This window comes from Bifidobacterium sp. LH_743 (assembly GCF_056355775.1).
The window spans coordinates 57,672-173,014 of record NZ_JBKESZ010000004.1; the positions used below are offsets into that span (position 1 = coordinate 57,672).

Below are 115,343 nucleotides of genomic sequence, written 5' to 3' on the forward strand. Positions count from 1 at the left end.
GGTATCGACGACGACGCGCTTGATCGGGCCATTTCCCGGGTCAAGGCGGACGACATGCTCACCATCGTCTACACGTCGGGCTCCACGGGACGCCCGAAAGGCGCGATGCTGTCCCATCGTAATTTCACCCATATAGTGCTTAACGGCTATATCATCCTCGACGACATGCTTTACCAGCCGAATCGGTTGATGCTATTTCTGCCGTTGGCGCACTGCTTCGCCCGTTACATCCAGTACGTGGCCATCGGCGGTCAAGGCGTGGTCGGCTATCTTCCCGGCGCCAAGCACCTGCTCGCCGATCTGCGCAGCTTCAAACCGACATATCTGCTTGGCGTGCCCCGTGTGTTCGAGAAGGTGTACAACGCCGCATCGCAGAAGGCCGGTGCCGGCATCCGCGGCAGAATCTTCGCCAAGGCGTTCGAGCATTTCGTCCAGTGGTCCAAGGATGAGCAGAATGGGGCCGGACATTCCCTGATCGCCCGCACCGAGCATTCGTTCTTCATGTCCACTGTCGGCAAGTCCATCCGTTCCGCGCTTGGGCCGAATCTGAAATATCTGGCATGTGGAGGGGCTCCGTTGAATGTTGACCTTGCCCACTTCTTCAATGGCATGGACGGTATCACGTTCATCCAAGGATATGGTATGACGGAGACGGCGGCTCCGATGATCGTCAATTGGCAGAACACGAACCGTGTCGGTTCCGTCGGCAAACCCGGACCTGGTATGGGCGTGCGCACCGACGATGATGGAGAGCTGCAGGTCATGGGTCCCAACGTCTTCCTCGGCTATTACAAGAACCCCGAGAAGACCGCCGAGGTCAAAATGCCCGACGGTTGGCTCAGAACAGGGGATTTGGGCGCCATCGACGACGACGGATTCGTATATATAACCGGCCGCAAGAAGGACATCATCATCACGGCCGGGGGCAAGAACGTCAGCCCGGCGCCGATGGAGGATATCATCGACACCTGCCCGATAGTGTCCCATGCGGTGGTCATCGGAGATGGAAAGCCATTCATCAGCGCGCTGATTGAGCTGGACCCTGATATGGTCCGTTCGTGGCTTTCCCAGCAGGGACTGGACCGCGATATGTCCATGGAACAGATTGCAGAGAACGACGCGGTCCGTGCATTCGTTCAGCAATATGTCGAAAAAGCGAACGCGAACGTCTCCCGTGCGGAATCCGTGCGCAAATTCGAAATCCTCAGTGAGGAATTCAACCAGCAGGACGGTACTCTGACCGCGAGCCTGAAGGTCGTTCGTCCCAAGGTGCTGCAGCGTTACGAGGACATCATCGAGAACGTCATCTACGCTCCGAAACAATCCGGCAGGCCATTGCCGAAGACGGTCCAGATTCTCGATCGCACCACGGAAACGGTCAAGCAGGCATCGGAAAGCGTGCGACAGGCTTCCGAATCGGTCAGTCCGAAGGTTCGGCAGGCATTTGATACCATGCAGGAGAGAATCAAGAAACAGTCCGATGAATCGGATGACAAGGCGAAATCATCCGCCGAACCTTCCGAAACCGAGGATTCGGATAATAGCGAGGAGCGTTAATTTTGGCAATCCGTGAGATTCGAGTCGTACCTGATCCGGTGCTGCGCACCCCATGCGACCCCATTAGGGAGATCACGCCCGCCGTGCGTCATCTGGTGCAGGACCTGTTGGACACCGTCGACGATCCGGGACGTGCTGGTCTGTCCGCCAACCAAATCGGTGTGAGTCTGCGCGCGTTCTCCTACAACATCGACGGCAAAATCGGCTATGTGCTCAATCCCGTGCTGGAGGAGACCAGCGGAGAGCAGTATGGCGATGAAGGCTGTTTGTCCGTTCCGGGATTGTGGTACAAGACACGCCGTGCGGATTACGCACGGGTGCGTGGCATCGATTTGGATGGCAACACCGTCGTTCTGGAAGGCCATGGCATCATGGGACGCATGCTGCAGCATGAAACCGATCATCTGGACGGCCATGTCTATCTCGATCGTCTGGAAAAAGAGGAGCGACGCGAGGCGATGCGTTACATGCGTAATCATCGCAAGTAACTAGGAAACCGATGGTGTCACGGGGTCACGTCCATGAAAGACGTGGCCCCGTGATATTTTTATTTTTGTGTGCCATTCCGGCGGGAGACGTTGTCGCGAGCGTCCCCAGCCACCCAATATTGTCAACCGGCGCACAACCAATTCGCGTCATGCTCGTGACGGCCTGTGTCGGTCGGCTGATGTCCTCAGGACGTCGGCTGCACGCAGGAACGCATGGCCAGGCAAGAACCGACAAGAAAGAGGTAGCGATACCATGGCTCAGATCACTATGAGCGACATGCTGAAGGCAGGTCTGCACTTCGGCCACCAGACCCGTCGTTGGAACCCGAAGATGAAGCAGTTCATCCTCACCCAGCGCAACGGCATCCACATCATCAACCTGTTCAAGTCGCTCGACATGATCGACAAGGCCTATGACTTCATCAAGGCCACTGTTGCCCACAACGGCACCGTGCTGTTCGTCGGCACCAAGAAGCAGGCCCAGGAAGCCGTCTCCACCCAGGCCACCCGCGTGAACATGCCGTACGTTTCCGAGCGCTGGCTCGGCGGCATGCTGACCAACTTCCAGACCGTGTCCAAGCGCGTCTCCCGTCTCAAGGAACTTGAGGAGATGGACTTCACCGACGTGCATGGTTCCGGCCTGACCAAGAAGGAGCTGCTGCTCCTCGAGCGTGAGAAGGACAAGCTGGCCAAGCAGCTGGGCGGTATCCGCAACATGAACCGTACCCCGTCCGCCATGTTCGTGGTCGATGTGAACAAGGAGGCCCTGGCCGTCGAGGAAGCCCACAAGCTGGGCATCCCGGTCGTCGCCATCGTCGACACCAACGCCGATCCGGAATCCGTTGAGTATCCGATCGCCGCTAATGATGACGCCATCCGTGGCATCGAGTTGCTGACCAGCCTCATGGCCGACGCAGTGGCGGAAGGCCTGCTGGAGCGTTCCGGCAAGGCCGCCAAGGCTGAAGGCGAATCCGAGCAGCCGATGGCCGCTTGGGAGAAGGAGCTCCTCACCGAGGGCGCTCCGGCCGCCGAAGCTCCGGCTGCGGCTGAAGGCGAAGCCAAGGCCGAGTGAAACCATGCTCTATGATGGGAGGCGTTGCACCTCCCGTCATAGAGGCATCACCAAATTTTCAGAGGAGACAAATCAATGGCAGCAATCACTGCAGCTCTGATCAAGCAGGTGCGCGAGGAAACCGGCGCCGGCATGATGGACGTCAAGAAGGCACTGACCGAAGCCGAAGGCGACGTGGCCCGCGCCAAGGAGATCATCCGCGCCAAGGGCATTCAGGCCGCTGGCAAGCGCGAAGGTCGTAAGGCCCAGGAAGGCACCATCGCCTCCACCGTTGTCGAGTCCGCCAACGGTCAGACCGGCTACGCGGTCGAGCTGAATTCCGAGACCGACTTCGTGGCCAAGACCCCGAAGTTCGTGGAGTTCGCCGATAGCGTGCTCGATGACGCCGTCAAGGCCGGAGCATCTTCCGTGGATGATGTTCTGGCAGCCGCCTCCGGCGACTCCACCGTGAAGGAAGCCGTCGAGGAAGCCGCGGCTTTGTTCGGCGAGCACGTCAAGGTCGGTCAGTTCGCCAAGGTCGAAGGCCCGCATGTCGAGGTCTACGCCCACAAGAAGTCCGCTGAGATGCCGCCGAGCATCGTGGCCATGATCGCCACTGATGAGGCCGGCGCCGCCGTGGCTCATGAGGCCGCTCTCCAGATTTCCGCAATGGGCGCCCAGTGGCTGACCCGCGAGGATGTCCCGGCCGATGTGCTGGAGTCCGAGCGTCGTGTGGCCACCGAGAAGACCACCGAGGAGCTCAAGAGCAAGGGCAAGCCGGAAGCCGTGATCGAGAAGATCGCCCCGAAGATCGTGGAAGGCCGTCTTGGAGCTTTCTACAAGGAGACCGTGCTGCTCGAGCAGGCCTATGTCAAGGATCCGTCCAAGACCGTCGGCGACCTGTTCAAGGAAGTCGGTGGCTCCGCGCTGTCCTTCGCTCGCGTGGAGGTCGGCAAGGGCGACGCCGAGTGAATCTGATATGAGACGGGCCCGCATTCCCCATGCGGGCCGGCATATCCCCAACGGCCGCAATCTCCATCGGATTGCGGCCGTTTTCTTTTTCCTTCAAGCCATCGTGTTTCCGGTGTCTGCGTTTGCCGATAGTCTTGAGAGCGGTAATTTCATGGGTTTTCGGGTAAGAAAGGCATTTCATGACTGGCGAAAACACTGGTGACAATCCCCGCAGGGTGTTGCTCAAGCTTTCCGGCGAAGCGTTTGGAGGCGGAAAAGTCGGTATCGACACCGCCGTCATCCGTCGTATCGCGGAGGAGATCGTCCCCGCCGTCAAACAAGGCGTACAGGTCGCCATCGTCGTGGGCGGCGGCAACTTCTTCCGCGGCGCCGAGTTGCAGCAGGCTGGAATTGATCGTTCCCGCGGCGATTACATGGGCATGCTCGGCACTGTGATGAACTGCCTCGCATTGCAGGATTTCCTCGAGCAGGAGGGACAGGCAACCCGTGTGCAGACCGCCATCACCATGGGTCAGGTGGCCGAGCCTTATATTCCGCTCAAGGCCATCCGTCATTTGGAAAAGGGCCGTGTCGTGATTTTCGGCGCAGGTGCCGGCATGCCGTACTTCTCCACCGATACGGTGTCCATCCAGCGTTCCCTGGAGATTCATTGCGATGAGGTGCTGATGGGCAAGAACGGTGTGGACGGCGTGTATACCGCCGATCCGCGCAAGGACGAAAACGCCAAGCGTTTCGCCACGCTGAGCTATAATCGCGCGCTGGTGGACAATCTTGCCGTCATGGATGCCGCGGCGCTTTCCATGGCGAGGGACAATCGTCAGCGTATCCGCGTCTTCGGTCTGGAAGGCGCCGGAAACGTGACCCGCGCGCTGCTCGGCGACGAGATTGGCACCATGGTTTCCACCGCTGAATCCAAGCTTGCCGAGTGAAGACATTCAACGTCGAATATCGATTGAAACAACAGTATAAGGAGCAAAACAATGGCAACTATCGTTGATCAGGCCAAGGCCCAGATGGCCAAGTCCGTGGAATCCACCAAAGAGAACTTCTCCGGTATCCGCACCGGTCGTGCGAATCCGGCGCTGCTTAACGGCATCACCGTCGATTATTACGGTGCTCCGACCCCGCTGAAGGCCGTCGCCACCATCGGTGTGCCGGAACCGCGCACGCTGGCCGTCACCCCGTTCGACGCGTCCCAGGCCAATGCTGTGGAAAAGGCGTTGCGAGACTCCGATCTTGGCGCCAGCCCGCGTCGTGACGGCAACGTCATCCGTCTGACCATGCCGGAGCTGACCGAGGAACGCCGCAAGGAATATGTCAAGATTGCCAAGGGCAAGGCTGAGGACGGAAAGGTCGCGGTGCGCAACATCCGTCGTAAGGCCAAGGAATCGCTTGACAAGGCAATCAAGGACGGCGACATGGGCGAGGATGAGGGCGATCGTCTGCTCAAGGAGCTGGACAAGGTCACCAAGCAGACCACCGACGAACTTGACGCTCTGCTGGAAACCAAGCAGAAGGAGATCATGGAGGTCTGAGTCTCCATACCTCCATATCAACAATCGACGCACGGTACCACAGGGGAGAACATGACGGGGCATCAGGAGCAACACGAAAAGGAAGCCGAGGCCATCGACGCCATCAACAAGAAGACAGGGCGAAACATGCCACAGGCCATTGGCACGGCTGTCGTCCTCATCGCCATCATTCTGGCGTGTCTGCTGATCAGCGTCGACCTGTTCGTCTATCTGGTCGTGTTGTTCATGATGCTCGCCCTGTGGGAACTGCGCGTCGATTTCGCCACTGTGGGATTGCACATTCCCGTGGTGACGCTGTGGGTGTGTTCGGCCGCGACACTGCTGGCCACGTATTACAGCACCCATCATATTGTGGCGATGACGGTCTGCGTATTGGTCTCGCTGCTGCTGGTCGCCATCGCGGCCAGCGCCAAGGTGACGTTTGGCAGCCGTCTCTCTCTGGCAGTGGCGGACAAGCTGTCGCATACCGATGCCGGCGCTCGTCTGGAATCGTCTTTCAACCATGAGCAAGGTGAGATCAGCCACAGCCGTCTGAGCCATGTGGCCGTCTCCATGTTCACGGTGCTGTACATCCCATTGCTGGCCTCCTGCCTGATCATGCCGTTGACCTTCAACAACCATCCCGTGGCACATGCCATCATGCTGGTGTTCATGCCGGCTTTGAGCGATACCGGTGGACTGTTCGCCGGCGCTTGGCTCGGCAAGCACAAGCTCAGCCCGCGCATCTCCCCGAAGAAGTCCTGGGAAGGTCTCGCCGGTTCCATCCTGTTCGCCATGGTCGGTTTCTTCATCTCGATGTTCTGTACATATGAACCTTCCGTATGCGTGTCCCGCTGGTGGGTGCCCGTCATCGCGGGCGTCATGATCGGCGTTGCGGGAACGTTCGGCGATTTGTGCGCGTCCATGCTGAAGCGTGACATCGGCATCAAGGACATGGGGCACCTGCTCAAGGGCCATGGTGGTGTGATGGATCGCGTCGACTCCATCCTGCTGTGCGCGCCCTTCGTGTGCGTGCTGCTATGGGCCACCGGAATGTGAGAAAGGGACGGCTGCAAACGTGAATTCCGCGAACGAACAACCGGAAACCGGCATCACGCCCGGAGGAACATCAGGCGCATTCAGGGATGTGCTGTCGAAGGATCATGCCCGGCGCGGCAAGCCGCCGCTGCATTTCGCCGACATGTCCGACGATGAGCGAATCGCCAAAGCCAAGGAAATCGGGCTACCGAAATTCAGAGTCAAGCAATTGGCCAACCATTATTATGGCCATTTCGATATCAACGCGGAGGAGTTCTCCGATTTCCCTGCAGCCAGACGCACCGACGCGGCCGAAACCTTCTTTCCGGAACTCATTCACGAAGTGACCCGTCAGGTAGCCGACGAGGGCAAGACCATCAAAACATTGTGGCGATTGTTCGACGGATCGTTGATTGAATCCGTGCTGATGCGCTATCCGACAAGAACCACACTGTGCATCTCCAGCCAGGTCGGCTGCGGCATGGGATGTCCGTTCTGCGCCACCGGCCAGTTGGGATTGACCAGGAACATGTCCGCGGGTGAGATCCTGGAACAGGTGCGAGTGGCCGCCAAAGCTATGCGCGACGGCGATGTGGCCGGCGGTCCAGGCCGGTTGAGCAATATCGTGTTCATGGGCATGGGCGAGCCGATGGGCAACTATAGGTCGGTGATGAGCGCCGTCCGGCAGATCAGCGCCATGCCTCCTGAAGGATTCGGCATTTCCGCCCGCAATATTACCGTTTCCACGGTAGGCGTGGTGCCGGGCATCAGGAAACTTGCCGCGGAGGGTATCCCTGTGAGGCTCGCGGTATCGCTGCATGCTCCGAGCGACGAGCTGCGTGATGAATTGGTGCCGATGAACAAGCGCTTCAACACCACGCAGGTGCTGGATGCCGCGCACGATTACTATCTGGCCACCAAACGGCGGGTCAGCATCGAATACGCTTTGATGCGCGGAATCAACGACCAGGCCGAACATGCCAGACTGCTGGCCAAGCGCCTGAACCATTACGGGGATGACTGGGCGCATGTCAATCCGATTCCGCTCAATCCGATTGAGGGATCGAAATGGACCGCATCCAAACCAGAGGACGAGCGTAGATTCTTGGAGATTCTTCGCAGTGCGGGCATCACCGCCACATTGCGAGACACCCGCGGGCAGGATATCGATGGCGCCTGCGGACAGCTGGCCGCCAAGGAACGCGACTGATTTCAATGTTTCTGTCCGCTACTCGGACTCCATGCGAGTTGGTGTGACGTTTTGCGGTTACTCTTGCAATCGTTGCAAACTTTATGCGCGAAGGAGTAGAGCACCATGTCACTGGCGGTCCGAGTCATTCCATGTCTTGATGTAGATGCGGGACGAGTGGTCAAAGGCGTGCATTTCGAGAATCTTCGCGACGCTGGCGATCCTGTGGAACTTGCTGCGGAATACTACCGGCAGGGCGCTGACGAGCTGACGTTTCTTGATGTGACGGCCTCGAGCTCCCATAGGCATACCATGGTGGATGTGGTGAGCCGGACCGCCGAGCAGATTTTCATCCCGCTGACCGTCGGTGGCGGCGTGCGCACTCCCGAGGACGTCGATTCGCTACTTCGCTGCGGTGCGGACAAAGTCGGTGTCAACACCGCGGCTATCAACGATCCCACGCTGATTAGCCGAGTTTCCGAACGGTTTGGCAACCAAGTGCTTGTCCTTTCCGTCGATGCGCGACGTGAGCGTGGAGAGCGCCATACGCAGTCCGGTTTTGAAGTGACCACCATGGGAGGACGCAAATCCACTGGCATTGACGCCATCTGGTGGGTCAAACGCGCCCAGGAGCTCGGCGCAGGAGAGATCCTCCTCAATTCGATGGACGCCGACGGCACCCAGCAGGGATTCGATTTGGAAATGATCAAGGCCGTGCGCAAGGAAGTCAAGATTCCTATCATCGCTTCGGGTGGCGCCGGAAAGGCGGCGGATTTTCCACCGGCGATTGCGGCCGGCGCGGACGCGGTGCTTGCCGCATCGATTTTCCATTATGGAAAGGTCACCATCGGTGAGGTCAAGGAGGCCATCAAGGCCGCTGGCTACACCGTGCGCTGAACGGAATGACGCATCCACGGTCTGATATTGACCGGAACCGCCGCACGTAGAACATTTCCACTGAACGAATCGTAAGAAGCATCATCATGACCAACGAAAAAGCATACGACAACTCCATCACTCTCGATCCCCGCATCGCGCAACGGCTCAAGCGTGACGACAAGGGTCTGGTCGCCGCCGTCATCCAGCAGTTCGACACCAAGGAAGTGCTGATGGTCGGCTATATGAACGACGAAGCCGTCAGACGGACCCTCACCACCGGTCGTGTCACGTTCTGGTCGAGATCTAGGCAGGAGTACTGGCGCAAGGGCGATACGTCGGGTCATGCCCAATATGTGAAGTCCTTCGCACTGGATTGCGATGGGGATGCCATTCTGGTGGAAGTCGACCAAGTGGGAGCGGCATGTCATACGGGCAAGCGCTCCTGCTTCGAGGAAGGCGGACAGCTGCCCGTGGTCGTAGGCTATCGGACCAAGGAACAGGAGGGCCAACGGTGAGCGAATGCAGCGTGCGTACACTGAAGTGGGGCTCGACCTGGCCAAGCCGTGAGCAGTTCCATGAATTGGCGGACCAAGGGTACCGCGTCATCCCTATCGTGCGGCGGCTGCTCGCCGATTCACTGACGCCCGTGGGCTTCTATGAGCGTCTGGCAGGAGGACGTTCCGGCACATTTATTCTCGAATCCGCTGAATTCGGCGGGGCTTGGAGCCGCTATAGCTTCATCGGTGTGAATTCCATGGCGCAGTTGCGTTCAAACGCAGGCAAGGCCGATTGGCTTGGACGGGTGCCCGTTGGCGTTCCTGCTGAGGGTGATGTCGTCGAAGTGGCCCATGCGGCGTTGAAGACATTGAAGGCCCCACATGTCGATGGACTGCCGAATCTGACCAGCGGTCTTGTCGGCACGGTGGGTTGGGATTCGATTCGTCATTGGGAACCGACGCTACACGCCGAGGCGCCGAACGAGACCGGGCAGCCGGAAACCGTGCTGGCCCTTGCCACGGATATCGCCGTGGTGGACCATGTATCCGGTTCCGTATGGCTGATCGCCAATGCCGTGAATGTCGACGACCGACCGACACGCGCCGATGCCGCCTATGACGAGGCTCTGGAACGTTTGGATGACATGCAGCGCAAGGCCGCCACACCGGTTGAGAACGAGGCAAGGGTCAATGTGCTCGACGAATCGGTCGAACAGCCCCAGTTGCGGTTCCGTACCGAAAAAGAGGACTACGAGCGTGCCGTCGAAACGGCCAAGCGGCACATCGTCGACGGCGATGTGTTCCAAGTGGTCATCTCGCAGCGACTTGACATCGATTCACCTGCGGATCCGTTCGACGTGTACCGTGTGCTGCGCACGCTCAATCCAAGCCCGTACATGTACTTCATGGCGCTCACTGATGCCCAGGGACGCGATTTCAACGTCATCGGCTCCAGTCCGGAAACCCTGATCAAGGTGGACAATGGCCATGCCATGTCCTTCCCGATCGCCGGATCCCGGCCGCGCGGCGCCACTCCCGAAGAGGACGAGAGACTGGCCAAGGAGCTGCTGGCGGATCCGAAGGAACGCAGCGAACATATCATGTTGGTCGATCTGGCGCGCAACGATCTGAGCCGAGTGTGCAAACCGGAAAGCGTCGAAGTCGTTTCCCTGATGGATATCAAGCGATTCAGCCATATCATGCACATCTGCTCGACCGTTACGGGACAGGTCGCCGATGGTATGACTCCGTTCGATGTATTCACATCCGCCTTCCCCGCGGGAACGTTGTCCGGAGCGCCGAAACCGCGCGCCATCGACATCATCGATGAGCTTGAGCCGGCCGATCGCGGCATCTACGGCGGTACCGTCGGCTACTTTGATTTTTCAGGCAACCTCGATATGGCCATCGCCATTCGAACTGCATTCATCCGCGACCATGAAGCGAGCGTGCAGGCCGGAGCCGGAATCGTACTTGATTCCGTGCCGGCCAGTGAGTGGCAAGAGACTCGCAACAAGGCCGAAGCCAGCGTCGAGGCGGTGCAGATCGCCGCGCAGCTTCGCCAGTTGTGAGTCATGCGTGACCATTCGATTGTGTTGTGAAAGGAATATCAATGTCCGTGCTCGATGAATTGGTGGCGGGAGCCGTCGAAGATCAGAAATCGAGGGAGAAGGATGTGCCGCTTGACGAGGTCAAGCGTATGGCGTTCGACGCGCCGTCGCCGATTGACGCGCGTCAATGGCTGAAGAAGTCGGATGGCGTCCCGGTCATCGCCGAAATCAAAAGGGCTTCCCCCTCCAAAGGTCATTTGAGCGATATCCCCGATCCGGCCGCTTTGGCCCGTGAATACGAACGGGGAGGGGCAAGCGCGATTTCCGTGCTTACCGAGGGACGCCGGTTTCTCGGCTCGCTTGACGATTTCGACAAGGTGCGCGCCGCGGTGAGGATTCCCGTGCTGCGCAAGGATTTCATCGTCACCGAATACCAGATTTGGGAGGCGCGTGCGCATGGGGCGGATTTGGTGCTGCTCATCGTCGCCGCGTTGGATGATGACAGGCTCAAGTCCCTGCTCGATCTTGCTCACAGTCTTAACATGACGGTTCTTGTGGAGACCCACACGCGTGAGGAGATTCAGCGTGCCATCAAGGCGGGGGCCAAGGTCATCGGCATCAATGCCCGTAATCTCAAAGATCTCAAGGTGGACGTGAACAAATACAACGAATTGGCGGCCGATTTGCCGAATGATGTGATTCGTGTGGCGGAATCGGGTGTGTTCGGCGCGGTCGAGCTTGAGGACTATGCCCGTGCCGGCGCCGATGCGGTGCTGGTTGGCGAAGGCGTCGCCACCGCAGCCGACCACGAACAGGCGGTGAACCGACTAGTAAAGGCAGGTGCAAGAGTGAAAGCATCCGAACAGACCCCATTGGCAAGCCATGAAGGACCGTATTTCGGGCAATTCGGCGGACGATATGTGCCGGAAGCGTTGATCACGGCGTTGGACGAGCTTGAGCGCGTGTATACGGAAGCCAAGGCCGATCCGGAATTCCATAAGGAATTGGCTCGATTGAACAAGCAGTATGTCGGCCGTCCGTCCCCGTTGACCGAGGCTCCCCGTTTCGCCGAGCGTCTCAAAGAGAAGACCGGGCTTGACGCTCGTGTGTTCCTCAAGCGTGAGGACCTGAACCACACCGGTGCCCACAAGATCAACAACGCGCTCGGGCAGGCCCTTCTGGTCAAGCGCATGGGCAAGACCCGCGTGATCGCCGAAACCGGCGCCGGACAGCATGGTGTGGCCACCGCGACGGTCTGCGCCATGCTGGGTCTCAAGTGCCGCATCTACATGGGTCAGATCGATGCTCGTCGCCAGGCGTTGAACGTGGCGCGCATGCGCATGCTGGGAGCTGAAGTCGTGGAGGTCACCTTGGGTGACCGCATTCTCAAGGACGCCATCAATGAGGCGTTGCGTGATTGGGTCACCAACGTCAAGGACACCCATTACCTGCTCGGTACGGTCGCGGGTCCTCATCCGTTCCCATCCATGGTGCGCGACTTCCAGAAGATCATCGGCGAGGAGGCCAAGCAGCAGTTGCAGGATTGGTACGGCATCGACCATCCGGATGCGATTTGCGCATGCGTCGGCGGCGGTTCCAACGCCATCGGCATCATGAACGCCTTCCTTGATGACGAACGTGTGAACCTGTACGGCTACGAGGCTGGCGGGAATGGCCCCGAATCCGGGCGGCATGCCATCAGATTCGCGCCGGGGACCGGCGAACTCGGCATGTTCCAGGGAGCCAAGAGCTATCTGCTGGAGAACTCCGAAGGGCAGACCCTCGACACCTATTCCATCTCCGCCGGATTGGACTACGCTTCCGTAGGCCCCGAACACGCATGGCTCAAGGACATCGGTCGCGTCAACTATTCCTGGGCGACCGATCAGGAGGCCATGAGCGCCTTCAAGGACCTGTGCGAGACCGAGGGCATCATTCCGGCCATCGAAAGCTCCCATGCCGTCGCCGGTGCCTATAAGGCAGCCGCGGACCTCAAGGCCAAGGGCTATGAGCATCCGGTCATGATCATCAACATTTCCGGTCGTGGAGACAAGGACATGAACACCGCCGGCAAGTGGTTCGGATATCTGACCGATGAACAGGCCAAGGCACTGGAAGCCAATGGCGCCCAAGGCAACAACGTGGACGGCGAGTGAGAGAAGGAGCAATCATCATGACGAACGCAACAGCATCCACGCCGTCCGGACAGCCGCTCGGCATCAGTCACAAGCCCAGCCCGACGGAATCCATGTTCGAGGGATTCAAAGCTGCCAACAAGCCGGCTTTCATCGGATACCTGCCATATGGATTCCCTGATCCGGAATACTCGCTCAAAGCGTTCCGCACCATGGTCGAACATGGTGTGAACGCGGTCGAGATCGGATTGCCGTATTCCGATCCCGTTATGGACGGCCCCGTCATCCAAGCGGCCTCCCAGATTGCCATCGACAACGGCGAGAAAATAGCCAATGTGTTCAAAGCCGTGGAGACCGTGGCGAATGCCGGGGGAGTGCCGCTGGTCATGAGCTACTGGAACCTCATCTTCCATTACGGCGTCGAGCGTTTCGCACGTGACTTCGAGAACGCGGGCGGCGCCGGTCTGATTACTCCGGACCTTATTCCGGACGAGGCCGGCGAATGGATCGAGGCGTCCGACCGCCATGGGCTTGACCGTATCTTCCTGGTATCCCCGGATTCCACCGAGGACCGTCTGAAGATCGTCGCCGACAATGCGCGTGGCTTCGTTTACGCGGCGGCACGCATGGGCGTCACCGGCGAACGTTCCACCATCGACGCCTCACCGGAGGAGCTGGTATCCCGCACCCGTAAGGCCGGGGCGAAAAACGTGTGCGTCGGCATCGGCGTGTCCACCGCGGAGCAGGGCGCCCGTGTGGGAGCATACGCGGATGGTGTCATCGTGGGCTCGGCCTTGGTGCATACCATGCTCGACGAATCCGGCAAACACGCCGTCGACGAGGCCGCCGGTCTCAGGGCTTTGGCCGCGAAGACCGAGGAGCTCGCCGACGGCATCCATAACGCCCGTAACTGAAACAGCCGGAAACGGCTCATTGGTGGTCCACGCATCATATCGGATACGTGGACTACCATCGGGGAACCATGACACTTGCTTATATTCCGTCGCCGACGATCTCACAGTTTTCCATCGGTCCGGTGACCATACATTTCTACGCGTTGTGCATTCTGCTTGGCATCGTGCTGGCCGTATGGATGACAACCGTTCGCTGGAAGCGATACGGCGGCACCTTCGACCAGATTCTCGACATCACATTGGTCGCGGTGCCAAGCGGTATCATCGGCGCGCGCATCTACCACATCATCACCACTCCGGAACGTTTCTTCGGACCGAATGGCGATTGGACCGAGATGTTCCGAATCTGGAATGGTGGATTGGGCATCTGGGGCGGTGTGTTGCTTGGAGCGCTTGCCGCATGGGCATGGTGCCGGCACAAGCATTATCCGATGGCGCTGCTCGGTGACGCCGTCGCCCCGGGACTGCTTGTTGCGCAGGCTGTGGGACGCTTGGGGAACTGGTTCAACCAGGAGCTCTACGGCGCGCCGACCACGCTGCCGTGGGGTTTGAAGCTCAACATGGAGGGAAGCGCCATAGGCCACAGCGAACAATGCTATGACGGTGCCACCTGTCCGACGGGCACACTGTTCCACCCCACTTTCCTATATGAGATGATCTGGAATCTCGTCGGCGCGGCGCTCATCGTGTTCCTCGGGGCCAGGATCATGAAAAGGCTCAAGGCGGGGTCGCTGTTCACCCTGTACATCATGTGGTATACGGCTGGACGCACTTGGATCGAGGCTTTGCGCATCGATTTCGCCCATGAGTTCCTGGGCGTGCGTATCAATGTGTGGGTTTCCTTGGCGGTGTTCGTACTTGGCGTGGTGGCCTTCATCGTCGTCCAGCAGATGGGCAAACCCACGGCGTTGCTTGCGGAGAAGCTGCGTACCGTCACCGAAATCGAGACCCGTCTCGCCGATGGCCTTGGCTCTGATTCGACGGCCGAAACCAATTCCGTGAAAACCGTGGGTGAAATCATGCCGAACGACGACTCTTCCGTCTCACATGTCGATGAGCATTCCGACAACCAGTGATATCAAGTCGATTACCTTCCATAGAATGAGAGACATGACTATTCAAATCGCACCTAGCATCCTGTCCGCCGATTTCTGCAATCTGGAACGCGACCTCAAGGCCATTTCCAACGCTGATCTCGTCCATGTGGACGTGATGGACCATCATTTCGTTCCGAATCTGACGCTGGGCGAGCCGATTGTGGCCCGCATCTGCCAGGTCACCGACCTACCTGTCGATGTGCATCTGATGATTGAGGATCCGGATCGTTGGGCTCCGGAATACGCCAAGCTTGGTGCGGCTTCCGTCAGCTTCCATATGGGGGCCACCCATGCTCCGGTGCGTCTCGCCCGTCAGTTGCGCGACATGGGCTGCAAGGCTTGCTTCGCCGTGCGCCCGGCTGAACCGGTAGAGCCGATCTTCGACATTCTTGACGAATTCGATATGGTGCTGATCATGACCGTCGAACCTGGCTTCGGAGGCCAGAAGTTCCTGGACAACCAGATGGCCAAGGTACGTCGTCTGCGTGACGAGATCACTCGCCGAGGCTTGGACACCAAGATTCAGGTCGATGGCGGAGTGAGCCCCAAGACCGCGCATATCGTGGCGGAAGCCGGCGCGGATGTGCTGGTCGCAGGCTCCGCAGTGTACGGCGCCGAGAATCCGGCCGAAGCCATCGATTCCATCCGCGAGAAGGCCGAAGCGGCCTTCAAGGCGTGAACGATCACCACACAAGGAAGCATACGACTATGAAGACTTTTGAATCGCTGTTCGCAGAACTGAGCGAGAAGGCCGCTACCAAGCAAGCGGGTTCCCTGACCGTCGATGAGCTGGCCAAGGGCACGCATTTCATCGGCAAGAAGATCGTCGAGGAGGCGGGGGAGACCTGGATTGCCGCCGAATACGAGGGAGCTGACCGCACGGCAGAGGAGATGAGCCAGCTCATCTACCATCTGCAGGTCATGATGATCGACCGCGGCATCACGCTCGAGGATATTTACAAGAACCTGTGAGGAAACCCGAGGCCATGCCACTTGACGGTGTGGCCTTTTCTAAAGGAGAACCATGCTGAGAATCGCTGTGCCCAATAAGGGCATGCTGTCCGAACCCGCTTGGAACATGCTGTCCGAAGCCGGCTACCGTTTGAGAAGCAACCCTCGCCAGCTGGTCGTGGAAGATCCCGACAATGATGTGGAGTTGTTCTATCTGCGTCCGCTGGATATCGCCGTGTATGTCGGTCGTGGCACCATTGACGTAGGCATCACCGGTCATGATTTGCTGGTGAATTCCGGAACCGATGCCAAGGAGCATATGCAACTGGGATTCGGCGCCTCCACATTCCGTTTCGCGGCTCCGAACGATTCGCCGATCACCAAGCTTGAGGATATCGAAGGCAAGCGTGTCGCCACTACATTCGACAAACTCGTGCATGACTATCTGGTCGAGCATGGCATCAATGCGGAAACCGTGCATCTGGATGGCGCCGTCGAATCGTCCGTCCAACTAGGAGTGGCCGATCTGATCGCCGATGTGGTATCCACCGGAACAACGTTGCGCAACGCCGGTCTGCGTGTCTTCGCCGAGCCGTTGATGCATTCCGAGGCAGTGCTGATCCGTTCCCCCCGACTTGCCGAGGACGACGATCGGCTGACGATTCTGAGCCGCCGTCTGCAGGGCGTGCTCACAGCTCAACGATATGTGCTTATGGACTATGACATCCCGGTTGAGAAGGTGTCGGCAGCTGTGAATATCACCCCGGGCTTCGAAAGCCCCACGATCTCGCCACTGCATGACAAGCAGTGGGCAGCCGTGCGCGTGGTGGTGCCGAAGGCAAAGGTGAATCTGCTCATGGACCAGCTGTATGAGGTCGGTGCCCGCGGCATAATCGTCACCGCATTGCAGGCTTCGAGAATGTAGTGTCTCTCACAGCATGGGCAAACTGATTATCAAGAAGCAGTACAGTCCGGAACCGCGGGACATCTATTTCACGGTTCCGAATTTCATCAGCCTGTTGCGGATCATTTCGATTCCCTTCATTTCAGTGCTGGTCTCCCACCACAAGATGGTTCCCGCCTTGGTCGTGCTGGCTTTGTCCGCGGTATCCGACGGATTGGACGGGCTGATCGCCAGATCGTTCAACCAGGTGAGCAAAATCGGTCAGATTCTCGATCCCATCGCCGATCGTCTGCTGATTTTCTGCAGCATTCTCGCCTTGGGTGTGGCGAACATCATTCCATGGTGGATGCTGATCGTCGTCGGCCTTCGGGATCTGATCATGGCTATCCTCATATTGGTTCTCGCACAACATGATTATGGCCCGTTGCCCGTCCATTTTGTAGGCAAAGCCGGTACCGCGATGCTGCTGATAGCCATCGTCGTGTTGATTTTCGCTGACATCTGGTCGAATTCCGCCACCGACTCGTTGCATCTATGCGGCCTTGCCATTGGCATCTGGGGCGTTGGATTGTACTGGCTCGCGGGATACATCTACATGCGTCAGGGCCTTCAGTTGCTGAAGAACGACGGAAAACATAAGGATTGAATCACATGAATGCCGATGCTCCGCGTTACATGTCGTTCCCCGTCTCGATGGAGAACATGCCGACGAAGCATCGTGCCGTTTTTTCGGCGTCTTTCGCGGGACTCGCGTCGCATCATGTGCAGCAGGTCTCCATGCCTGCGGTTTCCCAACGGCGCAGACACACCGAGGAGGATTCGCTTCGTCTCATAGACGATTTGACCAACCGTCCGATGGATGTGCTGTATTCCGATTCCAGATTGGCGACCAAGAAGCGTTCTACCGTATCGATTTGGGCCACTAGAATCCTGGTGTTCCTCATCTGCATCGCAGTCGGAGCGGCAGGAAGCGTCTTCGTGCGCCAGCTCAGCACCGATCCGCGCAAGGAGGTGCGTAAACAGCTGGCAAGCCAATTGACAGATCAGACGAAGCAGGCCGGTGATCTCACCAAGGAGGTCAACGACCTGCGATCCCAAGTTGAGACCGAATCGAAATCCGTGGCGAACTGGTCGTTGAACCAGACGTTGCGGGATGACGAGATGGTCAACGGCACTCTTCCGGTGCAAGGTGAAGGCATCACCCTGACGGTGGCTAACCCGCTTGCGGTCAGCGGCGACAATGCGGATTCCTCATTGCCCAGGGAGAACGGCAATCAAATCCGCGTCGTCACCGATTCCGACCTGCAGCTGCTGGTCTCCCTGCTATGGCAGTCGGGCGCGGAGGCGATCGCCATCAACGGCAACAGACTCGGCGTGCAGACCTCGATTCGAACGGCCGGCACAACGATTCTCATCGGTGTGAATTCGGTGCAAAGCCCTTACAGGATTGAGGCGATCGGCAATCCGGTCGCCTTGTCGAAGGCGGTGGACAAAACGACGCAGAAAAAGCTGTATGACGATTTCAAGAAGGCCGGCATCTATCCGCAGGTGAGCAGAAGCAAATCCATTACACTGGAAGCTGCGGTCGCAGGCGATACGACTCATGTGAGGAAGGACGAGTAATGGCAGCGGTCTTGGGACTCATCATCGGTGTGGTGATCGGCGTGTTCGTCCGTCCGGACATCCCCATCGAGCTGCAGCCGTACCTGCCGATCATGGTGCTGGCCGCGTTGGACGCGCTGCTGGGCGCGGCACGTGCGTATTTCCAACGCAGTTTTTCCGACAAGGTATTCGTCATCTCCTTCTTCTCGAACGTCATCACCGCCACGCTGCTGGTGTTCCTTGGCAACCAGCTGGGTGTCGGATCCCAGTTGCAGACTGCCGTGATTGTGGTGCTCGGCATACGAATCTTCACCAACGTGTCCTCCATCCGTCGCTTCATCTTCAAGGGCTGATGTGGTATGTCCGCGCATAACGAGAACAACAAGGATGTGCTGTCCAAGATTCATGAGCAGATCGTCAAGGACCAGAACAACGACAGCACACAGACCGGCGCGTTTCCCATGGTCAAGTCCAGGACGAAACGAATCTCTCTTGACGCGAAGACCACCCGTGCCAGACTATATTCCAGCATTCTCGTCACGGTGCTGTGCGCATTGCTGGGCTTCAGCTACGCCATCCAAGTGAACAACACCACATCCACATACGAGACGATGAGTGAGGACGAGCTGACCAAACTCATCAGCGAGACAAGCACCCAGGTCCAGAAGCTCGAGCAGCGCAAGAACGAGCTTTCCAGTCAGCTGAACGCGTTGAAGGATACTGCCGACAAGAACGAGAAAGCCGCGGAAATCGCACGCCAGAACGCGCAGACGAACGGTATTCTCTCCGGGCGTCTCGCGGCCACCGGCGAAGGTGTGGTCATCCGTATCTCGCAAGGCGACAAACAGAAGATCGATGCCGCTGTCCTGTTCACTCTGCTTGAGGAATTGCGCAACAGCGGCGCCGAAGTCATCGAGATCAACAACGTGCGTGTGGTCACCAGCACCTACATCAGCGATGCCTCGAACGGACTCGTCTGCGACGGCACCAAGCTCAAGGCGCCATACACCATTCGCGCGATTGGCGATGTCGACAATCTGCAGAACGCGGTCAATCTTGCCGGCGGCGTAGGTTCGAGGCTCAAAGTGAAATATGGCGCCACAGTGTCCGTCGACCCTTCGGACAGGGTGACGATCAAGTCGACACGTCAGGCTCCGCAATATACATACGCGCATGTCGTCGGTCAGTGAAAGCCGATGCCGACTGATCTTCCGACAACGGTTTGACCGGCCTCGAGACTTCATCCACAGGGGGAACGCGCCATTGTCTGTACTCGCCTTTATCTTGTTCATCGTTGATATTTAGTCCAGGCCTGCACATTGGTAACGCGGACCCCGATAGCAAAGGACAACTCATGGCTGAACAGACCATCTCCATCACACTCAACGGCGAAACGAAGGAGGTGGCGGCAGACCAGACCGGCGTCCAGCTCTTCTCAGATGACAAGAACATCATCGCGGTTCGTCTGAACGGCGAACCCCGCGACCTCTACACCGAACTGCACGACGGCGATGTCGTGGAGCCCATCGCCCTCGATAGCGAGGATGGCGTGGCCATCATGCGCCACTCCGCGACCCACGTCATGGCCCAGGCCGTACAGGAAATCCGTCCTGACGCCAAACTCGGCGTCGGACCGGTCATCAAGGACGGCTTCTACTACGATTTCGATGTGGACACCCCGTTCACTCCGGAGGACCTCAAGGAAATCGAAAAGCGCATGCAGCGCATCATCAAATCCTCCCAGTCCTTCCGCCGTCGCGTCGTGACCGAGGAGGAAGCCCTCGCCGAAGAGGCCGATCAGCCTTACAAGCTCGAACTCATCAAGGATAAGGAAGCCCACCTCGATCCGGAAGCCGCCACTGAAATCGGCGGCAAGGAACTGAGTTTCTACGACAATGTCGACCGTGACGGCAATGTGGTCTGGAAGGACCTGTGCCGCGGACCGCACCTGCCGAATACCCGCTACATCAAGGCTTTCAAGATCGAGCGTTCCGCCGCCGCATACTGGCGCGGCAGCGAAGCGAACCCCATGCTGCAGCGCATCTACGGCGCAGCCTTCGCAACCAAGGAGGACCTCAAGGCCTATCAGACCCGTCTGGAGGAGGCCGCCAAGCGCGACCACCGCAAGCTCGGCGCCGAAATGGATCTGTTCTCCTTCCCGGACGAGATCGGTCCGGGCCTTGCCGTGTTCCATCCGAAGGGCGCCGCCGTCATCAACGCCATGGAGGATTACTCGCGCGAGATGCACCGCAAGCACCACTACAGCTTTGTGCAGACCCCGCACATCACCAAGGGCGGCCTGTATGAGACCTCCGGCCATCTGCAGTGGTACAAGGACAGCATGTATCCGCCGATGCGTCTGGATGAGGAGAAGGACGAGAACGGCAATGTGATCAAGCAGGGCTTCGACTATTACCTGAAGCCGATGAACTGCCCGATGCACAACCTGATCTTCAAGTCGCGTCAGCGTTCCTATCGTGAACTGCCGTTGCGACTGTTCGAATTCGGTACCGTGTACCGTTACGAGAAGTCCGGTGAAGTGCACGGTCTGACCCGCGTGCGCGGCTTGACCCAGGATGACTCCCACATCTACTGCACCCGCGAGCAGATGAAGGATGAGCTCAAGAGCCTGCTCAACTTCGTGCTCGGCCTGTTGAAGGACTTCGGTCTGGACGACTTCTATCTGGAGCTGTCCACCAAGGATCCGCACAAGTACGTCGGTTCCGATGAGATCTGGGAGGAGGCCACCAACACGCTGGCCGAGGTCGCCAAGGAATCCGGTCTGGAACTGGTCGACGACCCGTGCGGCGCCGCGTTCTACGGTCCGAAGATCTCCGTGCAGGCTCGTGACGCGATTGGCCGTACTTGGCAGGTTTCCACCATCCAGCTCGACTTCAATCTGCCTGAACGCTTCAAGCTCGAGTACATCGCCGCCGATGGCACCCACCAGCGCCCGGTGATGATCCATCGCGCGCTGTTCGGCTCCATCGAACGTTTCTTCGCCGTGCTGCTTGAACACTACGCAGGCGCTTTCCCGGCATGGCTCGCCCCCGTCCAGGTGCTTGGCGTGCCGGTCGCGGACGAATTCGCCCCGCATCTGCAGAAGTTCATCGCCAGCCTGGAAGAGGAGACTGTCCGCTGCGAGATTGACCTGTCCGACGATCGTTTCGGCAAGAAGATCCGCAACGCCTCCAAGTCCAAGGCGCCGTTCATCCTCATCGTCGGTGAGGAGGACACGAACAACAATGCGGTGAGCTTCCGCTTCCGTGACGGCAGCCAGCTCAACGGCGTGCCTGTCGACGAGGCGAAGGCGAATATCCTGACCGTCATCAAGAAGCGTGTCCAGGTCAACAACGTCGACGATTTCAAGGCCGCCCTCGCCGACTGAGCGTGGATTGACGACCAACCGGTCCGCTGTGATGCGACCATGATCTGATGGAACGGCGTGCAAACCTCGATTGCGGGGTTTGCACGCCGTTCCGCGTTTTCATCGAAAGAAGTATACGTAATGCTTGAACATCTCCGCGCCCCATTCAAAAGACTCATCGAACCAATCGCGAAGGCTCTGATCGCCATAGGGCTGAGCGCCAACGCAGTGACGGTGATTGGATCTATCGGGACCATCGTCGTGGCCATAGCGACCGGCATCACCGGCTGGCTTTTCGGGGGAGCGGTGGTACTGACCCTGCTTGTGCTCGCCGACTCCTTGGATGGCTCGATCGCGATGCTCACCACCGGTGGCACCGAATTCGGTGCGTTCCTCGACTCCACGCTCGACCGTATCGCCGATTGGGCGATGCTCGTCGGGGTGATTGTTTTCTTCGTGCTGCACGACGATTGGTGGCATGCGGGAACCGATGGCATTCCGGATTATGTGGCCACGATCGGCATCGTGGCGGCGACGGTGGCAGTGATGACGTCGTTCGTCACCTCCTACGCCCGCGCCAGGGCCGAATCCGTCGGCTATGAGGTGAAGAACGGTGTGGCCACGCGCGCGGATCGTTTGGTGATCATTCTGGTGGGCATGGCCATCACCGGCTTGACCCGGCAGGGGTTATGGTTGACCGTCGCCATGGTATTGCTGGCCGTGCTTGGATTGGTCACTGTGTTTCAGCGGATCCTTGAAGCCCGGCGACAGATGTCCATCGGTGAGAAAACATACCGGCGTTGAATGCCGTGACCCGGGAAACGCCGGCAATGGTTCCATCAAGTGAAATGCCGAAGGTCCGAATCCGAACTTTGTCTGTGAACCGCTTTAGAATCATTTCGTTTGAAATATCCGCAACCTGCCTAGGAGCATTATGTCAGGTCATTCCAAGTGGGCGACCACCAAGCACAAGAAGGCCGCCATCGACGCGAAGCGCGGCAAGCTGTTCGCCAAGCTGATCAAGAACATCGAGATCGCAGCACGTATGGGTGGTGGCGATCCTGACGGCAATCCGTCCCTGTACGACGCCATCTACAAGGCTAAGAAGGCCTCCATGCCGGCCGACAACATCAAGCGTGCCGTCAAGCGTGGTTCCGGCGAGGAAGCGGGCGGCGCCAACTATGAGGATATCGTGTACGAGGGCTACGCCCCGGCAGGCGTCGGCCTGATCATCGAATGCCTTACCGACAACCGCAACCGCGCGGCCGCCGATGTGCGTTCCACGCTGACTAAGGGCAACGGCTCCTTGGCGACCACCGGCTCCGTGAGCTTCAACTTCGAGCGTAAGGGCCAGATCGTCGTCCCGGCTGAAGGCGTTGATTTCGACAGTCTGTTCGAGAAGGCTGCCGAGGCTGGCGCCGAGGATGTGACCGATGATGGTGAGGTGTTCACCGTCATCACCGATCCCTCCGACATGATTGACGTGCGTAAGGCCTTGCAGGATGCCGGATTCGATTATGATTCCGCAGATCTGGTCATGATGCCGAAGACCGAGGTGGAGCTGAGTCTCGAGGACGCCCAGAAAGTCTCGAAGCTCATCGACAATCTTGACGATCTGGACGATGTTCAGAACATTTACTCCAATTGGACCGCCTCCGACGAGGTCATGGCCCAGTTGGACGAGGAGTAATCCATCGTGATTATCCTTGGCGTCGATCCCGGGCTGACACGCTGCGGGGTCGGCGTGATCGAAGCCGGCGCATACCGCCGGCTTTCTTTTATTCATGTGGATGTGGTGCGATCCGATCCCAAGACGTCGCAGGATCTTCGACTTCTGGCCATCTACAACGGACTGGTGGAGAAAATAGAACGATTCGTGCCGGACGTGGTATCCATCGAGCGTGTTTTCGCTCAGGAGAACCGCAATACTGTGCTGGGCACCGCGCAGGCGGCAGGATTGGCCATGCTGGCCGCGGCGCAGCGCGGCATTCCCGTGGCATTGCACACGCCTACTGAATCGAAGCTCGCGATTACCGGCAACGGCAAGGCCGAGAAAATCCAGATGGAGCGCATGGTGGCGCGCATACTTGGGTTGAACGTGTTGCCGAAGCCCGCGGACGCGGCGGATGCGCTTGCGATTGCGATATGCCATGCGCTGCGTCCGGCCGGCGCGTTGCAGGGCGGTGAACGAGAGCAGCATCTCACGGCGGCGCAGCGACAGTGGGCCCAGGCTTCGCAGAGGGCCGCGCGCAGACAGGGCGTCCGTGGAGGCATGTAGGCTATCGAACAGATGTTCTAGATTTGTTCGAAGGAGTATCCGCGATGATTGGCATGCTTCACGGCCGTGTGGATTCGGTCGACGCCGTTTCGGCCCTCATCGAGGTCGGAGGAGTTGGATATGAGGTCAGGATGCCGTCGGCGGATCTGGCCTCCATCCATGCCGGACAGGACGTCAAGGTCTATACTTCGTTGAACGTGTCCCAGGATGCCATCACGTTGTTCGGTTTTGGCACTATGGCTTCGAAACGGATGTTCCTGCAGCTGCAGAAGGTCAGTGGCATCGGTCCCAAGGTTGCGTTGTCGTTGCTGTCCACACTGCCGCCCGACAGGTTGGCGCGTGCGGTGGCCGACGGCGACGCCGCGGCGTTGGCCAAGGCTCCGGGATTGGGCAAGAAGGGCGCACAGAAGATCATCCTCGAGTTGAAGGGGTCGATTGACCTCAGCCAGATTGAGGGATCCTCCAATGCCGGGGTCGCTTCCGAGGATACTGGAACGGAACAGGTGGTCGAGGGGCTGATGTCGCTGGGATGGCATCAGCAGGATGCCACTGAAGCGGTGCGGATGGCATGCGCCGACAATCAGATCGAGACGCCATTGGATGCGGAGGACGTGCCCCGCGTGCTGAAACTGGCGTTGGCATCTCTGGACAGGGGTAGGTGAGGAAAGCCGATATGGAGAACACTGACGCATTCGAACAGCCGAATACCGGTGCGAACGAGGAATCGCTCCGCATGGTTTCCGCCTCGCCGGTTGGCAACGAACCGGTCAGCGACGAGGAATTGCGTCCGCATGTCCTTGACGGATTCATCGGCCAGCCCAGGCTCAAGGCGCAGCTGCAATTGTTCCTAGACGCGGCCCGCAAACGCGATGTGCCCCCGGACCACATACTGCTCGCCGGCCCTCCTGGGCTTGGTAAAACCACGTTGGCCATGATTGTGGCCAACGAATTGGGCGTTCCGATTCGTATCACCTCGGGACCCGCCATCCAGCATGCCGGAGACCTCGCCTCGATTCTGAGCTCGCTGGATGCGGGCGAGGTGCTTTTCATCGATGAGATCCATCGTCTGCCGCGTGCCGCCGAGGAGCTGCTGTATATCGCCATGGAGGATTTCCGCGTCGATGTGATGGTCGGCAAGGGGCCTGGAGCGTCCTCCATTCCACTGACCTTGCCAAGATTCACCGTTGTCGGCGCCACCACCAGGGAAGGCATGTTGCCATCCCCGTTACGCGCGCGTTTCGGTTTCACCGCGCATCTCGACTTCTACCCTCATGAGGAGCTCGAGAAACTGATTGAGCGTTCCGCCGCGGTGCTGGGAATTCAATTGGAGGATGGCGCCGCCCGACAGCTGGCCATGCGTTCACGGGGCACGCCTCGAATAGCCAATCGTCTGCTACGGCGTGTCAGGGATTGGGCCATCGTGCATGATCTCGAATCGGTGCGTCCTGATGACGTCAAGGAAGCGCTGGCCCTCTACCAGATTGATACCGAAGGCCTGGACCGTTTGGACATCGCAGTACTCAAAGCCATTGTCACCAATTTCAACGGCGGCCCAGTCGGCCTGAACAATCTGGCGGCGATGGTGGGTGAGGAATCGGAGACCGTGGAAACGGTATGCGAGCCGTATCTGGTGCGTGAAGGTTTCCTGATGCGTACCCCCAAAGGGCGTGTGGCCACGCGCAAGGCATGGAAGCATCTTGGCCTCACGCCTGACGATTCGCGGTTTGATGTCAACAAGACGGCATAGACTCGTTGACCGGTCGGATTTTACGTCCCCCTCGTGATAACCCTTCGATATAAGGAGTGTGCTGTGGATCCCAACTCCCTGTTTTTTGTCGTCATTCTAGTCGTGATGATCGGCCTGATGTTCTGGCAGTCCAAGAAGGCCAAGCAGCAGCAGGCCGAGCGCAAGGACTTCCGTTCTAATCTGCAGCCGGGTACGGAGATCATCACCATCGGTGGCATTATCGGCAAGGTCGTTTCCGTGGACACCGAGTATGAGGAGATCGTCATCGACTCTGAAGGCTCCCAGCTGCGTTTCGGCTTCAACGCCATCAGCCGCGAGTATGTCCGTCCGGCCTACGTCCATGATGACGAGGTCGATGAGAATGGCAATCCGCTTCCCAAGGACGACCAGCCGGCGCAGGAGCCAATCGACGACGAAACCGTGCAGGACGTCGAATCTGTGCAGCAGATGCCCGTTGAAGGGGAAAAAGACTGATTGCTGGACATGCCCAACGGCGAAAATCTCATTTTCGGGATTTTCGCCGTTCTTTTTCGCGGAGGAAACCTATAATTCAAAGTGCCGTAAACCAAGGTAGAAGGAAACCACTGTCATGGCATCATCGGATATCACTGTCTCGGGTTTGAGCAAGGTCGGAGCCGAAGACGCAGCATATCTTATATCGAAAATACGCACTATTCCGGGCTTTCCGAAGGAAGGCATTCTGTTCCGCGATTTCATGCCGGCATTGGCTGATGCGCGGGCATTCGGCATTCTGATGGATGCGCTCGAGGCCGCGCTTCCCGTCTCCGCTGATGATTTCGACGTGGTGGCTGGTTTGGAGGCACGAGGATTTCTGTTCGGTCCCGCGCTGGCCGCTCGCCTTGGCAAAGGATTCATCGCGGTTCGCAAAGCGGGTAAATTGCCGCCGGAAACCGTGTCCCAAAGCTACGACCTTGAATACGGACAGGCGTCTGTGGAAATCGAAACCAACGCGATTCATGAGGGAGTGCGGGTACTGATCGTCGATGATCTGATCGCCACCGGCGGAACCGCCAATGCCGCGCGCAGCCTGATCGAGAAATGCGGGGGCATGGTTGCGGGCTTCAGCTTCGTCATGGAGCTTATCGGTATCAACGGCATGGAATCACTGGGCTCCTATCCGTCAAGCTCACTGGTCCGCATGCCGGCCTGACCGATGGCTTCGTCAACAACAAAACACAAACAAAGGGAATAATGATCCATGGATCTCTATGAGTACCAGGCCAGGGAGCTGCTCGAGGAGCAGGGCATTCCGACGCCGAAGGCAATATTCGCCCAGAACTCCCATGAAGTGGCCGAGGCGGCCGACCAGATTGGTTACCCCAATGTGATCAAGGCGCAGGTGAAGATCGGACATCGTGGCCAGGCTGGCGGCGTCAAACTCGCCAAGAACCGCGACGAATCCATCCTCGCGTCCGAGGACATCCTGCCGATGACCATTCACAAGCACAAAGTCAGTGGTGTGCTGGTAGCCGAGGCCAAGAACATTCTCCACGAGTATTATGTCTCCATTTCCGTGGATCGGTCGTCACGAGACTTCGATGTTCTGGCCACCGCCAATGGCGGCACGGAGGTCGAGGAGATTGCCAGGGAGCATCCGGAATCCGTCAAACGTCTTCATATCAGCGCGCTTGAGGATTTCGACCTCGAAGCGGCCACCAAGATGGCCGCAAGCATCGGCTTCTACCATGCAGATGTCGATCAGGCCGCGCAGATTCTGCTGAAGATGTGGCGATGCTTCAAGGAGAACGACGCCACATTGGTGGAGATCAACCCGCTTGCCAAGATCGGCGACCCGGATGATGAATCCTCCAAGTCGCTGTGCGCGCTGGACGCCAAGATCTCCCTCGATGACAATGCGGCATTCCGCCATGACGGTTGGAAGCGTTTCGCGGATCCGGTTCACACCGATCCGTTCGAGCAGAAGGCGCGCGAGCACGGTCTGCATTACGTGCACCTCAACGGCTCCGTCGGCGTGATCGGCAATGGAGCCGGTCTCGTCATGAGCTCCTTGGATGCTGTCTCCGGGGCGGGAGAGGATCAGGGCACGAATGTCAAGCCGGCCAACTTCCTCGACATCGGAGGCGGCGCCTCCGCGGAAGTCATGTCGAACAGCCTTGAGATCGTGCTGTCCGACCCGCAGGTCGAATCCGTGTTCATCAACGTGTATGGAGGCATCACCTCCTGCGAGCAGGTGGCGAAGGGCATCCTTGAAGCTCTTGATGAGCTTGGCAGCAGCAAGCCTATCGTCGTGCGGTTCGACGGCAACGCGGCTGCGGAAGGCCTGCGCATCCTGTCCCAGGCCGACCGTGGCAATCTGCACGTCGCGCAAACCATGGAAGAAGCCGCACAACAGGCTGCGCGTTTCGCGGCCAACGGCAAGGAGGTTCGCTGAACATGGCACTTTTCATTGAAGATGGCGCTCCCGTCATCGTGCAGGGTATGACCGGGCATCAGGGTATGACTCATACCGCGCGTATGCTCAAGGCGGGCACCAATATCGTCGGCGGCGTCAACGCCCGCAAGGCGGGATTGGACGTTACGTTCCCCAAGGCCAAGGGTGGCGAGGATGCCACCATCCATGTGTTCGCGGACTGTTCGGAAGCCATCGCAGCCACCGGCGCCAAGGCAAGCGTCGTGTTCGTGCCGCCGCGTTTTGCCAAAGACGCCGTCGTCGAGGCCATCGAAGCAGGCATTGAACTGATCGTGGTCATCACCGAAGGCATTCCGGTCGCGGATAGCGCGTATTTCGTGGAGCTCGCACTACGCAAGGGGGTTCGCATCGTCGGACCGAACTGCCCGGGTCTGCTGACCCTGCCATCCTCCCCGGAGGCACGTGGATGCAATCTCGGCATCATTCCGGACGGCATCGTGTCCCGCGGCCCACTGGGACTGGTGTCCAAGTCCGGCACGCTGACCTATCAGCTGATGGGGGAGTTGTCCGACATCGGATTCACCGCATGCCTGGGTGCCGGCGGCGACCCCATCGTTGGCACGACGTTGCAGGAGGCTCTGGAAGCCTTTGAAAACGACGAAGCGACCAAGGCCGTTGTCATGATCGGCGAAATCGGAGGAAATGCGGAGCAGGACGCTGCGAAATGGGCTTCCGAACATATGACCAAGCCTGTAGTGGCGTACATCGCGGGCTTCACCGCGCCGGAAGGCAAGCAGATGGGACATGCGGGCGCCATCGTCTCCGGCGGCAAGGGCACCGCGCAGGACAAGAAAGAGGCTTTGGAGGCTGTCGGCATCCGTGTCGGGCGCACACCAGGCCAGACCGCTGAGATCATGCGAGAGGTGCTCGCTTCCCATTCGCTATGATGACGAACCTGAAGTATTGGCTGAAGGGGCTTGCCGTAGCGGCAACGTCCATGATCATCTATGCCGTTGCCTTCGGCTGCTATATGGCACTGATGCTTCTGGTCATTTCCATGGAAGAGGGCGGGGACAATCTTTCCGCCCTCTCCATTTCCCTGACTGAGGCGCTGATACTGCTCAGTCAGGGAACCGGCTTCAAGTCCGGTGCCATCACGTTGACGATCATTCCGTTGCTGCTCACGTTGCTGCTCATCGCACTCATCAGGCAAGTGGCAGGGCGTTTCGGCACGAATTGGCGTGGTTTCGTCTCCGGGCTGGCGCTTTGGGAGCTGATGAACGTCTTTTTCATGCGAAGCGTCGATGTTGGACTTGTCGACTCGATGATGACGATCATCGTCAAAACCGCCATCGTCTTCACGATTGGCTACGCCATCGCGGCGGTACCGCAGGCTGAACGGACAAGGGACTGCGTGGCATGGCTCACCCGGCACGTCTCGTCGCCAGTTCGCAGGACCGTGGCCATCGGCGCTGTATTGGGATTGCTGCTCGTTGCCGTGTATCTGGTCGTTGGATTGATCGCAGTTGTCTTTTGGGCGGTCAGCAACCAGTCGGCCGTGGCGAGGCTCTATGAGCTGTCCGGTATGCAGAACGGATCGCGTATCCTCACCACCATCAGCATGCTCGCGTGGCTCCCCAATCTGATGATCTGGGCTGTGTCCTGGGCTTTTGGAGCGGGTTTCTCCATCGGCGACCTGGCGGAGTTCACTTTATGGAGCGGCCAGGGGACAGGTCTTCCCGCGTTGCCGATATTCGGTTTGTTCCCGCAAGCGGTTGAGACGAATTGGGTGAGGATCGCGCTGATGTGCATACCCGTGGCGGCCGCGTTCGTGATGGGCATGGTCGTCATGCTGTTCAATAAGGGTTTCCATATCAGGGTAGGTGCTTCCGAACAGGACATCGATGTCAAACATGTCGTGATGAGTTTCGCGTATCCCATTGCGGCCTTCTCGATAGCAAGCGCTGTGGTGTCTGTGGTCTCCAGCCTGCTGTTCTCTGTGAGCGACGGAGGCTTGGGAACGAAGCATCTCGCGCACGTGGGCGTCGATGTGATCGCATCGACGCGCAAAGTGGGGCAACCGACCGCTATTGGTCTGTTTTCCGCATGGCTGCTGACGCTGGTGGCCGTATCCATATTTTTCGCCGTACGCTGGATGATAAGGCGTATCCGCGAGCGTGGAAGGGGAAGCGTAGTTTCCGATTCCACGAAAACCAGCCGTGAGGAAACACGTGCGTCACGTACGGTTGCCTCGAAAAACAACAACAAGGAGGATCAGGGTGACAACAACGAATCGACCGATACGACGGGCTCTGGTGTCAGTCTTCCATAAGGAAGGCATTGAGGTTCTCGCCAAGGCGTTCATCAAGGCGGGCACTGAGGTGGTTTCCACCGGCTCCACCGCGAAGCGTCTGGCTGAGTTGGGGGTCAAGGTGACCGAGGTCTCCGAGGTCACCGGTTTCCCGGAATGCCTTGATGGCCGCGTCAAGACTCTCGACCCGCATATCCACGCGGGCATCCTTGCCGACATGACCAATCCCGATCATGCCGCCCAGCTCGAGAAGTTCGGCATCAAGCCGTTCGACCTGGTGGTCGTCAACCTGTATCCGTTCGCGGACACGGTTCGATCCGGCGCCGACGAGGCCGCCACCATTGAGAAGATCGATATCGGCGGTCCGTCCATGGTTCGTGGCGCGGCGAAGAACAGCGCCACCGTCGCCATCATCACCGATCCGAACGATTATGCGCTTGTCGCCTCCCGCATCGAGAGCGGCGAGGGCTTCTCCCTCGAGGAACGTCGCTGGCTTGCCGGAAAGGCATTCGCCCACACCGCGGCGTACGACGCCACCATCAACGAATGGACCTCGAAGCATTGGACGAAGCCGGCCTCCATCCAGGAAACGGCCGCTGAAGATGAGACCGAGGTGAACGAATCCAAGTTCCCGGCCACGTTCACCCGCACTTGGGATCGCGCGCATGTGCTGCGCTACGGCGAGAACCCCCATCAGCAGGCTTCGCTGTACTTGGATCCGCTCGACCAGAACGGTTTCGCGCATGCCGAGCAGCTTGGCGGCAAGCCGATGAGCTACAACAACTACGTCGATGCCGATGCCGCATGGCGTGCGGTGTGGGATTTTGCCCCGCAGATCGCGGTCGCCGTGGTCAAGCACAACAATCCGTGCGGTCTGGCCATCGGAGCGACCGTCGCCGAGGCGCATAAGAAGGCGCATGCCTGCGATCCTATGAGCGCATACGGTGGCGTGATCGCAGCCAATAGCAAGGTCACCATGGAAATGGCCGAAAGCGTCCGTCCGATTTTCACCGAAGTCATCGTCGCACCTGACTATGATGCGGACGCGCTTGAGCTGTTGAAGACCAAGAAGAAGAACCTGCGTATTCTGAAGGTATCCGAGCCGCCGAAGACCAAGACCCAGTTCCGTCAGATCGACGGTGGTCTGCTGGTGCAGTCCACGGATCTGATTGACGCTCCGGGCGACGATCCGAACGCGTGGAAGCTGGTGTCAGGCGAACCCGCCGACGCCGAAACCGTCAAGGATCTGGTGTTCGCATGGCGTGCCATCCGCTGCGTCAAGTCCAATGCCATCCTCATCGCGCATGATCAGGCGACCGTCGGCATCGGCATGGGACAGGTCAACCGTGTGGATTCCGCGAACCTGTCCGTCGAGCGTGCCAACACGCTGGCCGACGGCGCCAACCGCACCAAGGGCGCAGTGGCGGCATCCGATGCCTTCTTCCCGTTCGCCGATGGCGCCGAGATTCTGATCAACGCCGGAGTCAAGGCCATTGTGCAGCCTGGCGGATCCATCCGTGACGAGGAAGTATTCGAGGCGGCCCGCAAGGCCGGTGTCACCATGTATGTGACCGGCACACGCCACTTCTTCCACTGAGTCATATGTCCATCACCTAATGTCAGTGGACATATGATGTTGTAAATAATGTGGTGTCCGAAACCACGTATCGGTTTCGGACACCATTTTTTAATATTATGATTACGCTTGTGTTCGTGTCTGGGCACACGTCCACACGTCGATATACATGCGAAAGGCCTGAGATATGAGTCATCCCTATGTTTCCGAAGACCATGAGGGCAAGCCTTGGTTCGAATGGATCGTCGCATCGATGGTGGTCGTGGCCGCGGTGCTGGCGATCATCGGATACACGAAGGCCGCCACCGTGGTGATCGCGGTGACGGCCATTGTTACGGGACTGGTTCGGCTCGTATTGCGTGAACGAAGTCCTTGGAAGGTGCGCTCAGTCGGCTTCGACGCTTTCATCGGCATCGGTCTGGGCGTCGGACTGATCATCCTGCTCGCCCTCGTTCCCGTCGGCATCGCCTGATGCGTCGTCGTCCATGGCGTTTTCAATCGCTTCGGAATCCTGCTCGGATTTCGGGGCGTTTTTCTTTGCGCCGATGATGGATACGACGATGGCTGCCAGAGCGACGATGGCGGCTGCGAGAATCGGGCAGATCCAGAAAACCCACAGCTGCTGGAGCGGCTCCTGGGAAAGACCCTGGTTCTGGGCGAAGATGGCGATGCCGGTGGCGCGCGCCGGATTCAGCGCGGCTCCGGTAACCGGATAGGTGATCGCGGCGCCGACGCCGTAGGCGAATCCCATCGCGATGGAGCGTTGGGTGTTCGACTTTCCGTTTGCGTCGGTGGCATTCAACGCGGTGGCGACGATGATGATGCCGGCGATGAGCTCGACGACAATGGCGAGGGTGATGCTGAAGGAAACGCCATAGCTACCGAGCGTGGCGTAGGAGACGGAGTTCTTGTCGAAACCGTTGATCACCGGTGTCATCCAGATCTTCAGCGTGACCTGTTCGGAGGTCGGCAGCAGGAAACGAATCGCGGCGCCTGCGCCGATGCCGCCCAGAACCTGGGCGATGATGTAGAGAATCCCATCGAGCACGCGGGTCTTGCCGACAAGCATCGACGCGATGGAGATCGCAGGGTTGAACTGGGCTCCGGAGACCGCACCGAACATCATGGTGACGGCGGCATACGCCAATCCGGTCAGTGGCGCGATGAACGCCATGTTCACGCCGTAGATCGCGGAACCGAACGTGCAGATCGAGTAGATGGCGAAGCAGACGATGAAGCTTCCAACCAGTTCCGCGCCGATGCGCAGGGCCAGTGGCTTGCTTTGTTCTTCCTCTGTTATGGACGTTGCTTCAACAGCAGTCATAGTCTTTCCTCTGTCATATAGTAGGTAAGTTGCGGTTTCTGAAAATCGCCGAACGACTGCCATACTACCAGCAGTCCCTATAAGTATTATCCGGCCACGTTGGGAGAACGATGCCAAACGCATATTCCCGCGCCGCCAAGGCGCACAATCATGACAATGAGGGCATTCGCCTGCAGAAGCTTCTTGCCCAGGCGGGCTTCGGTTCCCGTCGCAAATGTGAGGAAATCATAACCGACGGTCGCGTCGAGATCGATGGCGAGCTGGTCACCGAACTCGGCACCCGCGTCGATCCGAAACATCAGGAGGTGCGTGTCGACGGTTCCCGCGTCCGCGTGAACCCGAACCATGTCACGCTTGCGTTGAACAAGCCGAAGCGCGTGTTGAGCGCCATGGAGGATCCCAAGGGACGTTACACCCTACGCGACATCGTGGGAGACAAGTACGAGCGCATCTTCCATATGGGTCGTCTGGACTATGATTCGGAAGGCCTGATTCTCATGACGAACGATGGCGAGTTGAGCCAGCATGTCATGCACCCCAAATATGAAGTGGAGAAAACCTACATCGCCATGCTGGAAGGCCGTATCAGCGGCCAGGTGTGCCGTCGTCTCGTCACGACCGGTGTGAAGCTCGATGATGGCTGGATCAAGCTCGACCGCTGTGCGATTCTTGACGCCAATCGGGAAAGCACGCTGGTCAAGGTTGTGCTGCATTCCGGCAAAAACCGTATTGTGCGTCGTATCTTCGGCTCGATTGGTTTCCCGGTGAGGCGCTTGGTGCGCACCCAGATCGGTCCGATCAAGCTCGGTGATTTGAAGAGCGGCACGTACCGTGTGCTGTCGCAGACCGAGGTCCGCTCCCTGTCCAAGGCGGTGGGCCTGTGATCCGCGTAGCAATCGATGGCCCCGCCGGCGTCGGCAAGTCCTCCACGTCCAAGGCATTGGCCAAATATTATGGCTTCGCGTATCTCGACACGGGAGCCATGTACCGTGCATGCGCCTGGTGGTGCATGCACAAGGGCATCGATTTGGATGCCGAGACGGTCGATGAGCAGCTCATCACCGAGACGGTGGGGGAGTTCTTCACCGACGGCCATTTCGACATCAGCGTCGATCCGGACGATCCGAAGGTGTATGCCGACGATGAGGACATCAGCGAGGCGATACGTTCTTCCGAGGTCTCCTCGCATGTGTCCAAGGTATCGAACATCATTCCGGTCCGCCACGTCCTGATCGCCGCGCAGCGCGCCTACATCGCACGCGAGGCATCCTCCGACTCCTTCTCTGAAGGTTCCGGCGTAGTCGCGGAAGGCCGTGACATCACCACCGTCGTCGCTCCCGATGCCGAAGTCCGCGTCCTGCTCACTGCCCGTGAGGAAGTGCGCCAGGCTCGCCGCAGTGGACAGGCCACCTCCGGTGTGGGCGCGGAGAACGTCGCGGCCCGTGATAAGGCCGATTCGAAGGTCACGAATTTCACTTCCGCCGCGGAAGGTGTGCTGACCGTCGATAATTCCGACCTCGATTTCGGCGAGACGCTCGACGTGCTGATCCGCATCGTCGACGACGCCATCGAGGAGCAGGAATACCGTCAGTACGTTTCCAACCTCGAAGGATACGACCTTGACGAGGGCGATGAGGCTCTGATCGATGGAACAGCGTTCTCCGGCGGCGAACGTCAGAATGGGCCGAAGCCGGTCGGAGTGCTCGCCGTGGTGGGGCGTCCGAACGTAGGCAAATCCACTCTGGTGAACCGCATCCTCGGCCGCCGTGCCGCCGTCGTGGAGGACACGCCGGGAGTGACCCGTGACCGTGTGAGCTACGACGCGGAATGGTGCGGAACCGATTTCAAGCTGGTCGACACAGGTGGTTGGGAAGCCGATGTGGAAGGCATCGAATCCGCCATCGCATCCCAGGCGCAGATCGCGGTTCAGCTGGCCGACGCCGTGATTCTCGTGGTGGATGGTCTCGTCGGTCTCACTGACACTGACGAACGCATCGTCAGAATGCTACGCGCCGCCGGCAAGCCGGTGACGCTTGCCGTGAACAAGGTCGATGATCGCGAAAGCGAATATCTGACCGCCGAATTCTGGAAGATGGGTCTGGGGGAGCCGTACGGCATCTCCGCCATGCATGGCCGAGGCATCGGCGAATTGCTGGATGCCGCGCTCGATTCGTTGAAGAAAGCCGAAAAGACCTCCGGTTTCCTTACGCCGTCCCATCTGCGCCGAGTGGCGTTGGTCGGTCGTCCAAACGTCGGCAAATCGTCCCTGTTGAACCAGTTGGCCCATGAGGAGCGTAGCGTTGTCAATGATCTGGCCGGCACCACGCGTGATCCGGTCGATGAGGTCGTCACCGTCGACGGTGAGGATTGGCTGTTCATCGATACCGCCGGCATCAAACGCCGCCTGCACAAGCTGTCCGGCGCGGAATATTTCTCATCGTTGCGTACGCAGGCCGCCATTGAGCGTTCCGAACTCGCCTTGGTGCTGTTTGATGCGTCCCAACCAATCTCCGATCAGGATCTGAAGGTCATGAGCCAGGCCGTGGATGCGGGACGATGCATCGTGCTCGTATTCAACAAGTGGGATCTGATGGACGATTTCGACCGTCAGCGCATGGAACGCCTGTGGAAAACCGAGTTCAACCGTGTGACCTGGGCGCAACGTGTGAACCTGTCGGCGAAGACCGGATGGCATACCAACCGGCTGGCCAACGCCATGCGCGGAGCTCTGGAATCATGGGACAAGCGTATTCCGACCGGCAAGCTCAATGCGTTCCTTGGTAAGATTCAGGCGGCGCATCCGCATCCGCTGCGTGGCGGCAAGCAGCCTCGTATCCTGTTCGCCACCCAGGCTTCCACCCGTCCGCCGCGTTTCGTGATCTTTGCCACAGGTTTCCTTGAGCACGGCTACCGCCGTTACATCGAGCGTTGCCTGCGCGAGGAATTCGGCTTCGAAGGATCGCCGATCCAGATTTCGGTGAACGTGCGCGAGAAGAAGAAGCGCAAGTAGCGTCAGTAATCGCGATGATGGGGCGCATGCCATGGGTTTTCACCGGGCATGCGCCCCATCGTTTTGTCAGAACAGCGGACGCTCCTCCGAGTCGCGTGCCTCGAGAAAGCCGGTGACCGCTCTACGGGCGAGCGAGCTTAAGGAGATTCCATCCTTTTTGGCCTGTTCGCGTGCCTTACGCCCCAACTCATAGGGCAGCTTGATCTTCCACTCATCGCCGAGCTGTTCGCGTCCGCTACCCTGTTTGGGCATACGCCCAAGGCCTACTGCGTCGGAGCTCCCGTCAGGATGATCACGTTCGAGCGCCCTGCGGGTCAGCTCGGTGAGGGTGATGCCATCATGTCTGGCCCGTTCCCGCGCCCGCAATCCAAGCTCCCGCGGCAGGCGAATCTTCCACTCATCCTCGGGAAGCGTCGAATCGAAGACATGCGCGAATCCGTCGACGTCATCGAATTGAGGTTGGACTTCGCTTTGATCCAAATCGAATCACCTCTCCAAGCGTTCGCGGCTTGCATATCTCGCTGATTTTTCAACCGTAACAAGTCCTCGCGACGCGTCGAACGTATTAATCCACCTTACGAAGAACGTGTTGACAAAAGGAAAACGTCAGAACATGACGCTTCATTCCCGGTCACATTGTGTCCGTTCCACATACGATATGCCAAGCATGCTCCTATACTCGGCCATATGTTGTTCCAAGCCGGATCGTTGCTACTCGTCATCATCAGCGTCTATCTGCTCAAACGCATCCACATCTTCTCGGACAAATCCTATAAAGTGGTGCAGGGCTTGGTATTCAACCTCACCCTGCCTTGCGCCATCGTGATGAGCTTCGCCACGAACAAGCATCCGATGAACCTGCTGTGGCTGGTGGTGTTCGGCCTGTTCGCCTGCATGATCCCGTTGTTCATTGTGTACTTCGGGTCGCATGGCGATGAGCCGCGGTATCGCGCCTACCAGATGCTTAATGCGTCCGGATTGAACATCGGCGCGTTCTGTCTGCCGGTGGTACAGACCTTCATGGGGCCGAGCGCCGGTCTGCCGGTCATCATGCTTGATATCGGCAACGCCATCATAGCCACCGCCGCATCCCTGACCATCACCCGTTCGCTGCTGCATCTGGGAAGCCCGACCAAAAACCTGCCGTTGAGCCTGAAAATCAAGAACATCGCCCATGACTTCTATTCGTCGATTTCGTTCGATTGCTACATGCTCATGCTGGTGTTCATGTTCGCCGGCTGGAGTGTGCCGCATAGTCACGCTCATCACACCGTTTGCCAACGCCAACGCGTTCGCCGCGATGGCCATGATCGGTCTCATGATGGAGATTCCCGACAATCACAAGGACCGTTCGGAACTGGGCAAGGTCATCGCATGGCGTTTCCTGTTCAGCATCGTCATCGCGTTGGCCGCTTGGTTCCTGCTGCCGCTTGACGAGCGTGTCCGCGAAATCGTGGTGTTGGCCGCATTCGCTCCGGTGACGATCTTCTCCACGAAATTCACCGATTCGCTGACCGGCAACGCCAAGCTCGCCGGCTTCTCGCTGACCGTCACCGCGGTCATCGGATTGGTGATTATGACGGTTCTGCACGCGGTGCTGCCGGTGGCGTGATTTCCTGTCACACGGATTCGGCGCCGAGGCGATTTATATGCGGGGATTGGCGATGATTCGTTCGATTTCGGCCAGGTTGGACGCGAAATAGATGCCTTGCTGCCGTTCGGCGGTGGAGAATCCCGCGTCCACCATCCGTTGCAGGAAAGCCCTCATATCGTTGTAGAAGCCGTTGAGATTATAGAAAACGCACGGCTGGGACAACTGTCCGAGGCAGATTTTCGACACGACCTCGCTGATCTCCTCCAAAGTGCCCGTGCCGCCGGGAAAGGCGATGAACGCATCGCCAAGCTCGATCATGCGCGTGCGACGCTCGGTGATGTCCGGCACTATGACCAATTCGGTCAGTCCCGCGTGCGCGACACCTCGGTCCGCGAACATTTGTGCCTCTATGCCGGTTACTTTGCCGCCGTGGGACAGCACGGCATCGGCGATATTCGCCATCAACCCCTCGTTGGATCCGCCGTACACCAGACGGTTGCCGCTGTCCGCGATCCATGCGCCCAATTCCTCAACGGCTTTCTTGTAGGACGGATCATTGCCTTCATGCGCGCCGAGATACACGGTGATGTTCATGTTTCCTCCTTGCCGGTGGGCATGTCGTGACTGTGAAGGCCCGCGCCGTGCGGCACCGACGTTCAGACCAACGCACCACTATACCCGCATGCTTCCGTGTTCCTGCGGCTCTCCGTCCGGTCAACGCATCACAAGGCCACCGTCGACATGCAGGGTCTGGCCGGTGATGAACGCCGCGTCATCGCCGGCCAGCATGGCCACGGCTCCGGCAATGTCATCGGCGGTGGCGAGTCTGCCCATCGGAGTGGATTTGATGATTTGTTCCCGTACGTCCTCGGTGGTGGCCCGACTTGAATCGGTGCCCACGGTGAGACCGGCGGCGATGGCGTTCACGGTCACGCCCCACGCGCCTGCCTCCTGCGCCAGAGAGCGGGTGAATCCGACAAGCGCGCCTTTCGCCGCGGTGTAGTCGTGGTATGGGACGATGGGGGAGTCCACGAGGTTGCTGGAGATGTTGATGATGCGTCCGCCCGCCTGACGTCTCATCTGTGGCAGCACCGCCTCGCATGTGTTGTACGCGCCTTTGAGACAGCCCTCCAGCTGTGCCGCGTAATTGTTCCACCCGATCGCGTCGAAGGTCCTGCGGTTGCGCGGATCGAACGAGTAGTGCGCGAACGCGTTGTTGACGAGAATGTCCAATCCGCCGAACGTGGTGACTGTGGTGGAGACCATGTCCCGTACCTGTCCGGCGTCGGTGACATCGGCCTTGCAGGTGATCACGCGTCCGGCCGCATCGCAGTCGTCCATGATATGTCGCGCGCATTGTTGCGCGCGCTCGTCATCGCTGACATAGTCGATGACCACGCATGCTCCGGCTTGGACCAGACGTCGCGCGATGGCCGCGCCGATGCCGCGGCTCGCGCCCGTCACCACAGCCACACGTCCATCCAATGGCAGAAGATCAGAGTGCTGCATGGGAATTCCTTTCGATTCGAGGAAGAAGTTTTTTACGGGATGACATGGATGGAATCACTCGACATCCATGTCGAAACCGTCGCAGTACACGTCGGTGTTGCGTTCGATGTCGACCGCATGCACCAGATCAAGCAGATTGAAGCCGCCATCATGATGCCATCCAGATTTCGCACGATTCATCTCGCCAAGGGGACATATGCGATCGATGCCCATGGCGCCGACGCGCTGCGCAACCGCAAACAGCCTGTCCGGCTCCAATGCCACGCCACAGGTCTGCAGCCATTGCGTGTAGGGACGCAAAACCGGCAGCGCGTCCTCCACGTGATCCACCGCCACGACATTGATGGTGCGGTTCAACGGCGTGGAGAGGGAATCGGCCATGCCGACCGACGGATAGTACAGTACCGTCCAATCGGTGTCCGAACGTGATTGGATGACGAACGGGTCGTCCGACGCCATGGAATCATCATCGGATTCGCAGGCGCCGGCCAGCGGGCCTGCACCCAGCATCAGGGCTTTCATCTGCACTGCCGAACGAAGCCGCTGGATGGCCAGTGATTCCTCCTCGGAAGGTGTGGAACGGGGATATTTACGCTGTTGGGATTCCAGTTCGCAGGCGAGCAGTTCCGCGACATGGGCGGGAGGCACGGCGCCGCCGCGTTCCACGAACATGGTTTGCGGCGCCAGACAGCTCTGCTGATCATATGTGGCGACATCGATCGCCATACGGTGCACGGTATCGGCATACAGATCCGCGCGAAGAGCCTCATGACCGATCAGGGCGAAGCCGATCTTCGCGCCGTAGCTCAGGAATGGCTTGCCGGCACGCACACGAGGACGAATCGCCTCGGTGGTATGCGAGGAGCCGTATGCGATCACCGCGTCCGCCTCGTCGATCGCAGCATCCTCCAAATCCACTGTGCCTCCATGCCAAGGCACAATCGCCATCGCATCCGCCATATCGGGATCGACACTTGCCAGGGAACGGGCGAACAGCACCGGCATCAGCGGCTCGTCGAACGACGATTTGCCGAGAATCGAGCTTTTCGTCAACAAGGACATCGTCATGCTCCATACCGGAATGCCCGGCACATTGCTGGAGAACACATGGAACGACAGTTCCGGACCGTACAGGCGAGTGTATCCGCCCGAACGGTTCGGACGGTACTCGTCGAGCATCTGCGGGCAATCCAATTCGTCATCCACGAAACGCAGCAGCTCACGTCTGCGGAACATACGCATGTACCGTTTCAACTCGATACGCACCATGGAAGCGTCATAGCCGGTGATTACGGGAATGAGACGTTCCGCGAGCCTGCGTTCCGAGTACGATGGGTCGGTCCACAGCTCGACCGCCTGCGCGATGGCGTTCACGATCCTATCCGTGGAATATCGTGCCAGCGTCCCCTCGCGATGCCGACGTACCGAATCAGCCAGCGCATGCACCGTGGAAGCGTCAAGACGGGGGAAACGCAGCGTCACCGCATCGCCGTCAGGCAACGAAACGTCTCGCGTGTCGAAATCGGAGAACGCGAAATCGCGAGGCGCGTGGAAAACATCAACGACATTCATGCGTTGGCCGCCATCACCTCGTCGACGGTGATCGAGCAGCCGCGCGCCTCGGCACCCTTCGCACGGCCATTCAACTCATAACCGTGTTCCGTGCGCACGCCCAGATCCTCCGTCAGAATCGCCAGACAGGAATTCCAATTCGCCAGATCGTAATGCGCGATCACACCTTGTTTTCCATCGGCTACCGGCGTGAGCGTGGCCGGATCAAGGAACACCGAACGTACCCATGACGGTGTCTCCTTCAGATAATTCGACGATCCATCCGTGTAATAGGACAGGATGTTCTGATCGTAGATCTGGGAGCTCAGCTCCGTCATGCCGTACATGTTCACGCAATGCGTGCGCCGCACTCCGAACACGCGTCCGAACGCCGCATACAGGTCGTCGACGGTCATATCGGTGCGGGTGCTTTTGAAACCGCCCGTGTCGAATATGCGCGAATCGGCTGCGAGACGATAGGCCTTGCCCTGCTTGTCCAGATAATCCAGCAGATACAGGTAGGCCGAAGACGCGCCCATCAGCATCACCGGCTCATTGTCGGCTGAAGCCTTGTCGAGGAAACGCTCGACACCGGTGAAATCAAGACCATCCTCATGGAAGAAGAAGCCACTGCCGTCGGCGCCGCACTCCTGAACGGCACGGGTCAGATACCGTGATAGCGACGAATGCTTGTTCATATCCCATGCGGGGGAGAGCACCGCGATGCGGATGCGCTCGCGGTCGGGCATGATGAAATGCCTGAACGGCACGATCATCGATTCGTCCCATACCTCAAGATCGGGATGGAAATTGCGGCCACGTTGACCGGGATGCGTGGTGCCGCTGGTGGTGAACACGGCCTCGCAATCATTTTCCGGCACGGAGGTGAGCGTCAGCATCTTGAAGCCGTCGACCGGCATGGGCGGAATCCGCATCCAGCTGGAGAGCGTCTGCGGAGTCACGCGTTTGGACATGCAGTAGGCGCGGTAGGGGAGATTATGCTCGAACTGGAAGGAGAAGATGCGTCTGGCCAGCTTGTCGAACGCATCATCCGGCGCTTTGTCGCAACCGTATCGTGATATGAAGTCAAGCACTTCCCGCTTGATGTCCGCCTTCTGCTCGTCGAGTGTTGCAGATTCCTGCGATTGCTGTGCCTCCATGTGGTGTCCCTTTCGTATGTCCTTATATACAATTCCGATGCCGTGGCTGTGCCGATTATTCCGTTTGATTCGTGCGTTCCGCCGTCCTTGCACGTCGTACGATCATATCCGGCAGATCGATGATGAGCGCCTTGAGAATCACCACGCTGAAGGCTCCGACCAGGATCGAGTTCGAGAAGAACACATGCGCTCCGCCCTCGAGTCCGCTGAGCGCGTTCGGCAGGGCGATGCCGAGCAGTAGGGAAAGCCCTATCACCACTTGGTTGCGATCGTTGCCTTCCACTTTGCGCAGCGTGTTGAAGCCGGTGCTGATAAGGCTGGCCGCGGCCGGTAGGAAGATGCCGCCGATCACAGGGGACGGGATAAGAGAAAGTACCGCGCCGGCCTTCGGAATGAATCCCAGGACCACGAACACCACGCCTGCGATGATCACCGGCACACGGGTGCGTGTCCTGCCTTCGTCGGTGACCTTGAGCAACGCGACGTTTTGCGGATATGCGGTGGTGGTGAAGCCGCCAATCAGCGAGGAGATAGCCGATCCCGCAGCCTCGCCGGCAAGCCCATAGCGCACCTGGCGATTCTCAAGCTTCGTGCCCTGAATCTCCGTGGCGGCCTGATATACGCCGAGCGCCTCCATGATGGCTACCAGGTATGCGATGAGGAAAGGCACGAAAACGGCAGCGTTGAAATCGAAACCACCATATGGCATGAATTTTGGCAGACCAAGCCACGGCTTGGACGACACTTCGGAGAAATCGGCCATGCCGAACGCCAACGACATCGCCGTTCCCACAACCAGCGCGATCAGATACGACAACGCCTTCGCCATGCCCTTGCCGAATTGCGAGAGCGCCACCACCAGAACGCAGGTGACGATGGAAACAGCCAGCGTTTTCGGTTCGGCGAAACCCTTGTCACCGGGTGCGCCGCCAAGGAATTCGCTCAACGTGAAGCTCGACAGCGACACACCGACGAGGAAGATGACCACGCCCGACACGATCGGGGCGAACAGGAAGCGCAGCCTCTCGATCACGCGTGTCAGGCACAGCACTAGGAAAATCAGCGAGCTGATGAAGATGGACGTGCCCGCCGCGGCAAGCGACCCAGCCGTTCCCGCTGCAATCATCAGCGCGTCGAACGCGGCCGAAGGACCCTGCACGATGGGAAGACGTACCAGCTTGGTGGCTTGGATGAGCGTGACCAAGCCGGACACGATGAAAATGGCGTTCACCATATTCGAAGACAGCGCCAGAGGAAGACCGATCGCTCCGGCCACGAACACCGGGTCGAGCCATACGTTCGACACGAGCACGTGTTGCAGGCCGAGCAGGGCGTTTTTAGGCGTGAGCCTGCCGGAAGTGCCCTTATCTCCGGTTGCCACGGATGCGGCCCCGTCCTGCGACCGATTCGTGGATTGTGATTGCTTCGCCGTCGGCGATGGCATTGTGCTGGCCATGGGCATCCTCCGATTTCCGTGTTGCCGCTTTCGTATGCTGCGATGATTCGTCGAGACACAGAAGGCGCGCTTGCACGGAGCATGGCCATGCATGTGACCGGTACCATCCCTACGCAGGCATTATCCTGATCAGGTTGAAGGGTTCGGGCCTTGCCCGTCTCAGCCGCATTCGGCGCCCCTGTAGTCGAAAGTCCAATGGTAGCGTCACCGTCCAACAAGACAAGGCGACGGATGGTTTCCCCGCGTGGTGCCGATGATGGGAATGCCGTCCGTCGCCTTGTCTTGCCGCTCTTGTCTGCTTAGGCTGTCCTTAGCCGTTTCGCTTTCCGCGTCGCCTGATCGGCGCCAATTCGAACACCTCGTCCGACGCTTTGGCCACTTCCGGACTGTGCGTCACGATGATGACGCAGCGGTTCCCATCATGCGCGAGCGCTTGGAAGATGCCCATGATGTCGTCCTGGGTGGCGAGGTCGAGGTTGCCGGTCGGCTCGTCCGCCACGATGATGGCCGGATCGTAGCTGAGCGCCCGGGCTATCGCCACGCGCTGCTGTTCGCCGCCGGACAGATGCAGGATGCGTTCGTTGGCGTATTCCTTGGGTAGATGCACTTGCTTGAGCAGTTCGTTGACTATGTCCTTCTTCGGTCTGTCGAAGGATTTGCCGGACGCGTCCATCGACAGGATGACGTTCTCGGCAACGGTGAGGTTGGGCAGCAGGTTGAAACTTTGGAATATCACGCCGATATCGTGGCTGCGGAAACGATAACGGTCCCGTTTGGCCAGATCCTCCCCGTCGATCAGCACCTTGCCCTCCGTGGGGACGGCGAGACCCGAGATGAGTGAGAGCAGCGTGGTCTTGCCCGCTCCCGACGGTCCGGTGATGGCATGCACCTTGCCGGCATGGAAGTCATGGCTGATGTTCTTCAGCACGCGTTTGCCGCCTTTGGTGTAGGCATAGCTGACGTCGTCGAGGCGGAGTGTCGGCGTATCCGTGGTTTTCGTTGTCATGGGGAATCCTTTCGGGAAAAGATGTGTGGTCGTGCGATCAGGAACGGTCTGCGAGAATCTGCAGCGGCTCGTAGCGCAGTACGAACACCACCGCTACCAGTGCCGCGACCAGTGTCAGTCCCAGTCCGACGAGCAGCAGTTGCCCGACCACCTTGAGATTGACGGTCGCGTTGACGGAGGAGACATAGTCCACGGCGCGGCCCATCATGCCAGGTCCGCCCTGCGTCCGCCGCTGGGACGCCCCGCCATTGTCGTTGTCGGTCGCCGCGGAGCCGTCGCCGGAATCGGAACTGTTCTTGGATTCGTTGGAATCGCCAGGCTTCGTCATATCCCTGCCGAACTGTTCGCGCTGGCTGCTCTGCTGCGACTGCTGCTGCTCGACCTGGCTGGCAAGCAGCTGGTTGGACACCGGCACGGACGCGGCCGCGCCAACCCCCGCTCCTATGGCAAGACCGATCATGGTGACGATGAGCAGTTCCAATGTGAACTGCGCCGCCACCTTCACCTTGTTCACGCCGATGGCGGTGAGCACGCCGATCTCGTATTTGCGCTCGCGTACGTTGAGCAGGGTTATGACCACCAGCACGACCGCGCCGACGGCCAGCACCACGATCAGCAGCGTCAGGGCGAACTTCGAGAGGTTGTTCAATGGCACCAGGCTGGATTCGTAGTTTTCCACATCCGCGGAGGAAACGGTGTAGTCACTGCTCAGGCCTGCCTTTTTGGCGTCTTTGGCGAATGTCTCGTAATCGGATTTGCTGGAGCATACGTAGGTGTAGCTGAGCTGGGCGGCGGAATCGGAATCGGCGTCGGCATCAAGTCCCAGTGATTTCAGCGTGGACGCGGACGTGTAGATGGCGTTGGCCGGGTCGGAGGCTGTGGAACGCATCGGCCCTCCCATCTGCTGGGACGAGTCGGTGGAGTTTTTGTAGATGCCGACGATGGTGAGCTTGTAGGTGGTGTCTGAATCGTTGGTGTCGGACACGGTGACGGTGTCGCCGACGGAGAGGTTGTTGAAATCGGCGAGCGATTTGGAGATGATGACATCGCCATCGCTGTTTGCGCCGTATCCGAACACTTTGCCGTCCACCATGGTGAAGCTGCCGTTGGACGCGTTGGACACGGCCTCATCGGACGAGAAGCCGACCAATGAGAAATCGCCGGATACCATGGCTCCTCCGTCTTGACCGGACATGCCGCCACCGTCGCTCATCTTGCCGTCGGGCGGAGTGGATTGGCCATTCTGCTTGCCGGAAGCATCCGTGTCGTCGGAGCCGTCGCCGGACTTCTTGGCATTGTCGGAGCCGCTTGATTCGGACGAATTGTCCGAATCGCTGACCGGCTGGAAATTGTCGGTGGCGGAAAGCCCCGTGGTCTCCGTGTAATACGTGGATTTAACGGCCGAGGACGCCTTCGCGTATTTCTGGTAGTCGGCGAGTGAAAGCTGTTTGTCGGCCAAGGCGGACCGCATCGCATCGAAGTCGGGCTTGCCGTCGGTTTCGGATGAATCGGACGAGTCGGAATCCGTTGTGGCCTGCTGTCTCGATTCGTTGATGAGTTTGCTTCTGTCGAGGATGATCTGAGCGGTGACGGTGGTGTCTGCCAGACCGTTCGTTCTGGCGGTGGTTGCGGCTTGACGGATGGAAAGACCGATTGTGGCGGCGGCCGCGATGATGGTAACGATGACGATGATGAGAATGTTGCGGCCCTTGTTGCGGGTGACGCTTTTCCACGCGTTCCTGAGGACGAACATGGTGGTTTTCCTTATGTCTTATCGGTTGATGGTTCGCGCCGCTCGCGATCGGCGTTTAAGCCGATGGTAAAAACCGTATCTTGGCGTACGGCAGAAAGATGCTTTGCCGACGCTGGAACGTGACTGGGTGTTTGCTGAATGCCTCAAAACATGACATGTCTGCGCCTCAAACCGCTTCGAAGGTGTTAGGCTAATGCGCATGCCAATTAAATCCGAAGTCATTGCAAACCCGAAGGCGGAACGTATCCGCAGGGTCGCTGAACTCGCCGACCGCAAAGGACGCAAACGTTCCGGACGGTTCATGGTGGAAGGGCCGCAGTCGGTGCGCGAATTGCTTGCCTGGCATCCCGACCTGGTCGAGGACCTGTATGTGGAGGTCGTCTCCGCAGAGCCGGATGCGACCTTCATCACCCCGATCGCGGCGCAGATGGCAGGGAAGGCTATGCAGGCCGGCGCCTATGTGCATAAGGTGACGCACGATGTCATGCGACGTATGAGTTCCGATGCGCAAGGCGTGCTCGCCGTCGCCGACATGCGTGCTTTCCTTGATTCCGCCGTCATCGATGGAAACTCGGACGAGCATACGATGGTCGCGGCGTTTTGGCAGGTGCGAGACCCGGGCAATGCCGGCACCGTCATCCGGTCCGCCGATGCGGCCGGTTGCGCAGGCGTGGTGCTGGTCGACGATTGCGTGGACATCTTCAATCCGAAGGTGATTCGTTCTACGGCCGGTTCGCTGTTCCATCTGCCGGTCGTCACCATGGGCACGGACGAATATTTCGATTGGTGCGCCGAGCATGGACTTGCCGTCTATGCGGCCGACGTATATGGCACCGACGCGCGTCCGCCGGAACCGCTTACGGATGTGCTCGCCGTGCCGCAATCGCTTTCACAGGCCAAAACGGTGCTTTTCGGCAATGAGGCTCGCGGATTGGACAAGGATGTGTTGGAACGTGCGGACAGGATCGTGTCGATTCCGATTTACGGCAAGGCGGAATCGCTCAATCTCGGCACCAGCGCGGCGGTGATGCTGCTGAGCTTGGCTATGTCGAGTCGTATTGAAAGAATGTGAAGTCGTAAAAACGTTGGAATTGCGCGTTTTGTGCGCAAAGCAAACGGGTAAATAAGAAAGGTATCTCGTGGCAGAGGGTGCGGTATTCGACGCCCAAGCGGTAACCGATGCGGTTGCCGAGGGCATCGCGAAAATCGAAAACGCCTCCACTATGGAGGAATTGAAAGCCATCAAGACGCAGTACGCCGGCGCGGAATCCGCGATGACGCAGGCCAGCAAGGCCATCGGCGCGTTGCCCAAGGATCAGAAGAAGGACGCCGGCAAGCTCATGGGCAAGCTGCGCGCCGATTTCGGTCGTGCGTTCGGCACCAAGGAGAAGAAGGTCAAGGCCGAGGAGGAGGCTAGGGAGCTCGCCGCCGAAACCGTCGACATGACCCTGCCGGTCAACCGCAAGCCGCTGGGAGCACGCCATCCGCTGCCGAAGCTGATGGAGGACGTGGAGGACTTCTTCATCTCCATGGGCTGGCAGATTTCCGATGGTCCTGAGGTTGAGACCGAATGGTACGACTTCGACGCGCTGAACTTCGGCCCCGACCATCCGGCCCGCCAGATGCAGGACACTTTCTACGTCAAGGGAAACCAGGCCAAGGACGCCGCCGGCTTTGTCGGCTCCAACATGGTGTTGCGCACCCAGACCTCGTCCGATCAGGTGCGTGGCCTCATCACCCGTGGCGTGCCGCTGTACATCGCATGCCCCGGCCGCGTGTTCCGTACCGACGAGCTTGACGCCACCCACACTCCGGTGTTCCACCAGGTGGAGGCCCTCGCCGTCGACAAGCATCTGACCATGGCCGACCTGAAGGGCGTGCTTGACAAGCTCGCCGTGGCCATGTTCGGTCCGGAAGCCAAGACCCGTCTGCGTCCAAGCTACTTCCCGTTCACCGAGCCGAGCGCCGAGCTTGACTTGTGGTTCCCCGACAAGAAGGGCGGTGCCGGCTGGCTCGAATGGGGCGGCTGCGGCATGGTCAATCCGAATGTGCTGAAGTCCGCTGGGCTTGACCCGGAGGTCTACACGGGCTTCGCCTTCGGCGTCGGCGTGGAACGTACGCTGCTGCTGCGCCACGACATCAACGACATGCACGACCTGGTGGAGGGCGACGTGCGATTCAGCGAACAGTTTGTGATGGGGGAGTGATTGCCCATGCCAATGGTTGACATTGATTGGCTCAAGGACCATGTCGAGGTTCCGGAAGGCCTTACATACGAACAGCTTGCCAAGGATTTGGTGAAGGTCGGCCTTGAAGAGGAGGAGATTCACGCCTCTCAGGTCACCGGTCCGATCGTCGTCGGCTATGTGGTCGATGCGACTCCGGAGCCGCAGAAGAACGGCAAGATTATCAACTGGTGTCACGTGGATGTCGGAGACCAGTACAACGAAGTCGATGAGAACGGCAACAAGGTGCCGCGCGGCATCATCTGCGGCGCGCCGAACATGGCCGCCGGCGAGAAGGTCGTCGTGACGCTTCCGGGCGCCGTGCTTCCGGGCGATTTCAAGATCGAGCCCCGCAAGACCTATGGTCATATCTCCAACGGCATGTGCGCCTCCGAGCGTGAGCTCGGCCTGGGAGACAATCATGACGGCATCATCCTGCTGCGCAACTACGGTTTCACGCCGGAGGAATATGAGAAGCTCCAGCCGGGTGATGACGCCATGCATCTGCTGCACTTGGACCAGCCGTTGCTGGAGATCAACATCACCCCGGATCGCGGCTACGCGTTCTCCTATCGTGGCGTGGCGCGTGAATACCACCATTCCACCGGTGCCGTCTACACCGATCCCGCGATCGGTCTCGATAAGAAGGCGCCCGTCACCCAAGGACTGCCGGAGGGCACCAAGACCGACATCGAAGTGATCGTTGACGACAACAATCCGATTCATGGCGTCGCAGGCTGTGACCGTTACTATGCACGTGCCGTGCGAGGCTTCGATCCGGCCAGCCGTACGCCGAATTGGATGCGCCGTAGACTGACCCGCGCTGGTATGCGTTCCATCTCGCTGGCCGTGGACGTCACCAATTACGTGATGCTTGACCTGGGTCAGCCGATGCACGCCTATGATCTCGACAAGATCGAAGGGCCAATCGTCGTGCGTCGTGCCAACGAGGGGGAGAAGCTCACCACGCTTGACGGCAAGGACCATGACCTAAGCGTCGAGGACCTGCTGATCACCGATTCGCCGAACGGGGAACGCGGCTCGCGCATCCTTGGCATTGCCGGCGTCATGGGTGGTCTGTATGGAGAAGTCACCGCCGAGACCAAGAACATCCTGCTGGAATCCGCGCATTTCGATCAGGTATCGATCGCACGTTCCGCGCGCCGCCACAAGATTCCGTCCGAGGCGTCCCGCCGTTTCGAACGCGGTGTGGACAACCAGCTCCAGCCGGCAGCGGCCCAGATGGCGGCCGAGCTCATGGTCAAGTACGGCAACGGTGAGCCGAGCGAGCATCCGACCGACTACAACACCGTCGGCAACCGTCGTCCGATTCTGTTCAAGGCGTCCGAAGTGGCCCGCGTGGCGGGACTCGATACCGATGTGAACACCATCAGCGACATTCTCACCGACATTGGATGCACCGTGGCCGGTGGCGGCAACGGCGAGTTCTCCGTGACCCCGCCGAGCTGGCGTCCTGATCTCAATGAACCATGCGACCTGGTCGAGGAAGTGGCCCGTCTGGTCGGCTACGACGAGATTCCCGTCACCGTGCCGCCGGCGCCGGTCGAGGGCAAGGTGGGATTGACTCCCGAGCAGCTGCGCAAGCGTCAGGTCGCTGACGAACTCGCCGAATACGGCATGGTGGAAACCCTGAGCTATCCGTTCGTGGGAGACGAGGATTACAAGAATTTCGCGCTTGATGCCGATGCGACCAAGAAGGTCAGCGTCGAAATCGCGAATCCTCTGGCCGGTGATCGTCCGTTCCTGCGCCGCGATATCATCCCGACACTCGCCCAGACCGTGCAACGCAACCTGCGCCGCGGCGCTGAGAACGTGTCGCTGTACGAAATCGGACATGTCTACCTGTGGGATCCGAACGCTCCGGCGATTCCCGCATTGCCGGGTGCCGTCAAACCAACCGACGAGCAGCTTGCGGCGCTTGATGCGGGACTTCCCGATCAGCCATTGCATGTCGCCGGCATCTTCACCGGCAATGCCGTCGATTCCGGTTGGCTGGGCGAACGTCGTGCCGTGGACTGGTCCGATGCCGTTGAGGCCGTGAGACGTATTTCCGATCGTATCGGCGCCGGCGTCGCGCTGGACCAGCCGAAGGGCGAGGACGTGCCGGCGCAATGGCATCCGGGTCGTGCGGCCCGTGTGATGGTGGGGAATACATTCGTCGGCATGGTTGGCGAGCTGCATCCCCATGTCAACGAGGCGCTGGGATTCCCGGCTCATTCCTCAGCATTCGAGTTGGATTTGACCGCGCTGTTCGCCACATTGAGCGGCAAGCCGGTTCAGGCCAAGCCGATTTCCACCTTCCCGCCGGTCAAGCAGGATCTGGCCTTCACCGTGTCCACGGACGTCACCGCCGCCGAGCTCGAGAAGACCATCGTCGACGCAGCCGGCGACAGCCTGGAAAGCATCGACCTGTTCGACGTGTATACCGGCGACCAGCTGGGAGAAGGTCTGAAATCCCTCGCATACGCGGTCACATTCCGTGCGGGAGACAAGACGCTGACCTCCGAGGACAGCGAAGCAATCCGCAAGCGCATCGTCGATGCGGCGGCAAAACTGGGTGCGCAGTTGCGTGCCTGAACCAATAAGCCGGGACCAGTGGTCCCGGCGACGGTCCGGATGACAGACAAGAGGACGATATGAGCGAACCGGAGCAGAACCAGCCGATTAATCCCGACGGAAAACAAGGGGAGGCCGGTACCGCTCCGGTTCCGTCGTCTCCGTCTGCGAATGAACCACAGACTGCGAAGTCATCCGACCTGCCGGAGTTCGGGCAATACTCGCAACCTGAATATGGCGCGATGTCCAACCAGTACCCTTCGAACTACAATCCATATGTATATGGAGCGCCGGAACCGGACAAGCCGGAAATCCAGGCGCAGCAGGGAGTGCCACTGCCAGCCGATGGCCAACGCGCGCAAAACGGCGGGCAACCGGCAAATCCGTATGCCGCACCGCCCCGGCAGCAGGCGGGACAACGCAACGGACAGTATCCGTATGCGCCGAATCCGTATGGGCAGAACCCTTACCAGCGGCCCGGCATGTATCCCATCGATCTTGATGATCCGCAGCAGAATCCTATGTACGGACATTGGGACAGTTATGCGATCATCTCCCTCATATTCGCGATTCTGCTGCCGGTGCCGGTCATCCCCGCGGTGATGGGAGCGGTCGCCATGTGGCGCACCAAGAAGCTCCACATGAAAGGCTACGCGCTCGGCGTCGCCGCATTGATCATCAATGTGCTGTACACTCTCGCCGTGCTTTGGATGACGGTCCACGGTATATCGACGTCGGATCTTTACAGTCAGATGATGCAGTACATGTTCGACGGCGGTTCCGGATCAGGAGACGGTTCGAGCTCAATCAGCGCCTGAAAACCTGCGATTTGGACAGTCTCCGTGGTCACCTACCGAGGCGTTGACCACTATCCGACACGATTGAAATGCATAATTATGCAATGTAGTGCATAAAGTGTATGCTGAATGTGTTTCAACGAGTCAAGGAAAAGAGACGTGACATGGCCAAATACACGGTAGCCGTGGCCGGCGCGACTGGGTATGCTGGTGGTGAGGCGCTGCGAATACTCGCGGCGCATTCGAATTTCGAGGTGACCTGCGTTGCCGGACATTCTTCGGTAGGGGACAGACTCGGCAAGCATATGCCGCATATCCCTCAGCTGGCGGACCTCGTAGTGGAGGACACCACTCCTGAAGTGCTCAACGGTCACGATGTGATCATCCTCGCATTGCCGCATGGCGCTTCCGGAGCGTTGGCATCGCATCTCGATCCGAATGCCGTGGTGGTCGACTTAGGGGCCGACCACCGTCTTGAGGAAAAAAACGCGTGGGACGCGTTCTACGGCGGAGATTTTTACGAGCATTGGACCTATGGCATGCCGGAACTCATCACCGGCATCGCGGATGACGAATCCTACATCCGCCAGCGCGAAGCTCTTTCCGGCGTCAAGCGCATCGCGGGACCGGGATGCAATGTCACCGCCACCACATTGGCGCTGCAGCCCGGCATCGCGCAAGGCCTCGTCGAGCCGAAAGACATCGTCGCCGATCTGGTGGTCGGCTATTCCGGAGCCGGCAAGAATCTGAAACGTACGAATCTGCTCGCGGCAGAGGCGTTTGGTTCCGCACTGCCCTATTCGGTGGGCGGCACGCACCGCCATATTCCGGAAATCCTGCAGAATTTCGCGCATGCGGCCGGGAAAAGCGCCGCTCACGCGGATGACTACACCCTTACCTTTACTCCGATTCTGGCTCCGATGGCTCGCGGCATCCTCGCCTCCGTTTCCGCCAGACTCACCGATAAAGCGTTGGGCATGACGGACGAGGAAATCCGTCAGGTCTGGCTCGACGCCTATAGGGGACAGGAATTCATGGTGGTGCTGCCGGAAGGTGTGATGCCGGCAACCGCCAACATCATCGGCTCGAACGCGGCGCATATCCAAGTGGTCGTCGACCACAACGCCGGACGTCTTCTGGCGTTCGCCGCCATCGACAACCTCAACCGAGGTACCGCCGGACAGGCCGTGCAGTCGTTGAATGTGGCATTGGGACTTCCTGAGGATGCAGGATTGACGAAGATTGGAGTGGCACCGTGAGCGTAACGTTCGCACAAGGTTTTTCCGCGGCTGGAGTTTCGGCCGGCATTTCCGCGGTCGAAGGCAAAAAGGACTTGGCCCTTGTGGTCAACAATGGCCCGCTTGACGCCGCCGCTGGCGTGTTCACGTCGAACCGCTTCTGTGCGGCTCCGGTGCAGTGGTCTCGTTCCGTTGTGGCCGATGGCCATGTGAAGGCTGTGATTTTGAATTCCGGCGGTGCCAACGCATGCACCGGCAAGCCAGGATACGAACAGTCCAAGGCCACGGCCGAAAAGGTCGCCGGACTCGTCGGCGCCAAGGCCGAAGACGTGGCGGTATGCTCCACCGGGCTGATTGGCGAGCTGCTGCCGCTCGACAATGTGCTGTCGGGGGCGGACAAGGCGTTCGAGGCTCTTGCCGACACCGCGCAGGCCGGATCCGATGCGTCACACGCCATCATGACCACCGATACCAAGCCGAAGACCGTCGAACTGGAAGGTTCCAATGGTTTCCGCATCGGCGGTATGGTCAAGGGGTCGGGCATGATCGCCCCGCAGTTGGCCACCATGCTGTGCGTCATCACCACCGACGCGGTCGTGAGCGCCGGGCATCTCCAGGCCGCGTTGAACGCCGGGGTGGAGCTGTCGTTCAACCGCATCGACGTGGATGGCTGCATGTCCACCAACGACACCGTCCTGCTGCTGGCATCAGGCGCCTCCGGCGTCGAACCGGATCCGGATGAGTTCAATGAGCTCGTGGCCAAGGCCACAGCCTCGTTGGCACGTCAAATCATCGGCGACGGCGAAGGCGCGAGCCATGACATCCGTGTCAAGGTGTCCGGCGCCACCACTGAGGAAGCCGCCTTGGCCTGCGGTCGTGCGGTCGCAGCGTCAAATCTTCTCAAGTGCGCCATTTCCGGCAACGATCCGAACTGGGGGCGCATCGTCAGCTCCCTCGGCACGGTCCCTCCGGAAATCGCCCCATACGATTCGGAGAAGGTCACGGTAGATGTCAACGGTGTGCGCATCTGCGAGAACGGAGGCGCCGGACGTGACCGTTCCGAAGTGGATATGACTCCACGAGAGGTGCATATCGATATCGATCTGAATGCCGGAGACGCCGAAGCGACCGTCTGGACTGATGATCTGACCCACGAATACGTACACATCAACGCCGACTATGAAAGCTGATTGAGACAGGAATGGTCAAAGAACTCAAAGGACCTGGATTCCATTTCGACGTGCACACCGATCTGCGCGCCGACCAGAAGGCGGAAGTGCTGATCGAGGCATTGCCATGGCTTGAGGAATTCGCCGGACAGCGCATTGTTATCAAATACGGCGGCAATGCGATGATCGACGACCACCTGAAGGCCTGCTTCGCCGAGGATATGGTGTTCTTGCGACAGGTGGGCCTGCATCCGGTCGTGGTGCATGGCGGAGGGCCGCAGATTTCCCGCATGCTCAAAGCTTTGGGCATCAAATCCGAGTTCAAAGGTGGACTGCGCGTCACTACTCCGGAGGCCATGGACGTGGTGCGCATGGTGCTGACAGGAAAGGTGTCTCGCGAACTCGTTGGTCTGATCAATGCGCATGGACCATTCGCTGTCGGCCTGTCCGGCGAGGATGGCGCCCTGTTTTCAGCCATGCAGCGCAAGCCGATCATTGATGGCAAGCCCACCGACATCGGCTTGGTCGGCGATGTGGTGAGCGTCGATGCCTCTGCCGTTGAGGATTTGATCAACGCCGGGCGAATCCCCGTGGTTTCCTCGGTGGCGCCGAACGAGGATGACGCCACCGAAGTGCTCAATGTGAACGCGGATTCCGCGGCTGCGGCCCTTGCCGCCGCGCTTGGCGCCAGCAAGCTGGTCGTATTGACTGATGTCGATGGACTGTACGCCGATTGGCCTGATCGTGATTCTTTGATCGGACGCATCGGCGTGGAGAACCTGCGTGACATGCTTCCTGATTTGGAAAGCGGCATGCGGCCGAAGATGGAAGCCTGCGTGCGTGCCATCGACGGCGGCGTGCCACGCGCCCACATCATCGACGGGCGTAAGCCGCATTCCATCCTGAACGAGATCTTCACCACCGACGGCATCGGCACCATGGTCGTGCCCGAGGACGGTATCGAAATGAGGAGTTCCTATGGCAACTGAACAACTGGAAACGCTTGGTTCCGAAGATTCCAAGTGGCTGGGGGAGTACTCCCAGGTGCACATGAACGTGTTCGGCACGCCCCTGCGTGTGATGGACCACGGTAAGGGCGCCCATATCTGGGACGTTGACGGCAACGAGTACCTCGACTTTCTTGCCGGCATCGCCGTCAACGCGCTCGGCTACGCCCATCCGAAGTGGGTGAAGGCCGTCAGCGAGCAGGCTGCCAAAGCGGCCCATGTGAGCAATTACTTCGCGACCGAGCCGCAGATTAAACTCGCCGCCAGACTTATCAAGCTGGCCGGAGCTCCGGAAGGATCCCACGTCTACTTCGGCAATTCCGGAGCGGAGGGCAATGAGGCCGCGTTGAAACTCGCCAAACTCTACGGATCCACTCTTCCAGGAGCGTTGCCCGAAATCGGCGGCAAACCGGCGCGTATCATCTCCATGACCCATGGTTTCCACGGGCGTACCATGGGAGCGTTGTCCGCAACATGGAAGCCGGCCATCCGTGAGCGCTTCGAACCACTGGTGCCGAATTTCGAGTTCGTTGAAGCCGGAGGCATCCAGGCTCTGCACGACGCCTTTGCCGAAACCGGCCAGGGCAAATACGGCAAGGGTCCGGTCGCCGCCGTCATCATGGAGCTCATCCAAGGTGAGGCCGGTGTGATGCCGCTTGGCGCGGACTATGTGAAGGCAGCCCGCAAGCTGTGCGATGAGAACAAGGCGTTGCTCATCATCGACGAGGTCCAGACCGGCATCGGCCGTACCGGCTCATGGTTCGCGTTCCAGCGCGACGATCTTTCCGGCGGTGTCACACCTGACATCGTCACTTTCGCCAAGGGTGTCGGTGGCGGTTTCCCGATGGGTGGCATGATCTCCTTCGGCGCCGAACTGTCCGCGTTGTTCACCCCGGGTTCCCACGGCTCCACATTCGCAGGCAATCCATTGGGCGCCTCCGCCGCACTGGCCACATTGGATGTCATCGAAGAGGAAGGTCTTGTGGCCAACGCCGAGGCCCGCGGCGAACAACTGCGTGACGGTATCGTCTCCTGCGGCAATCCGCTGTTCGCCTCCGTCCGTGGCCGCGGTCTGCTCGACGCCGTGGAGCTTACGCACCCGTGTTCGCACGCGGCCATGAACTGGGCTTTGGAGCATGGCCTTATCATCAACGCCGTCGCGCCGAACGCATTGCGTCTCGCCCCACCGCTGATAGTCGCCGAACAGGACGTTGACCAGGCGGTGTCCATTCTCGCCAAGATTCCATCCGACCTGCCCAACGACTGACGTCGGCCAAAACCGTTTATTGAAAGGAGCCTTTCCATGGCAACACCCGAACTGCGCCATATGCTGCGCGATGATGATCTGAACCATGAGGAGCAGAAGCAGGTGTTGGAGCTTGCCATCAAGTTCCATAAGAACCGTTTCTACCATCAGCCGTTCGCCGGACCACAGGGCATTGCGGTGATCTTCGACAAGCCGAGCACCCGTACCCGCTCCAGCTTCTCCATCGGCGTGGCCGAACTCGGCGGCTACCCGCTGGTGATCGACAAGTCCGGATCCCAGCTGGGCCGTGGCGAGCCGGTGGCGGATACCGCCCGTGTGCTCGATCGCATGGCGTACGGCGTGGTGTGGCGCACCTTCGGTCAGGACCGTGTGGAGGAAATGGCCAAGTACAGCACGCACCCCGTGGTCAACGCTCTGACCGACGAGTTCCATCCCTGCCAGATCCTCGCTGACTTCCAGACCATCGCCGAGCATCGCGGCGGCGTGGACAATCTGAAGAACCAGACCATCGCCTATCTGGGCGATGCCGCCAACAACATGGCGAACTCGTACCTGCTTGGCGGCGCCGTCGCCGGCATGAACGTGCGCGTGGCTGGCCCCTACGGTTATCTGCCGGATCCGCAGATCGTGGCCGATGCCGAGGCCATCGCCGCCGAGAATGGTGGCTCCATCCTGGTCACCACCGATCCGAAGGAGGCTGTGGCCGGCGCCGACTGCGTGTTCACCGACACGTGGGTCTCCATGGGTGAGGAGGCGGAATACGCCATTCGTTCGAAGCCGTTCTGGGATTATCAGGTGAACGCCGAGCTCATGGCCCAGGCCAAGGACGATGCCATCTTCCAGCATTGTCTTCCGGCGTATCGCGGCAAGGAGGTCACCGCCGAGGTCATCGACGGTCCGCAGTCCGTGGTCTGGGACGAGGCCGGTAACCGCCTGCACGCGCAGAAGGCGCTGCTCACCTGGCTCGCTGGCAAGGCCCGTGGCGACGAAAGCCTTCTGGTCTGATGAATGACCGCATTCCCGCGTTGCAGCGTCCCGCTTCCCGGACCGCTCGACTGAGCGCCATCGAGCAGGCGCTGCTGACGCGTATCGTCACCTCGCAATCGCAACTGTCGCAGATTCTCGCCGACCAGGGCATCGAGGTGACGCAGGCCACGCTGAGCCGTGATCTCGATGAGATTCACGCCACGAAGACCCGTCTTTCCGACGGAACCGTGGCCTACGCCGTCGGCAAACAGGACATTGATGAACATCCGGCTTCTAACCCGGACGCCAAAACCGAGCAGCAGATTAGCCGGGTACTGTCCGGACTGGTCACATCCGTGGCCGCGGCACGTAATCTCGTGGTCGTGCATACGCCATCCGGCGCCGCGCAATATGTGGCCAGCGTCATCGATAAGCAGCCCATCGAAGGCGTGCTTGGCACCATCGCCGGAGATGACACGGTCATGGTTATCTGCTCCGAGGATGATGTCGCCAAACGGCGTGCGCAATGGCTGCTTGATGTCGCTTCCAAAGCGTGAATAGCCATATAGTGGACACGACGCACCAAATATGCATAAATATACAGAGCTGTGCATATACTGATGAATAACGTTGGATGTTAGAAAGGGAAACCATGAGCGATCAGAATCGTCTCGTCCTGGCGTACTCCGGTGGTCTTGACACCTCCGTCGCCATTTCGTATCTGAAGGAACGCACCGGCAAGGATGTTGTGGCCGTGTCCCTCGACGTCGGCCAGGGCGGCGAAAGCCTCGAAACCATCAAGCAGCGCGCGCTGGCATGCGGTGCGGTCGAAGCCTACGTGGTCGATGCCCGTGATGAATTCGCCAACGAATACTGCATGAAGGCCCTGAAGGCCAACGCCATGTACGAAGGCGTGTACCCGCTGGTCTCCGCCATCTCCCGTCCGCTGATTTCCAAGCATCTCGTCCGTGCCGCCCACCAGTTCGGCGCTGACACCATTTCCCACGGCTGCACCGGCAAGGGCAACGATCAGGTTCGTTTCGAGGTCTCCATCGCCTCCATCGACCCGACGCTGAAGGCCATCAGCCCGATTCGCGACCTGTCTCTGACCCGCGACGTCGAGATCGCCTTCGCCAAGGAACACAAGCTGCCGATCGTGCAGACCGAGAAGAGCCCGTTCTCCATCGACCAGAACGTGTGGGGCCGCGCCATCGAGACCGGTTTCCTCGAGGATCCGTGGAACGGTCCGACCAAGGACTGCTACTCCTACACCGACGATCCGGCGTTCCCACCGGTCGAGGATGAGGTCGTCATCGAATTCAAGCAGGGCGTCCCGGTCAAGATCGACGGTCATGACGTCACTCCGCTGCAGGCCATCGAAGAGATGAACCGTCGTGCAGGCGCGCAGGGCATCGGCCGTATCGATTTGATTGAGGATCGTCTGGTAGGCATCAAGTCCCGCGAGCTGTACGAGGCTCCGGGCGCAGTGGCGCTGATCACCGCCCACCAGGAACTCGAGAACTGCTGCCTCGAACGCGAGCAGCACCGCATCAAGCGCGACATCGACAAGCGCTGGGCCGAACTGGTCTACGACGCGCAGTGGTTCTCCCCGGCAACCCAGTCCCTGAACGCCTTCATCGAAGACACCCAGAAGTACGTCTCCGGCGAGATTCGCATGGTTCTGCACGGTGGCCGCGCCGTCGTGACCGGCCGTCGCTCCGACAGCTCGCTGTACGACTACAACCTGGCCACCTACGATTCCGGCGACAGCTTCGACCAGAAGTCCTCCAACGGCTTCATCGACATCTATGGTCTGCCGAGCCGCGTGGCCGCAGCCCGCGACGTCAAGTTCGGCAACGGCATCGAGGTTCCGGAGAACAGCGTCGAGTAAGCATCATCCGGATTCACGTTGTGAATCGTCTTGATAATGGGGGAGAGCGTACCGTCGGGACCATCCTGACTGGTAAGCTCTCCCTCAGTCATATCTGCAAGGAGATTTGGAAAAACAATGACCGAGAGCACTACTAATGGTGAGCATCTTGCCCTGTGGGGCGGCCGTTTCAAGTCTGGTCCGTCGCCGGAACTCGCACGGCTGAGCAAGTCCACCCAATTCGACTGGCGACTCGCCGATGACGATATCGCCGGTTCGCGCGCCCATGCCCGTGCACTGGGCCGCGCCGGACTGCTGACCGCCGATGAGCTGCAGCGCATGGAAGACGCCCTTGACGGGCTGCAGCGCCGCGTGGATTCCGGAGCATTCGCTCCGATCGAGGATGACGAGGACGAGGCCACTGCACTCGAACGCGGCCTGCTTCAAATCGCAGGTGACGAACTCGGCGGCAAGCTCCGCGCCGGCCGTTCCCGCAACGATCAGATCGCCGCGCTCATCCGCATGTGGCTGCGCCGCCACAGCCGCATCATCGCCAAAATGCTGCTCGGTCTCGCCGCAACACTGATCGAGCAGTCCGAAAAAGCCAGTCGCACCGTCATGCCGGGACGTACGCATATGCAGCACGCCCAGCCAGTTCTGCTTGCCCACCAGCTCATGGCCCACGTGTGGCCGCTGCTGCGTGACGTGGAACGTTTCGCCGATTGGGATAAGCGCATCGACGCCAGCCCGTACGGCTCCGGTGCCCTCGCCGGCAACACCCTTGGCCTCGAACCGGTGGCTGTGGCCCGTGAGCTGGGCTTCTCCAAGGTGACCGCCAACTCCATCGACGGCACCGCCAGCCGTGATCTGGTCGCCGAATTCGCCTTCATCGCCGCCATGACCGGTGTCGATCTGAGCCGCCTGTCCGAAGAGATCATCATCTGGAACACCCAGGAATTCGCGTTCGTGCGTCTTGATGACGCCTACTCCACCGGCTCGTCCATCATGCCGCAGAAGAAGAATCCGGACATCGCCGAACTCACTCGCGGCAAGTCCGGACGACTCATCGGCGACCTGACTGGCCTGCTCGCCACCTTGAAAGGCCTGCCGACAGCCTACGCGCGCGACCTGCAGGAAGACAAGGAAGCCGTATTCGACCAAGTGGACACGCTTGAAGTGCTGCTGCCGGCATTCACCGGCATGGTCGCCACCATGGTCTTCGACAAGGAACGCCTCGAAGCCGAAGCCCCGACCGGTTTCGCCCTCGCCACCGACATCGCCGAATGGCTTGTCAAGAACGGCGTGCCGTTCCGTCATGCGCATGAGCTTTCCGGCGCGTGCGTGAAAATCGCCGAAGACCGTGGCCAGGAGCTATGGGATCTGACCGACGAGGACTTCATCACCGTGTTCAAGGATTTCCTGCCGGCGGACAAGGCTCCGCAGGTACGCGAGGTCCTCTCCACCGAAGGTTCCGTCTCCGCCCGCAACGGCAAGGGGGGTACCTCGCCGCTGCGTGTGCGTGAACAGATTGCCGCCGCCAAATCCGCCATTGAACAGTTGAGGACCTTCGCCAACTCCATCAGCGACGGTCCGGCATATAAGACGCCGGAATCACTCCGCAAGTAGGAACACACAGACAATCAAGAAGGCAAAGCGGTGCTGCTGACACGTGTGCAGATACGACGGCTAGTCCATGTACATGGACGGGAAATCCTGGAACATGAGCATATGCAGATCGAACGGACCTGCTATCAGCATGGCGTGGTCACCACGTTCGCGCACTCCATCCGCGTGGCATGCCTAGCCGTATGGTTGGCCGACAGATTGCATCTATGGCATCGTGTCGACCTGCATTCGCTGATTCGCGCCGCTTTGCTCCATGATTACTTCCTGTATGATTGGCACGATTGGGATGAAGGATCCCATCGACTGCATGGCTTCACCCATGGCGGCACAGCCATGCGCAACGCAGTCCATGATTTCAAGCTCAATCGAATCGAACGCGACAGTATCATGAACCATATGTTCCCGTTGACACCGTGCCCGCCAAAATATATCGAAGGGTATCTGGTGACCGCCGCGGATAAGATCAGCGCCACCCAAGAAACGCTTTCCTTCGACCGATTCGACAAGACATTGCGCAAACCGGATCATGGAAGGCGCCGTTGATGACATTCACTCTTGAACGACTTTTTCTATGGTTTCTTCTGTATTCGTTCATCGGCTGGGTATATGAATCGATTCTCGTATCCATTTCAGAGCACCGGCCGGTCAACCGTGGCTTCCTTAATGGCCCGATTTGCCCGATCTACGGTTGCGGAGCCGTTCTCGCAATCGTGCTACTGCATGATTTTACGAATCCGATTCTGATTTTCCTGATATCCTCACTCGGCGCAAGCGTCCTTGAATATGTCACGTCTTGGGGAATGGAGAAACTGTTCCACGCGCGATGGTGGGATTACAGCCACTTCCGATTCAACATCCAAGGCAGGATTTGCCTGCTCGGCGCCATCGTATTCGGCTTCGGAGGCGTGGCCATCATCGATTTGGTCCAGCCGCAGGTGGAACGGCTCACCGCCATGATCCCGCCAATCGCCATGCATGTGATGTGTGTGGTCTGCGCCGTGGCCGTCCTCGCCGACACCATCGTCACCGTGCTTGGCGTCATCGACCTGTCGGACAATCTCGCCAAGTTCAGCGAGACTGTGCAGACCTATGCGGAGAAGGCCGGCGACTCCTGGCAGTGGGGTAAGGAAGCGTTCCGCGACAAAATGCATGATTTCTCGACGTCATCACAGGAAATCGCTGCCAATATGCAAAGGCTTGCCTCATCCGTGTTGAACAGACAGCAGCGCCGAATGATTAGCGCCTTCCCGCGTATGCGTTCCACAGAGTCCACCAAGTACAGCAAAATCATCGAGACCGTACGCGAAATGCTGCGCCGCAAGTAATCGTCCGAAACGAAACGGGCTCGTTAACGCATTCGCCCGCTGAAAACCATCAGCGGGCGAATGCGTTATATGCGGCACGTGAACCAGACCCGGTCACGATATCTGCGAGGTGTCCGAACCTTTGTAATCAGTGATGCCGGCGCCGATATTCGGATGCTGTGCGGAATACACCTGATCGGCGCAGTAGAGCACCAGCAGCACTGCAGCTACGGCAGCAAGTTTCCTGACATCGAGACGGTTGAGCAGATTGTCCAAAGCCGGCGCCAACAGATAGACGAGCGCCAAGCCTCCGAGACCGAAGGTCAGCAGACCTTCGGCGCAGATACGTCCGTTGAGATTAAGAAAATAGCCGGTGTAATCCCACCAGCGTTGTCCATTATGGGTCTGTTCCAGATACCAGGACGAGAAGTACTCCAAGCCCCCGCACAAAACCATGGCGGCAAGGAACTCGAGCGCTGGCTTCTCGCGGAGTTTTTTGAGCAGCACCAGGATGATCACGCCACCAGTACCGTAGATCGGCAGCCATGGACCATGCAACGTACCGCGGTTGACGAACATACCTTCGGAGATGAACGCGAGGCTTACCTCCCAAATCCAGCCGACGAAGCAGAAAATGAAGAACATCATAACCAGATTGACCAGAGAATAGCTTCGACTGGAACGAACGGTCCTGGATTCCCGGAACCGGTATGCCATCGGCGCCGGAGCGAGCCTACCTGGATAAACATCACCGTTGAGCACGTCCTTGCCGATCTGCAGCTGCAACGAATCCTCTCGATACTCCTCGTACCGGTTCACGGACGCCGCATGCAGGATACGGATGCCAAGCCATTCCGACAGGAAACCGGCCAGCCCCTGGGGCTTCGGCGCCGGAGCGAGCCGGCTTTCGAGATCATTGACGGCTTTCGCCACGTCCGCATAGACGTTGCGGACCGTTTCCGGATCCGCCTTGGCATACAGGCACTCATCGCAAAGCAGATCGGCGCCATCGAGATTGGCCTGTTTCGCCAAAGCCCGCACATACACGTAGTATTCGGCGAAGAACGCCGCATTGTACCCATTGGAATAGAAGATGCCGCTCAGACCGAGAGTGATCGAATCAAGCAGGAACCATCCGATGAATGTCAGGTCGGCCACGAAGCATTCCCACTTGTGCCCCTTCATCATGCGCCTCGACAGGTTGATGGCGTCCAATGCGCCGATATTCGGGTTCTCGGCGACGATGTAGGGAACCATACGATAGGAATAGCTCTTGATGAATCCTCCGATTATGGTGAGCGACCAGAGGAACATGAACGCGGAGGTCACGAACATGATCCATGCCATGCGGAACCATTTGCGGGTGTGGATCGGGTACAGGAACCGGCTTGCCGGAAGCTTTCTGTAGGAGCGGCCCTCCAACAGCATTCGGCACATGACGATTTTGTATGTTTGCCTGATGAACAGCCATACGAATATGTAGACGATCATGGCCAATACGACCGGGACGACCACCGCCGCGCCTCCGTTGTGCACGACGGTATTGACCGCATCGAAGATGGATATGATAACCGATCCGGATGAGAAGGAGTTGATGAGCGTGGCGAGCACGCCCCGCTTGCGTCCGAAAACGGCGTTGGTGTCGTTTCTGACGATTTGCTCCTCGTTGTGCTTGGCTTGTTTGCGTGCCGTCACCTCATTGCCGACGACAAGCTCGCCCAATATGTCTGTCAGACCGGAGGACCGTGCCGTTCCCTGCGATGTCTGGACGGTGTCCGTCGGAGCGGCGAGATCCAGCGACCATGTCGATGAGGTGTAGTCCACGCCGAACACCGATGCGAACAGGCAAATCACGACGATCATCCAATAATGTTTTTTGAAAGCCGACTTTGCTTTCACTTTCATGGATTTGCGGTCCATATCCTGTCCCTTCCCTTCAATAACGAGACATTTGTCTTCAACTTTACCGGCATATGACTCGGCTGACATACCTGCACGGGAATGACTGGATGTTGGCTGTCTGTATCTTCTGCGAAACTGTAGGATGCGTAAAACGCGGTAATGTCCACAATTCGATAGGGAGAAACACTGTTATGGCTCACGTCATCGATTTCAAGGAGGCCGGATTCGACTCCGTCCTCGATGAACTGGAATGGCGCGGGTTGATTTCCCAGTCCACCGACAGGGATCGACTCGCCAAAGCGTTGAACGGAGAGCCCATCACCTATTATTGCGGTTTCGATCCGACCGCGGCCTCCCTGCATATCGGCAACCTTGTGCAGCTCATTAACATGCGCCATCTGCAGGCGGCCGGACACCATCCGATCGCGCTGGTCGGTGGAGCCACCGGTCTGATTGGAGACCCCCGCCAGTCAGGCGAGCGCACGCTCAACCCGAAGGACGTCGTGGCCGGCTGGGCCGACCGTCTGAAAAAGCAGATCGGCGGCATCCTCGAGACCGAAGGCAGCAATCCGGTGCGTTTCGTGTCCAACTACGATTGGACCGCTTCGATGAACGTCATCGACTTCCTGCGTGACGTCGGCAAGAATTTCCGTATGGGCACCATGCTCGCCAAGGACACCGTGGCCCGTCGCCTCAACTCCGAGGAAGGCATCTCCTTCACCGAGTTCAGCTACCAAGTGCTTCAGGGCAACGACTTCCTGCACCTGTTCGACGAATACCATTGCGTGCTGGAGATCGGCGGCTCCGACCAGTGGGGCAACCTCACCTCCGGTCTGGATCTGATCCACAAGGTGCGCGGCGTGGACGTGAACGTGTTCACCAGCCCGATCATCACCGACGCGCAGGGCAAGAAGTTCGGCAAGTCCGAAGGCAACGCCGTCTGGTTGGATGGCACGATGCTCAGCCCCTACAAGTTCTATCAGTTCTGGTTCAACCGTCCTGACAGCGAGATGGAGAACCTGCTCAAGGCGTTCACCTTCCTTCCGAAGGCCGAAATCGAACGCCTTATCGAGGAAAGCAAGACCAATCCGGGCGCGCGTGAGGCGCAGCGCACCCTCGCATGGGAGGTCACCAGCTTCGTGCATGGCGAGGAAGCCACTCGCCAGGCGATTGCGGCGGCCGGTGCGTTATTCGGCCGGGGTGGCGACTTGACCGATATCGACGAGTCCACGCTTGAGGCCGCTATCGACGGCATGAAGGTCGATGGGGAATTCGCCAAGGTCGCAGCCGGCGACCGTGTGGCCGAGGCTGGTATGAAGGCAGGCCTGTTCAAGTCGATTTCCGAGGCGCGCAAGACCATCAAGTCCGGTGGCGTGTACCTCAACAACACGCGCGTGGAGGATGAGGAACAGACGTTGCAGGAAGGTGACTTCCTGCATGGTCGTTTCGTGCTCATCCGCCGCGGCAAGAAGGCGCTCGGCGTCGTCGAACAGGCGTGAGACGCATAGGCAATCGTAAGTAAATAATCGCAAGTATCTCAAGACCAATAAGGAACAGCATGGCAGAAGAACAGCGCGGATCGCGCGGCAAATCCTACGGCAACCACAAGTCCTACGGCTCGGGCAGGCCGGGTAACCGCGGTGGCAAGGGATTCAAGCCGCGCGGCAACGGCGGCAAGTCCTACGGACACAAGTCCGGCGGCTTCCACAACGATGACCGTAAGGGCGGATATCGCAAGGGCAATGGCGGCGGATACCGTCGTGGCGACCGCGATTTCCATCGCGACGGCGAAAGCGAAGGCCAGGAGCGTCGTTTCCACAACGGTCCGCGCAAGTTTAACCGTGATGGCGAGCGTCGTGACGACCGTCGCGGCGGCTATCGCGGCAATCGCGGCGACAATCCGCGCTACCAGCGTGATGGCGAGCGTTCCGGCTTCCGTCATAATGACCGTCGTGACGGCGATCGCAGGGATTTCCATCGTGACGACCGCCATGGTGATGGCGAGCGTCGCAATTTCCGTCATGACGGTGACCGTCGTGACTTCCGCCGTGACGATGGTGAGCGTCGTGGCGGCCGCAACTTCCACAAGGACGGCGATCGCAGAGACTTCCGCCGCGATGACCGCCGCGGGGAGCGTCGTGATGGCGAGCGTCGTAATTTCCGTCGTGATGATCGTCGTGACGGCAATCGCAGGGATTTCCGCCGTGACAACCAGCGTCGTGATTTCCACAAGGACCGCGATCAGCGTCCGGAAGGCGAGGAGCGCCGCGAATTCACCCGTGAAGAGAAGATGGAGTACCGCGAGGCGAAGCGTGGTGAATATCTGTCGAAGCCGCGTCGCAATTCCGACGGCACGATGAGCTTCCCCTCGCAGAACCCGTACACGCATCGTCGCCCGGGCGAGCCGAAGATGCCGAAGGGCATCGAGTGGAGCATGCTGTCCACCGATGACCGTGAGCGTCTGCGTGGCCTGTCCAAGGAACATGCGGAGAACATCGGCCTGCACATCCTCGCCGCCTACACGCTTGAGGAAAGGGATCCGGAGCTGGCGCTCGAACACGCCAAGTGGGTGGCGCATCAGGCTTCCCGTATTGATTTCGCGCGTGAGACCCTTGCGTTCGTGGCCTACCGTCAGGGCGATTACAAACTTGCCCTGCGTGAGTTCCGCACCGCGTTCCGCATGAACGGTTTCCTTGACTATCTGCCGTTCATCGCCGACTGCGAGCGTGGCATGGGCGAGCCGAAGAAGGCCATCGAAACCGCCATGAGCGATGACGCGAAGTATCTGCGCGGCGAATCCAAGGCCGAGATGTTCCTCGTGTACGCGGGCGCGCTGGGCGACCTCGAGCTGTGGGATAAGGCCATTGAGATCGTGCATACGCTGGGCCGTTCCAAGGGCCTGGCCGGCGAATACCGCATGCGTGCGGTGCAGGCCGAACAGTACTTCCTCGAGCAGGCCGGACGCTCCGATGAGGCCGTGGCTCTCGACCAGCTGCTTGACAAGCTTGAGCTGCAGTACGCCGATGCCGAAGAGGACGAGACCTCCGACGATCTGGTCATTGAATACGACATGCAGGAATTGAACGACGAGCTTATGGACAAGCTCGGCATTTCCGAAGATGACGCCCAGTATGCGCCGGAAGACGAGGATGAGGACGATTCCGAGGCCGTCGACGAGAACGGCGAGACCAACGATGAGACCCAGCTTGATGCCGAAGCGGCCAAGGAAGGCGCCGAGTCCGACGACGAACCTGCCGGTGACGGCGAAAACGCGGGCGACTCCGAAGACGACCAGACTGAGGATGAGGTCGAATCCGCAGCCGATTCCGACAACGAGTGAGGTGCGGCAAAACAATGCTGAAATCCACAACCCGTCCGCTGAGCGAAGCCTACCAGCTGGCGCTGCTTGATCTTGACGGCGTGGTCTACCGTGGCAAGAATCCGGTGGAACATGCTGCAGAGAGCATCCGCAAGGCCGAAGGCCTCGGCATGACGGTGGAATACACCACCAACAATTCCTCCCGACTGCAATCCGTGGTGGCCGACCAGCTTAAAGGCTTCGACCTTGAAGTCGAACCATGGCAGGTCATCACCTCGTCCGTGGTGGCTGCCCGTATGGTGGCCCGTGCGGTGCCGCAAGGTGCAAAAGTGTTCGTGCTCGGAGCACAGCATCTGCGTGAGGAAGTCGCCAAGCAGGGTCTTGAAGTGGTTGATTCCGCCGAAGACAAGCCGGTCGCGGCCATCCAAGGCTGGTACCCGGACATGTCTTGGAACCAGATGGCGCAAATCGCCTACGCCGTAGAACAGGGCGCCACGTATTTCGTGACCAACCGCGACCTGACCATTCCGCGTGAGCTGGGCATCGCCCCCGGTTGCGGTTCCATGATCATGGCCGTCATCAACGCCACTGGTGTGGAACCGGTTTCGTCCGCAGGCAAGCCGGAATCCGCCATGTACGACGAAGCCCGACTGCTTGCCGCGCATGATGGTGCCGAACCAGTGGCCAAGGAAGCATGCCTCGCCATCGGCGACCGCCTCGATACCGATATCGAAGCCGGCAACCGTGGCGGCTATGATTCCCTGGCCGTGCTGACTGGCGTCACCAATCCGCATGAGCTGATGTTCGCTCCGGAGCATCTGCGTCCGACCTACATCGCCAAGGACCTGACCGGACTTAACGAGCCGGCCCCCGAAGTCGTGCATGAGGCTGGCGCTTGGAGCTGCCGCGACGTGCAGGCGCGCGTCGACGGCGATCGTCTTTACGTCACCGACATCACCAGCGTCGACGGTCTTCGTGCGGCCTGCGCCGCCATGTGGGATGCGGCGGATCGCGGACACAGCGTCGACGGCATGATCGTGCCGGAATTCCGAATCGCCTGATTGCCGCACGTGCGTATGCGCAACATGAATGACGATTCCGGTGCCGTCGTCCGACTCGACATCGCGCTGGTGGAGCGTGGCGTCACGGATAGTCGCTCCAAAGCACAACGGCTGATCGAATCCGGCAAGGTCCGGGTGAACGGCACCGTCGCATCCAAAGCGTCGCTCAAAGTTACGGCCGCCGACACGCTTGATGCTGATCTGGGAGACGATTACGTCTCCCGTGGAGCCTACAAGCTGGTCGGCGCGCTCGACATGTTCTCCCAGACGGGCCTGCGTTCCGCGGAAGGACTCGATTGCCTCGACATCGGCGCGTCCACCGGCGGTTTCTGCGACGTGCTTCTGCGACGCGGTGCCGCGCATGTGATCGCGCTCGACGTGGGGCACGGCCAGCTTGACCCGCGTATCGCAGGCAACGAGCGCATCATCGAAATGAGCGGCGTCAACATCCGCGACGTCGAAGCGGATGATCTGCCGTACCGGCCAAGCATGATCGTATCCGACGTGTCATTCATCTCGTTGACATACGTGATTCCCGTCATCGCGCGCATCGCCGCGCCCGGCGCACACGTCGTGCTGCTGGTCAAACCGCAGTTCGAAGTCGGCAAAGGCAACCTCGGCAAAAACGGCATCGTGGAAAGCGAAACCTTACGCAAACAGGCGCTCGACACCGTCATCGCCTGCGCGAAAGCCAACGGACTGGATGTACGCGCCACGGCGGTCTCACCGATCGAAGGCACGCACGGCAACATCGAGTATCTGCTGTATGCAGTGGCGTAAACCGTTCTCCGCCAATCGATAGCGTAAAAATGAAAGGCCGGCGGTCCATATGAAAAATCCCATATGGACCGCCGGCCTTTTGCATGTTCCGTGGGCCTAGCCCCTCAAAAACTTGTCGATCTGATCCTGCTTGCCCATGATGATGAGCTCGTCGTTACGGTGCATAATCAGCTCTTTCGAACCGTATTCGAATTCCTTGCCCGGCGATTTGACACCGACCACGGTGATGCCGAACCGTTCATGTACGCGCGCATCCTCGATGGAGTAACCGACGACATGCGGGGGAGTGTGGATCTTCACCACGCTGTACGCGCCTTCAAGCTCGATGTAGTCCAGATAGTTGCCGGACACCAAGTGCCCTACGCGTTTGCCGGCATCGGTCTCCGCGTTGATGATGTGCCGTGCGCCGATACGCTGCAGAATGCGCGCATGCTCCTTGGACACCGACTTCGCCCAAATGTCGGAGATGCCCGCGTCCAACAGATTGCCGGCGGTGATGACGGACGCTTCGACGCTGTCGCCGATGGCTACGACCGCCGTGTCGAAATCGGAGGCGTTGATCTGCTCCAACGCCATCACGTCGGTCATGTCGGCCTGCACGGTGGGGATCTGCGACGACCAGCGGTTCACCAGTTCGCCGTCCTTGTCGACGGCGAGCACATCCTGTCCCATCGTATCCAATGTGGTGGCTACGGAACTGCCGAAACGGCCGAGTCCTACCACAAGAACGCTTCTGGTGTTGTTAGCCATGATTGTTCGCGTACCTTTCGATGTTCTGTTCCGGATCCAAGTATAGGAAGTTGCGGGTATAGAAACCGTATCGACGAATCCGCTCAGCCGACCACGATCTGCTCGGTGGGGTAGCGGACCGGCTCCACATTGCGCGGCCTGGAGATCGCGTAGGCGATGGTGAGCGGACCGAGCCTGCCGATGAACATGGTCGCGGCGAGAATGTACAGGACCGCTGGACTAGAAGCGCTGGCCACGCCGACCGAATAGCCTCCCAGACCGAACGCCGAGCAGGTGTCGAACAGCGCGTTGCTCAACGAGCATCCGGTGATGGCCATCAATGTCATGGACACTATGGTGACGAGTGCCAGACATGAGGTGGTGACGGCCACGGCCGTCATGACGGCTTGCGAATGGATGCGACGATGGAATGCGTTGACGTCATGGCGTCCGGTGAACGCGGCGCGGCAGGTCAGCAGAATCACTGCGAGCGTGGTGACGCGGATGCCGCCTGCGGTCGAAGTGCTGCCGCCGCCGATGAACATGACGATGGACAGGAACACCTTCGTCGCGTCGCTCACGCCCGGCATCCATGACAGGTCGAAGCCGGAGCTGCGGGGCATGACGGCCGCCACCATCGCATGCCACAACCGCGGTTCCACGCCTTCGGTGGCGAACAGCAGTTTGTTGTTCCATTCCATGAGGAGGAACCAGGTGAACGAGGCGAGCACGATGCAGAACGTGGTGGTCAGCGTGAGCTTGGTATGCAGGCTCCAACGCTTCGGCGGACGATGGTTGCGCCATGAGCGCATGAGGTTAAGCAGGACGGGAAAGCCGAGCGTGCCGCAGAACGCGCTGACGAGGATAGGCAGGCCAACAGCCCAATTGTTGACATGCAGGCCGGCGCCGTCAGGGGTGAAGCCGGCGTTGTTGTATGCCATGACCGCGAAGAACAACGATTCCCACAGCGTGTGCCGCACATTGCCATGATTGACTTTGTACAGGCCGGGGAACAGCGCCACGAACGTGATGCCTTCGATGGTGAACGCGGTGGCGATGACCACGGTGAGCACGCCCTTGATCTCGCCGAGTTTCGTGGTGCCCAGCTCGTTGGCCGTCAGCAGCTTTTGCGTGGCCTTGAGATGGTGGTTCACGGCCAAGGCGATGAGTGAAGCGAACGTCATGACACCCAAGCCGCCCATCTGCACGGAGAAGATGAGCACGGCCTGGCCGAAAGCGGACCAATGCGTCGTCGAATTGACGATGGAGATGCCACACGTCGAAATCGCGGAGATCGCGGTGAAGAACGCGGTGGTGAATGTCGTTTGCTCGCCTTTCGGCGTGGCGGTGGGCGTGAGCAGGAGCAGCGTGGACAATGCGCCCAACATCATGAAGTACAGGATGGTCAGACGTCCGGGATGTGTGGTGAGTCTGTGCATTAGGCTGCGCTTGCGCGGCTTGCGCTCCTCCGCCATGGCCTTCTCGAACGTGTCCCCGGAGAACCACCAGGCATAGCCATGTGAGGCCTCGCGATTGGAGGAGGACTCGTCGAAGACGAGGTTGGACATGCTGTTCCTCGCTCCTTGTCTGTATAAACGGTCTTCGTTTCCTTGAGCTATTGTAGGCGGTAGTGTGACGAATGGGCCATGGACGTACCGTTCGACGGTTCCGCGGTGGCTCCGTGGGACTCTTCGGACGTCTGCGGCGTGTTCTGGACACCCGCTGCCGTCATTCGTTCATTTGTTCGACTACACTGGCGGGTAGTGGCACCTCGCATGGGGCGCCCGTTATACGAAAGGGCTTGCGATGATCGGTACCCGACATGCGGTGGTGGTGACGCATACGCGTCTGCGTGAAAGCGGCACGGTGGTCGAAGAAGCCGTCGAGCAGTTGAGACGCGCCAATTTCGAAGTGACGATCATCGACAATATCGAAGCGCCCGAGTTCGGCAGCAGGACGCCCGCCGTGCCGAAGAACACGGAAATCGTGGTGGTGCTCGGAGGAGACGGTACCATCCTGCGCGCAGCCGAACTGGTGCATGCCACCGAAGTGCCCATTCTCGGTGTGAACCTGGGCCACGTCGGCTTTCTTGCCGAATTTGAAAGCTTCCAGATGAGCGAGGCCATCCGCCGGATCGCCGACCATGACTATTCCATCGACGAACGTATGATCGCCCACGTCGACGTATGGCTGCCGGGCGCGACGGAACCCATCGAGGACTGGGCGTTGAACGACATCACGCTGGAACGCGCCGACCGTGGCAAAATGGTGGAACTGTCCATCCGTGTCGACGACGTGGAGATGAGCTCCTTCGGTTGCGATGGCGTGATCGTATCCACGCCGACCGGTTCCACCGCCTACGCGTTTTCCGCGGGCGGGCCGATCATGTGGCCGAATGTGAAGGCATTGCAATTGGTGCCGTTGGCCGCGCACGCATTGTTCGCACGTCCGCTCATCATCGGCTCCGGCTCCACGTTCGCCATCGACATTCTTGACGATTCCACGTCCGACGGTTGGATTTGCTGCGACGGCCGCCGCCAGCGCGCCCTGCCGAAAGGCACACGCATCGAAGTGCGCGAATCGAAATGCACTTTGCGATTGGCGCGACTGTCCGGCGTGCCGTTCACGAACCGTCTCGTCACCAAATTCGACCTGCCCGTCGTCGGATGGCGCGAGCAGGCGCGCAAGACCGGTGGCACGCATCATGGGCAATCGTTCCCTAGAACCGGCAAACCGGAAAGCGGGAAGTGACAGGGCATGCTGGAAGAGCTTGAGATCCACAATCTCGGTCCGATCCGTTCCGCGCTGATCGCCCCGGCAGGCGGTATGACGGCGATCACCGGCGAAACAGGTGCCGGCAAATCGATGCTGCTCAGTGCGATCCGACTGATTTCCGGCGGTCCCTCCGACGGCGGCCGTGTTTCCGTCGGCGCTCAGGAGGCGTGGGCGCAGGGCGTGTTCGAAGTCGCTTCGTCGCCGGCCGCGGTGGCCGCCGCACGGGAGGCTGGCTTCGAGCCAGAGGACGGCGAACTGTTCCTGTCGCGCAAGGTGCCGGCTTCCGGACGATCCCGCAGCATGTTGTCGGGACGTAGCGTGCCTCGTTCCGTGCTTGCTTCCGTCGCCGCCGAATTGGTGACGATCCACGGCCAGGCCGACCAGTTACGTATCGCGACCGTTTCGCGGCAGCGTGAATTCCTGGACCGCTACGCGGGGGATGAAGTGGCGTTGGCCGCCTACGGCAAGACGTGGAACGCGCTGCGCGCAATGGACGAGCGTTTGGAAAGGCTCAGCAGCCAGGAATCGTCCATGCGCCAGCAGGCGGATTACCTGCGTGAGTCAATCGAACGCATCAACCGGGTCGACCCGCAGCCGGGGGAGATGGGCGAATTGCGCGCACGGCGGGACCGCATCGAAAACGCCGCCGAAATCGCCGAAGGCGTGACCCGCGCATTGGGTGCGTTGGACGCTTCGCAAGTGGCGGATGACGTTGAATCGGCCAGCGCCGCCGATTTGATCGACCGTGCCTCGCAGGCATTGCGCGCCATTCACGTGGAAGGCGTGTTCTCCGAACTCGCCGACCGGCTCGACTCCATCAGCACCGATTTGTCCGACGTGGTGTTCAGCCTGTCCGGCGAAGTGGACAATGAGGCGAGCGTGGAGGATCTGGATGCCATCAACGGGCGCATCCACGAGTTGGACGAGCTGACCCGCCGGTGGGGGCCGGAATTGTCCGACGTGATCACGTGGAGGGACAAGGCCGTATACGATTTGGAGGATTTGGACGCCTCGCCGGAAAAGGTCGAACAGCTGGAATCCGAACGCGCCCAACTGCTTGAGGCTGCGAAAAAAGCCGCGCAGGCTGTGAGCAAACGGCGTAGAGCCGCGGCGAAGGAACTCGCTTCCAAAGTCACCGCGGAACTTGATTCGCTGGCCATGGGCACTTCGAAACTGGAGATCCGCGTGGCGGAACGCGAACAGTTGGACGCCACCGGAGCGGACGACATCGAATTCCTCTTCACCCCGTTTCCCGGCTCCCCGCAGCTGCCGATGGGCAAAAGCGCGTCCGGCGGCGAATTGAGCCGTCTGATGCTCGCGCTTGAACTGGTCGCCGCCGAAAAGCATGTCGTGGCCGGAGGAACCGTGCCGCCGATGACGTTCATCTTCGATGAGGTCGATGCCGGCGTGGGTGGCAAGGCCGCTGTGGAGCTGGGTGCCCGCTTGGCCAAACTCGCCCAATCCGCGCAGGTTCTGGTCGTCACGCACCTGCCGCAGGTCGCCTCTTGGGCGGATGAACAGTATGTGGTCGCCAAAAGCATGGCTGAGGACGGCTCCGTCGAAACCACAATCAACCAGGTGCGCGGAGAGGCCCGCGTTCATGAGATCGCGCGCATGCTTTCCGGAAGCGAAAGCGAGGCCTCATTGGAACATGCCGAGGAGCTGCTCAGATCGTCGGTGCTTGACTGACTGTCACGCGCACGATCGCAAACCAGTTGAGAAAATATCAAGTATCAGGAATACTGCAACCAGTAAAGGAGCCGACATGGCACAGGAAACCGCGGAGAACCAAGGCAAGGGGGCCATTTTCGACCTTGACGGCACATTGCTTGACTCCATGGGCGTATGGGATCAGGTGGATATCGATTTCCTTGCCAAACGTGGCATCGAAGTGCCTGAGGACTACATGCGGAAAGTGGCCGCCATGCAGTTCCGGCAAATCGCCGAGTATACGATCGCACGGTTCTCGCTGCCGGATACTCCCGAGGAGCTGATGGAGGAATGGGATCGTATGGCGCGCGTCATGTACGCAACGGCAGTCGAGGCCAAACCGCATGCGCGGGAATATCTGGCGGCGCTGAAGACGAGCGGCGCGAGGCTCGCGGTGGCCACGTCGTTACCGCCGCAGTTGCGTGAACCAGCCATGAGACATGTGGGTATCCTCGACTTCTTCGATGAGGTGGTCAGCGTCGATGACGCTGGAGACGTCGGCAAGGATCGACCGGATGTGTATCTTCTGGCTGCATCGCGTCTTGGCGTCGAGCCGGTTGACTGCACCGTGTTCGAGGATCTGCTGACCGGCATGCGGTCGGCGAAATCCGTCGGCATGCACGTGTGGGCCATGCACGACGATTCGTCCGACGCCGACTGGCCGGAGATCTGCGAACTGGCGGACGGCGTCATGTTCGACTTCCGCGACGCGCCGGCTCGCTTGTAGAGTCGGGGCTTTCCGCCCGTCCTGGCATTAGGCTCGGGCAACGCGTTTCACTGACTGGCCGTCTGACGCATGGGATCATGATTGCTCCCTGTACGCTTTCTCGAACATGCCAAGCAGATCTAGCAGGCTGATGCCGGAGGCTTTGGCCTCGATGGACGCTTCGCGGAACTTGTCCATGATGCGTTCGCTCGCGCGTTCCCTTATGAGCTCGTTGCCGTGCTCCATAACGAATGCGCCTTTGCCTTGTATGTTCTTCACAAGGCCTTCGTCCGCCAAATCGTTGTACGCCCTAGTTACGGTAAGCACACTGATGTGCAGTTCCCCGGCGAGCTTGCGGAGCGAGGGGAGCGCATCGCCCGCCTGCAGCTCTCCTGAAACGATCGCGGATCTGATTTGGTTCTTGATCTGCTCGTAAATCGGCTCTTCGGACGCGGACGAGATGTTCAGCTTCAAGCTGTGCCTCCTTTTGCCGGTGATATGTTCTTCTGATGCACAGTCGCACACTAACTGTTAAGTAGTTATATATAACAGTAATACAGATATGTGAAATGCTGTTATAGTGTTTTGCATAACAGCATAAATCTTTCACGTCAGAAGCACATGCGGTGCCAGAAACCTGGTTTTTTACCGGCGTTGGAAAAACCGTCGTGATCCGCCAAAGGAATGACGGATCGTTCCATTCGATGCGCGTCCGCCGATGAGACGGGTTAGTCGGGAGATGAACGGCTCGTCCGTGTCACGCGTTCTTCGAATGGATGACACGACGGAAGGACAGATAGATCAGCCATGCCATCGGCATCGACAGCATGAACATTGGATAGAACCATGCGATAGGCAGATGACCGTAGAAGACGCCAGCCAGCATGGGACCCAACGTCATACCCAAGTCGATGCCCATATAGTAGGTGCTGTTGGCCAAGCCGCTACGAGCGCGCCCCGCGATCACAACAGCTTGTGCCTGCGTCACGGAACTCATCAGACCGTAGCTGGCGGCCATCGTGACGCCCGCCACGAGCAGATACCAGCTGTTCGTCATGAACGTGAGGGAAGACAGCATCGCCAGCATGGACAATGAGCAGACGGTAAGCCAGAACCGGAAGCTCTTCGAGTCGAACAGGTTGCGAAGCGTGAGACGCAACAGCAGCAATGCGACGGCGTAGAAGACGAAGAACAGGTCGGATGAGACATACAGATGCCGGGCGAAAATGTAGTCGACCAGGAACGATTGGTTCGCGAAATAGGGAATCGCGAACATCATGAACACCGCAGCCAAGGGAATTACCTTCGGTTCGACCAGATTGCGCAGTCGGAGACGGTGCCGCAGCATATGCGATGCGGATCGATCGGATTGCGATTCGCGGGATGAATCCGATGCGGGTGAACCGCCCGCCGTTTGCATGGTGACGGTCTTGCGTGCCGGCTTGCCGCCGTTCCTCACCAGCAGCACGGTCACGAACGCGCATGCATTGAGTGTCAGCGACGCGACGAACGTCCATCGATAGCCAACTGCCGTCTGCAGACGGATGCCAAGTGCCGGACCGACCGCGATCGCCAGCGCGTTGACGATGCCATACAATCCCATGCCGGCACCCATATGCCTGATCGGCAGCAGCAGCGACACCCAAGTGGCAAGACAGACGGTGCCGCAAGCGAAGCCGAGTCCGTTGACCATGCGGGCCGCGATCAGCATACCTGTCGATTGCGCGGCGCAGTACATGACGCCCGCCACGATGTATAGCGCTGTGCCGACGGCCACCAGCAGACGCTTGCTGACCAGATCCGACAAATTGCCGGCTATCGGACGGCAAAACAGGGAGACGAAGCTCATCGCTCCCGCGATCACACCCATCAGCGAGCCGGTTGCTCCCATCGACTCCCCATAGCCGGCGATGATGGGGTTGACCACCATGTTGCTGGTCATGAAGAAGAACGTCGCCAGCATGACCAGCGCCACATCACGGGTGATCAGCCGATCCCTGTTCCGCGTGGGCGGATTCTCCGGTCCTGCATCAAGTTCCGTCGTTGCGCTTACGCCGCCCGTATAATCAACCATGATGTCCCATCCTTTCCGAAGCCTTATGGTAGCAATCCCGAATCCACTAGCGTGATCGTCTTTCGGGAAGCGAATCCCATGTCATTCTTCCGAGCACTTGGCCGACATCACCATGGCGGTGAAGATCAGCGCGAATCCGATTACTGTGTTCATGGTGAACCGTTCCCCGGCGAAAATCGCCGAAAAGACGGCGGCGAACAGGCATTCTATGCACATGATGATCGAAGCCTGCGAGCCGGGCAGATGCGGCAGGCTCATATTCTCCATGATCTGCGCGCCCATGGAGGCACAGACTATCAGAAACAGCACCGACGATACGACTTCCGGCCGCAGCCATGCCACGCTCGGCCCGGAGAAGGAGAGGCATGACATGACGAGATACAGAATTCCGGCCACTAGGAATTCCATGAAGGTCATGGCCTCCAGGGCGGTTTTGGTGAACAGGTAGCTGCCTCCCCACAATGCCGCGCTGCCAAGCAGTGTCATCTGATAGAACAGGGAACTTTTATGCGGTCCTTCTGAGTTTCCCATGGGGATTCCTTTCGACTTGTCGTTGGAAAAAGAAAAAGGCATCCAAACCAATCCTTGAACGGCCTGGGCCGCATACCTACGTGATTGGTTTGGATGCCTTGATTCCCCCCATCCGGTGAAGGGGGAGACATGATATTCAGTTATACGATTCGATTATCGGCAGGAGTCCGCAATCTACAGCGCCTTCGCGGCCTGTTCGACGAAATTCTCCATGCCATCGATCTCGACGACGTTGCTGAAACGCACGTCGGACGTCTCGAGACCGCGCAACGCCGCAGGTGCGGTGGTGCCGGTGGCCTCGGCGAGCACGTCCATGCACTCGAAGTCGGTGCCGGATGCGTCAAGACCCAAGGACTCGTTCACCACGCGCGGGAACTTGTATGGGCTTGCGGTGGCGAGCAGCACGCGCGGGGTCAGCGGATCGCGCGGCATCTGCTTCATGACGAAGTAGCCGCACGCGGTGTGCGGATCGATTACGTAATGGTTTTCGTTCCAGCAGTCGGCAATCATTTCTCGCACCTGATTCTCGTCGGCCCAACCGGTGCCGAAAATCGAACGGATCTTCTTCATCATCGGTTCGGGGACCTCGTAGGCGCCCCACTGGTTCAGATCGTTCATCAGCATGGAGATCAGACGGGTGTCCTTGTCGGACATGTAGTACAGCATACGTTCCAGATTCGAAGAGATGAGGATGTCCATTGATGGGCTGATGGTCTGGAAGAACGGACGCTGACGGTTGTATGTGCCGGACGTCAGGAAGTCGAACAGCACGTTGTTCTTGTCGGAGGCAACAACCAGATGCTTGACGGGCAGGCCGAGCAGCTTGGCGTAGTAGCCGGCGAGGATGTCGCCGAAGTTGCCGGTCGGCACCACGAATTCGACTTCGTCGCCCACGTTGATGACCTGCTGTTCGAGCAGTTGCGCATATGCGGAGAAGTAATACACGACCTGCGGCACCAGACGTCCCACGTTGATGGAATTCGCGGACGAGAGCACCACATGGGAGTCCTTGGCCAGACGGGTGGCGAGCTCCTTGTCGCCGAAGATGCGCTTGACGGCGGACTGGGCGTCATCGAAATTGCCCTTCACTGCGCACACGTTCACATTGGAGCCGGCCTGCGTGGTCATCTGCAGCTCCTGCACCTGGCTCACCTTGCCTTCCGGATAGAAGACGGTGATGCCGGTGCCGGCGGTGTCCGCGAAGCCGGCGAGTGCGGCCTTGCCAGTGTCGCCGGAGGTGGCAGTGACGATCATGATCTTCTCATCCTTGTCACCGTCGGCCGGAGTGGTGCGCGCCATGAAACGGGGAAGAATCTGGAGGGCGACGTCCTTGAACGCGGAGGTCGGACCGTTGAACAGTTCCATCACATAATCGTCTCCAAGCGGCTTGACCGGAGTGATCCTCTCATCGGACCACTGGTCGCCGTATGCCTCGGCGATGCAGGCCTTGAGCTCCTCCTCGGAGTAGTCCGGCAGCAGCACGGACAGCACGTCGTATGCGATCTGCTGATAGGATTTGCCTGCCAGATCCGCGATGTCCACATGGGTTTCGCCCAGGGAATCGGTCACGAACAGGCCGCCATCGTCGGCGATGCCCTTGCGGATGGCCTGCTTGGAGGTAAGCGAATCGGTGGTGCTGCGTGTGCTGTGGAACGTGGTCACTTGATTTCCTTAGCAATAGAACGGACAGATTACGTCAAACGTGATTTCCAGTGTACCGGCACAGGCCGGAAGAAAACGCTCCGCGTCCGTGGAATGGAACGGCGGAATGCCGGCAATCGCTTCGACGGCGGTTTTCAGACGACGGTAACCAAAGACGCTCGGGCATCGACAATGTCCCTATCCCAACTTCCGCGCCGTATTTCCCGTATGTTTCGAAACGCGGTTTTCTCACTGCGATTCGTGTACGTACACTGCTTTATTAAACCGCGGTACAGCGGATCACCCCGAAGTCAAGGAGGGCTTCATGACTGCATCACCTCTTGCGCAAACCCCGAACGACAAGTTCAACGCGCCAATCGCCGAAGCGGATCCGGAAATAGCCGAAATCCTCGACGCCGAACTGTCCAGGCAGCAGAACGGCCTTGAAATGATCGCCTCCGAAAACTTCGTGCCACGCGCCGTTCTGCAAGCGCAGGGATCCGTGCTCACCAACAAATACGCCGAAGGCTATCCGGGACGCCGCTACTATGGCGGTTGCGAGCAGGTCGACAAAATCGAGACCATCGCCCGCGAACGCGCGAAAAGCCTGTTCGGCGCCGAATACGTCAACGTGCAGCCCCATTCCGGCGCGCAGGCCAACGCTGCCGTCTACCAGGCGCTCGTCAAGCCGGGTGACACGGTCCTCGGACTGGCCCTCGACCATGGCGGACATCTCACCCACGGTATGAAGATTAACTTCTCGGGACGCTTCTACCATGCGGAAGCCTACAGAGTCAATCCCGAGACCTTCCGCATCGACCCGGAAATCATCCGCCAGCGCGCGCTCGAAACCCATCCGGCGATGATCATCGGTGGATGGAGCGCCTATCCGCGCATCGAGGACTTCAAAGCCATGAAGGAGATCGCCGACGAGGTCGGCGCCAAATTCTGGGTGGACATGGCCCACTTCGCCGGTCTGGTTGCGGCCGGCCTGCACCCGAGCCCCGTGCCGTACGCCGATGTCGTGTCCTCCACGGCCCACAAAACCCTCGGCGGACCACGTTCCGGCTTCATCCTTGCCAAGCAGGAGTATGCCAAGAAGCTCAATTCCGCGGTGTTCCCCGGCCAGCAGGGCGGCCCACTCATGCACGTCATCGCCGGCAAGGCCGTCGCCTTCAAGGTGGCGGCATCCCCGGAATTCAAGGACCGCATGCAGCGCACGCTCGACGGCGCCAAGATCCTCGCTGAACGTCTCATGGCCGACGACGTCAAGGACAATGGCATCAGTGTCCTGACCGGCGGCACCGACGTGCATCTGGTCATGGTCGACCTGCGCAACAGCGAGATGGACGGCAAGCAGGGCGAGGATCTGCTCGCACAGTGCGGCATCACTATCAACCGCAATACCGTCCCGTTCGACCCACGCCCCGCGTCCGTGGCATCCGGCCTGCGCATCGGCACCAGCGCGCTCGCCACCCGCGGTTTCGGACCAAAGGAATACGAGGAGGTCGCCGACATCATCGGCACCGCGCTCGCCGCGGGCAAAGATGCCGACGTCGAAGCTCTGAAGGCGCGCGTCGACAAGCTCACTGAGGACTTCCCGCTGTATCCGGGCCTCGACCAGATCCACTGACCGCACTCGCTTCTCCATTCAACGCGATCGCGCCCCGTAATACGCAAGCGGACGACCCGAAATGGCCGCCAGTGCGCAGCGGGGCGCGATCGCGCGCTATTCTAGGAAACTATGACGAATCCACAACACCAGACCGACGCCATCAACGCCGACGCGCTCGAAGCGGTATGCGCCATGGGCGATGCGGCCCGCAATGCGCAATCACAGCTCGCACAAGCGAACACAGAAGCGAAAAACGAACTGCTCAACGCCATCGCCGACGCGCTCGACAGCCACGCCGACGACATCGCCGGAGCCAACGCGCTTGACATGAGCCAAGCCTTCGACGACGGCATGGACGCCGGAAAACTCGACCGGCTCAAATTCGACGTGCCCCGAATCGCCGCAGCCGCACAAGGCGTGCGGCACGTGGCCTCCCTGCCCGACCCGGTAGGCGAGGTCGTGCGTGGATACCACCTCGAAAACGGCCTGCGACTGCAACAGGTACGCGTCCCCATCGGCGTGCTCGGCATGATCTACGAGGCACGCCCCAACGTCACCGTCGACGTGGCCTCACTGTGCATCAAATCCGGCAACGCGGTCCTTCTCAGGGGCGGTCACGCCGCCGAACGCACCAACGCAGCGACGCTCTCCGTCATAGGTGACGTGCTTGCCGAACACGGATACGATCAAGCCATGATCGCCTCCGTCGACCGATACGGACGCGACGGAGCCACAGCCATGATGGAAGCGCGCGGACACATCGACGTGCTCATCCCACGCGGGGGAGCGGGACTCATCCAAGCCGTCGTACGCAACTCCAAAGTACCCGTCATCGAAACCGGAGCCGGCAACGTGCACATCTACGTCGATCGTTCCGGCGACCTCGACAAGGCCATCCCCATCCTCATCAACGCCAAAACCCAGCGTGTAGGCGTATGCAACGCCGCCGAAAAACTCCTCGTGCACCGGGACGTCGCCGAAGCTTTCCTGCCGAAGGCCGCCGCGGCGCTCGCCGAAGCCGGCGTCGAAATGCATGCCGACGAACGCGCGTACGGCATCATCGAACAAGCCGGGGTGGAGGATGCGCATCTCACGCATGCCACCGACAAGGATTGGGACACCGAATATCTGGCACTCGAAATAGGCGTCAAAGTGGTCGACTCGCTCGACGAGGCCATCGTGCACATCAATCGTCATTCCACAGGCCACACCGAATCCATCATCGCCGAGGACTATTCGGCCATCGAGGAATTCACCTCACGCATCGATTCGGCGGTGGTGATGGTCAATGCCTCCACGCGATTCACGGACGGCGGCGTCTTCGGCTTCGGAGCGGAGCTTGGCATCTCCACGCAGAAGATGCACGCGCGAGGCCCGATGGGACTACGTGAGATGACCACGACCAAATGGATCGGCTACGGAATGGGACAGGTGAGGGCATGAGCGACGAAAACACGCAGGAAACCGTGCGGAACAACAAGAATCCTTGGAATGCGGATTTGAACGATCCGATGCTCGGATTGCGACTGGCCTCCGAACGATTGAGCATCGTCCGTTACGTGTTCCTTGTCCAGGTCGAGGACGGCATCGCCTCCGCCGACGAGCGCGCTTCGCTCGAATACGCCGACGCGGTGCTGATCGGCTGGCCCGAAGCCGATGCCGGGGACGTCGTCACTCCCAACGACGAGCAGCTCGGCATCATCGACGAACAGATGCGGGACATGGAACAGTACATCGCCAAATTCAGTGCGATGGAACGCGACCACGACCTTGAAGGCATGACGGACACACTGATTCGCGTCACCGAACGCGTGGCCAAGATCCGCAGCACATACCAGCCGGACTTCCCGCTGCCGACATTCGCCGAAATTCGCCGCGTTGTGCAGAACGAGTGGGATGAGGACATGGGCAAGATCGACCCCGACAATGCCTCTCCGACCGCGGACAGCATCGAGCAGGAGACCGTGGACGCGGACAAGGAACAGCAGGCCGAACAGCAAGCGGGCAAGCAGCACGAAAACGGGGCTTCCGCATGACCGGTCCGAAACGCATGCGGCCGGAATCCGCGGAAGCCGATTCTGAGCTCGCTGTTAGCTACGTGGTGGAACCGGAACGACGCATGTCGGAGCTGTCCGTGGACCGGCCGCAGTCGGCTGTGACGTCCGGCCGCAGGTCGGCACGCGGAAATTGGCATAACCGTCTGCGCATCGGCATTATGGGTGGCACGTTCGACCCGATTCACAACGGCCACTTGGTTGCGGCCTCCGAAGTGTCATGGGTGTACGATCTCGACGAGGTGATCTTCGTGCCGACCGGACGGCCGGTGTTCAAACTGGATAAGAAGGTCACCAACGCCGAAGACCGCTATCTCATGACGGTCATCGCCACCGCGTCCAATCCGAAATTCACCGTGTCGCGCGTGGATATCGACCGTCCCGGCATCACCTACACCATCGACACGCTGCGCGACATTCGCGCGCAGTATCCGGACGCCGAACTGTTCTTCATCACCGGAGCCGACGCGGTGGCGGAGATCATGCAATGGAAGGACGCCGACAAAATGTGGGACCTGGCGCATTTCGTGGCCGTGACGCGACCGGGCTACTCATCGCCGGACGGAGTGAGACTTCCCGAAGGCAAAGTGGATACATTGGAGATTCCTGCATTGGCGATTTCGTCTACCGACGTACGCAGAAGGGCCGAGCATGGAGAACCGGTCTGGTATCTCGTGCCCGATGGCGTGGTGCAGTACATCGGTAAGCACGGTCTGTACCGGTAGCCATCGCAGACCTCGATGTCCATGTGCGCTCGCACACCCCCGAACACACGTGGGCATCGAGGTCTGCGTAGCCGGTTAGTATGGGTCACATCCACTTCGCTAGAACAGACGTTTGGAGATACGGTGAGCGCAATCCTTGAAGGAAAGCCGGATAAGAACCTTATCCTTGTCACAGGCAGAGCACACCCGAAGCTGGCGGCGGAAGTCGCGGAACAGCTCGGCATCGATGTTCTGGAAACCACAGCATACGATTTCGCGAACGGCGAGATGTACGTGCGCTACACCGAATCCGTGCGCGGCGCGGACGTGTTCGTGCTGCAAAGCCATTCCAACCCGGTCAACCAGGCCATCATGGAGCAGCTCATCATGATTGACGCGCTGAAGCGCGCCTCCGCGCGCTCCATCACCGCGGTCTGCCCGTTGCTGGGTTACTCGCGTCAGGACAAGAAGCATCGCGGACGCGAGCCCATCTCCTGCCGCCTCGTGTTTGACCTGCTCAAAACCGCTGGCGCCGACCGCATCATGAGCGTCGACCTGCACGCGGCGCAATCCCAAGGCTTCTTCGACGGTCCTGTTGACCATCTCATCGCCATGCCGGTGCTGGTCGACTATATCCGTGACCGCTTCTCCAACCAACTTGACAACGTCGCCGTCGTATCTCCGGACGCCGGCCGTATCCGCGTCGCCGAACAGTGGGCGCAGCGCCTTGGTGGCGGTCCTCTCGCCTTCGTGCACAAGACCCGTGACATCACCCGTCCGAACCAGGCTGTCGCCAACCGCGTGGTCGGCGACGTGGCCGGCAAGGACTGCGTGCTCGTCGACGATCTGATCGACACCGCCGGTACCATCGCGGGAGCATGCAATGTGCTCAAGGATGCCGGAGCCAAGTCGGTGACCGTCGTCGCCACGCACGGTGTGCTGTCCGGTCCGGCCGTGGACCGTCTAAAGAGCTGCGGCGCTCGTGAGGTCGTGCTCACCGACACCGTACCGATTCCGGAGGAGAAGCGCTGGGATGGCCTTACCGTTCTGTCCATCGCGCCCCTGCTGGCCAGTGCCATTCGTGCCGTGTTCGAGGATGGCTCCGTGGCCGAATTGTTCGACACCTATCCGGAGCATCACGGACAGGGCTTCCTGTTCGCCTGATTCCATTGATTTTCGGCTGCGGACTTCCAATGTTTGGCGATTGGAATTCCGCCACCGAAACCTGCGGGTTCCGATTCGTTCGGAACCCGTTTTCTTTTGCCGGAAGTCCTGCTTTTTTATATCTAATGCCGCCAGCTGCGCTTCGGCATGGCTTTTCCGCACGGTAGCCATCTGTCTCCACCGATCTTTTTGAACGTTTGCGGATTACTGACTGCCTGTGCGGATTAATCGGGATGCTTGCGGATTATTCATCCGCCCAATCCCACGAATTGTCCGAATGAAGAAACATGTTGGAATCAAAAAACGTTGAATTCCCAACGTTTTCAACGTATGCACCGCAGATTGTCACATTGTCGAGGCGATTGAAAAATCCTCACGATCGTCGAATAATCCACAAAGATTTGGAATTATCCGCACGGACGTTCGATGAACCGCAAAGCATCTTAAAAAATCCGCATACGTATCGAATTATCCACACGCGATTGAAGTATCCGACTGGCCGATTCATTCCCGCTCATCCGTGCTGAGTCTAGGCTGGTGCCGCCGTCCACGTCGAGGGTCTCTCCGTCAATGTAGACGGATTCTGATGCCGAAACTCGTGTCGTGTTGAGCCTCTACACAACCTGCAGGAAATCCTGCGCCACATGAATGCCCCAAGGAACAAGCAGATCGTTGCGGTTGGATGCGATCCAGCAATACAGTAGGTGTGATGCGAACGCAATGCACAATTGGATTGTGAATGCCAAATCCCATGGACGGACCTGCAGTTGGCACGGCAGATGAGACAACGTGAACATCGCGGCGCCTATCAGGAACACGGCCTTGTGGGGAAGTGGCAATCCGGAAAGATAATTCTGGATGAGTCCCCGGTACACTACTCCTTCAGCCATCGCTATCTGGAACGTGTAATACACGAGATCCGGCACGGCTTTGTTCCAAGACATCCGGTAAATGTAGACGCCGATGAGCAGTTCGGCGATCAGCATCGCAAGCAGCATCAGTGAATCAGGTTTCAGATGTCCACGTCCCAGGCCGATTGCGGTCAGGTCATGATCACGTACAAGCACAATCACTGTGGCAAGCAGGGCAGGAACATATGACACGATGAGACACCATCCATCGGCAGCGCGAGTGTCGGCGTGAACATGTATCCATCCATAAACGAACAGTAGAAGCATATCTGTCAGCCAGACCGCAAGTGCGATCGCCGCATCTCGCCTCGGTCTTGCATGGAACATGACACTTCTCATCGAAGTTCCTTCCGTGAATTCCTGCCGGCTTGTCCATCGTATCAGGATGAGCGTCTCGCATATTACGGGGAAACCACGTCTGGCGGCTTCCTGTCAGGCGGGAAAACTTGCTTGATGTGGAGAGCTTTCGATGGCGCCAAATGAACGAATTCGTTACCCTCGCCAAGAAAACATAGGAAAATAAACGGGTCATATGGAAGTCATGGGCGGCGGGCAAGCACGCCCACTCCGCCGACATGACTTTCACAGGTATTCTTGAACAAGGTTTCCCGAGGCCTGCTACACGTCGACGTGAAGGATGGTATTGATGACACAGCGATTTGATCATGACGATGGGAGCATGCCGATCGTCAGCTATGAATTGACCTTCCCTAAACAACGGCGGCTTTTGATTGCAGCCGATGTTACCGGTTCCATGGACGGCATTTCAGACCAGACGGAACGGGATGCGGCGGAGCGGTTATCCGACCGTATCGAATGGGATCCGCAAGTCAATCCGGCAGACAGGCTCGACTATGCCATCGCAGCATCCAGCGGTGTTGTCGCAGGTCTGATCGACTCTTTGTTCGTCGGCGAATTTTCTTTGGATCGTGCCGAAAAATGGGGGTCTAGGACAATCGAACGCCTAGTCATCGAAATCGCGCGGGTTGAAGGTCACAAGGCCGATTCCCTCAAGGATGCCATCAGAAGCCTCGAGAAGGCCCATCCGTTGGCCGCGGATGGAAACACTGCGGATTTCGGAGGCGGAAGGCAGCATCACTTGCGGGATTTCGCCCATCATTTCGGCATCGGCGGATTGGTCGCGTCGATTTTCACGCAATTCACTGGACTGTCAATTGGAACGGACACGAATGGGAAGTTGATCATCGTGCCGATTCCTGAGAGCCATAAACGGTATCTGGGAGGGAATATCCCCGAAAAGCTCGCCTTTGGAACGGTCGAGTGGTTCTTTCATATGGTGAGCGACATGGCCGGCTCGAGTGGCAATGCCGGCAATGGCACGGGAATCCCTGGACCATTGCTTTCGTTCATGAAGGAACTATCCACCTTGCCGTTCTTCAAGGATTCCAGCACAGACGGTATGGGGTTCAGATTATGGCTGTCCAAACTGTTCAACGGGACGTTCCTCGCAGAACATGACGCAAATGGGAAAATCATAAAAGGCACGGAGCGCAGATTCGATCTGCGTATGGAAGTCGGCGTCCTTGGCGAGATTGGTAGGCAGTCCATACCCGTCGTCATCAACCAGTGCGTCGTGCGTGCGTTTTATTTCTGTCGCAGGCTTTCCCGCGAGATTAAGGCACTCGACATTCGTGATGTCGAGGATCTCGTCCGAGTCAATCCCGAAGACGTCCTCCCTTGGGGCACTCCAGCCATGCGCCGCATGCTGACCGTATCCAGCGGAGTGTTCATGGGCGTCGATATCGCCGACGCCGCCGTGCGCGCAATGACGTGCGACGACAAGGCACGGGCGTTCCTGCTGCGCGTCAACTACGTTGGAATCGCCTCGTTCGTGGTGTCTTGCGTCGTGGACGTGAAGGAGACGATGGCGGAAGGACTGCGAGATGCCGGTGGGCGCGGCGAGGAAGAAGCCATCGAACGCGGATTGGCTAGCCTGAACTGCCTGAAGCTCGACCAGCATGAAGCGCGCATACTCCATTCGCTCATGCGGCAGAAGGTCTTGTACGACATCGAACGGGAAAAGCACGATAAACGTGCCGAGAGGAAGAGGAAGTGGCTCGGCCAATGGTCGCACCAGCTTGGGAAGGTCATCAATGCGGGGGATGAGTACTTTCTCGACGAGGTTTCTCTGTATGACATGATCGGCAAGTCCGCCGTGGCGGACAGCTGCGAATGGTTTTGGCTTGTGGCCTTGGAACTTGTCATGTTTACTCCCTACTTCCCGCTGCATGACGGCAACGACAATGAATACGGGAATCTCAAAATCCATTCGGATTATATCGACGATATCTTCTGCCGAAAACAGACAATCATTACCGTCAAGGAACTACGTAACCTTGGCAGGACCGTCAAGGACATAAGGAACCGGCTTGACGGAACCATGGCCAAACGACTAGGTGGCGTTGCGGGTGTGATAGTCGCGGCGGCCGCCACAGGTGGTTTGGCATTTTGTTTCGCTCCGGCCGTCGCCCCAGTGTTTGCGGCTGCGTTCGGCTTCGAGACGACGGGACTGTATGGCGCCGCGCTCACAAGCGCGAGTCTCGCGTTCCTTGGGGGAGGCTCCCTCGCTGCTGGTGGCGCTGGAATGGCAGGTGGAGCGATGCTTATTGTGGGCGGTGGAGCCATGCTAGGTGCCGCCGGCGGTGCGGGAATGTCCGCCATGGCATCGATGGCATTGGCCACAAACGGAAATTATGTGTTGGAGGAATGCGCGAAACTGGTCGCTTTCTGCAAAGAAGTGCTCATCAAGCGGTATGACGACCTTGTCTCCGCCTACGTGGTTCACACCACGCTCAACAGACGGATTGTTGAATTCGAGGCAAGGGTTGAGGCGATCAGGCGTGATATCCACGACGACGAGGTGGAGGATGACGGGAATGACAATGACAGCAAGGAAAAAACCAGTTCGAAAAAGATGCTCAAAGCGCTCAATCGCAGTCTTAAATACCTGAAACGCGCCGACAGGGAACTGACAAAAACCCTGCGCGGCGCGGGGAGGGAAAGTCAGCAGCCGCTTCTTGCTTCGCATGCCGACGCCGAGAGTCATACGTCGCAAAATGGAAGTTATGGCGGAGGGGAATAGCGAGAACCGGCATGAAGTTCGGACCCATACGTGATTCGGCCTGTTCCGAATAAGCGGATTCGACTTTTTATGGCATCTGGGTGGCGTCATGACGTGCGGAAGCGGCACAACGCCACCCATCCACGAAGTTGACTTTGCCTAGTCGAGGCTGGTGCCGCCGTCCACGTCGAGGGTCTCTCCGTCGATGTAGCCGGATTCCGGGTCGGCGAGGAACACGATCGCGCGTGCGATGTCGTACGGCTGGCCGCCGTGCTTGACGAGCGTTGAATCCTCGATGGCCTTCTGCTTCCAATCCGGCATCCCCGACGTCATGGGCGTGTAGGTGAGTCCCGGCATGACCGCGTTCACGTTGATGCCGTCCGGCGCGTATTCCCTGGCCGCGCCGCGGGTGAGGGCGGCGACGCCGGCCTTGGTGGCGGCGTAGGCGACGCCGCCCAGGTAGCCGCCGCCGTGTTTCGCGGCGATGGACGACACGTTGACGATGCGTCCGTAGTGTTGCGTCCTCATGCGTTTGACGGCCTGTTTGATGGTCAGGAAGTCGGCGGTCAGGTTGACCGCGAGGATCCGGTTCCAGCGTTCCAGGTCCGTGTCGTCGAGCGTGTCCTTGATGATGATTCCCGCGTCGTTGACGAGGATGTCGATGCCGCCGTAGCGTTTGTCGAGCTGTTGGAAGACGCGTTCTACGGTGTCCGGGTCGGCGATGTCTCCGGGAGCCGGGAACGCCTCGCCGCCCGCCTGGGTGATGAGCTCGACGGTGGTTTCGGCGCGTTCGGGCACGATGTCGTTGACCGCGACTTTCACGCCTTTGCTTGCGAGCAGTTGGGCGACGGCGCGGCCGATGCCTTGTCCGGATCCGGTCACCAGGGCGCGCTGTCCCTCCCAACGCTGATCGTGACGCTCCTCATCGAGTCCTGTGATATGCATGGTTTCCCTTCTTTGCGATTCTCCGGCGACCATCCGCCGGTCCACCATGCAAGTGTAGGCATGGGTAAGGGGATATGCGCGCCATCGGTCTTCTGCTGGAATGCAGGATCGGTTGTGGCAGACAGGTCATAAGTTTGACGGAATGTGCATAATGAAGCATCCATGCCAAGGCGACAGAGGATTCGTACAATTCTGACAACGGCATTTTCAAACTGGATCTTGCCAAAATGACCGCATGCTAAGGAGCGGCATTACATAATATTGCACGACGCAGAAAAGAGACAATCCGATGAGTGACGCGTTGCTAGTCATCGACATGCAGGAAGCATACGTAGGGGAGCACCGCTTCCCATACCTCAAATACAGCATGCCCGATCTGCTCACTACGGTAAATGGCGTCATTGACGCTTACACAGACGAGAAACGGCTGATTGTATACATAAGAAACGTGATGGAACGCAGCCTCCTCAGCCGTCTGTCACCGTTCAAAGTGTATGAGGACGCTCTGGAGTCAAAGCTGGTTGAAGGACTGCACGTGGCGTCGAATCACGTGTTCGTGAAACATGCGGGAGACGCGTTCTCCAATCCCCAATTGCATGCTTTCCTGAAGGGAAACAACGTGGATTCGGTCAAAATCGTGGGTGTGGATGGAGGTGGCTGCGTGGCATTGACCGCGCTGGGCGCAATAGAACACGGCTACCATGTGGTAGTCGACGAGCCGGCCATTGGCACGACATTTGAACACAGCAAAAAGAAGCACTTCAGGAAACTGAAAGAGTTGGGCGCCGAATTCGTCTGATGACCAACCCCTGCCTGCCGCGATTGCCATATCCGTTTGATTTGCACGGAAATATGACCACACCATCAGATTTCCATTAAACAGGTCAAGACGTCAGACGGTTTTACGTCGCGAACCGCGCAGCTCCGAAAGCAATACGACGAACAACACGACGGCAAGCAAGGCGGTGAGCAGATCCGCCATTGCCTGCGCCGCGATGACGCCATGGTACCCGGCAAGATGGGATCCAACATACAGTGTGATGGCGAGTATCACTCCCTGGCGGCTGATGGACAGGGCCAGCGCGCCCCATGCCTTGCCTGCGGATTGGAAGGTGCACGTGGTGACGAGGACGATGGCGACGCATACGGTGCTCAGAAGCTGCACACGTAGCATACCGGTGCCGAGGTCGATGATGCGCTGATTGTCACTGAAGAAGCCCATGAGCTGGCGTGCTGAGGCCACAAGCACCACAGTCATGCCGATTGCGAGCAGGCAGAGGAATCCGTAAGCAAATCTGAGCAGCGCTTTCAGACGTGGCATGTTGCCGGAACCGTAGTTGTATCCGATAAGAGGTTGGCCTCCGAAGGCGAAGGCCACAAGAATCAGCACGGCGATCATGACGATTTTCAGGCCGATGCCCATGGCCGCGACAGCGTCATTGCCGTACGGCAGAAGGAACAGGTTGATCATGACGATGCCAAGGCTCTGCATGAGATTGGTGACGGATGCGGGTATGCCGATGGCGAAAATCCCCGCGACCTCGTGCCGGGTGACGACGATTCCGTTACCACTCAGCATGAGCCGTGGATCGATGGAGAGGTTTTCGCTGCGTGCGACGAGGAACCAGATATAGTAGGCGTCCGTGCAGATGTTCGCTATGACGGTTGCACCTGCGGATCCGGCGGCTCCCCATCCGAACACATGGATGAACAACGGGTTGAGACAGATGTTGATGATGGTTCCGGCGACCGAGCCGATAGCCGACGGGGTGGCATGCCCTTCCGCTCGCAACAGATTGGTCGGTGTCATGGACACGATAATGAACGGCGAACCGATGATAATGAGCGTATAGAACTGGGACGCATACTGCCGCGTGTTGTCATCCGCGCCGAGCATGGCGAGGATTGGGCTTCGGAGCGCGAGGCCGAAGATGATGACGAGCAGGCCGGTGAGGACGGCTCCCCAGAAGCAGAATACGCTCAGCCGCTTGCCGTCATCATAACGTCCCTGCCCGTAGAGTCGTGAGATTACGGAGCTTCCGCCAAGTCCGAAGATGTCGCCGAGCGCAATCATGACCGTGAATACGGGGGTCGCTATCGCGACGCCAGCCACCATGTCGGTATTGCCGGTATGCGCAATGAAATAAGTGTCTACGGTGTTGTAGACGAGGGTGACCATCATGCTGAGCACGACAGGAATGGCAAGAGTCATGTATGCGCGCGGTATCGGCGCCTTCTCGAAGAGTTCGTTATCCATAGCAGTCGCCAAGACTACAGCGCCGAACCGGACATTCTCGGGGATGCCGCGTGGTGCCTGCATTGTCGCGTCGTGCCATACCGCAATACAATACAATGGTCGCGTCAGCGCACGCCCATGTGATGACAGGAGGAACGTCGGATGCATGTGGAGCATGGATTCGGTCCGGTTTGGGACGTTGAATCGCGCGTATTGGTATTGGGATCCATGCCAAGTCCGAAATCGCGTGAAATGCATTTCTACTATGGACATCCGCGAAACCGTTTCTGGCCTGTCATGGCGGCTGTGTTCCATGATGACAGCTGCCTGTGCGAGGGCATGGACCCTATCCGGACGGTGCGTGCGCGCAGGGATTTCGCGTTGCGTCACCATATGGCGTTATGGGATGTGATTGCATCCTGCGATATCGAAGGCGCGAGCGACGCGAGCATCCGTAATGCCGTTCCCAACGATTTCTCCGGAATGCTTCATCAATCGCGAATCTCCCATATATTCACCACGGGCGCGAAGGCATCGCAACTGTATCGGAAGCTTTGCGTCCCGCTTCTGCGGTCTCATGGGTTGGATGACGTGCCAATGACGCGATTGCCATCCACCAGTCCTGCAAACGCCGGAATCAGTCTGCCGCAGCTTATCGATGCCTATGATTGCGTCGGACGCGCCGTTTTGTAAGCGTCGCAAGGTATTCCGGTATCTTCGGCATTGTCCGAGCCCTCTTTATACAATCTCCGTTGCGTTGAAATCCGAGGCGTCCTCCACGAATCCGTTCGGAATGGACGTTTCCTGCGAAACCAACAAAACGGAAGGCGAAAGATGGCATTGAGCGCCGCAATAATCCTTGCCGCGGGTGAAGGGACCCGCATGCGTTCCAACAAGCCGAAGGTGCTGCACACCTTGGCGGGCAAGACGTTCCTGAATCGAGTGATGGACTCCGTTTCCGCGCTTGAACCGGACACGCTTGCCGTCGTGGTGCATTATCAGGCGGAACGCGTCGCCGAAGCGGCACGCTCCTATAACGAGCGTGTCACCATCGTCAATCAGGACGACATCCCCGGCACCGGACGCGCGGTGCAATGCGCGATGGCGCAGCTGACGCAACAGAACGATCTGGACGGTGCCGTGCTGATCGCGGCATCCGACATGCCGCTACTCGACACTGGCACGCTCGATCAGCTGCTCGCCTTCCATGAGCGCAGCGGCAACGGCGCGACCGTGCTGACCACCATTCTCGATGACCCGACCGGATACGGCCGTATCATCCGCGACAGCGACGGCAACGTGCTTCGCATCGTGGAACAGAAGGACGCCAACAGCAGCGAGCTGGCCGTGCACGAGGTGAACACCTCCGTGTATGTGTTCGACGCGAAGCTGCTTGCCGAAGCCATCTCCAATCTCAAATCCGACAATGCGCAGGGAGAGTTCTATCTGACAGACGCGCTCGAAGCGGCCAAGGCAAAGAGCGCGGTCGGCGCATTCGCAGCGCCGGATCCGTTGAGCGTGGAAGGCGTCAACGACCGCGTGCAGCTCGCCAACCTTGCCAAGGCCCACAACAAGCGCGTCTGCGAGCGTTGGATGCGTGAGGGCGTCACCATCCTCGACCCGGATACCACGTGGATCGAGGACGATGTCGAGATCGCGCGTGACGTGGTCATCCTGCCGGGTTGCTTCCTGGAAGGCCATACCGTAATCGGCGAGGCGGCGGAAATCGGCCCGTACACAACGCTGATCGGAGCCACCATCGACGCCGAGGCGCATGTGGAACGTTCCCGTGTGCAGGAAACGCATATCGGCCGCGCGGCGAACATCGGCCCTTGGACGTATCTGCGTCCCGGTAACGAGCTTGGCGAGGGAACCAAGGCCGGCGCGTTCGTGGAAATGAAGAAGGCGCATATCGGCAACGGCACCAAGGTACCGCATCTGAGCTATGTCGGCGACGCCGACTTGGGCGAGCACACCAACATCGGTGGCGGCACCATCACCGCCAACTATGATGGCGTGCACAAGCACCACACCACCATCGGATCGAACGTGCACGTCGGTGCGGGCAACTTGTTCGTCGCCCCTGTCGAGGTCGGCGACGGCGTCACCACCGGAGCCGGTTCCGTGGTCCGTCATGACGTTCCTGCCGATTCCATGGTCTATTCCGAAAACACACAACACGTAGTAGAGGGCTGGAAGCCCGAATGGGAGCGCTGAACATGCCTGCATTGCAAGATTCCATTGACGCCGTCCGTATCGCCGCCGCGGCGGCTGACCGTATGAAGGCCACCGACATCGTGGCGTTCGACGTCACCGAACCATTGGCCATCACCGACGCGATGCTCATCGCCACCGCTTCGAACGAACGTCAGGTGCTCGCCGTCGCCGAGGAGATCGAGAAGGATTTGTACCTCAAAGCCGGCAAGCGTCAGCCGCGGTCGCGTGAAGGCCTGACCGAAGGCCAGTGGGTGCTGCTTGACTACGGTGACTTCGTCATCCATGTCATGCATCAGGAGTCCCGCGACTACTATCGTCTCGAACGGTTGTGGAAGGATTGCCCGAGCATCGACCTGCAGCTTGAGCATGCCGAAACGACCCAGGACCAGACGGATTCCGAGGATTCGGAGCAGAACACGGAAGCCTGACAACGGTTTTCACACGGACGTGTCTTCCCTATGGACGAGGAGGGCACGTCCGTTTCGTTCCATACGACAGAGTGGATGAATAGGGCAACAGAAGCTATATGGACGGCATAGGGGAGAGACATGCCTAGAAACGTCGAGTTCGAGCACGACGACGCCATGACGCCGCACGTGCATTCCGTCACATTGGTGCGTCATGGACGCACCTCGTACAATGAGCAGCACCGGCTGCAGGGACAGATCGACATTCCACTCGACGAAGTGGGCCTGTGGCAGGTAAGACAGACCGCGGACGCGCTGCGCGAGCTCTATGTGGAACGTCATCCCGAAGTGCCACACCAGCTGGTCGTTTGTTCGGATCTCAAGCGCGCGGTGGCCACCGCCCATGCGTTCGCCGACCCGCTCGGTCTTGACGTTCATCCAGACATTCGCGTGCGGGAACGCAGCTTCGGCGAATGGGAAGGCATCTCCGTCGAGGAGCTTGCCGAGCGTTTCCCGGAGGACTATCTGTCATGGGCCCAATTCCGCGGAGGCGAGCTCAAATATGGTGCCGAACCGAAGCAGGAGGTCGGTAGACGTGGTGTCGAGGCGTTGAACGATTGGGCTTCGAAGGCCGGCGAAGACACCGATCTGTACGTGTTCTCGCATGGCGCATGGATTTCACAGACTTTGCAGACTCTGCTGGGTCTGGACCAGGTACATGGCGATTTTGCGGACATCCTTTCGATGCGGAACGCGCATTGGGTACGGCTGGTGCCTTTGGAACTTCAGGGCACATTGCGTTGGCGGCTGGCGGAATACAATCATGGTCCGGCGATTGCCTATACCAGCCAATGGGAGCATCCGCGACTATAGAGCCTGGTCAGACGGGACCTCAATGCAGCCGAGGAAGGTGAGGCGCCCTTCCGATTTTTCCAAGCTTTTCACAGAATCGCAGGTTTTTCCAAAGCGCAATCAGCTACCGTCTTGGATTGTGAGGAATTTTTTCAAGGGAATATCATTCTCGTCGATTTTCGCGGGCGCTCTCGCCGCGGTGACGTCGTTCCTGCTTTCCGCGAAGATTGGCATCGCGGGATCGGTCATCGGTGTCGCGGCAGGCTCCATCGTGTCCGCCGTGGCGACGCAGGTGTATAAGAACGTGCTCAAGGCTTCGGGGGAGAAGCTGCAAAGCGCCGTGCCGTTCGTGGGCGGCGACAAAAACGATGAGGCAGACGCGAAGGACAAGGATAGAAAGGAAGACGACGCCACCACGGTGATCGCACCCGCCACATCCGAAGGCGATAAGACCACCGCAATGTCCGCAGTCGATGCGGATCAAACGCAGATACTGTCCGCAGGTGACGATGACACGACTAGGACGATGCCTGCGTCCGGCCGAGTCATCTCCTCCGCGCAGGCCGACGGCCGTGAAACGCACCTGCTTCCGAAAGACGCTGCCAGTGGACATCCCAATGGACAAAACCAGCATGCCGGTCGCCGAGCCGCGCTTAACGCCTGGCTGCATGGCAAATACGCTCCAATTGTCATCGCCGTCATCAGCGCCCTGATCGGCGTGGCCGTGAGCGCAGGATTGATTCTGGCGTTCACCGGCGGACACGGAACCGACACCGTGGTCCGCGACGTAGTCAACAACAGCAAGCAGACGCCGTCAGATGACGATGACGACGATTCCACCTACGGTACCGGCGATGGCGCGCAGGATGGCACACAGGACCAATCCGGTGCGACCGACACCGACGAAGACACGACCCAAACCCCCACCAAGAACAGCGGGAAGGACGCCAGCAAGAAGACGGACTCCTCGACTGGCAGCACCGGTTCGACCACCACCGATTCCGGTTCGTCCACTAAAACCGACACAAGCAATTCGAACAAGACGGATACATCCACGGATTCCAATCAGCCGTCAGACGGATCGACCCCATCCACCGATTCCGGACAGGGCACCGGCTCGTCGAGCAGCTCGAATGGTTCGACGGACACAAGTCAGAACCAGTCGCAGACCGGTTCCCAGACCTCCAGCGGCACTTCGTCCGACACATCCGGTAGTGGAACCGGCTCCACGAACTAGCCGTCACGGCATATCCAAGGCATCCATCCCTATGCGACACGCCGAGGATTGCATGATTCTGCTCTGTGTTGTATCTTAGTCAAGGTTTGCAGAGCAGACACGGGGCTATGGCGCAGCTGGTAGCGCATCTCCATGGCATGGAGAGGGTCAGGGGTTCGAATCCCCTTAGCTCCACTACAGGAAGGCTTCCGATGATTCGGAAGCCTTTTTTCGTACTTCAATCCGAAACCGACGGTGGGACACCTATCTTTATCGCCGTCAAGATCGGCTTTTTGCTGCCAGCTCCAGCAATCCGCCGCGGCATGCCACCCCCATTGTGGATGGCTGTGGATAAGAGCCATTCATCCACTTATCCACAAATCAGCCAGAACCGGTGGCGGATCATACCGATTCCTGCCATGCTGTCTCTACGGACAATCGAAGGCGATTGTCCAGAAGCAAAGCGAAAGAGGGAACATGAATATAACATCCCCATCCTCAATCAGCCGTCGAACGATGCTGCCGGCAGTTCTGTCCACAATACTGGCATGCATCCTGGCCGCGGCATGCGCGATGATCCTGACGGGCGGAGAAATGCTGGCCGTGGTCGTCGCTACCGCTGTCGCGTTGCTCGCCGGAGGAATCCTGCTGCTGCGCATGTGCCAGGCATCCGATTGCTAAAAGCCGGCAAAAAGAGACAAGGAGCAAAGAGAAAGCCGGCGGACGGTAAAACGTGCGGATACAATGAAAGCCATGATTGACGAAGTACTCTTCCTGCGCCATGGACGCACCGCCTACAATCTTGCCAGACGTCTGCAGGGGCAGATCGACATCCCTCTCGACATCGTCGGCCGATGGCAGGCGGACCAAAGCGCATACGAACTCGCCAAAACCTATTATTGGGCGAAGGTCGCGCATCTCGCCGAACATAACGAACAACTCGCGCAGCCTTCCTACGAGGGCGCCCATCTCGCCAGTCTCGACGAGATTAACAACGCGCCCGCCGCCGGCCGCCGCATGATCGTCGTCTCCTCGGATCTGTTCCGCGCGAGGCAGACTGCGCACGCCTTCGCCGACCTCATGGGACTCGACGTGGAATCCGATCCTCGTCTGCGGGAACGTAGCTTCGGCGAATGGGAGGGCATGACACGCGAGGAGATCTGCGAACGTTATGCCGACGACTATCGCTCCTGGCGGGCCCATACCGGAGGCGAAACCAAGCATGGCGTGGAAAGCCGCGTCCACACCGGACGTCGTGGCGCCGAAGCCGTACAGGACATCGTCGCCACGCATGATGACGACGAGCATCCGACCACGCTGCTGCTTGTCGGCCATGGATCATGGATCGTCGCCACCGTGGCGGTTCTGCTCGACATGGATCCAGACGATCTCAACAATGTCGGTGCCATGCGCAACGCCTTCTGGACACGCATGACCCCTCACTACAATCCCGTCGATCCGACGCGCCGCACCTGGAAACTGGAGGAGTTCAACCAAGGCCCGGCCATCGCGGCGACGGCGGATTGGGAGAACGGGCCGGAATCGTTGCGCGCACCTGACATGCAGCCGTGGAAACCAATCATTCAATAGACGGCGCCGACATTCGCCCAAACCGGGTCGCAAGGTGAACGCTTGATGAAATCATCGCCGTTCACGCGGCGAATTCTCGCGGTGGGACTATCCTTGATAAGGTTGTTTGCCCGACCGTGCAGCGCGCTGTACGGCATCCGGGCTTCCGTACAGCGATAGAACGTTGGAAAGCGCGAAAGGCGGGTGAGAGACATGTTGAGAATGTTCAGAACGATTAACGGCCAGGTGGAGCGGATTCAAAAACCTGAGAACGGCTCCTGGTTGTGTCTTTCGGAACCCACTGACGTGGAACTCGCCAATGTGTCCATGGAGACCGGCATCGATCTGGCCGACCTGCGTGCCCCGCTGGATGACGAGGAACGTTCGCGTGTCGACGTCGAGGACGATTACACGATGATCATCGTGGACATTCCGACGGTGGAGGAGCGGGGAGGCCGCGACTGGTACGAGACCATCCCGCTGTCGATTATCATCACCCAATCGGCCATCATCACCGTCTGCATGCAGGACACTCCCGTGCTACATCCGTTTATGGAAGGCACCATCCGCGGCTTCAACACGTATATGAAGACACGGTTCATTCTGCAGATCCTGTACCGCAACGCCACCATGTATTTGCGCTACCTGCGCATCATCGACCGGGAAAGCGACAAACTCGAACTCAAGCTGCGCCACTCCATGCAGAACCGCGAAATCCTCATGCTGCTGGAGCTGAGCAAGACATTGGTCTACTTCACCACGTCGCTCAAATCGAACGAGATCGTCATGGAGAAGCTGACCACGTTGCCGCGGCTCAAGCAGTATCCGGAGGATGAGGATCTGCTCGACGACGTCATCACCGAAAACAAGCAGGCCATCGAGATGGCCAACATCTACAGCGGCGTTCTCGCCAACATGACCGACGCGTTCGCATCGATTGTGTCGAACAATCTGAACAACGTGATGCGCATCTTCACCATCATCTCCATCACGCTGTCCATTCCGACCCTGATCTTCTCGATGTACGGCATGAACTTCCAGCATGGCATGCTTGGCATGCCATTGACGGACAAGCCTTGGGGCTTCGCGGTCGTCATCGGAATCTCTGTGGTCATCTCCGCGATCGTCACCTGGTTCCTCACCCGTTCCCGTATGTTCAAGTGATGCGTATGGGCGGAAGAATTCATCGTGTGGCCGCGGCAGCAGGCGCGGTGTTGCTGGCAATCGGCATGGGAGGTTGCGGCACGTCGGTTTCCGTGGTGACCAAGGGCGCGGCACAAGGACCGACGATCGCAATCGGCGTTGCGGCCGACCAGCCGGGGCTTGGTTGGCTGCATGGAGGCGAATATTCCGGTTTTGACATCGATATCGCCAAATATGTGGCGAAGACTTTGGGATACGCGGAAAAGCAAATCGTGTTCAAACAGGTGACACCGGCCGTGAGAGCCACGTCGCTCGCCGACGGTACCGTCGACATGATTGTGGATTCCTTCTCCACCGATGGGGTCCACGATGGCGAGGCTGATGTTGCGGGGCCGTATCTGACCGTGCATGAGGCTTTGCTGGTACGCTCTAGTGATTCGTCCACAATCAAGGGGCCTGATGACCTGTCCGGGAAAACAGTATGTGCGGTCACCGGCAGCGCGGCCGCGCGCGATATCCGCGACCGCGCTGAGCATGCGGTCGTACGGGAACGTGGCACATATCCGCAGTGTGTGACGGCGCTGATGATCGGCGAGGCCGATGCGATTGCGACGGATGATGCGATCGCGACCGGTCTGGCGGCCAACAATACGGGTGATCATTTGAGGATCGTTGACATCTCCGACGTTGAATGGTCCTACGGTATTGCCGTCAAATCGGGGCAAAGCGAACTGGTGGGGCAAATCGATGCCGCGTTGCGGGCGATGGTGAAGGACGGTTCATGGCAACGGGCCGTCGATGACATGAACGGAATGATCGGATACGTTCCTGACGCGAAGACGAATCCTCCAACGGCATCGGCCAAGGATTCCTCCTCCGATTCATCCATGCCATCGGAAAAATAACGGGACCGCACACGCCTGAATAGTGGTTGATTCCTTGCGAAGTGTCCAGTTGCGCGGCTAATTTCATGCATTATGAGTGACACCGAGAAAAGCGCGCAGGCGCAGTCGAACGAATCCGCTGAACCGTCGTTCCGCTACAATGCGAAGCTGGCGCAGGGCATCGAAGAGAAATGGCAGAAGATCTGGGACGATGAAGGCACCTTCTGGGCCGCCAACGTCAACGGCGATCTGAAGGATGGCAAGGGCCGCAATGCCGAAGGCCGCCCGTCCTACTTCGCGATGGACATGTTCCCATATCCGTCCGGCAAGGGTCTGCACGTCGGCCATCCGCTGGGCTACTTGGCCACCGATGTGGTCAGCCGCTACCATCGCATGAAGGGCGAGAACGTGCTGCACGCCATGGGTTATGATGCGTTCGGTCTGCCGGCCGAGCAGTATGCCGTCCAGACCGGTCAGCATCCGCGCATCACCACCGAGCAGAACATCGCCAACATGCGCCGCCAGCTGCACCGCATGGGCCTGAGCTTTGACAACCGTCGTTCCTTCGCCACCATTGATCCTGGTTATGTTCGTTGGACCCAGTGGATCTTCTCCCGCATCTACGACGCGTGGTATGACGAGGAAGCTACGAATCCTTCCGGTTCCAAGGGTTGCGCCCGACCGATTAGCACGCTGATCGAGCAGTTCGAATCCGGCAAGCGCGCCATCCCGGGCTTCGAAGGCAAGGCGTGGTCCGATCTGACCGAAGCCGAACAGGCCGATGTGCTCAACGACTTCCGCCTCGCCTACATCTCCAAGTCGCCGGTCAATTGGTGTCCGGGCCTGGGCACTGTGCTCGCCAATGAGGAGGTCACCGCCGAAGGCAAGTCCGAACGTGGCAACTTCCCAGTGTTCCAGCGCGAGCTGCGTCAATGGTCCATGCGCATCACCGCGTACGGCCACCGTCTGATCGAGGATCTCGACACCATCGACTGGCCTGAGAAGGTCAAACTCATGCAGCGCAACTGGATTGGCGAGTCCCACGGCGCTTCCGTGCATTTCAAGGTCGAGACCCCGGATGGTGTCAAGGACATGGAGATCTACACCACCCGCCCCGACACGCTTTTCGGCACCACTTTCGCCGTAGTGTCCCCTGAGCATCATCTGCTCGAGCATGTGCCCGCCGCATGGCCTTCCGATACCCCCGAGGATTGGAAGGGCGGCTATGACACTCCAGTCGAGGCCGTGAAGGCCTACCGCTTGGCCGCCGAAGCCAAGACTGCCAAGGACCGTGTGGACGAGGCGGGGGAGAAGACCGGTCTGTTCACCGGCCTGTACGCCGTCAATCCGATTACCGGAGCCAAACTGCCGCTGTTCACCGCGGACTACGTGCTCATGGATTACGGCACCGGCGCCATCATGGCCGTGCCGGGTGGAGACCAGCGCGATTACGACTTCGCCGTCAAATTCGGACTGCCGGTCATCTACACCGTCAAACCACTTCCGGAATCCGGTGACGACCTCGCCAACTACGAAGGCAAGGCGCCGTTCGTCTCCCATGACGGCATCGTTATCAACTCCTCCACTGATGCCACCAAGGCCAAGGGCGACGCCCTGAGCCTCGATGGTCTGCGCGTGGACGAGGCCATCGACAAGGTCAACGCATGGCTTGAATCCGCCGGCGTTGGCAAGGGCACCGTCAGCTACCGTCTGCGCGACTGGCTGTTCAGCCGCCAGCGTTATTGGGGCGAGCCGTTCCCGATCGTCTATGGCGAGGACGGAACCCCGCACCTGCTGCCCGACGATCAGCTGCCGATCAATCTGCCCGACGTGCCGGATTACAGTCCGAAGACATTCGATCCGGATGACGCCGAATCCAACCCGGAGGCGCCGCTGAGCCGTAACGAGGATTGGGTCAAAGTGGAGCTCGATCTGGGCGATGGCAAGAAGACCTATTACCGCGACACCAACACCATGCCGAACTGGGCCGGCTCCTGCTGGTACTACATGCGCTATCTCGACCCGACCGACACCAAGCACATGGTGGAGAAGGACGAGTTCGACTACTGGATGGGGCCTAACCACAACAAGACCGCCGGTAAGTCGGGTGGCGTGGACCTGTACATCGGTGGCGTCGAGCATGCGGTGCTGCACCTGCTGTACTCCCGTTTCTGGCACAAGGTGCTGTTCGATCTCGGTTATGTCGACTCCATGGAGCCCTTCCACAAACTGTTCAACCAGGGTATGATCCAGGCGTACGCCTACACCGACGACCGTGGCCAGTACGTGCCTGCCGCCGAAGTGGTGGAAGGTCCAGCCGACGCCAACGGCGAGCCGACGTTCACTTGGAACGGTCAGCACGCCAATCGCGAATTCGGCAAGATGGGCAAGAGCCTGAAGAACATCATCACGCCGGACGACATGTACGAGAACTACGGCGCCGACACCTTCCGCCTCTATGAGATGGGCATGGGTCCGCTGGCCGAATCCCGTCCGTGGAACACCCGCAACGTGATCGGCTCCATGCGATTCCTGCAGCGTCTGTGGCGCAACGTCATCGACGAGACCACCGGTGAAGTACGCGTCACCGACGGCGAGCTCGACACGAAGACGCTGAAACTGCTCAACAACACGATCGCCGACGTGACCGTGGAAATGGAGGCCATGCGTCCGAACACGGCCATCGCCAAGCTCATCGTACTCAACAATCATCTGACCGGTCTCAAGAGCGTTCCGCGCGCTGCGGTCGAACCGTTGATTCTGATGCTTTCCCCGATTGCCCCGCACATCTGCGAGGAGCTGTGGAGCAGGCTTGGACATACCGAATCCTTGGCACATGCGGATTGGCCGAAGGCCGATGAGCGCTACGTTGGCCAGGATTCCGTCACCGCGGTCGTGCAGATCAAGGGCAAGGTCCGTGCCAAGCTCGAGGTCTCCCCGGATATTGATCCGAAAGAATTGGAGAAGATGGCGCTTGAGGCCGTGGCCGACCGTCTGGGCGGCAAGGAGCCGCGCAAGGTCATCGTCAAGGCCCCGAAGATCGTCTCCATCGTCCCCGCGGAGTGACATTCCGTTCGCCGACCACCCCTCCAGGGAGAAGTGAGGCCTTCCGGCATCTGGCGACACACCGGACATGTGGATAACTCACGTTCTCTGACCACAGGGGCCGTTCCGGCTGGACAATGTGCCCATGCATCCTCCAATTTGGATGCATGGGCACATTTGTTTTTCGTTCCAAGCGTTTCATCCAAGTCGCCCGCGCGGCGAATGGCGACGTGGACGTGCCGCTTACCGCAATGCGGCTACGTGGACTCAGTCTTCCTGAAAACGTGGTTCGGCGTGATGCTTTTGCCGGCCCACCGCAAACGGAGAAACCGAACGAACCATCCGACCTCATGGAACATGCCGTTCCCGAGCGGACGTCGCATGGCGCGAAGCCGACATTGGAGGAGCTTACCGGAGTCAGACCGACGGATGGCACAGATGACATGGAACGGCCGAAACGGGACAGGCCGCGACTGGCGTTCCGGCCATTCCACGCGCTCATCGCCATCCTCGCACTGTCGTGCGCGTTATGCGCGAGCCTGACCATGCTGGTACAGCAGGCCACGCATTATGGCGCGATGCAACGAAACCAGACCACGCAATCGCAGGAACAGTCAAAGCAACGGCAATCGCAACAGGCTGGTCAGGAGACAGTCCAACAGACCCCGCAGCAAACTCAGTCCACACAGGAACCGCAAGAGACGCCAGCCGAGCCGTCGCAACCTCAATCGAACCAAATCGACATCAACACGGCCGGTCTGGAAGAACTGCAGACGCTCAAAGGCATCGGACCGGTCACTGCGCAACGTATCCTCGACCATCGGACGCGAATCGGCCGCTTCGATAGCGTCGACCAGTTGCTGGAGGTCAAAGGCATCGGCACGAAGACCCTGGAGAAATTCCGCGACCAGGCGTGCGTGCGATGAGCGGCGGCGACTATCTGGACAGGGAGCGTGGAAGCCGTGATTGGCGGCTGCTTCCGGCCGCGTTGTGCGGTTGGGCGGCGAGTCTTGCCGCCCATACCGGTTTTGGCTATTGCATGGACCATGACGGCACATTGGGATTGCTACCGATCGCCGTCATCGGCATGGTGCCGGTCGTTGCCGTATCGGGACTGACGTTTCTGCGACTATCCGAGCCTCTCCGACGTTGGCTGTCCGTCTGGCATGCGAGCGTCACTATATGCGCGGTCGCAGCGATCACATGCGCGTCCTGCGCCTTGGCATACGATCTGCTGCAATGGCGCGACCCCGCTTCCAGAGCGGTAGCGAAAGGAGAAGCCGACGTCATCACGGTCATACGTGCCACATCGCCGGCCGTCAGCTCCGATCGGCGTTCGAATGATTGCCGCCTCGACGCGCGCACCATGTCCATCACCATCGACGGTATCCAGCAGAATAGTTCGGCACGAATACGCGTATATGCGGACCGACCCGAATGCGGCAAGCTCAGACAAAGCGGCATATACGAAGTCTCGGGCACCATCTCCGAGGCGGAATATGGCGCCATGCCATTATGGCTGACCGACGCCGTGCTGATTGGACGAATCAGATCGCCCAGCATGCCGATGCGCGTCATCGATACGATGCAGCAGGCATTCCTCACGCAGACCGCGCAGCTATCCGACCAAGGAAAGGTACTGGTCCCGGGATTGACTTTGGGCATCCTTGGGCAGGATTATGTTCCGGTCGAAGGAGACGGCGTCGGCATCGACTCCACATATGCGGCGCAGGTCGAGGATGCGTTCCGTCGATCGGGAATCGTGCATCTCATGGCGGTCAGTGGTGGCCATCTGGCCGTGGTCGCCGCATTGGTCCGCGGCGTCTGCTCGTTTTTCCTTGCTCCGCGCCGAGTCTCCGCACTGCTGGTGGCCTCCGCGTACGTCATGCTGTCGGCGTGTGTGTTCCCGTCGGATTCGGTGTCCAGGGCGCTGATGATGGGTCTGTCTGGGGCGGCATGCCTGTTTCTGGGCAGACGGGGACAGGCGATGGCATCATTGAGCTGGACCACATTGGTCATGCTGATGGCATGCCCGCAGATGTCGCAAAGCTTCGGATTCGCCCTGTCCTGCGCCGCGGTGCTCGGCATCGTGCTGTTCGCTGGAACGCTCAACGCATGGATGATGCCGGTCATGCCACGGTTCATCGCCGAAGCCATGTCCATGACCATTTCGGCGCAAGTGTTCACCTTGCCGATCCAAGTGCTCATCGAGCCGGAATTGCCAATATTCTCCGTACCTGCCAATCTGATGGTGGCTCCATTCGTGGGTTTCGCCACACTGGCCGGTCTGGCGAGCCTGACAATCTCATGGCTCATTCCCTGGCTGGGTCTGCAACTGGCCCGTGTGGCGTCCTGGGGCACTTCGGTCATGGAACTGACCGCGCTCCATCTGGGATCCGGAGAACAGGCGACGATCCCTTGGGCCGGAGGAATCAAAGGAGCGGCACTCATCTGCGCTGTGGAAACCATATGCGTCCTGACGGCCATCACCATGCACCGGATTCTCGCCGCGATGATCATCCAGGAACCCGACCTGCCCGGGAAACGACTCATCATCAATCCCGTGGAGCGACTGCGTATGTGGAGTGAACGCACTAGGAAAGCATTGCGCGATCTGCAATGGGAACAATAGGTCCATCCATTTTGTCCACCGATACGGCGAGATTGAACAGTATGCCGAAACCATCCGCAGCAAACACGCCCTTCCACCTCGTATGCGGAGGAGACCCGTACCTGAACGACCGGACGGTACGTGATCTCAAGCACGAGGCGCAACGCCGGTATCCCGACGCGGAGACCATCGAACTCGACGCATCCGGCGTCGACCATTACGCCTTCGACGAGGCGGTAAGCCCGTCGCTGTTGGCGGACCGGTCCATCGTCATCGTTTCCAACCTGCAGAACGCCGACGAGAAGCTGGGAGATGCCATGGTCGCCTACTGCAAGCAAGCCTGCAAACAGCCCACGGACGCGAGCATCGTCATCTGCCAGCATGAAGGCGGCATGAAAGGCAAACGTCTGGTCGATCAGCTCGCCAAAGCCGGAGCATACAAGGACGCCGTCGCGGACCTCAAAAAACCGGAAGCCAAACTCAACTTCACCATGCAATGCTTCGAACGACGCAAACGCCGCGTCGATCCGATGGCGGCGCAACAGCTGGTGGCGGTATTGGGAGACCGGACCGGCGAACTCGCAGCCATGGTCGATCAGCTCTGCTTCGACTTCGACGACAATCCCATGACCATCGATCGAGTCAACCAGTACCTCACCTCCAATCCCCAAGTCGACGGATTCCGTGTGGCAGACCTCGCACTGGCGGGACGCACCGCCGACGCCATCATCGCCATGCGCTCATCCATTGAACAGGGTACCGCACCGATCGCGCTCATCGGAGCACTCGCCATGAAGCTGCGCACAATGGCTAAGGCTTCGGCCGTACGCGCCGGCACCATTTCCACCGCCGAGGCAAAAACGAATCCGTGGGTGCTGAAAAACGCCACGCGCCAGCTTTCCGGATGGACGTCAAGCGGTATGAGCGCCTGCATCCAAACACTTGCCTGGGCCGACGAGCAGAGCAAGACGAATGGTTCGGACCCGGTCTATGCTTTGGAACGGTCCATCGAACTGATCAGCCGTAAAGGACGTGCCGCATGAGCAACACCATCACCATCACAGCCGCGACCGGCGAGGACATGCGAACATTGGGGGAGCGCGTCGCCAGACTTACGCATGGCGGAGACGTGCTGCTGCTGTCCGGCCCGCTTGGAGCGGGAAAGACCACATTCGCGCAGGGTTTCGGCGCGGGACTCGGCATTGGCGAGCCCATCGTCTCGCCGACTTTCACCATCGCACGTGAGCTTGAGGGACGGTTCGCGGACGGTTCACCGGCCCATCTGGTGCATGTCGACGCCTACCGACTTGGAGGCAACGCCTACGCGCCCGGCCAGGATGCGGTCGGACGTCTGTTGGACGAATTGGAGTCACTGGGTCTGGATGAGGAATTGGAGGATCCCGGCGAGAACACCGTCATTCTGATGGAGTGGGGCGAGCAGATGGTGGCCGCCTTGGCTCCGGAACGTCTTGAAATCCATATCGAAAGACCGTTGAACACGCCTGCCATGGATACGGATGGCGAATTGACCAGCGCGGGCGCGCGCACGGTGACGCTGGTACCGGTGGGATCCTCTTGGGATTCGTTCGATTTCACCGCAGGCACACGTTGACAAGTCCATATGCCACCAGCATGCGCTGCAGGCGGATTCCAACGCCGGTTGTACAGTAGTGGACAGTTTGGCACAAGGAGTTTTGAGCATATGCAGACACTGGTGATTGACACCTCGTACGGTTCGACCGTCGGCGTGGTCGGGCATGAGCCGATCGTCGAGACGGATTCGCGCACCCACGTCGAGAAACTGCAGGTGAACATTGCGAGAGCCGTAGAACAGGCTGGACTGGAGGCGTCGGACATCACCCGCATCGTCGTCGGCGTCGGTCCCGCGCCATTCACCGGTCTCAGGGCCGGAATCGTCGCTGCCAAGGCGTTGGCTTTTGCCACCGGCGCGCAGTTGGTCGGTCAGGACGTGCTTTCGCCTCAGATTCTTGCACATCCGAATCCGGAGGATGGTCGTCGCCATCTGACGCTCGCCGTGAATGACGCGCGACGCAGACAACTGTATTTCGCGCTGTATGACGTGGAAAACGACATGAATGTTCCGGACGCGCTCATCGACATGGACATCGACTATCCGGATTCCATCGCCGCGCGCGTCAATGACGCTTTGACGAAGTTTCCCGAAACGGGCAAGCCGTATGCAATCGACATCGTCGGCCATGGCGCGGTCAAATACGCGAAATCCTGGGAAGCGATCGATGCGCTTGGCGAGGTGGATGATCATGCGCTGCTCGATGAGGGCGCGGATGGACTGTCCCGTTTCGCCGCCTTCGCGACCAGAGAGCAGGCGTTGTCCAAGCTGACGCCCGTCGAACCGCTGTATCTGCGTCGTCCCGACGTGTCCGTGCCGAATCCTCTCAAGCATGTGCTCAACCATGCCGGTGCCGAACGAACGGAATGACGGCCCGCATATGATCGTCAATCAATCGCAGATTCCCGAAGAAGCCGCCATCACGCAGATCGCGGCTTTGGAAACCGACCTGTTCGGGCGCGGCGCGTGGAGCGAGGAATCCGTCCGACAGGAATTCCATGCCTCTGCGCGCGTGTACCTGATAGATATCGAAGACGACAGTGCGAATTCGGAGAATCCCATCATTCGCGGATACGCCGGATACTGGTATGACGGGGACGACGCCGAAATCATGACGATTGGCGTAGGTAGGCCTTTCCAGCGACGGGGGATAGCGGCATCACTGCTCGAATCGCTTGTCGGCTCGGCCCGCAGACAGGGCGCCAAACGCATGCTACTGGAAGTGCGCGTTGACAACGCGCCCGCGCTGGCGCTGTACGAACGATTCGGCTTCACCAGAATGGGGTTGCGCAAGCGCTATTATCAGCCCGAGGGAATCGACGCGTACACCATGAGTCTTGATTTGGAGCCACGTGTCGTCGGCTTCAGCGCGACGCATCATCCGGAGACGGATGCGGCAATGGAACACACTTCAGAAGAACATATGACGGAGCAGCAATGAGCGAACCAATCGTACTCGGCATCGAATCGACCTGTGACGAAACGGCGGCGGCCATAGTAAGGGGACGCACCCTGATATCCAACGTCGTCGCGTCCTCCATGGACGAACACGCTCGCTACGGAGGCGTAATTCCGGAAATCGCTTCCCGCGCGCACGCCGAAGCCTTCGTTCCATGCGTGTCCAAGGCGCTTGCCGACGCCGATATGACGTTGTCCGACGTCGACGCGATTGCGGTGTCGGCCGGCCCTGGTCTCGCCGGCTGTCTCGCCGTTGGCGTGTCCGGCGCCAAATCGTTGGCTTGGGCCGCGAACAAGCCGATCTACGGCATCAACCATGTGATAGGGCATATCGCCGTGACACAGCTGCAGTTCGGTCCGTTCCCCAAGGACACGCTCGCCTTGATCGTATCCGGAGGACACACCTCGCTGTTGCACGTCGAGGACGTGGCACGACATATCGACGTGGTGGGCACCACGCTTGACGACGCGGCCGGCGAATGCTTCGACAAGGTCGCGCGGCTGCTTGGATTCCCGTATCCGGGCGGTCCGCACATCGACCGTCATGCGCAGTTGGGCGACCCGCACGCCATCAAGGTCCCGCAGGGACTCACGCAAGGCAAGGCCGGTCAGCAGCATCCCTATGATTTCAGTTTTTCCGGCGTGAAAACAGCCGTCGCGCGATGGATCGAGGAACAGCAGGCCGAAGGCAACGAGATTCCGGTTGATGACGTATGTGCCTCTTTGGCCGATTCCGTTGCGACGGTGCTTGCCAAAAAGGCGATGCGAGGATGTGAGCAATACGGCTCGAAAACCCTGATTGTCGGTGGAGGCTTCTCCGCGAACTCGCAGTTGCGTGCCAAGCTGTTGGAGTTCGGAGATGCGCATGGAGTCGAAGTGCGCATCCCGCAAATCAAACTGTGCACCGACAACGGCGCGATGGTCGCCATGCTGGGCGTGAATCTGGTCGAGGCGGGCGTCAAACCTTCCAACCCGGATTTCGCCATCGATTCGGCCATGCCGCTGACGAAGATTTGCATGTGACGTTTCGCCGCTGCATACAGACAAGACACGCGGGGATTTGCGTTTTGTCGTTTTTCGCATATTATTTTTGTCTTGTGCACAGTGTGCATGAAACATTCCTGCGTAGCTCAGTTGGCAGAGCATCCGACTGTTAATCGGACGGTCACTGGTTCAAGCCCAGTCGCAGGAGCTTAAGACGCGAACCCTTACGGGAGTAGGGTTCGCAGGTCGTTCCGGAGGAATATTCGGGGGCGTCAAAAACGAATATTCTCTGATATTCTCAGACAAACTCGCCATGACACGCCGAGAAAAGGCTTCGGAGGGGCTTCTGAGGCCCGTCCGGGCGTGTCGCGGCATCCGGTCGGGCTGCTGCCGGAAACCCGTCAGAGCAGCGCTCAGGGGCGTCCATGGGGCGATGAGCGGCGAGGATGCGGAGGATGGCCTTTCGACCGGCTTTCGACCATGACGGTCATAACGAGGTCGAATCACGGTCGAATCGTGGTCGAAACCATGTACGAGGGTATGGTTGTCTCAATATGTGAGACTTCACAATGTTTACATAAATACCGTAGACACGGTGTCAAAAACACGCAGAAATATACCCCCTTTACACGAATTAACAATCTCGTTACATGTTCGTAACATAAAAACCGCCATTTTCCAACGATTTGCTTTTTGCGTGTTGCGGTCATCGGTGACCGCAGCGTGACCGCAGATGACCGCAAGTGACCGCAACCCCCCGTCAAGTCGCAAAAACGTTGGAATAACGCCATTTTCAGCACCAAGAACAATCGAAAAAACGGCAAAAAACACGGTAATACTAGTAAGTAGACCTATAAGTATCGACTTATAATTAAGTCTACCTATAAGAACATGAGCTGACCTAAGAGTTTACTAGACCTGCGAGAAAGAAAAAGATGTTTTAATTACTCGCTTCGCTCGTAATTAACACATCCAAAAAGAAAGTTCGCGTGCTAAAATCGCAGCTGTGACGCCGAAGCCGCTTGACAATCCGCCGTTCGGCGCTCCCGCATCAGTCGGCGTTCCCCAGCCGCCAAACCCCGAAACAATCCACGAAGGACCGCACACCCCCAATGCCATCCGCCATCGCCGCAGAATCCAACCGGACCATCCCCGAAGCCCGCCACCTCCACAAGTGGAACGACGAATACCAGTACGAAAACCTTCTCCTCGACGTGCTCCGCAACGGCACGCCCACCGACGACCGCACCGGCGTCGGAACATACTCCCTCTTCGGCACGCGCATGGAATTCGACCTAGCCGAATCCTTCCCGCTCATCACCACGAAGAAGGTCTTCCTCAAAGGCGTCATCTACGAGCTTCTATGGTTCCTCAAAGGCTCTACGAACGTGCATTGGCTACAGGAGCACGGAGTACACATCTGGGACGCATGGGCGGACGAAAACGGCCAGCTCGGACCCATCTACGGGCATCAATGGCGAGACTGCGACGGCATCGACCAGATCGCCAACGCCATCGACGCCATCCGCCATAATCCGGACTCCCGCCGCATCATCGTCAGCAGCTGGAACGTGCCGCAAATCAACGACATGGCTCTGCCGCCATGCCACTGCCTGTTCCAATTCCACGTGCGCGGAGACAAGCTCGACTGCCAGCTCTACCAGCGTTCAGCCGACATGTTCTTGGGAGTGCCATTCAACATCGCATCCTACGCACTGTTGACCATGATGATCGCACAGCAGACCGGCTACAAGCCCGGAAGATTCATCTGGGTCGGCGGAGACACCCACATCTACCGGAACCACCTGAAGCAGGTCGTGGAACAGCTCTCCCGCGAGCCGCGCCCATATCCGCACATGAGCATCGACAAGGCTGACAGCATCGACGACTACGCGTATGAGAACTTCCACCTCACCGGCTATGACCCATGGCCCGCGATCAAGGCACCGGTGGCCGTCTGATACATAAAAAAACGGGGACACCCTCATAGAAGGGATGTCCCCGTTTTTTTTTGTATGCGGTCACATCATGCTGTCCGACGACGCCACGATGAGCACGACCACTACACACAGGACGATGCCGATGCCAAGGAAAATCCACGCGTTCGCCACATGTGTTGAATTACGCGAGTTGATGAATCATGGGCGTTTCTCAAACAAGCCATCCTTGAGAATCTGCCGGTAATCCGTAAGAACCTGCATGGTCACGTCCAACTCCGCCGCCATATGCCAGGTGTCGCCGTCCCACGTCCGTTCGGCCATGGCGAACTCGGCCGGGCTTATCAACGTCAACGCCGTCTCGCGTCGCGCCCTACGCTCGCACTTCACGCCGAACCGTGTGCCGCAGCCGAGATCACGGTACTTCGCGTGCACAAGCTCATGGCATAGGGTGCAGAGCCTCTGCCGGTCGTTCAACCAGTCGGCAAGCCAAATCGTCCGCAGCCGGTCGCAAAACAATCCGCAGGTAGTGCCGGGAATATCGGATTCCAAAACCTTCAACCCCATGGCTTCGGCCTGACGTTCCAAAACGTCGATGGTGATTCGAGACATTGTTCCCTTCGTATTATTAGGCGGCGGCATCACGAGTGAATACCGCCGCCATATTCATCGCTGTCGTCAGTCTTCAGGTGTCTCGGCCTCAAGCCTCGCGTTCGGATCGTCGTTCGCGGCCATGTCGAACTCTTCACGGTAGATGATCGGACTGTTCACCCAGTCGGCGTCCGCGTTTTCCTTGAGACGGCGTGCGAGTTCCTGAAGCAGCTCGTCATTCGAAGCGTCATGCAGCCTTGCGACGGTCTTTCCTTTAGCCATCTCGTCGGCTCTTATATATCCGAACTCAACCAGAGCCTCTACAGGGGACTTGTGGTAGGCGCGTGCAATAAGAATGACGTTCTCGGCGCTGAAACCAAGGGCATTGTTGTATTGCCTCCAAGCGGTTGTCTTGATGATTCCCGCTTTGAGGGCTACTTCGGCGATGGTGTCGCCTTGGACTGTTTCTTTGAACCATGTTTCTTTGCTCATGGTTTCATTATGCAACCAAACCGGTTGCAAGTCAACACGCCGAGCGAGTTGCGAAATAAAAAAACATGTTGCATGATGTAACCACAAGTTGCAAAAAGAAATTCAAGGTTGCGAAAGGAATCACTGATGGCTGAATACAAAATGCAGTTCCGAGACGGCTTCCTAGACCGAACCAAACAAATGAGCGGCCTCAAAACAGACGAAGCCTTCGCCGGAGCAATAGGAGTCAGCGAAAGCGTCCTAGCCCGAGCCAAGAAAACCAACGAATGCACACCACTCATGCTCATAGGACTCTACAAAGCATTCGGCTTCCAACCCGGAGAAATCGCCCAAATCAAACAAACCGCCTAACCACACCACACAACGCCAACGAGCAAAAGGACAACCAATGAAAATCACCACACCACACGGCACTCTCGAAGGCGAAAGCATCGAAGCCATCCTCAAAGAACACGGACTCGACTGCCTGAGCGGTGCCGACCTGCGCGGTGCCAACCTGCGCGGTGCCGACCTGCGCGGTGCCAACCTGCGCGGTGCCAACCTGCGCTCTGCCGACCTGAGCGGTGCCGACCTACGCTGTGCCGACCTGCGCTCTGCCGACCTGCGCTCTGCCGACCTGAGCGATGCCGACCTGAGCGGCGCCAACCTATCGGAACTCACCGTCGCCCAAACCAGCATCCTCCCGGACGAAGGCGACATCATCGGCTGGAAAAAAGCCATCACACTCGACGGAGCGCCCATCATCGTAAAACTTCTCATTCCGGCCGACGCGCAACGCTCCAACGCCACTGGCCGCAAATGCCGCGCCAGCACAGCGCGAGTGCTCGACCTGCAAGACAAGCAAGGCAACAGCCTCCCACCGGATACCACGGCGTACAGCTCATACGATCCAGACTTCACCTACCAAAAAGGCGAAACCGTGCACGTCGAAGACTTCGACACCAACCGGTGGGACGAATGCGCCACCGGCATCCACTTCTTCATCACCCGCATCGAAGCAGTCGAATACTAGGAAAACCCAAATGAACGAAACCAAACAGCAGAGGCTCAAATACCTCACCGACAACGGCTACCTGCACAATCTGCGAGGAGAGTTAGGAATGTCCACTAAAACGCTAAGCCTCCTCACAAAACTGCCAGAGGATATGTTCACCGCCATCATCCCAAAGGATGCGAAGAACGGAGATACTGGAAACGTGATTCTTCCAGAAGATTTGGTGAAAGCCATGCGCAGAGGCTCTAAAGAGCTTCAAGCCAAATACAACACCCTCGACATGATCGACATTCTCTACGCGGAGGCAACCAAATGAGCAACGATATTGTCGAGGTCCCATTCAATGGGAGTGCGATGATCGCTCAAAGGTTCGATGACGGTGAAATCTACACTGCGTTGAAACCTATCTGCGAGAACATCGGCATCGCATACAACGGACAGTGGGAACGACTCAACAGAACGCCATGGGCAACCATTCGTATGATACGAACAGTTGGCGCAGACGGCAAACAACGTGACATGGTGGCAATCAGCCGCAAGACGTTGACCATGTGGCTCGCCACCATCGACACGAACCGACTCAGCGACGAACAGGCACGCCACAACGTGACCGTCTACCAGCAGGAAGCCGCCGAAGCCCTCGACCAGTATTTCAACGAGGGTGGCGCAATCCGCGTTTCCGATGCTGATTCCGATGAAGACATCATGGCCCGTGCCGTGCTCGTCGCGCAGAAGACCATCGAACGCAAGAACCAGCAGCTTCAAGCCAAGGACGCGCAGATCAGGGAACTGGAACCGAAGGCTCAAGCACTTGATGATTTCACGAACGTGGAAGACAGGCTGCTTGTCCGCGACGCGGCAAAGGTACTGTCGAACGCCGGAACCCCCATCAAGGAAAAACAGTTGCGCGAATGGATGGCCGACCATAACTGGATTTTCAAATCCGGTGGCTCTTGGCGGGCAACCGCAGAGCATTGCACTGCCGGTCATCTCGT

Annotated in this window: 109 protein-coding genes, 2 tRNA genes and 1 riboswitch (2 of these 112 cut by a window edge); of the genes, 90 read left to right on the plus strand and 21 right to left on the minus strand. The window is 59.2% G+C overall.

The genetic code is table 11. The features are described 5' to 3' along the window. From AC1ATL_RS06515 to AC1ATL_RS06680, 34 genes are all read left to right on the plus strand, one after another. Positions 1–1,557: the 3' portion of an AMP-dependent synthetase/ligase gene (locus AC1ATL_RS06515; RefSeq protein ID WP_476569450.1), read on the plus strand. The gene continues 492 nt to the left of window position 1, outside the view; only the last 1,557 of its 2,049 coding nucleotides appear in the window; its start codon lies off the left edge, out of view; it ends in the stop codon at positions 1,555–1,557. A 2-nt stretch (positions 1,558–1,559) separates the two neighbouring features. Continuing rightward, positions 1,560–2,045, plus strand: coding sequence for a peptide deformylase (locus AC1ATL_RS06520; protein WP_026645923.1), 486 nt, complete (start codon positions 1,560–1,562; stop codon positions 2,043–2,045). Between the two features lie 253 nt (positions 2,046–2,298). Continuing rightward, a complete protein-coding gene (gene rpsB / locus AC1ATL_RS06525) occupies positions 2,299–3,117 on the plus strand; it encodes a 30S ribosomal protein S2 (protein WP_432622555.1) in 819 nt (272 codons plus the stop codon). Positions 3,118–3,192: 75 nt separating this feature from the next. After that, on the plus strand, positions 3,193–4,068 hold the full coding sequence (tsf, locus tag AC1ATL_RS06530) for a translation elongation factor Ts (protein WP_026645925.1): 876 nt from the start codon (positions 3,193–3,195) through the stop codon (positions 4,066–4,068). A 179-nt stretch (positions 4,069–4,247) separates the two neighbouring features. Beyond that, positions 4,248–4,997: a UMP kinase gene (gene pyrH, locus AC1ATL_RS06535; RefSeq protein ID WP_476569453.1), complete on the plus strand. Its 750-nt coding sequence runs from the start codon at positions 4,248–4,250 to the stop codon at positions 4,995–4,997. A gap of 51 nt (positions 4,998–5,048) precedes the next feature. Beyond that, on the plus strand, positions 5,049–5,603 hold the full coding sequence (gene frr, locus AC1ATL_RS06540; RefSeq protein WP_003809323.1) for a ribosome recycling factor: 555 nt from the start codon (positions 5,049–5,051) through the stop codon (positions 5,601–5,603). A gap of 51 nt (positions 5,604–5,654) precedes the next feature. Next, positions 5,655–6,641: a phosphatidate cytidylyltransferase gene (locus AC1ATL_RS06545; RefSeq protein WP_476569456.1), complete on the plus strand. Its 987-nt coding sequence runs from the start codon at positions 5,655–5,657 to the stop codon at positions 6,639–6,641. A gap of 19 nt (positions 6,642–6,660) precedes the next feature. Continuing rightward, the gene (gene rlmN, locus AC1ATL_RS06550; RefSeq protein WP_476569458.1) at positions 6,661–7,830 is read left to right on the plus strand and encodes a dual-specificity RNA methyltransferase RlmN; all 1,170 of its coding nucleotides are present in this window, start codon (positions 6,661–6,663) and stop codon (positions 7,828–7,830) included. A 105-nt stretch (positions 7,831–7,935) separates the two neighbouring features. Beyond that, complete coding sequence (hisF, locus tag AC1ATL_RS06555; RefSeq protein ID WP_432622544.1) at positions 7,936–8,706, plus strand: imidazole glycerol phosphate synthase subunit HisF; 771 nt, start codon at positions 7,936–7,938, stop codon at positions 8,704–8,706. An 86-nt stretch (positions 8,707–8,792) separates the two neighbouring features. After that, on the plus strand, positions 8,793–9,203 hold the full coding sequence (gene hisI, locus AC1ATL_RS06560) for a phosphoribosyl-AMP cyclohydrolase (RefSeq protein ID WP_432622542.1): 411 nt from the start codon (positions 8,793–8,795) through the stop codon (positions 9,201–9,203). Further along, a complete protein-coding gene (gene trpE / locus AC1ATL_RS06565; protein ID WP_432622540.1) occupies positions 9,200–10,756 on the plus strand; it encodes an anthranilate synthase component I in 1,557 nt (518 codons plus the stop codon). Before hisI ends, trpE begins: the two co-directional genes overlap by 4 nt. Positions 10,757–10,797: 41 nt before the next feature. Further along, positions 10,798–12,891: a bifunctional indole-3-glycerol phosphate synthase/tryptophan synthase subunit beta gene (locus tag AC1ATL_RS06570; RefSeq protein ID WP_432622538.1), complete on the plus strand. Its 2,094-nt coding sequence runs from the start codon at positions 10,798–10,800 to the stop codon at positions 12,889–12,891. 17 nt (positions 12,892–12,908) lie between these two features. Beyond that, positions 12,909–13,784 (plus strand): tryptophan synthase subunit alpha, encoded by an 876-nt coding sequence (gene trpA, locus AC1ATL_RS06575; protein WP_476569462.1) that lies wholly within the window; start codon positions 12,909–12,911, stop codon positions 13,782–13,784. Between the two features lie 68 nt (positions 13,785–13,852). Next, complete coding sequence (gene lgt, locus AC1ATL_RS06580; protein WP_432622536.1) at positions 13,853–14,860, plus strand: prolipoprotein diacylglyceryl transferase; 1,008 nt, start codon at positions 13,853–13,855, stop codon at positions 14,858–14,860. Between the two features lie 25 nt (positions 14,861–14,885). Continuing rightward, entirely contained in the window at positions 14,886–15,560 is a 675-nt protein-coding gene (gene rpe / locus AC1ATL_RS06585; protein WP_432622534.1) for a ribulose-phosphate 3-epimerase, read from the plus strand. A 29-nt stretch (positions 15,561–15,589) separates the two neighbouring features. Continuing rightward, positions 15,590–15,853: a phosphoribosyl-ATP diphosphatase gene (locus AC1ATL_RS06590; RefSeq protein WP_003809305.1), complete on the plus strand. Its 264-nt coding sequence runs from the start codon at positions 15,590–15,592 to the stop codon at positions 15,851–15,853. Between the two features lie 52 nt (positions 15,854–15,905). Next, positions 15,906–16,757 (plus strand): ATP phosphoribosyltransferase, encoded by an 852-nt coding sequence (gene hisG, locus AC1ATL_RS06595; RefSeq protein WP_432622531.1) that lies wholly within the window; start codon positions 15,906–15,908, stop codon positions 16,755–16,757. 13 nt (positions 16,758–16,770) lie between these two features. Next, the gene (locus tag AC1ATL_RS06600) at positions 16,771–17,382 is read left to right on the plus strand and encodes a CDP-alcohol phosphatidyltransferase family protein (protein ID WP_476569465.1); all 612 of its coding nucleotides are present in this window, start codon (positions 16,771–16,773) and stop codon (positions 17,380–17,382) included. A 5-nt stretch (positions 17,383–17,387) separates the two neighbouring features. Continuing rightward, a complete protein-coding gene (locus AC1ATL_RS06605; RefSeq protein WP_432622527.1) occupies positions 17,388–18,359 on the plus strand; it encodes a DUF881 domain-containing protein in 972 nt (323 codons plus the stop codon). After that, positions 18,359–18,691, plus strand: coding sequence for a small basic family protein (locus tag AC1ATL_RS06610; RefSeq protein ID WP_003809295.1), 333 nt, complete (start codon positions 18,359–18,361; stop codon positions 18,689–18,691). Before AC1ATL_RS06605 ends, AC1ATL_RS06610 begins: the two co-directional genes overlap by 1 nt. 6 nt (positions 18,692–18,697) lie before the next feature. After that, on the plus strand, positions 18,698–19,528 hold the full coding sequence (locus AC1ATL_RS06615) for a DUF881 domain-containing protein (protein ID WP_432622522.1): 831 nt from the start codon (positions 18,698–18,700) through the stop codon (positions 19,526–19,528). A 164-nt stretch (positions 19,529–19,692) separates the two neighbouring features. Next, on the plus strand, positions 19,693–21,726 hold the full coding sequence (thrS, locus tag AC1ATL_RS06620) for a threonine--tRNA ligase (RefSeq protein ID WP_476569468.1): 2,034 nt from the start codon (positions 19,693–19,695) through the stop codon (positions 21,724–21,726). A 120-nt stretch (positions 21,727–21,846) separates the two neighbouring features. Continuing rightward, positions 21,847–22,509 carry a phosphatidylinositol phosphate synthase gene (gene pgsA, locus AC1ATL_RS06625; RefSeq protein WP_476569470.1) on the plus strand — a complete coding sequence of 221 codons (663 nt, stop codon included), beginning with the start codon at positions 21,847–21,849 and terminating at the stop codon, positions 22,507–22,509. A 130-nt stretch (positions 22,510–22,639) separates the two neighbouring features. After that, positions 22,640–23,395: a YebC/PmpR family DNA-binding transcriptional regulator gene (locus tag AC1ATL_RS06630; protein WP_432622516.1), complete on the plus strand. Its 756-nt coding sequence runs from the start codon at positions 22,640–22,642 to the stop codon at positions 23,393–23,395. Positions 23,396–23,401: 6 nt separating this feature from the next. Further along, complete coding sequence (gene ruvC / locus AC1ATL_RS06635; protein WP_476569472.1) at positions 23,402–23,983, plus strand: crossover junction endodeoxyribonuclease RuvC; 582 nt, start codon at positions 23,402–23,404, stop codon at positions 23,981–23,983. Positions 23,984–24,027: 44 nt separating this feature from the next. Then, on the plus strand, positions 24,028–24,645 hold the full coding sequence (ruvA, locus tag AC1ATL_RS06640; protein WP_476569474.1) for a Holliday junction branch migration protein RuvA: 618 nt from the start codon (positions 24,028–24,030) through the stop codon (positions 24,643–24,645). Between the two features lie 11 nt (positions 24,646–24,656). Beyond that, positions 24,657–25,730 (plus strand): Holliday junction branch migration DNA helicase RuvB, encoded by a 1,074-nt coding sequence (gene ruvB / locus AC1ATL_RS06645; RefSeq protein ID WP_432622510.1) that lies wholly within the window; start codon positions 24,657–24,659, stop codon positions 25,728–25,730. 63 nt (positions 25,731–25,793) lie between these two features. Next, positions 25,794–26,204, plus strand: a complete 411-nt coding sequence (gene yajC, locus AC1ATL_RS06650) for a preprotein translocase subunit YajC (RefSeq protein WP_476569477.1) — start codon at positions 25,794–25,796, stop codon at positions 26,202–26,204. 115 nt (positions 26,205–26,319) lie between these two features. Continuing rightward, positions 26,320–26,901: an adenine phosphoribosyltransferase gene (locus tag AC1ATL_RS06655; protein ID WP_476569479.1), complete on the plus strand. Its 582-nt coding sequence runs from the start codon at positions 26,320–26,322 to the stop codon at positions 26,899–26,901. A 48-nt stretch (positions 26,902–26,949) separates the two neighbouring features. Next, the gene (sucC, locus tag AC1ATL_RS06660) at positions 26,950–28,143 is read left to right on the plus strand and encodes an ADP-forming succinate--CoA ligase subunit beta (RefSeq protein WP_026645949.1); all 1,194 of its coding nucleotides are present in this window, start codon (positions 26,950–26,952) and stop codon (positions 28,141–28,143) included. Between the two features lie 2 nt (positions 28,144–28,145). After that, positions 28,146–29,069, plus strand: a complete 924-nt coding sequence (gene sucD, locus AC1ATL_RS06665) for a succinate--CoA ligase subunit alpha (RefSeq protein WP_476569481.1) — start codon at positions 28,146–28,148, stop codon at positions 29,067–29,069. Continuing rightward, a complete protein-coding gene (locus tag AC1ATL_RS06670; protein ID WP_476569483.1) occupies positions 29,066–30,454 on the plus strand; it encodes a cell division protein PerM in 1,389 nt (462 codons plus the stop codon). The genes sucD and AC1ATL_RS06670 overlap by 4 nt, the downstream gene beginning before the upstream one ends. Further along, the gene (gene purH / locus AC1ATL_RS06675) at positions 30,402–32,030 is read left to right on the plus strand and encodes a bifunctional phosphoribosylaminoimidazolecarboxamide formyltransferase/IMP cyclohydrolase (protein WP_476569485.1); all 1,629 of its coding nucleotides are present in this window, start codon (positions 30,402–30,404) and stop codon (positions 32,028–32,030) included. Before AC1ATL_RS06670 ends, purH begins: the two co-directional genes overlap by 53 nt. Before the next feature lie 166 nt (positions 32,031–32,196). Beyond that, complete coding sequence (locus tag AC1ATL_RS06680; protein WP_476569487.1) at positions 32,197–32,481, plus strand: DUF3017 domain-containing protein; 285 nt, start codon at positions 32,197–32,199, stop codon at positions 32,479–32,481. Here AC1ATL_RS06680 and AC1ATL_RS06685 read toward each other — a convergent pair. Then, positions 32,395–33,333, minus strand: a complete 939-nt coding sequence (locus AC1ATL_RS06685) for an MIP/aquaporin family protein (RefSeq protein WP_476569489.1) — start codon at positions 33,331–33,333, stop codon at positions 32,395–32,397. The genes AC1ATL_RS06680 and AC1ATL_RS06685 overlap by 87 nt on opposite strands. A gap of 110 nt (positions 33,334–33,443) precedes the next feature. Here AC1ATL_RS06685 and AC1ATL_RS06690 point away from each other — a divergent pair, with 110 nt between their 5' ends. Together AC1ATL_RS06690 and der are read left to right on the plus strand one after the other, a co-directional pair. Beyond that, positions 33,444–34,217 (plus strand): pseudouridine synthase, encoded by a 774-nt coding sequence (locus AC1ATL_RS06690; RefSeq protein WP_476569491.1) that lies wholly within the window; start codon positions 33,444–33,446, stop codon positions 34,215–34,217. Continuing rightward, positions 34,214–36,343 carry a bifunctional cytidylate kinase/GTPase Der gene (gene der, locus AC1ATL_RS06695; protein WP_204442161.1) on the plus strand — a complete coding sequence of 710 codons (2,130 nt, stop codon included), beginning with the start codon at positions 34,214–34,216 and terminating at the stop codon, positions 36,341–36,343. The genes AC1ATL_RS06690 and der overlap by 4 nt, the downstream gene beginning before the upstream one ends. 66 nt (positions 36,344–36,409) lie before the next feature. Here the strand turns inward: der and AC1ATL_RS06700 are convergent, their stop codons facing one another. Continuing rightward, positions 36,410–36,823, minus strand: a complete 414-nt coding sequence (locus AC1ATL_RS06700) for a hypothetical protein (protein WP_204442162.1) — start codon at positions 36,821–36,823, stop codon at positions 36,410–36,412. Positions 36,824–37,030: 207 nt separating this feature from the next. Here AC1ATL_RS06700 and AC1ATL_RS06705 point away from each other — a divergent pair, with 207 nt between their 5' ends. Both AC1ATL_RS06705 and AC1ATL_RS06710 read left to right on the plus strand, forming a co-directional pair. Continuing rightward, positions 37,031–37,777, plus strand: a complete 747-nt coding sequence (locus AC1ATL_RS06705) for an AEC family transporter (RefSeq protein WP_476569493.1) — start codon at positions 37,031–37,033, stop codon at positions 37,775–37,777. Next, positions 37,749–37,955: a hypothetical protein gene (locus tag AC1ATL_RS06710; RefSeq protein ID WP_476569495.1), complete on the plus strand. Its 207-nt coding sequence runs from the start codon at positions 37,749–37,751 to the stop codon at positions 37,953–37,955. Before AC1ATL_RS06705 ends, AC1ATL_RS06710 begins: the two co-directional genes overlap by 29 nt. Before the next feature lie 33 nt (positions 37,956–37,988). Here AC1ATL_RS06710 and AC1ATL_RS06715 read toward each other — a convergent pair whose 3' ends face one another. The 7 genes from AC1ATL_RS06715 to AC1ATL_RS06745 all read right to left on the minus strand — a co-directional run bounded on the left by AC1ATL_RS06715 (position 37,989) and on the right by AC1ATL_RS06745 (position 46,372). Beyond that, positions 37,989–38,531, minus strand: a complete 543-nt coding sequence (locus AC1ATL_RS06715) for an LOG family protein (protein ID WP_204442164.1) — start codon at positions 38,529–38,531, stop codon at positions 37,989–37,991. A 120-nt stretch (positions 38,532–38,651) separates the two neighbouring features. After that, positions 38,652–39,446, minus strand: a complete 795-nt coding sequence (locus AC1ATL_RS06720; RefSeq protein WP_217062222.1) for an SDR family oxidoreductase — start codon at positions 39,444–39,446, stop codon at positions 38,652–38,654. A 54-nt stretch (positions 39,447–39,500) separates the two neighbouring features. After that, entirely contained in the window at positions 39,501–41,018 is a 1,518-nt protein-coding gene (locus tag AC1ATL_RS06725) for an acyl-CoA reductase (RefSeq protein ID WP_476569498.1), read from the minus strand. Further along, positions 41,015–42,157 carry a LuxE/PaaK family acyltransferase gene (locus AC1ATL_RS06730; RefSeq protein ID WP_476569500.1) on the minus strand — a complete coding sequence of 381 codons (1,143 nt, stop codon included), beginning with the start codon at positions 42,155–42,157 and terminating at the stop codon, positions 41,015–41,017. The genes AC1ATL_RS06725 and AC1ATL_RS06730 overlap by 4 nt, the downstream gene beginning before the upstream one ends. Before the next feature lie 55 nt (positions 42,158–42,212). Continuing rightward, positions 42,213–43,613: a solute carrier family 23 protein gene (locus AC1ATL_RS06735; RefSeq protein ID WP_476569502.1), complete on the minus strand. Its 1,401-nt coding sequence runs from the start codon at positions 43,611–43,613 to the stop codon at positions 42,213–42,215. A gap of 90 nt (positions 43,614–43,703) precedes the next feature. Continuing rightward, positions 43,704–43,803, minus strand: a riboswitch (TPP riboswitch). Between the two features lie 120 nt (positions 43,804–43,923). Then, complete coding sequence (locus AC1ATL_RS06740; protein WP_476569504.1) at positions 43,924–44,619, minus strand: ABC transporter ATP-binding protein; 696 nt, start codon at positions 44,617–44,619, stop codon at positions 43,924–43,926. Positions 44,620–44,656: 37 nt separating this feature from the next. Further along, positions 44,657–46,372, minus strand: coding sequence for an ABC transporter permease (locus AC1ATL_RS06745; RefSeq protein ID WP_476569506.1), 1,716 nt, complete (start codon positions 46,370–46,372; stop codon positions 44,657–44,659). A gap of 199 nt (positions 46,373–46,571) precedes the next feature. Here AC1ATL_RS06745 and AC1ATL_RS06750 point away from each other — a divergent pair, with 199 nt between their 5' ends. The 14 genes from AC1ATL_RS06750 (at position 46,572) to AC1ATL_RS06815 (ending at position 62,439) form a co-directional block, all read left to right on the plus strand. After that, positions 46,572–47,444 carry a TrmH family RNA methyltransferase gene (locus AC1ATL_RS06750; protein ID WP_432622591.1) on the plus strand — a complete coding sequence of 291 codons (873 nt, stop codon included), beginning with the start codon at positions 46,572–46,574 and terminating at the stop codon, positions 47,442–47,444. A gap of 67 nt (positions 47,445–47,511) precedes the next feature. Then, positions 47,512–48,579: a phenylalanine--tRNA ligase subunit alpha gene (gene pheS, locus AC1ATL_RS06755; RefSeq protein ID WP_026645965.1), complete on the plus strand. Its 1,068-nt coding sequence runs from the start codon at positions 47,512–47,514 to the stop codon at positions 48,577–48,579. A 6-nt stretch (positions 48,580–48,585) separates the two neighbouring features. Further along, positions 48,586–51,195, plus strand: a complete 2,610-nt coding sequence (gene pheT, locus AC1ATL_RS06760) for a phenylalanine--tRNA ligase subunit beta (protein ID WP_476569509.1) — start codon at positions 48,586–48,588, stop codon at positions 51,193–51,195. A gap of 59 nt (positions 51,196–51,254) precedes the next feature. After that, on the plus strand, positions 51,255–51,992 hold the full coding sequence (locus AC1ATL_RS06765; protein WP_432622471.1) for a hypothetical protein: 738 nt from the start codon (positions 51,255–51,257) through the stop codon (positions 51,990–51,992). A gap of 143 nt (positions 51,993–52,135) precedes the next feature. Next, the gene (gene argC, locus AC1ATL_RS06770; RefSeq protein ID WP_476569511.1) at positions 52,136–53,230 is read left to right on the plus strand and encodes an N-acetyl-gamma-glutamyl-phosphate reductase; all 1,095 of its coding nucleotides are present in this window, start codon (positions 52,136–52,138) and stop codon (positions 53,228–53,230) included. After that, positions 53,227–54,399, plus strand: coding sequence for a bifunctional glutamate N-acetyltransferase/amino-acid acetyltransferase ArgJ (argJ, locus tag AC1ATL_RS06775; protein WP_476569513.1), 1,173 nt, complete (start codon positions 53,227–53,229; stop codon positions 54,397–54,399). Before argC ends, argJ begins: the two co-directional genes overlap by 4 nt. Before the next feature lie 11 nt (positions 54,400–54,410). Continuing rightward, positions 54,411–55,367: an acetylglutamate kinase gene (gene argB / locus AC1ATL_RS06780; RefSeq protein WP_432622465.1), complete on the plus strand. Its 957-nt coding sequence runs from the start codon at positions 54,411–54,413 to the stop codon at positions 55,365–55,367. Further along, a complete protein-coding gene (locus AC1ATL_RS06785; RefSeq protein ID WP_476569515.1) occupies positions 55,357–56,652 on the plus strand; it encodes an acetylornithine transaminase in 1,296 nt (431 codons plus the stop codon). Before argB ends, AC1ATL_RS06785 begins: the two co-directional genes overlap by 11 nt. Positions 56,653–56,688: 36 nt before the next feature. Beyond that, positions 56,689–57,657 carry an ornithine carbamoyltransferase gene (gene argF, locus AC1ATL_RS06790; RefSeq protein WP_476569517.1) on the plus strand — a complete coding sequence of 323 codons (969 nt, stop codon included), beginning with the start codon at positions 56,689–56,691 and terminating at the stop codon, positions 57,655–57,657. Further along, entirely contained in the window at positions 57,657–58,175 is a 519-nt protein-coding gene (locus AC1ATL_RS06795) for an arginine repressor (RefSeq protein ID WP_476569519.1), read from the plus strand. Before argF ends, AC1ATL_RS06795 begins: the two co-directional genes overlap by 1 nt. A 77-nt stretch (positions 58,176–58,252) precedes the next feature. Continuing rightward, complete coding sequence (locus tag AC1ATL_RS06800) at positions 58,253–59,509, plus strand: argininosuccinate synthase (RefSeq protein ID WP_011743278.1); 1,257 nt, start codon at positions 58,253–58,255, stop codon at positions 59,507–59,509. Positions 59,510–59,626: 117 nt separating this feature from the next. Then, the gene (gene argH, locus AC1ATL_RS06805; protein WP_476569522.1) at positions 59,627–61,114 is read left to right on the plus strand and encodes an argininosuccinate lyase; all 1,488 of its coding nucleotides are present in this window, start codon (positions 59,627–59,629) and stop codon (positions 61,112–61,114) included. Positions 61,115–61,147: 33 nt separating this feature from the next. Further along, positions 61,148–61,657 carry an HD domain-containing protein gene (locus AC1ATL_RS06810; protein WP_204442242.1) on the plus strand — a complete coding sequence of 170 codons (510 nt, stop codon included), beginning with the start codon at positions 61,148–61,150 and terminating at the stop codon, positions 61,655–61,657. Further along, positions 61,657–62,439: a putative ABC transporter permease gene (locus AC1ATL_RS06815; RefSeq protein ID WP_204442172.1), complete on the plus strand. Its 783-nt coding sequence runs from the start codon at positions 61,657–61,659 to the stop codon at positions 62,437–62,439. Before AC1ATL_RS06810 ends, AC1ATL_RS06815 begins: the two co-directional genes overlap by 1 nt. 93 nt (positions 62,440–62,532) lie before the next feature. Here AC1ATL_RS06815 and AC1ATL_RS06820 read toward each other — a convergent pair whose 3' ends face one another. Further along, complete coding sequence (locus AC1ATL_RS06820) at positions 62,533–64,323, minus strand: DUF975 family protein (RefSeq protein ID WP_286027441.1); 1,791 nt, start codon at positions 64,321–64,323, stop codon at positions 62,533–62,535. 188 nt (positions 64,324–64,511) lie between these two features. Between AC1ATL_RS06820 and tyrS the strand changes: the two genes are divergently transcribed. Genes tyrS through AC1ATL_RS06840 form a run of 4 tightly spaced genes read left to right on the plus strand, consistent with a single transcriptional unit; the run spans position 64,512 to position 69,480 of the window. Continuing rightward, on the plus strand, positions 64,512–65,819 hold the full coding sequence (tyrS, locus tag AC1ATL_RS06825; RefSeq protein ID WP_476569524.1) for a tyrosine--tRNA ligase: 1,308 nt from the start codon (positions 64,512–64,514) through the stop codon (positions 65,817–65,819). Between the two features lie 59 nt (positions 65,820–65,878). Continuing rightward, entirely contained in the window at positions 65,879–67,660 is a 1,782-nt protein-coding gene (locus AC1ATL_RS06830; RefSeq protein WP_476569526.1) for a tetratricopeptide repeat protein, read from the plus strand. Positions 67,661–67,674: 14 nt separating this feature from the next. Next, a complete protein-coding gene (locus tag AC1ATL_RS06835; protein ID WP_070122433.1) occupies positions 67,675–68,700 on the plus strand; it encodes an HAD-IIA family hydrolase in 1,026 nt (341 codons plus the stop codon). A gap of 24 nt (positions 68,701–68,724) precedes the next feature. Further along, positions 68,725–69,480, plus strand: coding sequence for a TlyA family RNA methyltransferase (locus tag AC1ATL_RS06840; protein ID WP_476569719.1), 756 nt, complete (start codon positions 68,725–68,727; stop codon positions 69,478–69,480). Between the two features lie 96 nt (positions 69,481–69,576). On the opposite strand, the gene AC1ATL_RS06845 is transcribed toward AC1ATL_RS06840, so the two are convergent. Beyond that, entirely contained in the window at positions 69,577–70,230 is a 654-nt protein-coding gene (locus AC1ATL_RS06845) for a potassium channel family protein (RefSeq protein WP_021913094.1), read from the minus strand. 83 nt (positions 70,231–70,313) lie between these two features. Next, positions 70,314–71,777, minus strand: a complete 1,464-nt coding sequence (locus AC1ATL_RS06850) for a potassium transporter TrkG (RefSeq protein WP_038444544.1) — start codon at positions 71,775–71,777, stop codon at positions 70,314–70,316. 238 nt (positions 71,778–72,015) lie between these two features. Here AC1ATL_RS06850 and AC1ATL_RS06855 point away from each other — a divergent pair, with 238 nt between their 5' ends. From AC1ATL_RS06855 to AC1ATL_RS06865, 3 genes are all read left to right on the plus strand, one after another. Beyond that, a complete protein-coding gene (locus AC1ATL_RS06855) occupies positions 72,016–72,960 on the plus strand; it encodes an NAD kinase (RefSeq protein ID WP_011743267.1) in 945 nt (314 codons plus the stop codon). A gap of 6 nt (positions 72,961–72,966) precedes the next feature. Continuing rightward, positions 72,967–74,673 (plus strand): DNA repair protein RecN, encoded by a 1,707-nt coding sequence (recN, locus tag AC1ATL_RS06860; RefSeq protein WP_476569532.1) that lies wholly within the window; start codon positions 72,967–72,969, stop codon positions 74,671–74,673. A gap of 76 nt (positions 74,674–74,749) precedes the next feature. Beyond that, entirely contained in the window at positions 74,750–75,421 is a 672-nt protein-coding gene (locus AC1ATL_RS06865; RefSeq protein WP_286027439.1) for an HAD family hydrolase, read from the plus strand. Between the two features lie 75 nt (positions 75,422–75,496). Here the strand turns inward: AC1ATL_RS06865 and AC1ATL_RS06870 are convergent, their stop codons facing one another. The 4 genes from AC1ATL_RS06870 to thrC all read right to left on the minus strand — a co-directional run bounded on the left by AC1ATL_RS06870 (position 75,497) and on the right by thrC (position 79,667). Continuing rightward, positions 75,497–75,874 (minus strand): GntR family transcriptional regulator, encoded by a 378-nt coding sequence (locus AC1ATL_RS06870; RefSeq protein WP_286027438.1) that lies wholly within the window; start codon positions 75,872–75,874, stop codon positions 75,497–75,499. Between the two features lie 283 nt (positions 75,875–76,157). After that, complete coding sequence (locus AC1ATL_RS06875; protein WP_476569534.1) at positions 76,158–77,474, minus strand: MFS transporter; 1,317 nt, start codon at positions 77,472–77,474, stop codon at positions 76,158–76,160. A gap of 81 nt (positions 77,475–77,555) precedes the next feature. Then, positions 77,556–78,005, minus strand: a complete 450-nt coding sequence (locus tag AC1ATL_RS06880) for an EamA family transporter (protein ID WP_476569536.1) — start codon at positions 78,003–78,005, stop codon at positions 77,556–77,558. A 174-nt stretch (positions 78,006–78,179) separates the two neighbouring features. Beyond that, positions 78,180–79,667: a threonine synthase gene (thrC, locus tag AC1ATL_RS06885; RefSeq protein ID WP_476569538.1), complete on the minus strand. Its 1,488-nt coding sequence runs from the start codon at positions 79,665–79,667 to the stop codon at positions 78,180–78,182. A gap of 304 nt (positions 79,668–79,971) precedes the next feature. Here thrC and glyA point away from each other — a divergent pair, with 304 nt between their 5' ends. The 5 genes from glyA to AC1ATL_RS06910 all read left to right on the plus strand — a co-directional run bounded on the left by glyA (position 79,972) and on the right by AC1ATL_RS06910 (position 85,183). Beyond that, complete coding sequence (glyA, locus tag AC1ATL_RS06890) at positions 79,972–81,279, plus strand: serine hydroxymethyltransferase (RefSeq protein ID WP_476569540.1); 1,308 nt, start codon at positions 79,972–79,974, stop codon at positions 81,277–81,279. A 111-nt stretch (positions 81,280–81,390) separates the two neighbouring features. Continuing rightward, positions 81,391–82,704, plus strand: a complete 1,314-nt coding sequence (locus AC1ATL_RS06895; protein WP_476569542.1) for a glutamate-5-semialdehyde dehydrogenase — start codon at positions 81,391–81,393, stop codon at positions 82,702–82,704. Continuing rightward, on the plus strand, positions 82,701–83,297 hold the full coding sequence (locus AC1ATL_RS06900) for a phosphoribosylglycinamide synthetase (protein WP_476569544.1): 597 nt from the start codon (positions 82,701–82,703) through the stop codon (positions 83,295–83,297). Before AC1ATL_RS06895 ends, AC1ATL_RS06900 begins: the two co-directional genes overlap by 4 nt. A gap of 14 nt (positions 83,298–83,311) precedes the next feature. Continuing rightward, the gene (gene nadD, locus AC1ATL_RS06905; protein ID WP_476569720.1) at positions 83,312–84,040 is read left to right on the plus strand and encodes a nicotinate-nucleotide adenylyltransferase; all 729 of its coding nucleotides are present in this window, start codon (positions 83,312–83,314) and stop codon (positions 84,038–84,040) included. Between the two features lie 123 nt (positions 84,041–84,163). Further along, positions 84,164–85,183: a ribose-phosphate diphosphokinase gene (locus AC1ATL_RS06910; RefSeq protein ID WP_476569546.1), complete on the plus strand. Its 1,020-nt coding sequence runs from the start codon at positions 84,164–84,166 to the stop codon at positions 85,181–85,183. A gap of 614 nt (positions 85,184–85,797) precedes the next feature. On the opposite strand, the gene AC1ATL_RS06915 is transcribed toward AC1ATL_RS06910, so the two are convergent. Beyond that, a complete protein-coding gene (locus tag AC1ATL_RS06915; protein ID WP_476569548.1) occupies positions 85,798–86,286 on the minus strand; it encodes a CPBP family glutamic-type intramembrane protease in 489 nt (162 codons plus the stop codon). A 487-nt stretch (positions 86,287–86,773) separates the two neighbouring features. On the opposite strand from AC1ATL_RS06915, the gene AC1ATL_RS06920 reads away from it, so the two are divergent. Further along, entirely contained in the window at positions 86,774–89,197 is a 2,424-nt protein-coding gene (locus tag AC1ATL_RS06920; RefSeq protein ID WP_476569550.1) for a hypothetical protein, read from the plus strand. A gap of 138 nt (positions 89,198–89,335) precedes the next feature. Here AC1ATL_RS06920 and AC1ATL_RS06925 read toward each other — a convergent pair whose 3' ends face one another. Continuing rightward, positions 89,336–90,121, minus strand: coding sequence for an SDR family NAD(P)-dependent oxidoreductase (locus AC1ATL_RS06925; RefSeq protein WP_476569552.1), 786 nt, complete (start codon positions 90,119–90,121; stop codon positions 89,336–89,338). A 289-nt stretch (positions 90,122–90,410) separates the two neighbouring features. Between AC1ATL_RS06925 and AC1ATL_RS06930 the strand changes: the two genes are divergently transcribed. Continuing rightward, complete coding sequence (locus AC1ATL_RS06930) at positions 90,411–90,920, plus strand: cysteine hydrolase family protein (RefSeq protein ID WP_476569554.1); 510 nt, start codon at positions 90,411–90,413, stop codon at positions 90,918–90,920. A 93-nt stretch (positions 90,921–91,013) separates the two neighbouring features. On the opposite strand, the gene AC1ATL_RS06935 is transcribed toward AC1ATL_RS06930, so the two are convergent. Then, positions 91,014–92,378: an MATE family efflux transporter gene (locus tag AC1ATL_RS06935; protein WP_476569556.1), complete on the minus strand. Its 1,365-nt coding sequence runs from the start codon at positions 92,376–92,378 to the stop codon at positions 91,014–91,016. Between the two features lie 141 nt (positions 92,379–92,519). Here AC1ATL_RS06935 and AC1ATL_RS06940 point away from each other — a divergent pair, with 141 nt between their 5' ends. The 20 genes from AC1ATL_RS06940 to AC1ATL_RS07035 all read left to right on the plus strand — a co-directional run bounded on the left by AC1ATL_RS06940 (position 92,520) and on the right by AC1ATL_RS07035 (position 112,295). Beyond that, positions 92,520–93,050, plus strand: coding sequence for a DNA-deoxyinosine glycosylase (locus AC1ATL_RS06940; RefSeq protein WP_476569558.1), 531 nt, complete (start codon positions 92,520–92,522; stop codon positions 93,048–93,050). A gap of 141 nt (positions 93,051–93,191) precedes the next feature. After that, on the plus strand, positions 93,192–94,574 hold the full coding sequence (glmU, locus tag AC1ATL_RS06945) for a bifunctional UDP-N-acetylglucosamine diphosphorylase/glucosamine-1-phosphate N-acetyltransferase GlmU (RefSeq protein WP_476569560.1): 1,383 nt from the start codon (positions 93,192–93,194) through the stop codon (positions 94,572–94,574). A gap of 2 nt (positions 94,575–94,576) precedes the next feature. Continuing rightward, positions 94,577–95,002, plus strand: coding sequence for a ribosome silencing factor (rsfS, locus tag AC1ATL_RS06950; RefSeq protein WP_476569562.1), 426 nt, complete (start codon positions 94,577–94,579; stop codon positions 95,000–95,002). Between the two features lie 120 nt (positions 95,003–95,122). Next, positions 95,123–95,854, plus strand: coding sequence for a histidine phosphatase family protein (locus AC1ATL_RS06955; protein WP_476569564.1), 732 nt, complete (start codon positions 95,123–95,125; stop codon positions 95,852–95,854). 118 nt (positions 95,855–95,972) lie between these two features. Continuing rightward, positions 95,973–97,070 carry a hypothetical protein gene (locus AC1ATL_RS06960; RefSeq protein WP_476569566.1) on the plus strand — a complete coding sequence of 366 codons (1,098 nt, stop codon included), beginning with the start codon at positions 95,973–95,975 and terminating at the stop codon, positions 97,068–97,070. A 101-nt stretch (positions 97,071–97,171) separates the two neighbouring features. Further along, a tRNA-Ala gene (locus AC1ATL_RS06965) sits at positions 97,172–97,244 on the plus strand. Positions 97,245–97,526: 282 nt separating this feature from the next. Next, complete coding sequence (locus AC1ATL_RS06970) at positions 97,527–97,730, plus strand: hypothetical protein (protein ID WP_476569568.1); 204 nt, start codon at positions 97,527–97,529, stop codon at positions 97,728–97,730. 72 nt (positions 97,731–97,802) lie between these two features. Beyond that, positions 97,803–98,639: a histidine phosphatase family protein gene (locus AC1ATL_RS06975; protein ID WP_476569570.1), complete on the plus strand. Its 837-nt coding sequence runs from the start codon at positions 97,803–97,805 to the stop codon at positions 98,637–98,639. 192 nt (positions 98,640–98,831) lie between these two features. After that, positions 98,832–99,782, plus strand: coding sequence for a magnesium transporter CorA family protein (locus AC1ATL_RS06980; RefSeq protein WP_476569572.1), 951 nt, complete (start codon positions 98,832–98,834; stop codon positions 99,780–99,782). A gap of 26 nt (positions 99,783–99,808) precedes the next feature. After that, positions 99,809–100,666: a transporter substrate-binding domain-containing protein gene (locus tag AC1ATL_RS06985; protein WP_476569574.1), complete on the plus strand. Its 858-nt coding sequence runs from the start codon at positions 99,809–99,811 to the stop codon at positions 100,664–100,666. 72 nt (positions 100,667–100,738) lie between these two features. Next, positions 100,739–103,711: a leucine--tRNA ligase gene (leuS, locus tag AC1ATL_RS06990; RefSeq protein WP_476569576.1), complete on the plus strand. Its 2,973-nt coding sequence runs from the start codon at positions 100,739–100,741 to the stop codon at positions 103,709–103,711. A 146-nt stretch (positions 103,712–103,857) separates the two neighbouring features. Continuing rightward, positions 103,858–104,616 (plus strand): ComEA family DNA-binding protein, encoded by a 759-nt coding sequence (locus tag AC1ATL_RS06995; protein ID WP_476569578.1) that lies wholly within the window; start codon positions 103,858–103,860, stop codon positions 104,614–104,616. Further along, a complete protein-coding gene (locus AC1ATL_RS07000) occupies positions 104,613–106,322 on the plus strand; it encodes a ComEC/Rec2 family competence protein (RefSeq protein WP_476569580.1) in 1,710 nt (569 codons plus the stop codon). Before AC1ATL_RS06995 ends, AC1ATL_RS07000 begins: the two co-directional genes overlap by 4 nt. 41 nt (positions 106,323–106,363) lie before the next feature. After that, complete coding sequence (gene holA / locus AC1ATL_RS07005) at positions 106,364–107,344, plus strand: DNA polymerase III subunit delta (RefSeq protein WP_476569582.1); 981 nt, start codon at positions 106,364–106,366, stop codon at positions 107,342–107,344. After that, positions 107,341–107,913, plus strand: coding sequence for a tRNA (adenosine(37)-N6)-threonylcarbamoyltransferase complex ATPase subunit type 1 TsaE (tsaE, locus tag AC1ATL_RS07010; protein ID WP_476569584.1), 573 nt, complete (start codon positions 107,341–107,343; stop codon positions 107,911–107,913). The genes holA and tsaE overlap by 4 nt, the downstream gene beginning before the upstream one ends. A gap of 90 nt (positions 107,914–108,003) precedes the next feature. Continuing rightward, positions 108,004–108,762 (plus strand): tRNA (adenosine(37)-N6)-threonylcarbamoyltransferase complex dimerization subunit type 1 TsaB, encoded by a 759-nt coding sequence (gene tsaB, locus AC1ATL_RS07015; protein WP_476569586.1) that lies wholly within the window; start codon positions 108,004–108,006, stop codon positions 108,760–108,762. A 10-nt stretch (positions 108,763–108,772) separates the two neighbouring features. After that, on the plus strand, positions 108,773–109,333 hold the full coding sequence (rimI, locus tag AC1ATL_RS07020; protein ID WP_476569721.1) for a ribosomal protein S18-alanine N-acetyltransferase: 561 nt from the start codon (positions 108,773–108,775) through the stop codon (positions 109,331–109,333). Next, complete coding sequence (tsaD, locus tag AC1ATL_RS07025) at positions 109,330–110,373, plus strand: tRNA (adenosine(37)-N6)-threonylcarbamoyltransferase complex transferase subunit TsaD (protein WP_476569588.1); 1,044 nt, start codon at positions 109,330–109,332, stop codon at positions 110,371–110,373. The genes rimI and tsaD overlap by 4 nt, the downstream gene beginning before the upstream one ends. 96 nt (positions 110,374–110,469) lie before the next feature. After that, positions 110,470–110,542, plus strand: a tRNA-Asn gene (locus AC1ATL_RS07030). Between the two features lie 904 nt (positions 110,543–111,446). Beyond that, complete coding sequence (locus tag AC1ATL_RS07035) at positions 111,447–112,295, plus strand: thymidylate synthase (protein ID WP_476569590.1); 849 nt, start codon at positions 111,447–111,449, stop codon at positions 112,293–112,295. Positions 112,296–112,472: 177 nt separating this feature from the next. Here AC1ATL_RS07035 and AC1ATL_RS07040 read toward each other — a convergent pair whose 3' ends face one another. After that, entirely contained in the window at positions 112,473–112,883 is a 411-nt protein-coding gene (locus AC1ATL_RS07040) for an ImmA/IrrE family metallo-endopeptidase (RefSeq protein ID WP_476569592.1), read from the minus strand. A 66-nt stretch (positions 112,884–112,949) separates the two neighbouring features. Then, on the minus strand, positions 112,950–113,354 hold the full coding sequence (locus AC1ATL_RS07045) for a hypothetical protein (RefSeq protein ID WP_476569594.1): 405 nt from the start codon (positions 113,352–113,354) through the stop codon (positions 112,950–112,952). Between the two features lie 126 nt (positions 113,355–113,480). Between AC1ATL_RS07045 and AC1ATL_RS07050 the strand changes: the two genes are divergently transcribed. The 4 genes in view from AC1ATL_RS07050 to AC1ATL_RS07065 are tightly spaced (at most 37 nt apart) and all read left to right on the plus strand, a layout consistent with a single transcriptional unit that may run on beyond the window. Then, positions 113,481–113,705, plus strand: a complete 225-nt coding sequence (locus AC1ATL_RS07050) for a hypothetical protein (protein WP_022245205.1) — start codon at positions 113,481–113,483, stop codon at positions 113,703–113,705. A gap of 37 nt (positions 113,706–113,742) precedes the next feature. Continuing rightward, positions 113,743–114,366, plus strand: coding sequence for a DUF5758 domain-containing protein (locus AC1ATL_RS07055; protein WP_476569597.1), 624 nt, complete (start codon positions 113,743–113,745; stop codon positions 114,364–114,366). Positions 114,367–114,376: 10 nt separating this feature from the next. Beyond that, positions 114,377–114,664 (plus strand): hypothetical protein, encoded by a 288-nt coding sequence (locus AC1ATL_RS07060; RefSeq protein ID WP_476569599.1) that lies wholly within the window; start codon positions 114,377–114,379, stop codon positions 114,662–114,664. Beyond that, positions 114,661–115,343 carry the 5' portion of a phage antirepressor N-terminal domain-containing protein gene (locus AC1ATL_RS07065; RefSeq protein WP_476569601.1) on the plus strand. 157 nt of this gene lie beyond the right edge of the window, so 683 of the gene's 840 nt are visible here — the first part of the coding sequence; its start codon is at positions 114,661–114,663; its stop codon lies beyond the right edge, outside the window. Before AC1ATL_RS07060 ends, AC1ATL_RS07065 begins: the two co-directional genes overlap by 4 nt.

Bases quoted from the DNA above. Each gene is read 5' to 3' on its own strand.
- rpsB (WP_432622555.1), top strand. From the start codon at position 2,299: ATGGCTCAGATCACTATGAGCGACATGCTGAAGGCAGGTCTGCACTTC.
- tsf (WP_026645925.1), top strand. From the start codon at position 3,193: ATGGCAGCAATCACTGCAGCTCTGATCAAGCAGGTGCGCGAGGAAACC.
- pyrH (WP_476569453.1), top strand. From the start codon at position 4,248: ATGACTGGCGAAAACACTGGTGACAATCCCCGCAGGGTGTTGCTCAAG.
- frr (WP_003809323.1), top strand. From the start codon at position 5,049: ATGGCAACTATCGTTGATCAGGCCAAGGCCCAGATGGCCAAGTCCGTG.
- AC1ATL_RS06545 (WP_476569456.1), top strand. From the start codon at position 5,655: ATGACGGGGCATCAGGAGCAACACGAAAAGGAAGCCGAGGCCATCGAC.
- hisF (WP_432622544.1), top strand. From the start codon at position 7,936: ATGTCACTGGCGGTCCGAGTCATTCCATGTCTTGATGTAGATGCGGGA.
- hisI (WP_432622542.1), top strand. From the start codon at position 8,793: ATGACCAACGAAAAAGCATACGACAACTCCATCACTCTCGATCCCCGC.
- AC1ATL_RS06570 (WP_432622538.1), top strand. From the start codon at position 10,798: ATGTCCGTGCTCGATGAATTGGTGGCGGGAGCCGTCGAAGATCAGAAA.
- trpA (WP_476569462.1), top strand. From the start codon at position 12,909: ATGACGAACGCAACAGCATCCACGCCGTCCGGACAGCCGCTCGGCATC.
- lgt (WP_432622536.1), top strand. From the start codon at position 13,853: ATGACACTTGCTTATATTCCGTCGCCGACGATCTCACAGTTTTCCATC.
- rpe (WP_432622534.1), top strand. From the start codon at position 14,886: ATGAGAGACATGACTATTCAAATCGCACCTAGCATCCTGTCCGCCGAT.
- AC1ATL_RS06590 (WP_003809305.1), top strand. From the start codon at position 15,590: ATGAAGACTTTTGAATCGCTGTTCGCAGAACTGAGCGAGAAGGCCGCT.
- hisG (WP_432622531.1), top strand. From the start codon at position 15,906: ATGCTGAGAATCGCTGTGCCCAATAAGGGCATGCTGTCCGAACCCGCT.
- AC1ATL_RS06600 (WP_476569465.1), top strand. From the start codon at position 16,771: ATGGGCAAACTGATTATCAAGAAGCAGTACAGTCCGGAACCGCGGGAC.
- AC1ATL_RS06605 (WP_432622527.1), top strand. From the start codon at position 17,388: ATGAATGCCGATGCTCCGCGTTACATGTCGTTCCCCGTCTCGATGGAG.
- AC1ATL_RS06610 (WP_003809295.1), top strand. From the start codon at position 18,359: ATGGCAGCGGTCTTGGGACTCATCATCGGTGTGGTGATCGGCGTGTTC.
- AC1ATL_RS06615 (WP_432622522.1), top strand. From the start codon at position 18,698: ATGTCCGCGCATAACGAGAACAACAAGGATGTGCTGTCCAAGATTCAT.
- thrS (WP_476569468.1), top strand. From the start codon at position 19,693: ATGGCTGAACAGACCATCTCCATCACACTCAACGGCGAAACGAAGGAG.
- pgsA (WP_476569470.1), top strand. From the start codon at position 21,847: ATGCTTGAACATCTCCGCGCCCCATTCAAAAGACTCATCGAACCAATC.
- AC1ATL_RS06630 (WP_432622516.1), top strand. From the start codon at position 22,640: ATGTCAGGTCATTCCAAGTGGGCGACCACCAAGCACAAGAAGGCCGCC.
- ruvA (WP_476569474.1), top strand. From the start codon at position 24,028: ATGATTGGCATGCTTCACGGCCGTGTGGATTCGGTCGACGCCGTTTCG.
- ruvB (WP_432622510.1), top strand. From the start codon at position 24,657: ATGGAGAACACTGACGCATTCGAACAGCCGAATACCGGTGCGAACGAG.
- AC1ATL_RS06655 (WP_476569479.1), top strand. From the start codon at position 26,320: ATGGCATCATCGGATATCACTGTCTCGGGTTTGAGCAAGGTCGGAGCC.
- sucC (WP_026645949.1), top strand. From the start codon at position 26,950: ATGGATCTCTATGAGTACCAGGCCAGGGAGCTGCTCGAGGAGCAGGGC.
- sucD (WP_476569481.1), top strand. From the start codon at position 28,146: ATGGCACTTTTCATTGAAGATGGCGCTCCCGTCATCGTGCAGGGTATG.
- AC1ATL_RS06670 (WP_476569483.1), top strand. From the start codon at position 29,066: ATGATGACGAACCTGAAGTATTGGCTGAAGGGGCTTGCCGTAGCGGCA.
- AC1ATL_RS06680 (WP_476569487.1), top strand. From the start codon at position 32,197: ATGAGTCATCCCTATGTTTCCGAAGACCATGAGGGCAAGCCTTGGTTC.
- AC1ATL_RS06685 (WP_476569489.1), bottom strand. From the start codon at position 33,333: ATGACTGCTGTTGAAGCAACGTCCATAACAGAGGAAGAACAAAGCAAG.
- AC1ATL_RS06690 (WP_476569491.1), top strand. From the start codon at position 33,444: ATGCCAAACGCATATTCCCGCGCCGCCAAGGCGCACAATCATGACAAT.
- AC1ATL_RS06705 (WP_476569493.1), top strand. From the start codon at position 37,031: ATGTTGTTCCAAGCCGGATCGTTGCTACTCGTCATCATCAGCGTCTAT.
- AC1ATL_RS06715 (WP_204442164.1), bottom strand. From the start codon at position 38,531: ATGAACATCACCGTGTATCTCGGCGCGCATGAAGGCAATGATCCGTCC.
- AC1ATL_RS06720 (WP_217062222.1), bottom strand. From the start codon at position 39,446: ATGCAGCACTCTGATCTTCTGCCATTGGATGGACGTGTGGCTGTGGTG.
- AC1ATL_RS06725 (WP_476569498.1), bottom strand. From the start codon at position 41,018: ATGAATGTCGTTGATGTTTTCCACGCGCCTCGCGATTTCGCGTTCTCC.
- AC1ATL_RS06730 (WP_476569500.1), bottom strand. From the start codon at position 42,157: ATGGAGGCACAGCAATCGCAGGAATCTGCAACACTCGACGAGCAGAAG.
- AC1ATL_RS06735 (WP_476569502.1), bottom strand. From the start codon at position 43,613: ATGGCCAGCACAATGCCATCGCCGACGGCGAAGCAATCACAATCCACG.
- AC1ATL_RS06740 (WP_476569504.1), bottom strand. From the start codon at position 44,619: ATGACAACGAAAACCACGGATACGCCGACACTCCGCCTCGACGACGTC.
- AC1ATL_RS06745 (WP_476569506.1), bottom strand. From the start codon at position 46,372: ATGTTCGTCCTCAGGAACGCGTGGAAAAGCGTCACCCGCAACAAGGGC.
- AC1ATL_RS06750 (WP_432622591.1), top strand. From the start codon at position 46,572: ATGCCAATTAAATCCGAAGTCATTGCAAACCCGAAGGCGGAACGTATC.
- pheT (WP_476569509.1), top strand. From the start codon at position 48,586: ATGCCAATGGTTGACATTGATTGGCTCAAGGACCATGTCGAGGTTCCG.
- AC1ATL_RS06765 (WP_432622471.1), top strand. From the start codon at position 51,255: ATGAGCGAACCGGAGCAGAACCAGCCGATTAATCCCGACGGAAAACAA.
- argC (WP_476569511.1), top strand. From the start codon at position 52,136: ATGGCCAAATACACGGTAGCCGTGGCCGGCGCGACTGGGTATGCTGGT.
- argB (WP_432622465.1), top strand. From the start codon at position 54,411: ATGGTCAAAGAACTCAAAGGACCTGGATTCCATTTCGACGTGCACACC.
- AC1ATL_RS06785 (WP_476569515.1), top strand. From the start codon at position 55,357: ATGGCAACTGAACAACTGGAAACGCTTGGTTCCGAAGATTCCAAGTGG.
- argF (WP_476569517.1), top strand. From the start codon at position 56,689: ATGGCAACACCCGAACTGCGCCATATGCTGCGCGATGATGATCTGAAC.
- AC1ATL_RS06795 (WP_476569519.1), top strand. From the start codon at position 57,657: ATGAATGACCGCATTCCCGCGTTGCAGCGTCCCGCTTCCCGGACCGCT.
- AC1ATL_RS06800 (WP_011743278.1), top strand. From the start codon at position 58,253: ATGTTAGAAAGGGAAACCATGAGCGATCAGAATCGTCTCGTCCTGGCG.
- argH (WP_476569522.1), top strand. From the start codon at position 59,627: ATGACCGAGAGCACTACTAATGGTGAGCATCTTGCCCTGTGGGGCGGC.
- AC1ATL_RS06815 (WP_204442172.1), top strand. From the start codon at position 61,657: ATGACATTCACTCTTGAACGACTTTTTCTATGGTTTCTTCTGTATTCG.
- AC1ATL_RS06820 (WP_286027441.1), bottom strand. From the start codon at position 64,323: ATGAAAGTGAAAGCAAAGTCGGCTTTCAAAAAACATTATTGGATGATC.
- tyrS (WP_476569524.1), top strand. From the start codon at position 64,512: ATGGCTCACGTCATCGATTTCAAGGAGGCCGGATTCGACTCCGTCCTC.
- AC1ATL_RS06830 (WP_476569526.1), top strand. From the start codon at position 65,879: ATGGCAGAAGAACAGCGCGGATCGCGCGGCAAATCCTACGGCAACCAC.
- AC1ATL_RS06835 (WP_070122433.1), top strand. From the start codon at position 67,675: ATGCTGAAATCCACAACCCGTCCGCTGAGCGAAGCCTACCAGCTGGCG.
- AC1ATL_RS06840 (WP_476569719.1), top strand. From the start codon at position 68,725: ATGAATGACGATTCCGGTGCCGTCGTCCGACTCGACATCGCGCTGGTG.
- AC1ATL_RS06845 (WP_021913094.1), bottom strand. From the start codon at position 70,230: ATGGCTAACAACACCAGAAGCGTTCTTGTGGTAGGACTCGGCCGTTTC.
- AC1ATL_RS06850 (WP_038444544.1), bottom strand. From the start codon at position 71,777: ATGTCCAACCTCGTCTTCGACGAGTCCTCCTCCAATCGCGAGGCCTCA.
- AC1ATL_RS06855 (WP_011743267.1), top strand. From the start codon at position 72,016: ATGATCGGTACCCGACATGCGGTGGTGGTGACGCATACGCGTCTGCGT.
- recN (WP_476569532.1), top strand. From the start codon at position 72,967: ATGCTGGAAGAGCTTGAGATCCACAATCTCGGTCCGATCCGTTCCGCG.
- AC1ATL_RS06865 (WP_286027439.1), top strand. From the start codon at position 74,750: ATGGCACAGGAAACCGCGGAGAACCAAGGCAAGGGGGCCATTTTCGAC.
- AC1ATL_RS06875 (WP_476569534.1), bottom strand. From the start codon at position 77,474: ATGGTTGATTATACGGGCGGCGTAAGCGCAACGACGGAACTTGATGCA.
- AC1ATL_RS06880 (WP_476569536.1), bottom strand. From the start codon at position 78,005: ATGGGAAACTCAGAAGGACCGCATAAAAGTTCCCTGTTCTATCAGATG.
- glyA (WP_476569540.1), top strand. From the start codon at position 79,972: ATGACTGCATCACCTCTTGCGCAAACCCCGAACGACAAGTTCAACGCG.
- AC1ATL_RS06895 (WP_476569542.1), top strand. From the start codon at position 81,391: ATGACGAATCCACAACACCAGACCGACGCCATCAACGCCGACGCGCTC.
- AC1ATL_RS06900 (WP_476569544.1), top strand. From the start codon at position 82,701: ATGAGCGACGAAAACACGCAGGAAACCGTGCGGAACAACAAGAATCCT.
- nadD (WP_476569720.1), top strand. From the start codon at position 83,312: ATGCGGCCGGAATCCGCGGAAGCCGATTCTGAGCTCGCTGTTAGCTAC.
- AC1ATL_RS06920 (WP_476569550.1), top strand. From the start codon at position 86,774: ATGCCGATCGTCAGCTATGAATTGACCTTCCCTAAACAACGGCGGCTT.
- AC1ATL_RS06925 (WP_476569552.1), bottom strand. From the start codon at position 90,121: ATGCATATCACAGGACTCGATGAGGAGCGTCACGATCAGCGTTGGGAG.
- AC1ATL_RS06930 (WP_476569554.1), top strand. From the start codon at position 90,411: ATGAGTGACGCGTTGCTAGTCATCGACATGCAGGAAGCATACGTAGGG.
- AC1ATL_RS06935 (WP_476569556.1), bottom strand. From the start codon at position 92,378: ATGGATAACGAACTCTTCGAGAAGGCGCCGATACCGCGCGCATACATG.
- AC1ATL_RS06940 (WP_476569558.1), top strand. From the start codon at position 92,520: ATGCATGTGGAGCATGGATTCGGTCCGGTTTGGGACGTTGAATCGCGC.
- glmU (WP_476569560.1), top strand. From the start codon at position 93,192: ATGGCATTGAGCGCCGCAATAATCCTTGCCGCGGGTGAAGGGACCCGC.
- rsfS (WP_476569562.1), top strand. From the start codon at position 94,577: ATGCCTGCATTGCAAGATTCCATTGACGCCGTCCGTATCGCCGCCGCG.
- AC1ATL_RS06955 (WP_476569564.1), top strand. From the start codon at position 95,123: ATGCCTAGAAACGTCGAGTTCGAGCACGACGACGCCATGACGCCGCAC.
- AC1ATL_RS06970 (WP_476569568.1), top strand. From the start codon at position 97,527: ATGAATATAACATCCCCATCCTCAATCAGCCGTCGAACGATGCTGCCG.
- AC1ATL_RS06975 (WP_476569570.1), top strand. From the start codon at position 97,803: ATGATTGACGAAGTACTCTTCCTGCGCCATGGACGCACCGCCTACAAT.
- AC1ATL_RS06980 (WP_476569572.1), top strand. From the start codon at position 98,832: ATGTTGAGAATGTTCAGAACGATTAACGGCCAGGTGGAGCGGATTCAA.
- leuS (WP_476569576.1), top strand. From the start codon at position 100,739: ATGAGTGACACCGAGAAAAGCGCGCAGGCGCAGTCGAACGAATCCGCT.
- AC1ATL_RS06995 (WP_476569578.1), top strand. From the start codon at position 103,858: ATGGGCACATTTGTTTTTCGTTCCAAGCGTTTCATCCAAGTCGCCCGC.
- AC1ATL_RS07000 (WP_476569580.1), top strand. From the start codon at position 104,613: ATGAGCGGCGGCGACTATCTGGACAGGGAGCGTGGAAGCCGTGATTGG.
- holA (WP_476569582.1), top strand. From the start codon at position 106,364: ATGCCGAAACCATCCGCAGCAAACACGCCCTTCCACCTCGTATGCGGA.
- tsaE (WP_476569584.1), top strand. From the start codon at position 107,341: ATGAGCAACACCATCACCATCACAGCCGCGACCGGCGAGGACATGCGA.
- tsaB (WP_476569586.1), top strand. From the start codon at position 108,004: ATGCAGACACTGGTGATTGACACCTCGTACGGTTCGACCGTCGGCGTG.
- rimI (WP_476569721.1), top strand. From the start codon at position 108,773: ATGATCGTCAATCAATCGCAGATTCCCGAAGAAGCCGCCATCACGCAG.
- tsaD (WP_476569588.1), top strand. From the start codon at position 109,330: ATGAGCGAACCAATCGTACTCGGCATCGAATCGACCTGTGACGAAACG.
- AC1ATL_RS07035 (WP_476569590.1), top strand. From the start codon at position 111,447: ATGCCATCCGCCATCGCCGCAGAATCCAACCGGACCATCCCCGAAGCC.
- AC1ATL_RS07040 (WP_476569592.1), bottom strand. From the start codon at position 112,883: ATGTCTCGAATCACCATCGACGTTTTGGAACGTCAGGCCGAAGCCATG.
- AC1ATL_RS07045 (WP_476569594.1), bottom strand. From the start codon at position 113,354: ATGAGCAAAGAAACATGGTTCAAAGAAACAGTCCAAGGCGACACCATC.
- AC1ATL_RS07050 (WP_022245205.1), top strand. From the start codon at position 113,481: ATGGCTGAATACAAAATGCAGTTCCGAGACGGCTTCCTAGACCGAACC.
- AC1ATL_RS07055 (WP_476569597.1), top strand. From the start codon at position 113,743: ATGAAAATCACCACACCACACGGCACTCTCGAAGGCGAAAGCATCGAA.
- AC1ATL_RS07060 (WP_476569599.1), top strand. From the start codon at position 114,377: ATGAACGAAACCAAACAGCAGAGGCTCAAATACCTCACCGACAACGGC.